The sequence below is a fragment of the Streptomyces sp. NPDC053541 genome, from assembly GCF_044544705.1.
In the GTDB taxonomy this organism is placed as follows: domain Bacteria; phylum Actinomycetota; class Actinomycetes; order Streptomycetales; family Streptomycetaceae; genus Streptomyces.
In genome coordinates, this window is the sequence record NZ_JBITXM010000011.1 from 57672 (window position 1) to 170403 (window position 112732).

General features: G+C 74.3%; 99 protein-coding genes and 3 pseudogenes (1 of these 102 running past the window's edge). 52 read left to right on the forward strand and 50 right to left on the reverse strand.

What is annotated here, in order from left to right; translation table 11 throughout:
* A protein-coding gene (locus ACIGW2_RS26920) for an RNA-binding S4 domain-containing protein (protein WP_356070932.1) crosses the window boundary here: on the forward strand, nt 1-367 show its 3' portion. The gene continues 2 nt to the left of window position 1, outside the view; 367 of the gene's 369 nt are visible here — the last part of the coding sequence; its start codon straddles the left edge of the window (only 1 of its three bases is visible, at nt 1); the stop codon is at nt 365-367.
* A 60-nt stretch (nt 368-427) separates the two neighbouring features.
* Here ACIGW2_RS26920 and ACIGW2_RS26925 read toward each other — a convergent pair whose 3' ends face one another.
* The 3 genes from ACIGW2_RS26925 to ACIGW2_RS26935 form a co-directional block, all read right to left on the reverse strand.
* Entirely contained in the window at nt 428-2647 is a 2220-nt protein-coding gene (locus ACIGW2_RS26925) for a germacradienol/geosmin synthase (RefSeq protein ID WP_399846587.1), read from the reverse strand.
* Nucleotides 2648-2817: 170 nt separating this feature from the next.
* Nucleotides 2818-4761 (reverse strand): N-acetylmuramoyl-L-alanine amidase, encoded by a 1944-nt coding sequence (locus tag ACIGW2_RS26930; RefSeq protein ID WP_399846588.1) that lies wholly within the window; start codon nt 4759-4761, stop codon nt 2818-2820.
* A gap of 312 nt (nt 4762-5073) precedes the next feature.
* On the reverse strand, nt 5074-6204 hold the full coding sequence (locus ACIGW2_RS26935) for an aminoglycoside phosphotransferase family protein (RefSeq protein WP_356071676.1): 1131 nt from the start codon (nt 6202-6204) through the stop codon (nt 5074-5076).
* Between the two features lie 237 nt (nt 6205-6441).
* Here ACIGW2_RS26935 and ACIGW2_RS26940 point away from each other — a divergent pair, with 237 nt between their 5' ends.
* Nucleotides 6442-7932: a hypothetical protein gene (locus tag ACIGW2_RS26940; protein ID WP_391655381.1), complete on the forward strand. Its 1491-nt coding sequence runs from the start codon at nt 6442-6444 to the stop codon at nt 7930-7932.
* A gap of 144 nt (nt 7933-8076) precedes the next feature.
* Here ACIGW2_RS26940 and ACIGW2_RS26945 read toward each other — a convergent pair whose 3' ends face one another.
* Nucleotides 8077-9528, reverse strand: a complete 1452-nt coding sequence (locus tag ACIGW2_RS26945) for a PP2C family protein-serine/threonine phosphatase (protein WP_399846589.1) — start codon at nt 9526-9528, stop codon at nt 8077-8079.
* A gap of 217 nt (nt 9529-9745) precedes the next feature.
* Between ACIGW2_RS26945 and ACIGW2_RS26950 the strand changes: the two genes are divergently transcribed.
* Nucleotides 9746-11167 (forward strand): hypothetical protein, encoded by a 1422-nt coding sequence (locus ACIGW2_RS26950; RefSeq protein WP_399846590.1) that lies wholly within the window; start codon nt 9746-9748, stop codon nt 11165-11167.
* Nucleotides 11168-11549: 382 nt separating this feature from the next.
* On the opposite strand, the gene ACIGW2_RS26955 is transcribed toward ACIGW2_RS26950, so the two are convergent.
* Complete coding sequence (locus ACIGW2_RS26955; RefSeq protein WP_399846591.1) at nt 11550-12197, reverse strand: NADPH-dependent F420 reductase; 648 nt, start codon at nt 12195-12197, stop codon at nt 11550-11552.
* Nucleotides 12198-12298: 101 nt separating this feature from the next.
* On the opposite strand from ACIGW2_RS26955, the gene ACIGW2_RS26960 reads away from it, so the two are divergent.
* The gene (locus tag ACIGW2_RS26960; protein WP_391655385.1) at nt 12299-12790 is read left to right on the forward strand and encodes a GNAT family N-acetyltransferase; all 492 of its coding nucleotides are present in this window, start codon (nt 12299-12301) and stop codon (nt 12788-12790) included.
* 32 nt (nt 12791-12822) lie between these two features.
* Here the strand turns inward: ACIGW2_RS26960 and ACIGW2_RS26965 are convergent, their stop codons facing one another.
* From ACIGW2_RS26965 to ACIGW2_RS26985, 5 genes are all read right to left on the reverse strand, one after another.
* Nucleotides 12823-13425, reverse strand: a complete 603-nt coding sequence (locus tag ACIGW2_RS26965) for a YdeI family protein (RefSeq protein ID WP_391655386.1) — start codon at nt 13423-13425, stop codon at nt 12823-12825.
* 64 nt (nt 13426-13489) lie between these two features.
* On the reverse strand, nt 13490-14779 hold the full coding sequence (locus tag ACIGW2_RS26970; protein ID WP_399846593.1) for an ATP-binding protein: 1290 nt from the start codon (nt 14777-14779) through the stop codon (nt 13490-13492).
* Between the two features lie 211 nt (nt 14780-14990).
* Nucleotides 14991-15344, reverse strand: coding sequence for a DUF805 domain-containing protein (locus ACIGW2_RS26975; protein ID WP_391655388.1), 354 nt, complete (start codon nt 15342-15344; stop codon nt 14991-14993).
* A gap of 201 nt (nt 15345-15545) precedes the next feature.
* Nucleotides 15546-15905 carry an SPW repeat protein gene (locus tag ACIGW2_RS26980; protein ID WP_361582032.1) on the reverse strand — a complete coding sequence of 120 codons (360 nt, stop codon included), beginning with the start codon at nt 15903-15905 and terminating at the stop codon, nt 15546-15548.
* Between the two features lie 293 nt (nt 15906-16198).
* Nucleotides 16199-16582, reverse strand: a complete 384-nt coding sequence (locus tag ACIGW2_RS26985; protein ID WP_391655389.1) for a VOC family protein — start codon at nt 16580-16582, stop codon at nt 16199-16201.
* Nucleotides 16583-16910: 328 nt separating this feature from the next.
* Here ACIGW2_RS26985 and ACIGW2_RS26990 point away from each other — a divergent pair, with 328 nt between their 5' ends.
* Nucleotides 16911-17282 (forward strand): cupin domain-containing protein, encoded by a 372-nt coding sequence (locus tag ACIGW2_RS26990; RefSeq protein WP_356071701.1) that lies wholly within the window; start codon nt 16911-16913, stop codon nt 17280-17282.
* Between the two features lie 16 nt (nt 17283-17298).
* Here ACIGW2_RS26990 and ACIGW2_RS26995 read toward each other — a convergent pair whose 3' ends face one another.
* Nucleotides 17299-18711, reverse strand: coding sequence for a sulfatase-like hydrolase/transferase (locus ACIGW2_RS26995; protein WP_399846594.1), 1413 nt, complete (start codon nt 18709-18711; stop codon nt 17299-17301).
* Between the two features lie 393 nt (nt 18712-19104).
* On the opposite strand from ACIGW2_RS26995, the gene ACIGW2_RS27000 reads away from it, so the two are divergent.
* Genes ACIGW2_RS27000 through ACIGW2_RS27015 form a run of 4 tightly spaced genes read left to right on the forward strand, consistent with a single transcriptional unit; the run spans nt 19105 to nt 21689 of the window.
* Nucleotides 19105-19275 (forward strand): hypothetical protein, encoded by a 171-nt coding sequence (locus ACIGW2_RS27000; protein WP_399846596.1) that lies wholly within the window; start codon nt 19105-19107, stop codon nt 19273-19275.
* Nucleotides 19272-20597 (forward strand): ROK family protein, encoded by a 1326-nt coding sequence (locus ACIGW2_RS27005; protein ID WP_391655392.1) that lies wholly within the window; start codon nt 19272-19274, stop codon nt 20595-20597. The genes ACIGW2_RS27000 and ACIGW2_RS27005 overlap by 4 nt, the downstream gene beginning before the upstream one ends.
* Nucleotides 20594-21100, forward strand: coding sequence for a DinB family protein (locus ACIGW2_RS27010; protein ID WP_391655393.1), 507 nt, complete (start codon nt 20594-20596; stop codon nt 21098-21100). Before ACIGW2_RS27005 ends, ACIGW2_RS27010 begins: the two co-directional genes overlap by 4 nt.
* A 58-nt stretch (nt 21101-21158) precedes the next feature.
* A complete protein-coding gene (locus ACIGW2_RS27015) occupies nt 21159-21689 on the forward strand; it encodes a GNAT family N-acetyltransferase (protein ID WP_391655394.1) in 531 nt (176 codons plus the stop codon).
* Here the strand turns inward: ACIGW2_RS27015 and ACIGW2_RS27020 are convergent.
* Nucleotides 21671-22042 carry a hypothetical protein gene (locus ACIGW2_RS27020; protein ID WP_399846597.1) on the reverse strand — a complete coding sequence of 124 codons (372 nt, stop codon included), beginning with the start codon at nt 22040-22042 and terminating at the stop codon, nt 21671-21673. The genes ACIGW2_RS27015 and ACIGW2_RS27020 overlap by 19 nt on opposite strands.
* Before the next feature lie 151 nt (nt 22043-22193).
* On the opposite strand from ACIGW2_RS27020, the gene ACIGW2_RS27025 reads away from it, so the two are divergent.
* Together ACIGW2_RS27025 and ACIGW2_RS27030 are read left to right on the forward strand one after the other, a co-directional pair.
* Entirely contained in the window at nt 22194-23693 is a 1500-nt protein-coding gene (locus tag ACIGW2_RS27025) for a carboxylesterase/lipase family protein (protein ID WP_391655396.1), read from the forward strand.
* Nucleotides 23694-23871: 178 nt separating this feature from the next.
* A complete protein-coding gene (locus ACIGW2_RS27030) occupies nt 23872-25104 on the forward strand; it encodes a GNAT family N-acetyltransferase (protein ID WP_399846599.1) in 1233 nt (410 codons plus the stop codon).
* Nucleotides 25105-25119: 15 nt separating this feature from the next.
* On the opposite strand, the gene ACIGW2_RS27035 is transcribed toward ACIGW2_RS27030, so the two are convergent.
* Nucleotides 25120-25635 (reverse strand): GNAT family N-acetyltransferase, encoded by a 516-nt coding sequence (locus ACIGW2_RS27035; protein ID WP_391655398.1) that lies wholly within the window; start codon nt 25633-25635, stop codon nt 25120-25122.
* A gap of 144 nt (nt 25636-25779) precedes the next feature.
* Here ACIGW2_RS27035 and ACIGW2_RS27040 point away from each other — a divergent pair, with 144 nt between their 5' ends.
* Entirely contained in the window at nt 25780-26475 is a 696-nt protein-coding gene (locus ACIGW2_RS27040; RefSeq protein ID WP_399846600.1) for an RraA family protein, read from the forward strand.
* Nucleotides 26476-26530: 55 nt separating this feature from the next.
* Here ACIGW2_RS27040 and ACIGW2_RS27045 read toward each other — a convergent pair whose 3' ends face one another.
* A complete protein-coding gene (locus ACIGW2_RS27045; RefSeq protein WP_361582000.1) occupies nt 26531-26974 on the reverse strand; it encodes an OsmC family protein in 444 nt (147 codons plus the stop codon).
* A gap of 60 nt (nt 26975-27034) precedes the next feature.
* Nucleotides 27035-27901: a type 1 glutamine amidotransferase gene (locus ACIGW2_RS27050; RefSeq protein ID WP_399846602.1), complete on the reverse strand. Its 867-nt coding sequence runs from the start codon at nt 27899-27901 to the stop codon at nt 27035-27037.
* A 199-nt stretch (nt 27902-28100) separates the two neighbouring features.
* Here ACIGW2_RS27050 and ACIGW2_RS27055 point away from each other — a divergent pair, with 199 nt between their 5' ends.
* From ACIGW2_RS27055 to ACIGW2_RS27080, 6 genes are all read left to right on the forward strand, one after another.
* Complete coding sequence (locus ACIGW2_RS27055) at nt 28101-28415, forward strand: hypothetical protein (RefSeq protein WP_361581992.1); 315 nt, start codon at nt 28101-28103, stop codon at nt 28413-28415.
* A gap of 195 nt (nt 28416-28610) precedes the next feature.
* Nucleotides 28611-30956, forward strand: coding sequence for a molybdopterin cofactor-binding domain-containing protein (locus tag ACIGW2_RS27060; RefSeq protein WP_399846604.1), 2346 nt, complete (start codon nt 28611-28613; stop codon nt 30954-30956).
* A 28-nt stretch (nt 30957-30984) separates the two neighbouring features.
* Nucleotides 30985-31464 (forward strand): (2Fe-2S)-binding protein, encoded by a 480-nt coding sequence (locus ACIGW2_RS27065; RefSeq protein WP_361581986.1) that lies wholly within the window; start codon nt 30985-30987, stop codon nt 31462-31464.
* Nucleotides 31465-31538: 74 nt separating this feature from the next.
* Entirely contained in the window at nt 31539-32126 is a 588-nt protein-coding gene (locus tag ACIGW2_RS27070) for a dihydrofolate reductase family protein (RefSeq protein ID WP_391655402.1), read from the forward strand.
* A gap of 149 nt (nt 32127-32275) precedes the next feature.
* Complete coding sequence (locus tag ACIGW2_RS27075; protein WP_361582169.1) at nt 32276-32710, forward strand: MarR family transcriptional regulator; 435 nt, start codon at nt 32276-32278, stop codon at nt 32708-32710.
* Nucleotides 32711-32787: 77 nt separating this feature from the next.
* A complete protein-coding gene (locus tag ACIGW2_RS27080) occupies nt 32788-33327 on the forward strand; it encodes a hypothetical protein (RefSeq protein WP_391655403.1) in 540 nt (179 codons plus the stop codon).
* Between the two features lie 79 nt (nt 33328-33406).
* Here the strand turns inward: ACIGW2_RS27080 and ACIGW2_RS27085 are convergent, their stop codons facing one another.
* A complete protein-coding gene (locus ACIGW2_RS27085) occupies nt 33407-34522 on the reverse strand; it encodes an NAD(P)/FAD-dependent oxidoreductase (RefSeq protein ID WP_399846607.1) in 1116 nt (371 codons plus the stop codon).
* Nucleotides 34523-34743: 221 nt separating this feature from the next.
* Between ACIGW2_RS27085 and ACIGW2_RS27090 the strand changes: the two genes are divergently transcribed.
* A complete protein-coding gene (locus ACIGW2_RS27090; protein WP_391655405.1) occupies nt 34744-35409 on the forward strand; it encodes a maleylpyruvate isomerase N-terminal domain-containing protein in 666 nt (221 codons plus the stop codon).
* Nucleotides 35410-35463: 54 nt separating this feature from the next.
* Here the strand turns inward: ACIGW2_RS27090 and ACIGW2_RS27095 are convergent, their stop codons facing one another.
* A complete protein-coding gene (locus tag ACIGW2_RS27095; RefSeq protein ID WP_399846609.1) occupies nt 35464-35994 on the reverse strand; it encodes a DinB family protein in 531 nt (176 codons plus the stop codon).
* A 155-nt stretch (nt 35995-36149) separates the two neighbouring features.
* On the opposite strand from ACIGW2_RS27095, the gene ACIGW2_RS27100 reads away from it, so the two are divergent.
* The 4 genes from ACIGW2_RS27100 to ACIGW2_RS27115 are packed head-to-tail and all read left to right on the forward strand — an operon-like array spanning nt 36150 to nt 40356.
* Nucleotides 36150-37175, forward strand: coding sequence for an alpha/beta hydrolase (locus ACIGW2_RS27100; RefSeq protein WP_399846610.1), 1026 nt, complete (start codon nt 36150-36152; stop codon nt 37173-37175).
* Nucleotides 37168-38334 carry an acyltransferase gene (locus ACIGW2_RS27105; protein WP_391655408.1) on the forward strand — a complete coding sequence of 389 codons (1167 nt, stop codon included), beginning with the start codon at nt 37168-37170 and terminating at the stop codon, nt 38332-38334. The genes ACIGW2_RS27100 and ACIGW2_RS27105 overlap by 8 nt, the downstream gene beginning before the upstream one ends.
* Nucleotides 38327-39670, forward strand: a complete 1344-nt coding sequence (locus ACIGW2_RS27110; RefSeq protein WP_391655409.1) for a sensor histidine kinase — start codon at nt 38327-38329, stop codon at nt 39668-39670. The genes ACIGW2_RS27105 and ACIGW2_RS27110 overlap by 8 nt, the downstream gene beginning before the upstream one ends.
* Nucleotides 39667-40356, forward strand: coding sequence for a response regulator (locus ACIGW2_RS27115; RefSeq protein WP_399846613.1), 690 nt, complete (start codon nt 39667-39669; stop codon nt 40354-40356). The genes ACIGW2_RS27110 and ACIGW2_RS27115 overlap by 4 nt, the downstream gene beginning before the upstream one ends.
* Nucleotides 40357-40428: 72 nt before the next feature.
* Here the strand turns inward: ACIGW2_RS27115 and ACIGW2_RS27120 are convergent, their stop codons facing one another.
* From ACIGW2_RS27120 to ACIGW2_RS27130, 3 genes are all read right to left on the reverse strand, one after another.
* Complete coding sequence (locus ACIGW2_RS27120) at nt 40429-41238, reverse strand: hypothetical protein (protein ID WP_399846614.1); 810 nt, start codon at nt 41236-41238, stop codon at nt 40429-40431.
* Entirely contained in the window at nt 41238-42539 is a 1302-nt protein-coding gene (locus ACIGW2_RS27125) for a VWA domain-containing protein (RefSeq protein ID WP_391655412.1), read from the reverse strand. The genes ACIGW2_RS27120 and ACIGW2_RS27125 overlap by 1 nt, the downstream gene beginning before the upstream one ends.
* Before the next feature lie 77 nt (nt 42540-42616).
* Nucleotides 42617-43171 carry a hypothetical protein gene (locus ACIGW2_RS27130; protein ID WP_391655413.1) on the reverse strand — a complete coding sequence of 185 codons (555 nt, stop codon included), beginning with the start codon at nt 43169-43171 and terminating at the stop codon, nt 42617-42619.
* 216 nt (nt 43172-43387) lie between these two features.
* Here ACIGW2_RS27130 and ACIGW2_RS27135 point away from each other — a divergent pair, with 216 nt between their 5' ends.
* A complete protein-coding gene (locus ACIGW2_RS27135) occupies nt 43388-44098 on the forward strand; it encodes a GntR family transcriptional regulator (RefSeq protein ID WP_391655414.1) in 711 nt (236 codons plus the stop codon).
* Between the two features lie 138 nt (nt 44099-44236).
* On the opposite strand, the gene ACIGW2_RS27140 is transcribed toward ACIGW2_RS27135, so the two are convergent.
* The gene (locus ACIGW2_RS27140; RefSeq protein ID WP_361581946.1) at nt 44237-44869 is read right to left on the reverse strand and encodes a carbonic anhydrase; all 633 of its coding nucleotides are present in this window, start codon (nt 44867-44869) and stop codon (nt 44237-44239) included.
* A 290-nt stretch (nt 44870-45159) separates the two neighbouring features.
* Here ACIGW2_RS27140 and ACIGW2_RS27145 point away from each other — a divergent pair, with 290 nt between their 5' ends.
* The 5 genes from ACIGW2_RS27145 (at nt 45160) to ACIGW2_RS27165 (ending at nt 50502) form a co-directional block, all read left to right on the forward strand.
* On the forward strand, nt 45160-46272 hold the full coding sequence (locus ACIGW2_RS27145; RefSeq protein WP_399846615.1) for an SDR family NAD(P)-dependent oxidoreductase: 1113 nt from the start codon (nt 45160-45162) through the stop codon (nt 46270-46272).
* Nucleotides 46211-46720, forward strand: coding sequence for an SRPBCC family protein (locus ACIGW2_RS27150; RefSeq protein WP_399846617.1), 510 nt, complete (start codon nt 46211-46213; stop codon nt 46718-46720). Before ACIGW2_RS27145 ends, ACIGW2_RS27150 begins: the two co-directional genes overlap by 62 nt.
* Nucleotides 46707-48320 (forward strand): phytoene desaturase family protein, encoded by a 1614-nt coding sequence (locus ACIGW2_RS27155; protein ID WP_399846619.1) that lies wholly within the window; start codon nt 46707-46709, stop codon nt 48318-48320. Before ACIGW2_RS27150 ends, ACIGW2_RS27155 begins: the two co-directional genes overlap by 14 nt.
* A gap of 104 nt (nt 48321-48424) precedes the next feature.
* On the forward strand, nt 48425-49315 hold the full coding sequence (locus ACIGW2_RS27160) for an oxygenase MpaB family protein (protein ID WP_391655418.1): 891 nt from the start codon (nt 48425-48427) through the stop codon (nt 49313-49315).
* A 107-nt stretch (nt 49316-49422) separates the two neighbouring features.
* Nucleotides 49423-50502, forward strand: coding sequence for a YihY/virulence factor BrkB family protein (locus ACIGW2_RS27165; protein WP_391655419.1), 1080 nt, complete (start codon nt 49423-49425; stop codon nt 50500-50502).
* 18 nt (nt 50503-50520) lie between these two features.
* Here ACIGW2_RS27165 and ACIGW2_RS27170 read toward each other — a convergent pair whose 3' ends face one another.
* From ACIGW2_RS27170 to ACIGW2_RS27180, 3 genes are all read right to left on the reverse strand, one after another.
* A complete protein-coding gene (locus ACIGW2_RS27170) occupies nt 50521-51237 on the reverse strand; it encodes a flavodoxin family protein (RefSeq protein WP_391655420.1) in 717 nt (238 codons plus the stop codon).
* Nucleotides 51238-51468: 231 nt separating this feature from the next.
* Nucleotides 51469-52467, reverse strand: a complete 999-nt coding sequence (locus ACIGW2_RS27175; protein ID WP_391655421.1) for a recombinase family protein — start codon at nt 52465-52467, stop codon at nt 51469-51471.
* Between the two features lie 289 nt (nt 52468-52756).
* A complete protein-coding gene (locus ACIGW2_RS27180) occupies nt 52757-53353 on the reverse strand; it encodes a TetR/AcrR family transcriptional regulator (RefSeq protein ID WP_391655422.1) in 597 nt (198 codons plus the stop codon).
* A 153-nt stretch (nt 53354-53506) separates the two neighbouring features.
* Between ACIGW2_RS27180 and ACIGW2_RS27185 the strand changes: the two genes are divergently transcribed.
* Complete coding sequence (locus ACIGW2_RS27185; RefSeq protein ID WP_399846621.1) at nt 53507-56044, forward strand: MMPL family transporter; 2538 nt, start codon at nt 53507-53509, stop codon at nt 56042-56044.
* A 118-nt stretch (nt 56045-56162) separates the two neighbouring features.
* Entirely contained in the window at nt 56163-56459 is a 297-nt protein-coding gene (locus ACIGW2_RS27190) for an antibiotic biosynthesis monooxygenase family protein (RefSeq protein ID WP_391655424.1), read from the forward strand.
* Nucleotides 56460-56724: 265 nt separating this feature from the next.
* Here the strand turns inward: ACIGW2_RS27190 and ACIGW2_RS27195 are convergent, their stop codons facing one another.
* The 6 genes from ACIGW2_RS27195 to ACIGW2_RS27220 form a co-directional block, all read right to left on the reverse strand.
* Nucleotides 56725-59796: a Tn3 family transposase gene (locus tag ACIGW2_RS27195; RefSeq protein WP_399846622.1), complete on the reverse strand. Its 3072-nt coding sequence runs from the start codon at nt 59794-59796 to the stop codon at nt 56725-56727.
* Nucleotides 59797-59884: 88 nt separating this feature from the next.
* Nucleotides 59885-61249, reverse strand: coding sequence for an alpha/beta fold hydrolase (locus ACIGW2_RS27200; protein ID WP_399846624.1), 1365 nt, complete (start codon nt 61247-61249; stop codon nt 59885-59887).
* Between the two features lie 122 nt (nt 61250-61371).
* Nucleotides 61372-62151 carry a helix-turn-helix domain-containing protein gene (locus tag ACIGW2_RS27205; RefSeq protein ID WP_391655427.1) on the reverse strand — a complete coding sequence of 260 codons (780 nt, stop codon included), beginning with the start codon at nt 62149-62151 and terminating at the stop codon, nt 61372-61374.
* A 207-nt stretch (nt 62152-62358) separates the two neighbouring features.
* Entirely contained in the window at nt 62359-63162 is an 804-nt protein-coding gene (locus ACIGW2_RS27210) for an endonuclease (RefSeq protein WP_361581923.1), read from the reverse strand.
* A gap of 158 nt (nt 63163-63320) precedes the next feature.
* The gene (locus ACIGW2_RS27215; RefSeq protein WP_391655428.1) at nt 63321-64799 is read right to left on the reverse strand and encodes a hydrolase; all 1479 of its coding nucleotides are present in this window, start codon (nt 64797-64799) and stop codon (nt 63321-63323) included.
* Nucleotides 64800-64987: 188 nt separating this feature from the next.
* Nucleotides 64988-65443, reverse strand: a complete 456-nt coding sequence (locus tag ACIGW2_RS27220; RefSeq protein ID WP_356075635.1) for an Lrp/AsnC family transcriptional regulator — start codon at nt 65441-65443, stop codon at nt 64988-64990.
* A 110-nt stretch (nt 65444-65553) separates the two neighbouring features.
* On the opposite strand from ACIGW2_RS27220, the gene ACIGW2_RS27225 reads away from it, so the two are divergent.
* The 6 genes and pseudogenes from ACIGW2_RS27225 to ACIGW2_RS27250 all read left to right on the forward strand — a co-directional run.
* On the forward strand, nt 65554-66600 hold the full coding sequence (locus ACIGW2_RS27225) for an asparaginase (RefSeq protein ID WP_391655429.1): 1047 nt from the start codon (nt 65554-65556) through the stop codon (nt 66598-66600).
* A gap of 254 nt (nt 66601-66854) precedes the next feature.
* Nucleotides 66855-68318: an aspartate ammonia-lyase gene (locus ACIGW2_RS27230; RefSeq protein WP_399846626.1), complete on the forward strand. Its 1464-nt coding sequence runs from the start codon at nt 66855-66857 to the stop codon at nt 68316-68318.
* A 147-nt stretch (nt 68319-68465) separates the two neighbouring features.
* The gene (locus ACIGW2_RS27235; RefSeq protein WP_391655431.1) at nt 68466-69161 is read left to right on the forward strand and encodes a hypothetical protein; all 696 of its coding nucleotides are present in this window, start codon (nt 68466-68468) and stop codon (nt 69159-69161) included.
* 77 nt (nt 69162-69238) lie between these two features.
* Nucleotides 69239-70366, forward strand: coding sequence for a CapA family protein (locus ACIGW2_RS27240; protein ID WP_399846628.1), 1128 nt, complete (start codon nt 69239-69241; stop codon nt 70364-70366).
* A gap of 46 nt (nt 70367-70412) precedes the next feature.
* The gene (locus tag ACIGW2_RS27245) at nt 70413-71681 is read left to right on the forward strand and encodes a phosphoribosyltransferase family protein (protein WP_391655433.1); all 1269 of its coding nucleotides are present in this window, start codon (nt 70413-70415) and stop codon (nt 71679-71681) included.
* 24 nt (nt 71682-71705) lie between these two features.
* Nucleotides 71706-71993: pseudogene (locus ACIGW2_RS27250) on the forward strand (TetR family transcriptional regulator C-terminal domain-containing protein); the annotation flags it as partial.
* 7 nt (nt 71994-72000) lie between these two features.
* On the opposite strand, the gene ACIGW2_RS27255 reads toward ACIGW2_RS27250, so the two are convergent.
* The 3 genes from ACIGW2_RS27255 to ACIGW2_RS27265 form a co-directional block, all read right to left on the reverse strand.
* On the reverse strand, nt 72001-72588 hold the full coding sequence (locus ACIGW2_RS27255; protein WP_391655434.1) for a TetR/AcrR family transcriptional regulator: 588 nt from the start codon (nt 72586-72588) through the stop codon (nt 72001-72003).
* A 104-nt stretch (nt 72589-72692) separates the two neighbouring features.
* A complete protein-coding gene (locus ACIGW2_RS27260; RefSeq protein ID WP_391655435.1) occupies nt 72693-73103 on the reverse strand; it encodes a VOC family protein in 411 nt (136 codons plus the stop codon).
* A gap of 64 nt (nt 73104-73167) precedes the next feature.
* Complete coding sequence (locus ACIGW2_RS27265; RefSeq protein ID WP_399846630.1) at nt 73168-75882, reverse strand: SpoIIE family protein phosphatase; 2715 nt, start codon at nt 75880-75882, stop codon at nt 73168-73170.
* 329 nt (nt 75883-76211) lie between these two features.
* Between ACIGW2_RS27265 and ACIGW2_RS27270 the strand changes: the two genes are divergently transcribed.
* Nucleotides 76212-77303, forward strand: a complete 1092-nt coding sequence (locus tag ACIGW2_RS27270) for an enoyl-CoA hydratase/isomerase family protein (protein ID WP_399846632.1) — start codon at nt 76212-76214, stop codon at nt 77301-77303.
* Here ACIGW2_RS27270 and ACIGW2_RS27275 read toward each other — a convergent pair.
* Nucleotides 77300-78109: a VOC family protein gene (locus ACIGW2_RS27275; RefSeq protein WP_361581884.1), complete on the reverse strand. Its 810-nt coding sequence runs from the start codon at nt 78107-78109 to the stop codon at nt 77300-77302. The genes ACIGW2_RS27270 and ACIGW2_RS27275 overlap by 4 nt on opposite strands.
* A 111-nt stretch (nt 78110-78220) precedes the next feature.
* Between ACIGW2_RS27275 and ACIGW2_RS27280 the strand changes: the two genes are divergently transcribed.
* Complete coding sequence (locus tag ACIGW2_RS27280; RefSeq protein ID WP_361581881.1) at nt 78221-79138, forward strand: glutaminase; 918 nt, start codon at nt 78221-78223, stop codon at nt 79136-79138.
* Between the two features lie 30 nt (nt 79139-79168).
* Here the strand turns inward: ACIGW2_RS27280 and ACIGW2_RS27285 are convergent, their stop codons facing one another.
* The 5 genes from ACIGW2_RS27285 to ACIGW2_RS27305 all read right to left on the reverse strand — a co-directional run bounded on the left by ACIGW2_RS27285 (nt 79169) and on the right by ACIGW2_RS27305 (nt 84746).
* Entirely contained in the window at nt 79169-79816 is a 648-nt protein-coding gene (locus ACIGW2_RS27285) for a 1,4-alpha-glucan branching protein (protein ID WP_391655438.1), read from the reverse strand.
* A 76-nt stretch (nt 79817-79892) separates the two neighbouring features.
* A complete protein-coding gene (locus tag ACIGW2_RS27290; protein WP_391655439.1) occupies nt 79893-81338 on the reverse strand; it encodes a GH1 family beta-glucosidase in 1446 nt (481 codons plus the stop codon).
* An 81-nt stretch (nt 81339-81419) separates the two neighbouring features.
* Entirely contained in the window at nt 81420-82286 is an 867-nt protein-coding gene (locus ACIGW2_RS27295) for a carbohydrate ABC transporter permease (RefSeq protein WP_361581873.1), read from the reverse strand.
* Between the two features lie 2 nt (nt 82287-82288).
* Nucleotides 82289-83305: a carbohydrate ABC transporter permease gene (locus ACIGW2_RS27300; RefSeq protein ID WP_391655441.1), complete on the reverse strand. Its 1017-nt coding sequence runs from the start codon at nt 83303-83305 to the stop codon at nt 82289-82291.
* 91 nt (nt 83306-83396) lie between these two features.
* Complete coding sequence (locus tag ACIGW2_RS27305; RefSeq protein ID WP_391655442.1) at nt 83397-84746, reverse strand: ABC transporter substrate-binding protein; 1350 nt, start codon at nt 84744-84746, stop codon at nt 83397-83399.
* Nucleotides 84747-85116: 370 nt separating this feature from the next.
* Here ACIGW2_RS27305 and ACIGW2_RS27310 point away from each other — a divergent pair, with 370 nt between their 5' ends.
* A complete protein-coding gene (locus ACIGW2_RS27310; protein ID WP_399846635.1) occupies nt 85117-86154 on the forward strand; it encodes a LacI family DNA-binding transcriptional regulator in 1038 nt (345 codons plus the stop codon).
* Nucleotides 86155-86181: 27 nt separating this feature from the next.
* Here ACIGW2_RS27310 and ACIGW2_RS27315 read toward each other — a convergent pair whose 3' ends face one another.
* From ACIGW2_RS27315 to ACIGW2_RS27325, 3 genes and pseudogenes are all read right to left on the reverse strand, one after another.
* Nucleotides 86182-86961: a dienelactone hydrolase family protein gene (locus ACIGW2_RS27315; protein WP_399846637.1), complete on the reverse strand. Its 780-nt coding sequence runs from the start codon at nt 86959-86961 to the stop codon at nt 86182-86184.
* 213 nt (nt 86962-87174) lie between these two features.
* Nucleotides 87175-88923: a glycoside hydrolase family 6 protein gene (locus ACIGW2_RS27320; protein WP_391655445.1), complete on the reverse strand. Its 1749-nt coding sequence runs from the start codon at nt 88921-88923 to the stop codon at nt 87175-87177.
* Nucleotides 88924-88940: 17 nt separating this feature from the next.
* Nucleotides 88941-89141: pseudogene (locus tag ACIGW2_RS27325) on the reverse strand (cellulose-binding protein); the annotation flags it as partial.
* Between the two features lie 420 nt (nt 89142-89561).
* Here ACIGW2_RS27325 and ACIGW2_RS27330 point away from each other — a divergent pair.
* On the forward strand, nt 89562-92486 hold the full coding sequence (locus tag ACIGW2_RS27330) for a glycoside hydrolase family 48 protein (protein WP_399846639.1): 2925 nt from the start codon (nt 89562-89564) through the stop codon (nt 92484-92486).
* A 240-nt stretch (nt 92487-92726) separates the two neighbouring features.
* Nucleotides 92727-94250, forward strand: a complete 1524-nt coding sequence (locus ACIGW2_RS27335) for a right-handed parallel beta-helix repeat-containing protein (protein ID WP_399846641.1) — start codon at nt 92727-92729, stop codon at nt 94248-94250.
* A gap of 81 nt (nt 94251-94331) precedes the next feature.
* Here ACIGW2_RS27335 and ACIGW2_RS27340 read toward each other — a convergent pair whose 3' ends face one another.
* Nucleotides 94332-94715, reverse strand: coding sequence for a chaplin family protein (locus tag ACIGW2_RS27340; RefSeq protein WP_391655448.1), 384 nt, complete (start codon nt 94713-94715; stop codon nt 94332-94334).
* 456 nt (nt 94716-95171) lie between these two features.
* Nucleotides 95172-96341 carry a xylose isomerase gene (gene xylA, locus ACIGW2_RS27345; RefSeq protein ID WP_391655449.1) on the reverse strand — a complete coding sequence of 390 codons (1170 nt, stop codon included), beginning with the start codon at nt 96339-96341 and terminating at the stop codon, nt 95172-95174.
* A gap of 133 nt (nt 96342-96474) precedes the next feature.
* Here xylA and xylB point away from each other — a divergent pair, with 133 nt between their 5' ends.
* On the forward strand, nt 96475-97950 hold the full coding sequence (xylB, locus tag ACIGW2_RS27350; protein ID WP_399846643.1) for a xylulokinase: 1476 nt from the start codon (nt 96475-96477) through the stop codon (nt 97948-97950).
* A 95-nt stretch (nt 97951-98045) separates the two neighbouring features.
* Here the strand turns inward: xylB and ACIGW2_RS27355 are convergent, their stop codons facing one another.
* Nucleotides 98046-98507, reverse strand: a complete 462-nt coding sequence (locus ACIGW2_RS27355; RefSeq protein ID WP_361581811.1) for a MarR family transcriptional regulator — start codon at nt 98505-98507, stop codon at nt 98046-98048.
* 233 nt (nt 98508-98740) lie between these two features.
* Between ACIGW2_RS27355 and ACIGW2_RS27360 the strand changes: the two genes are divergently transcribed.
* The 7 genes and pseudogenes from ACIGW2_RS27360 (at nt 98741) to pcaD (ending at nt 104621) form a co-directional block, all read left to right on the forward strand.
* A complete protein-coding gene (locus ACIGW2_RS27360) occupies nt 98741-99493 on the forward strand; it encodes a CoA transferase subunit A (RefSeq protein ID WP_391655451.1) in 753 nt (250 codons plus the stop codon).
* Nucleotides 99490-100125, forward strand: a pseudogene (locus ACIGW2_RS27365) (CoA transferase subunit B); the annotation flags it as partial. The gene ACIGW2_RS27360 and the pseudogene ACIGW2_RS27365, both read left to right, overlap by 4 nt.
* Nucleotides 100126-100357: 232 nt before the next feature.
* Nucleotides 100358-101137 (forward strand): protocatechuate 3,4-dioxygenase subunit beta, encoded by a 780-nt coding sequence (gene pcaH / locus ACIGW2_RS27370; protein WP_399846645.1) that lies wholly within the window; start codon nt 100358-100360, stop codon nt 101135-101137.
* Nucleotides 101134-101712 carry a protocatechuate 3,4-dioxygenase subunit alpha gene (gene pcaG / locus ACIGW2_RS27375; RefSeq protein WP_391655454.1) on the forward strand — a complete coding sequence of 193 codons (579 nt, stop codon included), beginning with the start codon at nt 101134-101136 and terminating at the stop codon, nt 101710-101712. The genes pcaH and pcaG overlap by 4 nt, the downstream gene beginning before the upstream one ends.
* Nucleotides 101709-103091 carry a 3-carboxy-cis,cis-muconate cycloisomerase gene (gene pcaB / locus ACIGW2_RS27380; protein WP_399846647.1) on the forward strand — a complete coding sequence of 461 codons (1383 nt, stop codon included), beginning with the start codon at nt 101709-101711 and terminating at the stop codon, nt 103089-103091. Before pcaG ends, pcaB begins: the two co-directional genes overlap by 4 nt.
* A gap of 217 nt (nt 103092-103308) precedes the next feature.
* Nucleotides 103309-103467 carry a hypothetical protein gene (locus ACIGW2_RS27385; protein ID WP_391655456.1) on the forward strand — a complete coding sequence of 53 codons (159 nt, stop codon included), beginning with the start codon at nt 103309-103311 and terminating at the stop codon, nt 103465-103467.
* A 2-nt stretch (nt 103468-103469) separates the two neighbouring features.
* Nucleotides 103470-104621, forward strand: a complete 1152-nt coding sequence (gene pcaD / locus ACIGW2_RS27390) for a 3-oxoadipate enol-lactonase (RefSeq protein WP_391655457.1) — start codon at nt 103470-103472, stop codon at nt 104619-104621.
* A gap of 51 nt (nt 104622-104672) precedes the next feature.
* On the opposite strand, the gene ACIGW2_RS27395 is transcribed toward pcaD, so the two are convergent.
* Nucleotides 104673-106352, reverse strand: a complete 1680-nt coding sequence (locus tag ACIGW2_RS27395) for an IclR family transcriptional regulator C-terminal domain-containing protein (RefSeq protein ID WP_399846648.1) — start codon at nt 106350-106352, stop codon at nt 104673-104675.
* A gap of 193 nt (nt 106353-106545) precedes the next feature.
* Between ACIGW2_RS27395 and ACIGW2_RS27400 the strand changes: the two genes are divergently transcribed.
* On the forward strand, nt 106546-107730 hold the full coding sequence (locus ACIGW2_RS27400; RefSeq protein WP_399846649.1) for a 4-hydroxybenzoate 3-monooxygenase: 1185 nt from the start codon (nt 106546-106548) through the stop codon (nt 107728-107730).
* 42 nt (nt 107731-107772) lie between these two features.
* On the opposite strand, the gene ACIGW2_RS27405 is transcribed toward ACIGW2_RS27400, so the two are convergent.
* Complete coding sequence (locus tag ACIGW2_RS27405) at nt 107773-108375, reverse strand: TetR/AcrR family transcriptional regulator (protein WP_391655460.1); 603 nt, start codon at nt 108373-108375, stop codon at nt 107773-107775.
* A gap of 136 nt (nt 108376-108511) precedes the next feature.
* Between ACIGW2_RS27405 and ACIGW2_RS27410 the strand changes: the two genes are divergently transcribed.
* Nucleotides 108512-109399, forward strand: a complete 888-nt coding sequence (locus ACIGW2_RS27410) for an NAD(P)H-binding protein (RefSeq protein WP_391655461.1) — start codon at nt 108512-108514, stop codon at nt 109397-109399.
* Nucleotides 109400-109764: 365 nt separating this feature from the next.
* Here ACIGW2_RS27410 and ACIGW2_RS27415 read toward each other — a convergent pair whose 3' ends face one another.
* From ACIGW2_RS27415 to ACIGW2_RS27425, 3 genes are all read right to left on the reverse strand, one after another.
* The gene (locus ACIGW2_RS27415) at nt 109765-110418 is read right to left on the reverse strand and encodes a lactate utilization protein C (protein WP_399846651.1); all 654 of its coding nucleotides are present in this window, start codon (nt 110416-110418) and stop codon (nt 109765-109767) included.
* Nucleotides 110415-111821, reverse strand: a complete 1407-nt coding sequence (locus ACIGW2_RS27420; RefSeq protein WP_399846854.1) for a lactate utilization protein B — start codon at nt 111819-111821, stop codon at nt 110415-110417. The genes ACIGW2_RS27415 and ACIGW2_RS27420 overlap by 4 nt, the downstream gene beginning before the upstream one ends.
* Nucleotides 111822-111889: 68 nt before the next feature.
* On the reverse strand, nt 111890-112612 hold the full coding sequence (locus tag ACIGW2_RS27425) for a (Fe-S)-binding protein (protein WP_391655463.1): 723 nt from the start codon (nt 112610-112612) through the stop codon (nt 111890-111892).
* Between the last annotated feature and the right edge of the window lie 120 nt (nt 112613-112732).

A 112732-nucleotide genomic window follows, 5' to 3' on the forward strand; every position in this document is an offset into this window, starting at 1 on the left:
GAGCGGCGTGCGCGTCGACAGCTGGATCTGGGCCGTGCGGCTCACCAAGACCCGTTCCCAGGCCGCCGCGGCCTGCCGCGCCGGCCACGTCAAGGTCAACGGCGAGCGGGCGAAGCCCGCCCAGGCCGTCAAGCCCGGCGACGAGGTACGGGTCTTCCACGGCGGCCGGCAGCGGATCGTCGAGGTGAAGCAGCTGCTCACCAAGCGGGTCGGGCCCCCGGCCGCCGCCGAGGCCTACGTGGACAACAGCCCGCCCCCGCCGCCCCGCGAGCACGTCGCCGTGGCCGCCGTCCGCGACCGCGGCGCCGGCCGCCCCACCAAGCGCGACCGCCGCGAACTCGACCGGCTCCGCGGCCTCCAGGGCTGAGACCGCCCGGGACCCGGTACGGGCCGCCCCCGGAACACTCCGGAGGCGGCCCGCCGCGTCTCATCCCGCGGGCGCCCCGGCCGACGCCCCCGCCGGCGGGCCGAACAGCGTCGCGATCCGCGTCGACGCGGTGCCGAGCCCCTGCGGGCCGCGCCGCGCCAGGGTCGTACCGGCGCCGGAGCGCACGTCGTCCGCACCGTAGCGGCGCACCGAGCGGTGCCAGTGCAGCACCGCCGCCAGCCAGTCCTCCAGCTCCCGCAGATACGCCTCGAAGGCCGCCCGGCCGGCCGCGTCGAGCCCGAAGTCGGCGTACAGGAGCGGCACTTCGTGCTTCTTCACGTGCTCGTACTGGCTCAGCCGGCCGCGCATCAGATCGTCCACCATGCGCATCGCGGTCGGGTAGTCGCAGCCGAAGAAGGTCTGCACGACGAGGACCAGGTTGTGCAACTCGCCCTCGACCTCGATCTCCTTCTGGTACGAGAACAGGTCGTTGATCATCGCCCCGTAGTCCATCACCGAGCCCTCCAGGGCCCGCACGGTGCCGGTGCGGAAGATCTCCGGCGGCAGCGCGTCGGGCTGCCGCAGCCGGGCCATCAGCATGGTCAGCTGGGAGCCGAAGGTGGCGCGCCGCATCTCGATGTAGTCGACCGGATCGGGCACCCGGTGCTGGGCCACGTTGTGCAGCTCCCACAGCCAGCTGTCCAGCATCACCTCCAGGGCCTCGCGCAGCCGCGCCCGGGCGGCCTCCTCCATCGGGGCGGCGGTGCGCGCCCACAGGTCGGCCAGCGAGCGCTCCAGCGCGTTGTCCGGCGCGCCGGACGCGTCGGCCGGGCCGGGGGAGGCGAGCAGGGCCTTGAGGCGGTCCGTCTGCAGCCGGGCCCCGGTCAGGTTGCGCGGCCGGCCGAAGACGATCGGGTAGTAGTCGTCCGCGTAGGTGCCCCAGGTCAGCCAGCCGGTGGCGAGGTCCAGCTCCTCCTCGGTGGCGTCCGGGTCGATCCCGGCCGCGCACAGGGCCAGGTCGAAGCCGTCCATCATCCGCCGGTCCCAGATGTCCTCGAACAGGCCCATCCGCTGCGCCCACTCCTCCGAGCGGCGCTTGGCGGCGGCGTGGTGCGGGCTGAGCGTCAGCGGATAGGGCAGGTCGAAGTCGGGCAGCAGCGAGGGCCCCACCCGCTGGTGCGGCACGTGGGTGAGGGCGCGGGCCCGGCCGCGGGCCGGACGCCCGATCACGTTGCGGATGTCGAAGGCGGAGGTCCCGAGCCCGGCGTTCGGCGAACCGCCGCTCACCAGGCCCTCGTTCATGTAGCGGCTGGACCGCATGTGCCACTCGTGTCCGCCGGACTGCCAGTCCTGGAGGCCCTTGGTGTACGCGGCGATCGCCGCCGCCTCGGCCGGGCCGAGGCCCTGCTCCAGACAGAGCGCCGGGATCTCGGTGAGCGCCGTGTTCTCGAACTGCTGGAGCCGAGAGGTCAGCAGGTCGTTGACGGCGTCGGCGGCCTCCTGGGTCGTGCAGCCGAGGAAGGTCTCCAGGACCAGGACGCCGTTGCTGTTCTCGCCCTCGTCCTCGACCTCCCGCTGGTACGAGAAGAGGTCGTTGCGCAGGTGCACCGCGTCCGAGAAGGCGTCCCGCAGCACCCGCAACGGGCGGGAGTGCGCGACTTGTTCGGGCACCTCCGCGCCCGCCGCGTACTCGACGAGCCCGGCCGACCAGGGCGCTCCGCCCACCTTGCGGCGCATCTCGACGTACTCGACCGGGTTGGCGATCCGGCCCTCGTTGATGTTGTCGAGCTCCCACAGCGACTCGTAGAGCAGGTGCTCGGTGGCCTCGGCGAACCGGATCCGCCAGGCCTCGGACATCGCCGGCACGGTGCGCCGCCACAGGTCGGCGAGGCCCGCCTCCACCGGGTTGGTGGGCTCGGGCATCCCGGCGGCCGGGTCGGCCGGCATGAACAGCGGCAGTCGGTCCAGATAGGCCTTGCCGGCCGGGCGGTTCTGGGTGCGCTTGAAGACCTCCAGGAAGTGGTCGTCGAAGAAGAAGACCCATGTGTACCAGTCGGTCACCAGGGACAGCGCCTCCGCGTCGCAGTCCGGGTGGGTGTAGGAGCACAGCAGCGCGTAGTCGTGCGCCTGGAGGTCCGCCTCCTCCCAGATCCCGGAGCCCTCCAGCATCCCCATCTCCCGGGCCCAGGCGCAGGTGTGCGCCCGGGCCACCTCCAGATGGGGATTGAGCCGTGCCGGATACGGGACATAGAAATCCGGCAGAACGAAGGGCTGAGCCATGCCTGGGAGGCCTTTCAATGAGCGTCGGGCGGTCTTCCGGCCGAGCCCTACCCCCCGGTCACCGGCCCCACGCGAGCCCCGGAATAGTCGTACGAACGGCAGGGGGTGCCGGTCGGACCGCGCCCCGTCGCACGGCCCGCCGGCACCCGACGCTTTTCGGCCGCCCTCCCTCAGCCTTGGGAAACGCGCACGTCAGCGGCCTTCACAAAGGCCACCCGATGGCCGAACTGGATCTGGTAGTACTCCTCCTGCCCCCGCACCACCCGGTGCCCCGAGGTGTCGAACGTGGGAGCGAAGAGGTACTCGCCCGGGGTGCGGCCCCCGACCACGTACCGCTGGCCCGCGAGCAGCGCGTACGGCAGCGGCGACACCGCCTGCACCGGGACCCCCGCCGGATAGGCCGAGGCCTCCGGATAGGCCCGCCCGTACACCGGCACCGACGCCCGGCCCTCCTTCGGCGTCAGGACCAGCCCCCGCGCGCTCACCGCCGTCGGCCCGTCCTGCGGATTGTGGAACCACGCCTTCTGACCCAGGTACCAGATCGCCGTCCAGTCGCCCCGCCGCTCCGCCACCGCGAAGCTCTGGCCGGTCGAGGCCCGCGCCCCGGTGTCGTTCACCCCCGTCGTCGAGTCCTGCCCGCCCGGCCGCAGCCCGATGTCCTTCACCAGCGGCGCGTCGGCGCTCGGCGCGGTGTGCAGGCGCACCGCCCCGCTCCCGTGCGGCGCGCACGCCTGCCCGGCCGTCACGCAGCCCGTGTACACCGGCCGGTTGGTCGCGTAGTCCGGGCGGATGGTCACCACCCCCGCGTCCGGGCCGGCGCTCGGCGTGAGCGGCCGGCCGAGCAGCCGGAAGTAGTGCGCCCAGTCCCAGTACGGCCCCGGATCCGTGTGCATCCCCTTGATGCTCGACGTCACCGTCCCCGGCACGTTGTCGTGCCCGAGGATGTGCTGCCGGTCCAGCGGGATGCCGAAACGCTGCGCCAGATAGCGCACCAGACGCGCCGACGAGCGGTACATCGCCTCCGTGTACCAGGAGTCCGGCGAGGTCAGGAAGCCCTCGTGCTCCAGCCCCACCGACTTGGCGTTCACGAACCAGTTGCCCGCGTGCCAGCCCACGTCCTTCAGCGCCAGGTGCTGCGCCACGTGCCCGTCCGAGGAGCGCAGCGAGTACTGCCAGGACACGTAGGTCGGGTCCTGCACCAGCCGCAGCGTGGTGTCCCAGTCCGCCTCGGTGTCGTGGATCACGATGTAGTCCACCGACTGCGAGACCGGCCGGTCCGCCTTGTCGTGGTTGCCGTAGTCGCCGTCCCCGAACTCCTCGTACGGCGCCGGCACCCACGCGCACGGCAGCGACGGCGGGCACTCCACCGGGCCCCGCGGCACCGTCCGCAGCCCCAGGTCCGCCAGCTGCCCGGTGTCCGGGACCACCGCCGGATCGGCCGCCAGGGTCACCCGCTGCCCCGCGTCCGTGGTCCGCGACTCCCCGGTGCGGATCAGCTCGAAGACCTCGTCCGCGAACGCCGCCGCCGTCGCCGAGTCGTCCGCGCCCGAGTAGCGCGCCACCGCCCCGTACCAGTCGGCCGGGTCCGCGCTCGCCGGCCGGCCCGCCGCCCGCTGCGCCTCCGCGAGCAGCGCCGCGCCGCCCTCGATGTTCGCCGCGGTGTCCGTGCGCAGCTCCGCCGCCGGGCGGCCGGACAGCTCCGCCGCCCGCTCCAGCGTGCGCAGCCGGGCCGGCGGCTCGCCCGACCGGGCCGACCGCTCCGCCGCGCCCTCGCCGGTCCGGGGCGCGCGGGCGTCGTCGCCGCGCGCGTCCTCCGTACCGTCCGCGTGGTGCCCCGCACCGGCCAGTGCCGTCACCACGTCCGTCAGGTGCATCGGACCGTAGCCGCCGGTCACGCTCGGCGCGCCGCCGTGCGCGTCCCACCGCGACTCCAGGTACGACACGGCGAGCAGCACGCTCTGCGGTACGCGCTGCCGCTCGGCCGCCACCGCGAACTGACGTTGCAGCGCGTCCGGTTCGGGGTCGTCGGCGGTGGCCGCCGCGGGCGCCTGGACGAGCAGGGGGAGGAGCAGGACGAGGGGGGCGGCACGTCTGAGGGACGCGGAACGGAGCAAGGCAGCCTCCAGCGACAGGGGGGAACGGGGGCGTGCGGTACCGAACCCGTACAGGGGTAGCGGCTCCCGGACGCCCCGTCAATCACCCCTCCCGCTCCGCGATTTCCCGAGGTCAGAGCGGCAACCGGCGGCACGCCGCCGAGTTTCGCGCGGGCGGTCCGCCCGCCTGCGGCGCGTCACCGGCGTAGACCAATGGGGCCACCGCGCCGAACACGCGGGACGCCCGGGAAAACAGATGCGCCGCGCCCCGGTGTGTCGGCACCGGGCGCGCGGCGCGCCACCCCCGTACTGCGTCGGACCGCCAGATCAGGTCTAGCGCGTTCCGACCGCCGCGCGCACGGCCCGCCGTGCCATGGCGCAGTCGTCGTGCAGCCGCCGCAGCAGCAGCCGCTGTTCCTCACCCGCCGAGACCGTCCCGGCCGGCACCGGCACCGAACCCGCCGGCGGCGCCTCCTTGATGGTGCGCTGCACCGCCGTCTCGTACGTCCGGATCTCCCGGGTCAGCACGATCATCAGGTTCACCAGGAACGCGTCCCGCGAGGCCGCACCCGCCTGCTGGGCCAGCTGACTGATCTGCCGGCGCGCCAGGGGAGCGTCCCCCAGCACCGCCCACAGCGTCGCCAGGTCGTACCCCGGCAGGTACCAGCCCGCGTGCTCCCAGTCCACCAGGACCGGACCGGTCGGCGACAGCAGCACGTTCGAGAGCAGCGCGTCACCGTGACAGAACTGGCCCATGCCCTGCCGCCCGCCCGCGTGCGCCAGACCGTGCAGCAGCTTCTGCAGGTCGTCCCGGTCCCGGTCCGTGAACAGGCCCAGCTCGTGGTAGCGCGCGATCCGCGCCCCGTAGTCGAGCGGCGCGTCGAACGTCCCGGCCGGCGGCCGCCAGGCGTTCAGCCGGGCGATCGCGCCCAGCGCGGCCCGCACGTCCGCCCTGGGCGGCGCCTCCACGGGGTGCCGCGACAGGGCCGCCGCCCGCCCCGGCGTCCGCTCGATCACCAGCGTGCAGTTCTCCGGGTCCGCCGCGATCAGCCGGGGCGCCCGCACAGGCGGACGGTGCCGGACGAACGTGCGGTACGCAGCTATCTCGTGCCGGAACCGCTCGACCCACGCGGGGGAGTGGTCCAGTAAACACTTGGCGACCGCGGTCGTCCGCCCGGTCGTCCCGACGATCAGCACGGAGCGCCCGCTGCGCCGCAGCACCTGCACCGGGTTGAACTCGGGGCAGATGCGGTGGACGGACGCGATGGCCATGCGCAGCTGGGCGCCCTGCGGTCCGGACAGGTCGATCCTCCCGCTGGGCGGCTGGACGGTGCTCCCCGCCCAGCGCCTCGGCCGCACCGCCCCCTGCACCGGGGCGGGGGCGAGGTACGGACCGGAACCGGCCGGGAGGGTGCGGTGGAGCGGCCGGGGCGGAGCGGACACGGAGGACGATGCTGTGTACATGGAGGAGACAGATCCCTTCGTGTGCCGACGAGTTGCGTGCGTCGCCCCGCCCGCCCGAACGGTCCGCACCCTGGGGAAAATGAGGGCCGGTCGACGGGGCGGGGTGGCGCGTTCCTACCTGACACCCCCCGGCGGGTGGCGGAACATCCAGCGCACCCTGGCGAACCCTGGCGAATTGTCGCCAGGCCTATGCCAGGGGGCTACTGTCAACTCAGCCGAGAACCTGGGGGCTTAGACGTGACAGGGAAGACCAACACCCGCCTGGCAGACCTCTTCGGCCTGGCCGGCTGGTCCAAGGGCGAACTCGCGAGACTCGTGAACCGGCAGGCGGCGGCCATGGGCCACCCCCAGCTGTCGACCGACACCTCGCGGGTGCGGCGCTGGATCGACATGGGGGAGACCCCCCGCGATCCCGTGCCCCGGGTGCTGGCAGCGCTGTTCACCGAGCGACTCGGCCGTGTCGTGACCATCGAGGACCTCGGGTTCGTACGACACGGGCGCGCCGGCAGGCGGCGGGACGTCAGGAACACCGACAACCCTGACGGGCTGCCCTGGGCGCCCGAGCGTACGGCAGCGGTCCTCACCGAATTCACGGGAATGGACCTCATGCTCAACCGACGCGGCCTGGTGGGCGCGGGCGCCGCGCTTGCCGCCGGCTCCGTACTCACCAACGCCATGCACGACTGGCTCCACACCGACCCCTCGCAAGCCGGCGCCGCCCCCCGCGCCGTCGATCCCCTCCACGCCGACCCCGCTGGGTACGACCGCTACGAGGCCGCCCCCATCGGGTCGGAGGAGATCGAGGCCCTGGAACGCTCCGTGGAGGTCTTCCGCGCCTGGGACGCCTCCCGGGGCGGCGGACTGCAGCGCAAGGCGGTCGTGGGCCAGCTCAACGAGGTGGGCGGCATGCTCGCCTACCACCACCCCGACCACCTCCAGCGCCGCCTGTGGGGCGTCGCCGCCAACCTGGCGGTCCTCGCCGGCTGGATGTCCCACGACGTCGGCCTGGAACCCACCGCCCAGAAGTACTTCGTGATCGCCGCGCACGCGGCACGCGAGGGCGGCGACCGGCCCCGCGCCGGCGAGGCGCTCTCCCGCGCCGCCCGCCAGATGGTCCACCTGGGCCGGCCCGACGAGGCCCTCGACCTGATGAAGCTCGCCACCTCCGGCTCCGGCGAACGCCTGCTGCCGCGCACCAAGGCCATGTTCCACACCATCGAGGCCTGGGCGCAGGCGTCCATGGGCCGCGGCCAGGCCATGCGCCGCACCCTCGGCGAGGCCGAGGACCTGTTCGTGTCCGACCGGGGCGAGGACAAGCCCAGCTGGATGCAGAACTTCGACGAGGCCGACCTCCACGGCATGCAGGCGCTCGCCTACCGCACCCTGGCCGAGCACGACCCGGGCGCCGCGGTCCCGGCCCAGCGCCACGCCAAGCTCGCCCTGGAGCTGCGCCGCCACGGGCACGACCGGTCCAAGCTCTTCGACCACATCTCGCTCGCCTCGGCCTGCTTCATCGCCGACGACCCCGAGCAGGCGGACCGCTACGCCCGCCTCGCCCTGGTCTCCATGGGCGACACCTCCTCGCACCGCACCTGGGACCGGCTGCGCGAGATGTACCGGCTCACCGGGCAGTACGCGGGCTACACCAAGATCGACCACCTGCGGGAGGAGATCGAGACGGCGCTGCCGAAGGCGCCGACCAACCGCCCGAGAACCGGAGAGGCGTGAAGGGCGCCGGGGGCGCCGGAAGGCCCGTGGGGCACCTGCGGAAGGAGCGGGCCGGGCCCGCTCCTGACACCCCGGGGTGCGCGGTGTTCCGGGGCGTGTCGTGTTCCTCGGTGTGCCGTGTGCCGCGGTGTGCCGTGCCCGGGGTCAGTGCCCGACCCGGACCACCATCACACAGGCGTCGTCCTCGCGGGGACCTTCGGCGAACTCCTCGAGCACGGCCCGCACGCACTCCTGCGCGTCCCGTGCCGCCGCCAGCCGCCCGCCGAGGCCGAGCAGTCGCTCCGTACCCGCGGGGTCGTCCGGCCGGCCGACCGTGCGGGTCAGCCCGTCGGTGTGCAGCAGCAGCAGGTCGCCGGGGAGCAGCCGGGTCGCGGCCTCCTCGTACGCCGCGTGCGTCGTGGCGCCGAGCAGCACGCCCTCGGGTCTGCCCAGGGCGCGCCCCGTCCCGTCGCGGAACAGCAGCGGGGCGGGGTGTCCGGCCTGCGACCAGGTGAGGAGCTGGGTGGCGGGGTCGTAGCGGCAGCACATCGCGCTGCCCAGGGCGGGCTGGACGGAGGTCTCCAGGAGCTGGTTGAGGTGCCCGAGGAGGGCGCCCGGGCGGATCCCGGCCACGGCCATGCCGCGCAGCGCGCCGAGCACCATGGCCATGGAGGAGGTCGCGGCGACCCCGTGCCCGGTCAGGTCGCCGACGGTGAGCAGCGCGTCCCCGTCGGGGAGCGCCAGCGCGTCGTACCAGTCGCCGCCGATCAGGCCCGGGGCGGCGGCCGGGAGGTAGTGCCCGGCGACGTCGAGCGGCGCGGGGCCGTCGTGGGCGAAGCGGAGCGAGCCGCGCCACGGCGGCAGGACGGCCTCCTGGAGCTCGACCGCCACCCGGCGCTCGGTGTGCTCGATGTGCTGGTGCCGCCGGAGGTTGTCCCGGGTCTCGCGGACCGCGCGCTCGCTGCGGCGCAGCTCGCTGACGTCGCGTAAGACGGCCCACATGGAGGCGGTGCAGCCGTCGGCGTCGAGGACCGGCTCGCCGGTCATGTGGACCGTGCGCACCCGGCCGTCGGTGCGGACGATCCGGAACTCGCCGTCGATCGGCTTCCCGTCGATCAGGCAGTCCGTCACCATCGCCTGGAGCACCGGCTGGTCCTCGGCGAACACCATGGACGGCAGCTCGTCCAGGGACATCGGCCCGCTCTCGCGCGGGCGCCCGAAGATCTGGAACAGCTCGTCGGACCAGTGCACGTCGTCGGTGAGCAGGTCCCACTCGGCGCTGCCGACCCGGGAGAGCAGCGAGCCGGTCTGCCGCTGTCCCGGTACGCCGTCGAGGACGGGTCCGGCGTAGGCGGCGGCCGCGTCGGAGGGGGCGGCGGAGCCGGGCAGCCCGGCCTTCAGCTGGCCCAAGTGGGCGCCCAGGTCGTCGAGCTGGTGCACCGCCAGGTCGCAGAGGGCGCGCTGCCAGCGCTGCTGCGGGTCGTCCTCGTCGACCGCCGAGTCCCGGCGCACCGCGTCCACCTCGCCGCGCAGCCGGCGCGTCTGCGAGATCAGGGCGTCCACCGCGCCGGACTCGGGCGGCTGGGCGGGACGGTCCGCGAAGAGGGGGGACGGCATGTCGTACTCCGATGCAGGCGACGTGGCGCGGCCAAGTCTGGAAAGTGAAGCCCGGGTACGACTTTGGCACAGCCCGGGACACCTCGTAAGTGATTTGGCAACACTCGATCCGGTGGTGCTTATGGCATATGCCTGAGGCCCACGGGGGGACCAGTCGACATTCGGCCAAGGCCGCACGGGTTACGGTGCTGGTGTGGTGAGCGACGAGGTGAACGCAATGGGTACGGCCGTGCTGCTGGCCGCGGCACCGGCCGGCCGGGGACGGGCCATGGACGCGGCCTCCGTGCTGTCGGCCCTCGCGGCGGTGCCCGCCGGAGTGCTGGCCGGGGCGCACATGGCGACGGTCGTCGAACTGGCGGACCCCCTCGACCCGCAGACCGTCCTCACCCGGCTGCGCGCCGCCGCGTCCGCGCCCGGCCCGCTGGCCCTCTACCTCGCCGGCCAGGTCCAGCTCGACCGCCGCCAGCACCTCCCGCACCTCGCGCTCGCCCGCAGCACGCCGACGACCCTGCGCTACACGGGACTTCCCTGGCACTGGCTGGCCGCCGAACTCGCCCGGCGCCGCCCGGGCACCACCCAGGTGGTCGCCGACCTCGCGGCCGACCCCGAGCTCTGGCAGCGCCTCACGACGGACCCCGCGGCCCTCGACCTCGGCCCCGCGGCGCCCCTCTACGCCCGCCTCACCCCCTTCCCGCGCCGCGGCCCGCTCACCACCCCCGACTACCTGCGCCACTTCGCGGCCCGCTGGCGCGCCGGGGCCCTGCCCCCACTGCCCGACCTGCACGCGGAGGCCGGCGCCGCCGCGGCCGCCGCCGCGCCGCAGACCCCGGCGATCCTGCTGGCCCCGCCCGCGGCGGCGGTCGCCCCGGTCGCGCCGCCCGTGCCCGCGCAGGCTCCGGCGCCCGTACCCGTCCCCGTGCCCACGCCCGTACCGGAGGTCGTGGAGTCGCCCCCGACGCGCCGCCTGGTGCGCACGGGCAGCCGGCCGGAGGCCGAAACGCCGTCCCCGGCACGGCTCGAACCGGCCCGGACACCCGCACACCAGCGCGCCGAAGGCGCGCCCGGCGCACCCGATGCCACCCTTCGTCCGCCGGTGGGACCGGAGGTGAACGCACGGCAGGACGTGCGCCAGGACGTGCGGCCGGACGGGCCGCCGGCGCCCGACGCGCCCCCTGCCCCCACCTCGGCTCCCGCCCCGGCTTCCGTTGCCCCGCCGCTGCCCGGCACGCAGACCGACCCGCACCCGGCGATCCTGGCCGCCGCCATGGCCGGGCGGCACGGGGAGGCGGCCGCCGTGGCGGCGGCCTGGGAGAGCGACGCGCTGAGACGGTACGGGCCGCGGTCCGCCGAGGCCCTGCACTGGGTGGAGGTACGGGCGGACCTGGCGCGCCTCGCCGGGGAACCCGCCCGCAGTTGCGAGCTGTGGATCGCCGCCGCTCAGGCCCGGCTCGGGCTGCGGCAGGGCCCCGACGAACCCGACGTCGAGGGCGCCGTGGACCGCGCCCACCACCAGTGGGAACAGATCGACGACCCGGCCCGGGCCCGCGCCCTCGGCCCCGCCCTGGTCGAACTCCGGCGCGCCGTCCCCGGCCGCCGCGCCGGCGCGCTCGCCGCGCTCCAGCGGAAGATGGACGGATGACCCCGCCGGCCGACACCCCCGGCGCGGTACCCACCGACTCCGGGGGTGACTCCCTCGCGCCGCCGACACGGCACGCGTCCCGGTCGGGCCGACCGCCGCGTACGCCATCGACTGCGAGGTCAGCGGCTGCCGCGGGGTGGCCGCCCTGCGCGGCACAGGCGGCGCCGCCCGTTCGGTGACGGACCGCCAGATATGCGGCGCGCAGGCCGGGTTGGCTGATCAGGGCGTCTGTGGTGCGAGCTGTCCTCGGCGGCCGGGCTCGCGGGCCTGCGCGCCCACGGCCCGGCCGGGGGCGAGGACGGACCCGTCGTCCGCGTGGTCACCACCTCCAGCGGCCACAACGCGCCCGCGGACCCGGCGTGGACGGAGCTGAAGCGCCTGCTCAGCGGTGCGTCGTCGCCGCCCGCTCGGCCGGCATCACCACGCGCAGGCCGAAGAGGTGGGTGCCGGTGCTCTCCGCGATGCCGATGAAGAGCAGGCTGACGTGCTCCTGGGCCCGTGCGGTGCCGATCCCGCCCAGGTCGAGCAGCGCGTCGTCCGCCCAGCCGAGGTCGCGCAGCAGACCGCGCACGGTCGCCTTCGCCGCCGGGTCCTCGCCCGACAGGAAGAGCGTGCCCGGCCCCTCCAGCGAACCCGGGTCGACCATCACCATCCGGTCCACCGTGCACAGCGTCTTGACCACCGGTGTGGCGGGGAAGGCGCGCTGGAGCTCCTCGCCCAGGCTCTCGCCGAGGTGCGACAGGTCGCCGTCCTCCGTGAAGCCCACGGCGACGTCGAGCAGCACCTTCCCGGCGAGCGCCGCCGCCCCCACCGAGCTGAGCAGGCCGAGCGAGGCCGTACCGGGGGTCGCGTTCACCACGACGTCGGCGGCCGCGACCGCCTCCCGCGTCGAGGCCACTCGTACCCGGCCGGCCGGCGTTCCCGCCGCGTCCGGCGTCCGCGAGCCGAGCACGACCTCGTGCCCGGCCGCGCTCCACGCGTCGGCGAGCGTCCGGCCGACATGTCCCGTTCCGAGGATTCCGATTCTCATGCCGCGACGCTAGGCGGCCGTGGCCCCGGCCCGCCTCGGCCCGGCGACCGGTGATCACTACCCCGTGGGGCGTAGGCCTCCGGACCTGCCATCATCGAGACATGGACCCCGACCCCGCACCCCTGGCCACCGAGCGGCTGGTGCTGCGCCCCGTGCGCACCCGCGACCTGGCCGCCGTGACCCGGCTGTGGACCGATCCGGAGGTACGGCGGCACCTGGGCGGACCGGTGGTCGAGTCGGTGATCCGCATCCGGCGGCAGCGGATCGTCGGCGCGCCCGGCTTCCACGCCGTCGAGCGGACCGTGGACGGCACGGTGCTCGGCCTGGTCACCGTGGAGCGGGCGGGTCGGAAGGGCGAGACGGAGGTCTCGTACCAGTTCCTGCCCGAGCACTGGGGCGCGGGATACGCCCGCGAGGCCGTCGCCGCCGCCATAGAGCGGGCCCTGACCGAGGCCCCCAGCGTCGTGGCCGTCACCCAGGAGGCCAACGGGCGCTCCCGCCGCCTCCTGGAGGCCGTCGGCATGGTCCACGCCGAGTCCTTCGTGGAATGGGACGCCCACCAGGTCCTCTACCGGCGCCGCCGGGACGCCTGAGAGCGGGACCGGGCCGGACCGGGAGGGGCCGGTCAGGCGGGAGCGTCGCCGGCGGCCGCGAGGCGGGCCACGGCCCGCTCGATCCGGGCCGCCCGGGTCTTCGCCGTCCGTGCCTGCCACAGACTCAGGATGATCAGATACCGCTCGGTCCTGCCCAGCGCCTCGAACGCGGCCGCCGCGCGCGGCTCCGCCGCCAGCGCGCCCGCCAGGTCCTCGGGCACGGTCGCCTCCTTCTGCGAGGGATACGCGGCCTCCCACCGCCCGTCCGCCCGCGCCGCCCGCACCTCCGCGAGCCCCGGCTCCCGCATCCGCCCGGCCGCGAGCAGTGCCTCGACCTGCCGCACGTTGACCTGCGACCAGAGGCTCCGCGGCCGGCGCGGGGTGATCTTCTGGAGATAGGCCTCCGCGTCACGGGCCCGGCGCTTGCCGGTGATCCAGCCGTACGCGAGCGTGGCGTCGAGGATCTCCCCGGCGGTGGGGGAGGCGAGGCCGGAACCGCCGCGGCCGAGCAGCAGCCACACCCCGCCGGGGGTGTCGCCGTGGTGCGCCGCGAGCCAGTCCTCCAGTTCCGCGCCGTCGGCGAAACGCACGACCGGCAGCCCCTCCACCGTCTCGTCGTCCCGGTCCGTCCCCATCGCACGCTCCTCCCCGTGGCAGCGGTCGGGGCCCACGATAGGCGGCCCGGCGCCGGGCGGCGGATCAGAAGCGCGCGTGCGTCGTGATGTCGGACTCGAACTGCTCGATCATCTCCGGCGTCACGGTCGGCCGGCACTGTCCGATCGCGTCCAGGTAGTCCGCGGTCGTGGCACCGGGCGCGGCGGTCTCCACGGGGCGGCCGCCGACCGCGACGAGGTCGCGCTCGAAGGAGTTCTGCGCGGCGATCCGCGCCGCGTGCTCGATGTCGGCCGGGGTGAACAGCTCGCTCGCGGCCACCAGCGCGTCCACGTCGACCTCGGGGCGGGCGTCCGTGTAGCGGGCCCAGATCGCCGCGCGGGCCGCCCGGTCCGGCGTACCGATCGGGATGAGGTAGTCGAAGCGGCCCGGCCGCAGGAAGGCCGGGTCGAGGGAACGGATGGAGTTGGTGGCGCAGACGAGGAGGCGTTCGTCGCGCTCCCGGAACCCCGGGATGAGCTTGAGGAGTTCGTTGGTCACCCCGTGCATGCCGCCGGGCTGCACGGGCTCGGTGCGTACGGGAGCGATCTCCTCGACCTCGTCGATGAAGACGAGCACCCGCTCCAGCTCGCCGATCCGGGCGAAGGCCGTGCGCAGTGCGGCGGCCAGGTTGCCCTCGTCGGCCAGCCGGGAGGGCAGGATCTCGACGAAGGGCCAGCCGAGGCGGGAGGCGATGGCGCGGGCGAAGGTCGTCTTGCCGGTGCCGGGCGGCCCGAAGAGACCGATCGCGCGCGGCGGGCGCACGCCGTGCCGGGCGGCCCGCTCGGGCTCCGCGAGCGGCAGCACGACACGCCGCTCGATCAGGTCCTTCTCCCGCTCCATGCCGGCCACCTTGGCCCACAGGTCGGCGGGCAGCAGGCGGCCGCCGAGGTCGTCCAGGAGGTTGGCGGCCGGGCCGTGCAGCGGCTCGACCTTTTCGAAGTACGCGACGGCCGGCTGCCGGGTGTACCCGGCGTTGAGCAGCCCCTCGCCGAGGAGTTCCTCCTCGGGCAGCACATAGGCGATGCGCCCCACGCGCGCGGCCACGAGGCGCCGTTCCAGCTCGACCAGGAGCGCGCTGGCCAGGCCCCGGCCGCGCCAGGCGGAGGAGATCGCCACCCGCATCACCCAGGCGCGTTCCCCGGCGACGCACGCGAGCGCCGCGCCGATCGGGGTGCCCTGGTGGACGGCGACCACGGCCGGCTGACGCGAGGTCAGCGCGCCGATGCACTCGGCGAGCGAGAAGACCGACTCCTGGCCGAGCTCGGCCGTGGTGTCGATGAGATGGACGACCGCGGCGAGATCGCTCTCGCGGTAGTCGTGGATGAGCCAGTTCACGGTGGTACCGCCCCTCGTTGGTGCCGTCGCGGCCGAGGCTAGGCGGGGCGGCACGGGCGGGTCGTGCGCCACCCTGCACAAGCGGGGCCCGGCGAATGCGCCGCTCCGGCTCTGTACGCGCGGAGACCGGGGGCTGGGGCGAAGCCGGGGGCGCGGGCACGGGAAGGCCCCCGGAAGGGCGTGCCTTCCGGGGGCCTTCGAGGGCCGCCTGTCAGTAGGCGGGCGCCAGCTTCGGGTTCGGGCCGTGCGCGTTCTGCTGCGGCTCGCCCTCGGAGGCGAAGAACACGATCAGGATGATGGTGCCGATCAGCGGGATGAGGCCGATGAGCAGCCACCAGCCGCTGCGGCCCGTGTCGTGCAGGCGGCGCACCGCGACCGCGAGGTACGGGATGAGCACCGCGAGGATGTAGATCGGGCTGATGAGCGTAATGCCCAGGACGGCGTCGAGGATCGACGCGACCGCCGAGAAGATGAAGTTGAACAGGAAGAACATCCAGAATGCCTGGCGGCGGGCGCGGCCACTGAAGGTGGCGTAGTTCTTGAACGCGTCGAGGTACCAGTTCACTTTGTCCCCCCAAGGACTGGGTGTGTGAGCGGGAGCCTGTCCCTGTGGAGCAAGCTTTACGCCGAACTTATGTGGCCGAAACCGCGTGGGTCAATTCGTTACCTGGCAGTGGCCGTTCACAGACCTCACGGGGACATGAGTGAACGGCGTCGCCCCGGTCGAGGGGCGACGCCGTTCATTCGGAGGGGATCGGGTCGGTCGTCACGTCCTTCTCTTGCTCATCAGCAGGCCACCCGCGGTGAGGGCGAAGAGACAGACACAGGCGCCGGTGATGACATTGCTGAGGATCGCGCCGGTGCCGGCGTCCCGGGAGACCACCCAGGGAGAGACGATCAGCCACACACCCAGCAGCAGGACCACGAAGTTGAGGTCCTGGGACCGCTCCGGAGCCATCGACATGCACAGACCGAGGGCGGCGAGTGCGACGCCGACGATCAGGTTGCTGATGGCGAGTTCCGGCTTCGCGGCGGAGAAGTGGACCGTCCACGCGGAGACCGCGGCGTAGATGCCGGCGAGGATCACCAGTTCCTCGACCGCCGCCACGCCCCGGGTCTGGAGCATGCGGGCATACCGCTCCCGCATTTCCCCGGCATCCGGGTGTCCCCTGATATCACCAGGACGGTGAGAGACGTCGGCCATACGACTCGCCTCCTTCTGGCGTTCCACACGTCTGACCGCGCTTGCGGCATCGATGCCGCGGTTTCATTGTGCTCTTATCTAGCCTTTATGTGTAGATGTGTCCGATAAGGGAAGTGCACAGAAAACCTTTGCTCCTCCTGGCCGGAATCTCCAATTCCGAGGATTCGTTCAACAAAAATTCAACGAAGTGCCGCGGGACGGGTGACGCAGTGCGTTCAGGGGCGCACGTACGGGCGCGTCATGATTTCCATGTTGTGCCCGTCCGGGTCCTCGAAATAGGCACCCCGGCCACCGAAAAGCCGGTTGATCCGCCCGGGTTCGGTGTGGCGCGGGTCGGCGTAGTAGGTGACGCCCATCCGCTCAAGGCGCCCGATCATCGCCTCGAACTCCCCGTCCGGGACGAGGAAGGCGTAGTGGCCGGGCTGGATGGGGGCGTCACCGGCGTCGTAGTAGTCGAGGGTGACGTGGTTGCCGGTGTCCACCGGCACGAACGGCCCGAAGGGCGCTCCGACCTCCAGGCCGAGCACCTCGGCGAGGAAGGCGGCGGAGGCCCGCTTGTCACGGGCGTGGACGACGGTGTGGTTGAGCTCGACGGCCACAGGGGGTCCTTTCACGGAGTGCGCTGATGTCCACCTTCTGTCCCGCGTGCCCGGCGCACCGGCGTGCGCGGCACGGGACGAACGGGCGACCGCGGCGGACCCCGCGCCCACCGGCACCGGGCGCTCACGCCACGGCCGGGCGCCTCTCTCGATCACGGCCCATGGCCGACCCGGCAGTCATGTGATCACGGTAGCCCGGCCCGCGGGGCGGCGGCAACGACGTTCCCAGGCCACCGGTTTCCGCCCGCCGGGCGGGTGCGGGGGCGGGGCCCGGCGTAGCCTGGAAGTGGCCTCGGGGGTCGCACGTTCCACCGCCGGGAGGCGGATGATGACCGGAATCGTTTCCAGGAGCTTCGACTCCGCGGACGAGACCCGCCCCTTCGAGGGCGGCAAGGGCAGGCTCGACCTGCTGAACACGGAGAGCGGAGCGGTCGGCCGCGCCGTGTTCGAGCCGGGCTGGAAGTGGTCCGAACACGTGAAGCCGATCGCCGGCACCGACAGCTGCCAGGCGCACCACGTCGGCTATGTGGTGAGCGGCCGCATCACCGTGGCCATGGACGACGGCGAGACCGTCGACCTGGCCCCCGGGGACTTCTACGAGATCCAGCCGGGCCACGACGCCTGGGTGGTCGGCGACGAGCGCTGCGTGGCCCTCGACTGGGTCGGCTTCGTCGACTACGCGACCGCCGCCGGTTCCTGACGGAAGGGAAGGCCCCTCAGGCGTGGCCGAAACGCACGCCCTCCCACGGAACGCGGTGCTCCGGGAAGGAGAACGGTGAACGCTGGTCCAGGGTGCGGGGCGGGGCCGCCTCGACCACCGGGGCGGTGCCCTCGACCTCCTTCAGCCAGGCGCCCAGCGCGTCCCGCAGCCCGTCCGCCACCCGCCGGTGCGAGGTGAGGCCGACCAGGTTCTCCAACTCGTGCGGATCGGCCGCCAGGTCGTACAGCTCCGTCTCCCGGTAGCGGTCGGACGCCCGCTCCTCCCACGCGTCCGGGCCGTCCGGCGCCGTCACCACGTACTTCCAGCGGTCCGTGCGCACCGCGCGGCCGATCACGTCCTCACTGATCTGCACGAACACCGAGAACGGGCGGTCCGGTTCGCTGCCCCCGCCTACCAGCGGCCGCAGCGAACGCCCGTGCACGCCGGCCGGCACCGGAATCCCGGCGGCGTCGAGCAGCGTCGGCATCAGGTCGACCGTCGACACGGGCTGCCGGACGCGCCCGCCACCCCGGAAGCCCGGACCGGTGAGCACGAACGGCACGCGTACGGAGGCCTCGTGGGCCGAGCGCTTGTACTCGCCGTTGCGGGTACGGAAGTGCGAACCGTGGTCGGCCGTCCACGCGAACACCGTGTCGTCCTCGATGCCGAGGCTGCGCAGACAGTCCCGCAGCCGCCCGACGCCCTCGTCGACCCGCTTGATCTGACCGAGATAGCCGCCGATGTGCCGGTGCGCGCCGCCCTGCGCCGCGCCCGGGCTCAGTGCGGCCAGGTCGGGTGGCAGCCACCGCCCCTCGAAGCGCTCCCGGTAGCCGGCCGGCGCCGGGTAGTCGTCCGTCGCGTTCTGGTGGTGCGGCTCCAGGAGGGACAGGAACAGCAGGAACGGGCGGTCGTGGTGGTCCGCGACGAACCGGATCGCGGCGTCGACGAGCCCGTCCGACCGGTACCCCGGCAGCCGCACCGGCTCGCCGTCCTCGTCGTACAGCACCGTCCGGTACGCGTCGGAGGTGAACTCCAGCCGGTCCGAGGCCAGCCACTTCTCGTACCCGCCGCGCCGCTCCGGCGGCACGGGCCCGTCCGGGTGCTCCTCGCCCGCCAGGTGCCACTTCCCGATGTACCCCGTGACGTATCCCGCCGCCCGGAACGCGGCGGCGAGCGTGGGCACGTCCGCCCCGAGCGGCAGCCCGTTCCGGTGCACGCCGGTCGCGGTCGGGAAGCGGCCGGTCTGCAGCGCGGCCCGGGCGGGCGCGCACACCGGATTCGGCGTGATCGCCTGCTCGACCAGCGTCCCCTCGCGCGCCAGCCGGTCGAACTCGGGCGTGACCCCGGCCGGATTGCCGTGCGCGCCGGTGGTGTCCCACCGCTGCTGATCAGTGAGGACCACGATGACGCGGGGCTGGCTCGTCGGCATGCGGATCCCTTCGGGGCGGGGGCGGAGCCCAATTAATTTCGCAGAGGAAGTAATGTCCGCGCCAGGGTTCCGTACGAGAACGGCCGAAGTCACGCGGGTCGTCCGGGTGGGCCCGGTGGCCCCGGGGTGCCGGGTCCGGGGTGACAAAGTCGAGAAAACCTCCCACCTCGTGAAGGGCCCTTCCGGGCCCGACGGATGCCCGCGCGGGGGCTGCCGGTGCCGGCCCGTCCGGGAGCGGGGAACGGGGCCTGACTGCGGAATCCGTACTGACGGGTCGTCAAGTCACCTGGCGCGGGCGTGTTCCCGGCCGCCGCGGACCGTGGCGCGCACGGTGCCCGGGCCCTGCGGCTCTTGCTGTAATCAAGGGGCCACCCCTTCCGAGACGAGGCATGGATGAGCCCCACCCTCCGCGGCCCGCGACCCTCCGGCGACGGCACGGGCAGTGTCACCGGCGACGCCGACGGCCACGCCGCAGGCGGCGGCCCCGGTGCCGCAGACGGCCACCGCACCGGCGACGGCCGCGACCGTGACGCCACCCGCGCCGGTGACGGGAGCCACGCGTGACGGCCGAGACGTCCCCGCGAAGCGCCGCAGGGCCCCGCGGCGCCGGGGACTGCCGGCGCGAGACCAACGCGGCCACCGTGCTGCGCACCGTGCTCGACCACGGTCCGCTCGCCCGCAGCGCCATCGCCCGCCACTCCGGCCTCAGCCCCGCCGCCGTCTCGCGGCAGGCCACCGACCTGCTCCGGCACGGACTCCTCAGGGAACTCCCCGAGCGCGCAGAGACCGTCGGCCCCGGCCGCCCCCAGATCCCCGTCGACCTCCACCTCGGCGCCCCCGCCGGGCCCGTCGCCGGCGGCGTCCACCTCGGCGTCGACGTCTCCTCCTTCGGCCTCGTCGACCTGCGCGGCCGGGTCGTCGCCCGCCGCCGCTTCGGCCACGCCGGCGCCGATCCGCGCGTCCTGCCCGCCGCCGTCGCGGCCGAGTTGCGCCTCTTCCTCGCCCAACACCTCGGCGAACGGCCCCTGCTGGGCGTCGGCGCCGCCCTCGGCGGCTGGGTCGACCCCGACCGGGGCCGGGTCGTCCGGCACGACGCGCTGGGCTGGACCCACCGCCCGCTCGCCGCCGAACTCGCCCGCGGCCTCGGCGTCCCCGCCGTACGCGTCGACAACCACGCCCGCGCCGTCGCCCAGTCCGAGATCCTCTTCGGCCGCCCCGAGGCCCGCCGCAGCCTCGTCCACCTCTTCGTCGGCAACGTCGTCGACGCCGCCCTCGGCATCGCCGGGGTGGTCCACCAGGGCCCCGGCTCGGCCGCGGGCGAAGTCGCCCACCTGCCCGTGCCCGACTCCCACGCCCCCTGCGCGTGCGGCCGCTCCGGCTGCCTCGCCGCGACCGCCTCCAACCGGGCGCTCGGCGAGACCGCGTACCGCCGGGGCATCGTCCCGGAGCCCGACACCTTCCTCGTCGTCGACGCCGCCGCCACCGGCGACGGCCGTGCCGACCGGCTGCTGCGCGAACGCGCCCGCGCCGTGGGCCGCGCCGTGGCCCTGCTCCTCGACGTCCTCAACCCCGACCTCGTGGTCGTCACCGAACTCGCCAGCCTGCTCGACCCCTGCTACCTGGAGGAGATCCGGGCCGCCGCCGTCGACCTCTCCCACGTCTGCCACGACCCGGAACGCATCGTCATCCCCCACGCGGGCCCGGCGGCCATGCCGGCCGCCGCCGGCACCGTCCTGCTCAACCCGTTCTTCCGCAACCCGCTCCAGAGCCTCGAAGGCCTCGCCTTACGGGACGGGGAGGGGGACGGGGACGCGTTCACCGGGACCGGCACCGACGAGAAAATCGAGGGCCGCACCGCGCGGGCGCCTGGCAGCATGCCGACATGAACCAGGACCCCCGGACCGCGACGCCCCACACCGCCGACGAGCGCACCACGCTCACCGCCATGCTCCAGTTCCAGCGGGACACCCTCGCGATGAAGTGCGAGGGCCTCACCCCCGAGCAGCTCCGGACCCGTTCGGCGGCCCCCTCCGGACTCTCCCTCCTGGGGCTGGTGCGTCACGCCGCCGAGGTGGAGCGCACCTGGTTCCGCAGCATCATGGGCGGCGAAGAGAGCCGCAGCCCCTGGACCCGGCCCGGCGCCACCGAGTGGGCCGACTTCGACGTGGACGAGGCCGACGCCGACGAGGCCTTCGCCCTGTGGCGCGCCGAGTGCGCCCGGGCCCGCGAACTCGTGGACGCGGCACCGGACCTCGACGTCACCGGCACCTTCGGCGACACGACGTACTCGCTGCGCTACGTCCTCGCCCACATGATCGAGGAGTACGCCCGCCACAACGGCCACGCCGACCTGCTGCGCGAGCGCATCGACGGGCGCACCGGCGAGTGACGCCACCGTACGACCGCCTCCGGCGACACCCCCGTCGCCCGAACCCCAGGGACACCGCATGGCCCGGCTGATCGCCCCCACCGCCCGACTGCACGCCTCCTGGCTCGCCGCCCACGCCGAGTGGGAGCCCGACGGCCACCAGGCCGGCGGCGGCACCTGGCTGGTGCCGGAGCTGGACCTCGCCGACCCCGGGGCCTTCGCCGACTGGGTCGAGCTGCTGCGCGAACAGTCCGACCGCTCCCGCCCGTTGCCTCCCGGCCGGGTCCACTCCACCCACTGGTGGATCGTCGAGGGCGACACCTACCTCGGCGCGATCGACCTGCGCCACGAGCTCAACGACTTCCTGCTCCGCAGCGGCGGCCACATCGGCTACAGCGTGCGCCCGTCCGCCCGCCGCCGCGGCCTGGCCCGCTGGGCGCTCGGCGCCGTCCTCGGGGAGGCCCGCGCGCTCGGCCTGGACCGGGTGCTGATCACCTGCGACGACACCAACATCGCCTCCGCCCGCACGATCGAGTCCAACGGGGGAGTCCTGGAGGACGTCCGCGCGACCGAACGCGGGCGCAAGCGGCGCTACTGGATCGAGCTGTAGGCGTCGGTGACGCAGTCCGCCGGGCTCCCGGCCCGCTCGTACGCGTGCCGGAGCGCCGCGGCGGCGTCCTCGCGCTCCACCTCGTCGTAACCGAAGCGCTCGTCCGCGAGCCGCAGGACGTCCCCGACCGTCACCACCGCCGGCTCGCCCGGGCTCGCCGCGCGTCGCGCGGACAGCAGGGCCTGCTCGGCGGAGCGGGTGAGGGCCCGCGTGTACGCCCGCCAGGCGAAGGACCGCGCCCGCCGGGGCGCGAACGGGCGGCGCGCCCGCCCCCGCCGCAGCGCACCGGCCGCGACCAGGAGCGCGCCGGGCGTCACGACCAGGGCGGCGCCGGCGGCGGCATCGAGGCTCATCTGCACACCGCCTCCTTTCCCCGGGAGCCCTGGACCCGAACCGGTGGGGGGCTTGGTCACCCGTGGTGACACGTGTAAATTCCTGGTGTCACCCTCTTCGCAGCACCGAGCAAGGCGGCCGCCGCACCGGCCAGGCCAGGAAGGCACGCGCATGTCCCTGGAGACCCCGGAAACCCGTCCCGACCCCGTGGACGCCCCCGTCGTCACCACCACCCGCGGCCCCGTCCGCGGCGAGCGGCGGGCCGACGGCAGCTGCCGCTTCCTCGGCATCCCCTACGCCAAGCCGCCCGTCGGCCCGCTGCGCTTCGCCGCGCCCCAGCCGCCCGAGCCGTGGACCGAGCCGCTGGACGCCACCGCGTACGGGCCGACCGCGCAGCGCCGGCCGTTCGCCGACGTCACGACGATCCCGGAGCCGACGATCCCCGGCGACGGCGTCCTCAACCTCAACGTCTTCACCCCCGCGCCGGCCACCGACACCGCCGTGCCCGGGAGCGGTCTCCCGGTGCTCGTCTGGATCCACGGCGGCGGATACGTCGCCGGCTCGGCGGCCAGCCCCTGGTACGACGGCGCCGCCTTCAACCGCGACGGCGTGGTCGTCGTCTCGCTCGGCTACCGCCTCGGCATCGAGGGCTTCCTGCACCTCGACGACGCGCCCGACAACCGCGGCGTACGGGACTGGATCGCCGCCCTGGAATGGGTGCGCGACAACATCGCCCGCTTCGGCGGCGACCCCGCCAAGGTGACCGTCGCCGGGCAGTCGGCCGGCGGCGGAGCCGTCCAGACCCTGCTCGCCGTCCCGGCCGCCCGCGGCCTCTTCCGTGCCGCGCTCTCCGTCTCCGGTGCCGTCACGCGGCCCGACGGACCGGAGGTCGCCCGCGCCGTCTCGCGCCTCTTCACCGCCCGCACCGGACGCCCGGCCGCCGCCGCCGCGCTGCGCGACCTCACCGACGACGAACTCCTCGACCTCCAGGACCTGCTGACCGCACCCGGCCCGGACCGCGAGGGACTGCCGCCCATGCTGTCCCTGGTGCCCTTCGCGGACGGCGAGCTGATCCCCGAACCCGTCCTGGACGCCCTCACGTCGGGCCGTGCGGGCGCCGGCGTCCCGCTGGTGCTGGGCTTCACGGCGCACGAGTTCAACCTGATCCCTGCCCCCGGCCCGGACGGCCCGCCGCTGCCGGTGCTGCTCGGCGGCCTGGGCCTCACCGGCGACCGCGCGGCCGCCTTCGCGGAGGCGTACGCGGACACCGACCCGGCCGGCCACTTCGGCCAGGCGCTCACCGACCTCACCTTCCGCGCCCCGTCCCTCGCGGTCGCCGACGCCCGCGCGGAGCGCGAACAGCCCACCTGGCTCTACCAGTTCGAGTGGACCTCGCCCACCACCGGCCAGGCCCACCACTGCCTCGACCTGCCCTTCGCCTTCGACCTCCTCGACGCGGAGGGCGTCCCGGCCGCCGCCGGCCCCACCCCACCCCGCGCCCTCGCCGACGCCCTGCACCGCGCCTGGGTCGCCTTCGTCACCGACGCCGACCCGGGCCCGGACTGGCCCTCCTACACCCCGGTCACCCGCACCACCCGCATCTGGGACACCGGCCCGCGTAACGAACGCGACCCGCTGGCGCAGGTCCGGCGGATCTGGCTGGGGGAGTAGGCAGGAAGGACGGCCGGGCCGGCACGTGGCAGGGCGGGGTCCGGCGCCGCCCGTTCCGCCCGGGCGGGCCCGGGGGTCCTTTCCGGCCGTAATTGGTTTGACCAGGACCGGCTTCGGGGCTGCACTGTGCCGGGGCGCCGCGTGGGTGGTGTCCGTGACACGGGAGGCGACAGCACCGATGCAGATCCGTCCGACGACCGAGCAGGACCACGAGGTCTTCGTGGACACCCTCCACGCCGCGTTCGCGCGCTTCCCGGAGACCCCGGGCGAGGACGGCAGCGGGGTCTGGTGGGCCGCGCTCGAGATGGACCGGGCGCTGCTCGCGGTGGCGCCGGACGGGCGGCCCGTCGGCACCGCCGCCGCGTACTCCTTCGAGCTCACCCTGCCCGGGCAGACCGTCGTCCCGGCCCCCGGCGTGACCGCCGTCGGGGTCCTGCCCTCGCACCGGCGCCGGGGCGTGCTCACCGCGATGATGCGGCACCAGCTCACCGAACTGCGCGAGCGCGGCGAGTTCCTCTCCGTGCTGCTCGCCTCCGAGGCGGCGATCTACCGCCGCTTCGGCTACGGCCCCGCCACCTTCACCGCGCGCCTGACCGTGCCCCGCCACCAGAGCGCCTTCGCTCGCCCGCGGGCCGGCGCGACCGACGAGGCGGTGACCGACACCGACACCGGCAGCATCGAGGTGCTGAAGGCCTCCGCCTGCAAGGACGTCCTCGAAGAGGTCTACGACCGCTACCGCCGCGCCCAGCCCGGCGCCCTGTCCCGCCCGCACCGCTGGTGGGAGCGCGCCGCCGGGCAGCCGCCGCTCGCGCCCGCGCCCCGTTACGTGGCCCTGCACCGCGACGCGGACGGCGTGCCCGACGGCTACGCCAGCTACGAGCCCGGCGACTCCGGCACCCTGAGGGTCGACGAGGTCGTCACCACCGACGACGCCGTCTTCACCGCCCTCGTCCGCTACCTCCTCGACCACGACCTGTTCACCGAGGTCGTCCTCAAGCACGTCCCGGCCGACCACCCGGTGCGCTGGCAGTTCGCCGACTTCCGGGCCGCGCAGGTCGCGGACGGCGGCGACTGGCTCTGGGTGCGGCTGCTCGACGTGCCGGGCGCGCTGACCGCGCGCGGCTGGTTCGCGGACGGCGAGCTCGTGCTCGACGTGGACGACCCCTTCCTCGGCGAACGCCGGCGCCACCTGCTGACCGTCCGCGACGGCAAGGCCGAGTGCGTCCCCACCGACCGCGAGCCCGACCTGTCCCTCGACATCAGCGACCTCGGCTCGCTCTACCTCGGCGGCACCGCGCCCAGCACCCTCGTCCGCGCCGGCCACGTCCGCGCCCACCACCCCGACGCGGCCCGGCGCGCGGACGCCCTCTTCCGCACCGACCGGGCCCCGCACTGCCTCCACTGGTTCTGACCGGTCCGGCTCCGCTCAGGCGGCGGGCCCGGCGTAGCAGCGGACCGTCACCGTCCGCCCGGCAGCCCACTGCTGGGCGGCCGTGGTGAGCAGCCGCCAGCCGGCCCGCTCGTACAGGGCGATCGCCGCCGTGTCCGAGGCCACCACGTCCAGGACCGGGTGGAGACCCCGCCGCCGGGCCTCCGCCGCGGCGTGGCCGAGGAGCGCCGCGCCGAGGCGGTGACCGCGCGCGGCGGGACCGACGAACAGGCGTCCCACGACGCCGGGTTCGGTGCCGCCACGCTCCCGCCAGAGGCGGGCCGCGAGGTCGTCGTCCGTCGGACGGGACAGCACCGCGTGACCGGCGACCCGGCCGTCGAGCTCGGCCACCCACGCGCCGAGGGTGTCCCCGGACGCCAGCCATTCGGCCGGCCGGGCGGGCCAGTTCACCGGGTAGCCGTCCCGGTGGTGTACATCGGAGAGGAGCTCGACGCAGGAGGGAAGGTCGGCGGGGGTGCGGGGGCGTACGGAGGCGGCGGTCGCAGAGGTCATCCGGACAGGAGAACACACCCTTCTTCGCCCCGGTCGGCCGCGGCACCCGCACCCGAAGACCCGCCACACCGAAGCACCGAAGTCGCCCCGCGCCACCCGAGAACGCCCGAAGCCGGATCCCGGCCGCCCACGAAGGGAACAGTCATGCCGAAGCGGTTCGCCGAGCTGTCCACACCCCTGATCGCCGACGCCTGCGTACGCCTCGGGGTGCCCCTGCGGGCCGCGCCCGCCGGGGTCGGGCCCGTCGTCCCCGGGCAGCGGCTCGCCGGGCGGGTGCTGCCCGCCCGGCACTACGGCAGCGTGGACGTGTTCCTGGAGGCCTTCACGCTGTACGCCGAGCCCGGCGACGTCCTGGTCGTCGACAACGCGGGGCGCCGCGACGAGGCCTGCGTCGGCGACCTCGCGGTCCTGGAGGCCGCTGCGGCCGGCGTGGCCGGGCTCGTCGTGTGGGGGCTGCACCGCGACACGCCCGACCTGGTGGAGATCGGGCTGCCGGTCTTCTCGTACGGCGCCCACGCGCCCGGACCCGTGCGCCTCGACCCGCGCGGTACGGAGGCGCTGCGCAACGCCCGCGTCGGCGAACACACCGTGGACTCCGGCGACCTGGTGTTCGCCGACGACGACGGCGTGCTGTTCGTGCCCGCCGACCGCGCCGACGAGGTGCTCGGCACCGCCGCGGACATCTTCCGTACGGAACGCGCCCAGGCCCGGCGCATCCGGGCGGGCGAGACCCTGCGCGAACAGACCCGCTTCGCCGAGTACCTGGAGCGCCGCGCGCAGGACCCCTCGTACACCTTCCGGCAGCACCTGCGCCGGGTCGGCGGCGCCATCGAGGAGTGAGCCTGAGCGGTGCGGCCGGACCCGGCACGATCAGGAAGGCCCCGCCGGACGGGTCCTAGCCGGCGCGGAAGCCGATCGAGCCGTCCGGCAGGACCGCCTCCACCTCGGCGCCGTGCTCCACGGTGCGGCTCACCGTGCAGTACTTCTCGTGCGTGAGGCGCACCGCCCGGGCGAACACCTCGGCCGCCCGCGGGTTGGTGTCGGGCAGCTCGAACTCGTAACTGACCCGGATCCGCCCGATCCGGCCGTCGTCCTCCGGGCCGACCCCGCCCTCCACGACGATCCGCAGCTCGTCGTGGTCGACGGCGCGGGCCGTGCGGTCGACGACGAGCCCGCCGCAACCGCCCATCGCCGCGAGCAGCAGCTCCACCGGCGTGAACGACGGCTGGGCCGCGTCGTCGTCGGCCGCGGCGATCCGGACCTCCGCACCGCGGTCGTTGCGGGCGGTCCAGGTGCGGTAGCCGGTGCGGACGGTCTCGATCCGGTACTCGTCGGCCATGGGGCGGGTCCTCCTCGGTGCGGGGCACGGGGTGCGGGCGCGTGTGCCCGCACCATCCCATCACTCCGGGCCGGACGGCGCCGCCACCGGGACACGCGCGGCCCGTACGACGGCCCCCCAGGCCTCGGCCACCGCGCCCCACACCTCCCGCAGCCGCGGTTCGGCCGCCCGGACGGCACCCACGAGAGCCTCCGGGGCGAGACCGGCAGCCAGGACCTGGGCCTCGTCGGCACGGGCCCAGGAAGCGACGGTGCCGGCCAGGACCTCCGGATGGAACTGCACGCCCCAGGCGTGCGGGCCGACCCGGAAGGCCTGGTACGGGCAGTCGTCACCGGCGAGCAGCGGCACCGCGCCGGGCGGCAGGCCGCCGATCTCGTCCCAGTGCCACTGCGCGGCGGGCGCGCCCCCGGGCACGGTGCCGAGCACCGGGTCGCCCTCGACGCCGGGCAGCCGGCGCAGCGGCACGGTGCCCAACTCGGGTCCCTGCGGCCGGCGGACCACCGTGCCGCCGAGCGCGTGGGCCATGATCTGGGCGCCGAGGCAGATCCCGAGGACGGGCGTCGCGGCCGGGCCCGCGACCGCCTCCCGTATCAGCTCCCTGACCCGGGGCAGCCAGGGCGCCGCGGTGTCGTCCTCGCAGTTCGCCGAGCCGCCCAGGACGAGGAGCCCGGCCCAGCCGTCGAGGGAGACGGGCAGCGGCTCGCCGCGCCACGGGTGCACGGTCCGGACGTCGAGCCCGGCCGCCCGCAGCCGCTCGCCGACGAGACCGGGCCCGGCGCCGTCCTCGTGCTGGACGACCAGGACGGAAGGCGCCGCGGACCGAGCCGGCCCCCTGCCCCGCCCCTGCCCCTGCCCCGGTCCCTGTCCCTGGCTGTCCTGGCTGTGGCTCTGGTTCTGGTTCTGGATCTGGATCTGGATCTGGGGCACAGTCGTCCCGCCTCCGCGCAGTGAGAGTGACCGGTGATCGGAGCAGCCTCCAGAGTCCCCGAGTAATCGTTTCCGCGTGGCCGGTTCCGGGGACTTGCCGCGGCCGGCCGGCCGGTGGGGCGGAGGTGAGTACCGGTGCGCGGGCGGATGAGTACGTCGCCCCATGACCGGGGTGTCGTCCCGCTGCTGGACTGGTTCCATGACCGACGACGCCCCGCGCACCGCCCGCCCGCTCCGCACCGTCACCGCCACGGCCACCGCCACCGGTTCGGCCCTCGCCGTGGCGCTGCTGCCGGTCGTCGTCGGCGCGCTGTTCGCCCGCTCCATGGGCGGCGACCCGATGGTGTCCGTGAACGCCCTGATCGCGGGCGGCGGCCAGCGCGCCCGCCTCTCGCGCTCGCAACTGCGGGTGTCCCGGGGGCGCGCCGTCGCCCGGGCGCGGGGCGCCTGGGACCACTCCCCGCTGCGGCCCCGGCGCCGGACCCGGGCGGAGCGCCCCGCGGGCCGCCGGTAGGAACGGGGAGGGGGCGGCCGGGCCGTCGTGGCCCCGGCCGTGTGGGGAGGTGACGGTCCCGCGGTGAAAGTCGCGCCGTTCCGGCCCCGGAGCGGGCCCGAACGGGTGATGATCATCCCGGGCGCCGGACCGTCGCCGTACCACCGGCGTGCGCCCCGCCCGCACCCCCCCGTCCCCGTCGAAAGGCCGCCCCTCATGCCGCAACAGGACCCCGCCCCGCAGCCCCGCGGCCTGGCCCGGCGCAGATTCCTCGGTTACGTGCTGGCCGCGCCGACGCTGACCGTCGCCGCCCGGATCGGCGCCGACGCCCTGGCGCCCGCGCCCGCGGCGGCCGCCGTCCCCGACGCGGCGCCCGCCGTCGTGCCCTCGCTGCCCGGACCGGCCGAGATCCTCGACCTCAACGACCTGCTCACCGCCGCCGCGCTGCCCACCGCGAACCTCATCACCATCCGCCTCGACCCGGACGGCACCGCCCACTTCGCGCTGCCCCGCGCCGAGGTCGGCCAGGGCATCACCACCTCCACCGCGATGATCATCGCCGAGGAGCTGGACCTGCCCCTGGACCGGATCCGGGTCACCCTCGCCGACGCCCGCCCCGAACTGCTCTTCAACCAGCTGACCGGCGGCTCCAACACCACCGTCTCCACCTTCACCCCGGTCCGGGTCGCCGCCGCCGTCGCCCGCGGCCGGCTGCTGCGCGCCGCCGCCCTGGAACTCGGCGAGGCCGTCGCCACCCTCACCGCCAAGGCCGGCGTCATCACCTCGGCCGCCGGCGTCTCCCGCACCTACGGCGAACTCGCCGTCAAGGCCGCGGCCCTGACGGACACGCAGGTCGCCGTCACCCTCAAGGACGCCGCCGACTTCACCGTCATCGGCACCGCCCAGCGGCGCGTGGACGCGCTCGAAGCCGTCACGGGGCGCAAGAAGTTCGCCATGGACGTGCACGTGCCCGGCGCCCTGCCCACCATGGTCTGCCGCCCGCCGACGATCAACGGCACCGTCCGCTCCGTGGCGAACACGGCCGAGGTCGCCGCCATGCCCGGCATCACCGACGTCGCCGTCGTGTCCACCGGAGTCGCCGTCCGCGGCCGCACCTTCGGCCAGTGCATCGACGCCGTCCGCGCCCTGAAGGTCACCTGGGGCCCCGGCACCGCCGAGGGCGCCTCCGACGCCACCGTCCTGGACGAGCTGCGCCGCGCCGAACTCCCCCTCGTCGTCCCGCCGCTCGACCTCCTCACCAAGTCCGTCGACGTCCGCTTCACCTTCGCCTTCGCCAGCAACGGCGCCCTGGAGACCAACTGCGCCGTCGCCGACGTGCGCCCCGACTCGGCCGAGATCTGGGCCAGCCTCAAGTCGCCGATCGTCGCCCAGGAGAAGATCGCACTCCAGCTCGGCCTGCCGGTGAGCGCCGTCACCGTCCACGTCACCGAGGGCGGCGGTTCGTTCGGCCGCAAGCTGTTCCACGACGCCGCCGCCGAGGCCGCCGAGATCTCGAAGGCCATGGGCAAGCCGGTGCGCCTGATGTGGCACCGCACCGACGACTTCCGACAGGGCCGTACGCACCCGATGGCCACCTCCCGGGTGCGCGCCACGTACGCGCTCGGCGAGGTCCTCACGTACGAGCAGCGGCACACCTCCGTCGCCACCGACTTCGGGCACGGCGTCGGCGAGATCATCACCTCGGAGGCGGCCAGGCTGCCGGTCGCGAACCTCACCTTCTCCGAGACCATGTTCCAGCTCACCCAGACCAGCCCCTACCACTTCGGGGTGACCACCCAGCTCCTCAGCGAGGTCGACCACGGCTTCAACACCGGCTCCATGCGCAACATCTACTCGCCCAACGTGCGCACCGCCCAGGAACTGGTCGTCGACGAACTCGCCGCGCGCATGGGCCTCGACCCGCTCGCCTTCCGCCGGCGCTTCCTGAAGGACGAGCGGGCCCGCGCGGTCCTCGACAAGGTCGCCGAAATCGGCCACTGGGGCCGTCCGATGGAGCCCGGCACCGCGCAGGGCATCGCCCTGCACCCCGAGTACCACTCCGTGGTCGCCGTCCTCGCCGAGATCGACTGCCGCCCGGAGACCACCGGCCGCCGCATCCCGAACGCGTACACCGGACCGCGCGTCACCAAGGTCGTCTGCGCCGTCGACGTCGGCCTCGTCGTCAACCCGCGCGGCCTGGAGGCCCAGATGATGGGCGGCATCAGCGACGGCATCGCGCTCACGCTCAGCTCCGGACTGCACCTGAAGGACGGGCACTTCCAGGAGAGCAGCTGGGACAACTACTTCTACACCCGGCAGTGGAACACCCCGCCCGAGCTGCGGATCGTCGTCATGCCCTCGACCGGCGACCGACCGGGCGGGGCCGGCGAACTCGCCGTCGCCGCCTCCGCGGCCGCCGTCGCCTGCGCCTACGGCCGGGCCACCGGCACCATGCCGACCAGCTTCCCGGTCAACCACCGCGAGCCGCTGCCGTTCACCCCGGCGCCCACCGTCCCGCCGATCCCCGCCGCGCCGGCCGACGGCCGCGAGCACACCCTCTGACCGATCCCCACCGACCAACGGAGCCACCGTGCCCCAGCACACCTTCATCCTCAACGGCAGGGCCGTCACCGCCGAGGTCGAGGACGACGTCCGGCTGCTCTGGGTGCTCCGGGACGTCCTCGGCGTCACCGGACCCAAGTACGGCTGCGGGGTCGGCGTCTGCCGGGCCTGCACCAGCCACCTCAACGGGCGGGCCTTCACGCCCTGTTCCGTCCCCGTGAAGGACCTCGCCGCGACGGACGAGGTCACCACCATCGAGGGCCTGCCCGCCACCGTCGGCAAGGAACTGCACCCCATGCAGGAGGCCTGGCTCGACATCGACGTCGCCCAGTGCGGCTACTGCCAGCCGGGCCAGATCATGACCGCCGTCGCCGCCGTCCGGCGCGCCCACGAGGCCGGTCGGGAGATCGACGAGGCCGATCTCGACCAGATCCGCAACATCTGCCGCTGCGGCACCTATAACCGTATCCGTGAGGCCATCAAGGAGGGCGCCCGCCGCATGGCCTGAACCGTGCGCACCCGCCGGCCCGCCGGCGGCCCTCCACCCAGCAGAGCCTCCGCGACCGCAGGGGAGAGCCGCCGGTGCCCGGAAAGATCGTCCAGTTCATCTCCGTCTCGCTCGACGGCCACATCGAGGGCCCCGGCCACGACATCTCCTGGCACCGGGTCGACGAGGAGCTGCACGCCTACTTCAACCAGGAGATCGCCGCCATGGGCCGGCTGCTCAGCGGCCGGCGCACCCACCAGCTGATGGCGGACTTCTGGCCGACCGCCGACGAGGACCCGGACAACCCTCCGGTGATGCGGGAGTTCGCCGGGATCTGGCGCTCCAAGCCCAAGACCGTGTACTCGACCACCCTGGAGCGGGCCGACTGGAACACCACGGTCGTGCCCCGGGTGGACGCCGCCGAGGTCCGCGCGCTCGCGGCGGCCACGGACGGCGACCTCTGCCTCGGTGGCGCGGAGATCGGCGCCGCCTTCCGCGAGCTCGACCTGATCGACGCCTATCACATCTGCGTCCACCCGGTCCTGATCGGCCGCGGCACCCCGCTCTTCCCGCCCACCGACACCACCGCCGACCTCCGGCTCGACCGCACCCGCACCTTCGGCAACGGCGTCGTGCTGCTCCGCTACGAGCGCGACCGCGGCGACCGCCCGACCGTCGGATAGCTCGCGCGGAGAGTTCACGAGTTCGTCCGGCTCGTTCGTGCGGATCCTTCGCGCGGGTAGTTCGTGCAGCGAATTTTCCCTTCCGGAGGCGTCCTGCCGGCATTCCCGTGACGTATTCTGGGCCGATGGGAAAGCCTTCGGACGGGTCGATGGGCGTGGTCGCCGCGCTGGTGCGCTCCTCGTTCCTCGTGAACGCCGTGTACGCGAACGCCAGCCGGGAGTACGGCATCACCCCGCAACAGGGACAGCTGCTGTGCGTCCTGATGCCGCAGCCGTACGGCATGGGCGAGCTCGGCGCCGTCCTCGGCCTCGCCAAGTCGAGCCTGACCGGGCTGGTGGACCGCACCGCGCAGCGCGGGCTCGTGCGGCGCGAGCCCGACCCCGAGGACCGGCGGGCCGTCCGGATCGTGCTCACCGAGGAGGGCGCCCGGATCGCCGGGGCCTTCTACGAGGAGACCTGCCGGCGGGTCGACGCGCTGCCCTCCGGGCTGGACGCCGAGGAGCGCGAGCGGCTCGCCGAGCTGCTCGGCCGGGTCGTCCTGGACAACGAGGTGCCGATGGTCTTCGCCGAGCCCGGCGCCTGACGGAGCCGCCCCGAGCGCACGATCGGCGCCGGCCCCTCCGGTAGGCTCCCGTGCTCCACGATCATGGGGGGACCACCATGCTGCATTCCTCGTTCACGGCGTCGATACGGGGCGGCGCCGTCGCCCTGGTGGCGCTCGCCGCGCTGTGCGTGTCCTGCGGCGCCGATCCCGCGCCGCAGCCGCTGCCCGGAGCGTCCGACGCCGTCGCCACGGTGCCCACCTCCGCCGCCGAGGCGGCCGAGGCCGCGGCGAGCGCGGACGCCGCGGCCGGCGTGACCACCCCGCCCGCCGAGCCGGACCCGACACCGGGGGCGGAGAAGGTGCGGGACGCGTTCGCCGGACTCCAGGCGACCCTGAACGACTCCTGCGCGACGAGCGGCTGCGCGTACTTCCTGGGGCGGGTGCACGACGAACTGCTGCGCCTCGACCGGGCGATGAAGGCGGACCCGAAGGGCCCCGGGCACTTCCCGCAGCCGATCGAGCTCATCGCGCAGCTGGAGGCCGAGCTCGGCGGGGACAGCTCCTTCGAGAACCTGAAGAAGCACGAGACCCTGCTGGTGGGCACCCGCGACAAGATCAACACCTGGATGCAGGGCCACCCGGACGACTACCGCTGACGCGGCAGGGACGGAGACCGGCGGGGCCGGGCCGGGCGTCTCGCCCCGCCCGGCCCCGCCGGTGTCTCCCGTGGTGCGCTCACGCCCGGGCCGGCACCGGCTCGGTGCCGAAGAGCTCCACGAACCGGCCGGTGAAGAGGTCGGCACCCTTGTACGCGGCGACCGTCTCGGCCGGCAGCAGCTGCGGTCCGTCCTCGGACGGCACCTGGCCCACGCCGCCCGTCGGGCCGAGCGGCAGCAGCACCGACGGCACGGGGGAGGGCCGGTAGGTCGCGGCCGGCTCCTCGCCGCGCAGGGCGGCGGCGATGTTCTCGGCGACGACCTGGGCGTGCTGCATCGCGTACCCGGCCATCTTCGCCTCGGCGAGGTCGGTGATGTCGCCCACCGCGTACACCCGGTCCTGGCCGGCCACCCGCAGGTGCTCGTCGACCCGGACCCGGCCCTCCGGGGTGCGGGCCTTCGCGAGCCCGCCGGTCAGGAAGTCGCTCTCGACCCGGCCGCCGTACGCGCGGAACCACAGGTCGGCGATGAGTTCGGTGCCGTCCGTGGTCCGGACGGCGAAGGTCCGCGCCCGGCCGGTCCCGACGGGCGGCTCCTCGGCGAGCGCGGTCCCGAGGCGCAGTTCGACGTCCAGCTCGGCGAGCTGGGCGAGCAGGTCGGCGCGCAGCTCCGGGGCGAAGCCGGGCAGCAGTTCCGGCGCGGGATCGACCAGGACGACCCGCTTCCCGGGCCACACGGCCTTGATCTCGCCGGCCAGCTCCAGGCCGACCGGACCGGCCCCGGCGATCAGGACCCGCTCGGCGGCGGCGAGTTCGGCGTGCGTCGCGCGCAGCCGGGCCAGGGCCTCCTCGGCGGAGTCGACGCCGGACTTGGCGGGCCGGGGATAGCGGGAGCCGGTGGCGAGGACGATGTGGTCGGCCTCGACCAGGGCGCCGGAGGCGAGGGTGACGGCCCCGGCGTCGACGGCGGTGGCGCGCTCGCGGATCACCCGGCCGCGCCGCAGGAGGCGGTCGTAGCGGAAGTGGATGTTCGGCGCCCAGTCGGGCCGCACCAGGGCCCTGAGCGAGCCGGCGGCGTGCTCGAAGGCGTCCTTGGGCTCGACGAGGACGACCTCGGCGTCGGTCTGCTCGTCGAGTGCCTTGGCGACGCTCGCGCCGCCGTAGCCGCCACCGATGACCGCGACGATGTCTGACATGGAGAACTCCTCGGAGAAGACGGAGAGGGACGGAGAAAGACGGGGGATTGTGGGAAGGGCGTGATGAGGACGCCTACCGCTTTAGTTCGTGATGCGAACTGTAGTAGTTCGTGATGCGAACTGTAAAGTGGGATCGCGGTGACATGACCGAAAAGGAGTGGGTGGCCGAAAAGGGGACCCGAACCCGGGGGGCGCCGGGCCGGCGCTGCTACCGTGCGGGCGTGGACCACTTCTCACGCGCGTGGAGCGCGCTGCGCGCGGCCGTCGCCGCGCTCGCCGAAGAGGACTTCGAGCGGCCCTCCGGCTGCACCGGCTGGCTCGTCCGCGACCTGGTGTGCCACCTCGTCATCGACGCCCAGGACGTCCTGATCACCCTCGCCACGCCCGCGGCGCCCGACGCCGCACCCACCTGCGACGCCGCGAGCTACTGGCAGGTCTCCGACCGGCCCCCGACGGGCGACGACCCGCTCGACGCCCTCACCGTCCGGCTGGCCGCCGCCTACCAGGACCCCGGACTCCTCACCTTCCACCTCGACGACGTCGGCTCCGCCGCGGGCCGCGCCGCCGTCCTCGCCGACCCCGCCCTGCGGGTGGAGACCAAGGGTGAGGTCCTCACCGTCGTCGACTACCTCGACGCCTACGTCCTCGAATGGACCCTCCACCACCTGGACCTGATCGCCCATCTGCCCGCCGGCGCGCCCCAGCCGCCCGCCGCCACCCTCGGCGCGGCCCGGGCGCTCCTCGAACGGGTGGCCGGGGCGGAGTTCCCCGCGACGCTGTCCGACACGGCCGCGCTGCTCGCGGGCACGGGCCGGCGCGCCCCGGACGAGACGGAACGGGCCGCGTTCGCCGCGGCCGGGGTGCGGATCCCGCTCTCACTCGGCTGACCCGGCGCGCCGCGCGCGTCCGCCCCCGCGCGCCGGGGCGGCGGCCCCCCCCGCTCAGCCGTCGCCCGTCGCGCCGTCCGTCCGCTCCCGCAGGAAGTCGGCGTGCCCGTTGTGCCGGGCGTACTCCTGGATCATCAGCAGATACACCCAGCGCAGGCTCAACTCCGCCCCGCCCGAGGTCCGGAAGGTCTCGTCCAGACCGCGCCCGGCCACCGCCGCGTCGCAGGCCGCGACTTCCGCCCGGTAGCGGGCGAAGTCGCGCTCCGCGTGGGCCGGATCGACCCCCGCGAGACCCTCGTCACCGTCCGCCGGCCCGGTGAAGACGGCCCCCAGCTCCTCGCCCGCGACGCTCCGCCGGAACCACCACCGCTCCACCTCCGCCATGTGCCGCACCAGGCCGAGGAGACTCAGCGCCGAGGGCCGCACGGCCGGCCGTGCGAGCGGCTCGGACCCGAGCCCGGTGCACTTGGCGAGCAGGGTCTCCCGGTGCCAGGTCAGCCAGCCCTCCAGCATCCGGCGCTCGCCCACCGTGCCCAGACCACCCAGTTTCAGGCTCCGCTCCACCGGCGGCGCAGTCCACGTCATGCCTGCCACCCTGCCCCGTTGATCACCCGTCATACCTGAGAGCCACAACGGAGGTTGGCTCCTGGGCGGGACGCCGACCACAACCGCCGCTTCCTACCTTCCTTCGCAGCGGACCCGATCCGCCCCCCCCGCTCCCGCTACGGAAGGAACCGCCCATGGCGCCGCCCCTCGCCCGGACCACCGGCGACGCCCGCCCCCGCCCCGCCGCCCGCGCCGGCCGGATCCGGCGCGCCCTGTGCGCCGCGCTCGCCACCGCCGCCGTCGCGCTCCCGGTGGTCGGCGCGGCCGGACCCGCCGAGGTGCCGGCCCCCGCCCCTGCGGCCGCACCCTCGCTCACCGCCGACGGCCCCGGCGGCCTCGCCGCCCGGCTCGACGCCCGCTACGCGGACCGGCGCGCCGCCGTCCGGGACGCCGAACGCGCCGCCGGCGCGTACGGGGCCCACGGCAGGGCCGCCGCCCTGCACGCGATGGCCATGCCGGAACGCCGGTTCCTCGCGTTCGACGGACGCGACGGCGGCCGCAGCGAGGAGGTGCTCGGCGACCTCGCCCACGCCGACCGGATCGCCGTGCTCGTCCCCGGCGCCGACACCGGCCTCGACCACTACGCGCGCTTCCGGGCCGGCGCCCTCGCCCTCCACGACGCCCTGCGCCGGGAGAGCGGCGGCGCCCGCACCGCCGTCGTCGCCTGGCTCGGCTACCGCCCGCCCGCCACCGGCGGCGCCGCCTCCCTCACCCCCGGCCGCGCCGAGCAGGCCGCCCCCGCCCTCGCCGCCTCCGTCGCCGCACTGCACCGCATCCGGCCCAGCGCCCGCATCACCCTGCTCTGCCACTCCTACGGCTCCGTCGTCTGCGCCCACGCCGCCGCCGGCACGCCCGCCGCCGCGATCGTCCTCTACGGCAGCCCCGGCACCGGCCACGAGGACGTCGCCGCCCTGCGCACCCGCGCCACCGTCTGGGCCGGACGCGCCGCGGACGACTGGGTCGCCCGGGTGCCGCACGTCCGCGTCCCGCTGCTGCCCGGCACCGAACTCGGCTTCGGCACCGACCCGGTGGACCCCGCCTTCGGCGCCCGCCGCTTCGCCGCCGGGAACGGCGGCCACAGCGCCTACCTCGCCCCCGGCTCCGTACCGCTGCGCAACCTCGCCCGGATCGCCGCCGGACGGGAGCCGGCCGATGCGTGACCTCGCCCGCCGCGTCGACGCCGCCACCCCGCCCGGCCGCGACCGCGCCCTCGACGCGCTGCGCGCCCTCGCCATCCTCGGCGTCGTCCTCGGCCACTGGCTCGTCACCGCCCTGGTCGCCGACAGCGGCAGCCTGCGGGTCGAGAGCCCGCTCGGCCGGATGCCCGGACTCGCCCCGGTCTCCTGGGTGTTCCAGACCCTCGCCGTCTTCTTCCTGGTCGGCGGCCTGGTCGCGGCCCGCGGCCACGCCGCCGCCCGGGCCCGCGGAGAGAGCCACCGCCGGTGGATCACCGCCCGGCTCGCCCGGCTGTTCCGCCCGGTCCCGCCCCTGCTCGCCGTGTGGACGGCGGCCTGTCTCGTCATGCTCGGCTGCGGAGTGCCCTGGCAGACCCTGTGGACGCTGGGGAAACTGGTGCTGTCCCCGCTGTGGTTCCTGCTCGTGCTCGGCGCCCTCACCGCCGCCACCCCGCTGGTCGCCCGCGTCCACCCGCTGTGGCCGCTCGCCGTCGTCCTCCACGTCGACCTGGTCCGCTTCGGCCTCGACGGACCCGACGGGCTCGGCTGGATCAACCTGCCGGCCGGCTGGCTCGTCCCGTACACCCTCGGCGCCCTGCTCGCCCGGCGCGGCACGCCCGCGCACGGCGCCTCCTGGGCCCTGCTCCTCGGCGGCGCCACCGCGACCGGCCTGCTCGTCGCGTTCGCCGGCTACCCCGGCTCCATGGTCGGCGTGCCCGGCGCCCCGGTCTCCAACCTCAACCCGCCCACCCTCGCCGCCGTCACCTTCGGCCTCGCCCAGTGCGGCGCGGCGACCCTGCTCCTCGGCCCGCTCCGCCGCGCCCTGCGCCGGCCCCGGCTCTGGGCCGCCGTCGCCCTGCTCAACCTCGGCGCCCTCACCGTCTTCCTCTGGCACCAGACCGCGATGATCGCCGTCACCACCGGCGGACTGCTCACCGCCCGCCTCCTCGGCCGCCCGCCCCTGCCCGGCCTCCACACGGTCCCCGACCACCCCGCCTGGGCCCTCGCCCGGCTCGGCTGGCTCCCCCTCTTCACCGGCGCGCTGCTGCTCTGCTGCGCCGCCTTCCACACGTACGAACGCACGCGCACGGCCCGCCCCCCGAAGACGCGGCCCGCCGGAAGAACGGAGGCAGGACATGCCTAGGCTGTCGCGGGGAGTCGAACACACCAGCGGGGGGAGCACGGTGACGGACAGCGGGCGATGGCGGACGGCCCTGCGCGCGGTCCCCGGGGTCCTGCGCGCCGACCTGCGGCCCGGGCGCCGCGACCCGCTGCCCCGGCACCGGCATCTGGGCCGGCTCGCGCACGGCCACATCGTGCTCCTCGGCGTCCTCATGGGCATCTGGAACCTCAACAGCTACGCCCGCTTCATGGAACCCGTCCCCGGCGCCGTCTCCTCCGCCGTGCTGCTCCTCGGCGCGGCGCCCGTCCTCGCCCTCGTCCGGCCCGTGGCCGCCTGGTGGCTCTCCACCGCCGTCCTGTGGCTCCTCGCCCTCGTCACCGAGTCCGTCTTCGCCGGGCCGTGGCCCTGGAGCGTCCCCTCCCTCGCCCTGCACGCCCTGGTCCTGCTGCTCCTCGCGCTCCGGGTCCGCCCGCTCGCCGCCGCCACGGCCCTGACGGTCAGCCTGCTCACCGGTGCCGGGGCCCTGCTGCCGCACGCGCCCGTGCCCCACCCGCCCAACCTCGGGCTCGGCGCCGTCTTCCTCACCGCCGCCACCGTCGTCGGCTGCTCCCTGCGCGCCACCCGCGTCTCGCGCACCCGGCTCGTCGAGCAGGAGGTGCTCACCTCCGAGGAACGCGCCCGCCGCGCCCTCCTGGAGGAGCGCGGCCGGATCGCCCGGGAGCTCCACGACGTCGTCGCCCACCACATGTCCGTGATCTCCATCCAGGCCCAGGTCGCCCCGCACCTGGTCGCCGACCCCACCCCGGAGCTGCGCGAAAACCTCGCCGGGATCCGGCAGAACGCCGTGGACGCCCTCACCGAACTGCGCCGGGTGCTCGGCGTGCTGCGCGGCGACGGCACGGCGGGCGACGCCGCCGCCGGCGCACGGCACGCCCCGCAGCCCGACCTCGATCGGCTCGGCGAACTCCTCGCCAACGTACGGGCCGCCGGCCTCGACGCGACCGTCGAGACCCGCGGCGAACGCCGCCCGCTGTCGCCGGGCACCGAGCTGTCGGCGTACCGGATCGTCCAGGAGGCGCTGAGCAACACCATGCGGCACGCGCCCGGCGCCCGCGCCACCGTCCGCACCCACTACCACCGCGAGGGCCTGACCGTGCGGGTCACCAACACCGCGCCCACCCGGTCCCCGGAGGCACCCGCGGCCGGGCCCGGCCGGGAACCCGGGCACGGACTGCTCGGCATGCGCGAGCGCACCGCGATGCTCGGCGGCGAACTGGCCGCCGGCCCCACCCCCGAAGGCGGCTGGGACGTCACCGCCTTCCTGCCCGCACCCCTCGACCCCAAGGACGGTCCATGACCCACGACGGCACCGGAGACATCAGGGTGCTCATCGCCGACGACCAGGTGATGGTCCGGCAGGGCTTCACCGTCCTGCTGAACGCCGAGCCGGGCATCACCGTCGTCGGCCAGGCCGTCGACGGCGCCGACGCGATCGCCCAGGCCGCCGAACTCGCCCCCGACGTCGTCCTGATGGACATCCGGATGCCCGGCACCGGGGGCATCGAGGCCACCCGGGTGCTCACCGCCCCGGCCGACGCCGGAGTCAAGGTGCTCGTGCTCACCACCTTCGACCTCGACGAGTACGTGTACGAGGCGCTGCGCGCCGGCGCCGCCGGATTCCTCCTCAAGGACGCCTCGGCCGAGGAACTCGCCGACGCGGTCCGGGTGGTGGCCCGCGGCGACGCCCTGCTCGCCCCGCACGTCACCAAGCGCCTCATCGCCGAGTTCTCCCGCCTCAGCGCCGCCGTCCCGCGCGCCCCGCTGATGGACCGCCTCGGCGCCCTGACGGAGCGCGAGACCGAGGTCCTCACCCTCATCGCGCACGGCCTGTCCAACGCGGAGATCGCCGCCCGCCTGGTCGTCGCCGAACAGACGGTGAAGACCTACGTCAGCCGCATCCTCACCAAGCTCTCCCTGCGCGACCGCACCCAGGCCGCCGTCCACGCCTACGAGACGGGCCTGGTCCGCCCGGGCGGGCGCTGAGCCCGGACGGGCCGGAGGGCCGCACCGGCTGATCGGTGCGGCCCTCCGGTCTTCGTGCGGGCGGTCGGGTGGTCAGGCGCTCGGGGGGACGTGCGCCGGGCGGCCCGAGCCGCGGGTGAGGGTGTACCCGGCGAGACCCGCGAGGGCGGCGAGGACGCCGCCCGCGGCGGTCCACAGCCAGCGGTCGGACCACCAGCCGGAGGACCAGCCGTCCTCGGGGGCGCGGGCCTCCACGGCCTTCGGGTCGGTGGCGCCCGGCACCAGGGGCACGGCGAGGGCGCCGTCCGTCGCGTAGGCGCCGCCGAGATCGCGGGAGGTGGCGCCGACGCGTACGGAGAAGGGCTGGCCCGAGTCCTCCTCGGGCAGCGACGTCACGGTCAGGCGGACGAAGTAGCTGCCCGGCAGCGGGTCGTTCGACCAGGCGTCGGCCGCCGAGCGGACCGGGCGCAGGGTACAGGAGAGCTCGACCGTGGCCGCCTCCTTCGCCGCGGTGCGGGACTGCATCCCGTACACGCACGGCTGGCGCCTGCGCAGCCCGTCGTACACGTCGATCCGCCAGGCCGAGGCGCCGTGCCGCAGGCTCGCCTCGGGCAGCGTGACGGTGGCTGTGACGGTCGGCCGCTGACCGGTGTCGGCGGGGAACGCCCAGTACAGGTAGTCACCCGTGGCCGCCTGTGCGGTGGCCTGCTGCTCCTGCCGGAAGAAGGCGGCGGTACGGAACGAGGTGCCGGCCTCGGTCGGCCCGGCCTCGGCCGCCGCGCCGCCCGCGCTGCCGCTGGGGGTCGGGGTCGCCGTGTCGGCGAGGCCGGCCGGCGCGGCCGGACCGAGCAGGGCCGCGCCCGCCAGGGCGACGGCGGCGAACAGTCTGCGTGCGGTACGCATCAGTGGGTCCTCCAGACAGCGACGCGCCAGCGGGACAGCCAGCCCCAGATCAGACCGCCGAGGAAGCCGGCGAGCACCAGCGCGCCGAGCAGCCACCAGCCGCGTCCCAGGCCGAAGGAGGCGGCGTCGGAGGCGGAGCCGGGGCCGTCGACGACGTCGACCGCCAGCTCGACCGGCATGCCCGGGGTGGTCTTCACCGACGGGGGAGCGGAGAAGGAGTTGCTGACCTGGAGACAGACCGTCTCGGCCGCCGACTTGGTGTCGTCCGCCAGGGCGGCCTCGTCGTCCTTCTTCGGATAGCGCAGACCGGTCGAGAGGACGTCGGTGCGTCCGTCGCCCGCCTCGGAGCCGCGGACGATCTCCCGGCCGTGCAGCGTGACGGCCCGCAGCAGCACGCCGTAGTCGTTGTTCACGGCCCGGTCGGCGGAGACGCTGACCGAGGCGCGCAGCTCCTGGCCGGGCAGCACGTTCACCCGGTACCAGCGGTGCTGTCCGAAGGCCTGCCGGTCGGTGTAGAGGCCCGGCTTGAGCACGGGCGCGTCGGCACAGCGCCCGGCGCCCTCGGTGGCGACCGGGGTCACCACGGGGTCGGCGGCGCGGTCGACGAGCTGCCGCACGCGGCCGGACAGTTCCTCGGTGCGGTGCACCGAGGTGTAGGTGCCGCCGGTGGCCTCGGCGATGCACATCAGCTGGCGGCGGGTCTTGAGGTCCGGCACCAGACCCAGGGTGTCGATGACCAGGTGGATGCCCTTGGCGGCGATCTCCCGGGCCACCTCGCACGGGTCGAGCGGGGCGCAGGTGTCCTCGCCGTCCGTGATGAGCACGATCCGCTTGGTCGCCTCGCCGCCCTTGAGGTCCTCGGCGGCGCCGAGCAGCGCGGGGCCGATCGGGGTCCAGCCGGTGGGCGCGAGGGTGGCGACGGCCGTCTTGGCCTCGGTGCGGTCCAGCGGCCCGACCGGGTACAGGGCGCGGGTGTCCTTGCAGCCACGCTGCCGGTCCTGGCCGGGGTAGTCGGCGCCGAGGGTGCGGATGCCGAGTCGCACCTCCTGCGGGACGGCGTCCAGGACCTCGTTGAAGGCCTGCTTGGCGGCGGCCATCCGGGACTGTCCGTCGATGTCGCGGGCGCGCATCGAGCCGCTGACGTCGAGCACCAGCTCGACCTTGGGGGACTCCTTGGGGGTGTCCGAGGCACCGGGGCCGGCGTCTGCGGCGGCGGTGGGCGCGGTGGCCGGAAGGAGTCCGACGGTCAGGGCGGCGAGCAGCGCACAGGCTCCGGTCGCCAGCCGTTTTCTCGTGATCATCGGAGGATCGTAGGGATGATCGTCCGAAGAACCAAAACCGGGTGGTGAACCCCTGGCCAGAGCTTCTTGACCGGGGGTCAGGACTGGCTGTTGAGGAAGCCGATGAGGGTCGCGCCCCACCAGCCGAGCTGGCTCAGGCCGGCCACGGCGGCGGACCGCAGCAGCAGCCGGCGCGGCACCGCGCCGCGCCCCCGGAAGCGTTCGAGCAGCTGGCCGAGCCGGTGCGCGTGCAGTCCGTTGAGGGTGACGGCGAGGACCAGGCCGAGCTTGACGAGGGTGAGCGGCGAGCCCAGGTCGGGGTGGAGGAAGAGACCGCTGACGGTGAGTCCGCCGAGGCCCGCCCAGATCGGGGTCTGGAGCGCGCAGGCCGTGTCGAGGACGCCGGCGAGCGGGCGCCGCCCGGTGAGCCAGAGGACAGCGAACCAGTCCACCGCGAGCACCGCGCCGAGGCCGGCGACCAGGCTCGCCACGTGCACGAAGCGGGCGGCCGTCTGGAGGGTCGCGTCCGCGTGGACATGGCCCGAGGTCCAGACGGAGGCCGCGAGGAAGCCCGCCGTGAGCACGCCGGCGGCGCTGAGCAGCCAGCCGGAGGTGAGGTGGGGGAGCGGCTCGTCGGGGACCGGTCTCGGCATGGCGTGTTTCTCTCGACTGGCTGGAAAGGGAGGTTAGGTAAGGCGAAGCTAAGTGTCGGCCGAGTTCACGTCAAGTGCACGTGACCGGGATCGCGCCACCCGCGACCGGACCGCCCGCCCCGGTGGCATACCGTGAGCCGATCGGCACCGGAGGACCGCGGCACCGGCGCACCGGCGGACGGCGGGCGCGCGGACCGCGGACGCAGGGGAGGACGGATGGCAGCACACGCGACCGGAACACCGCAGGCCGGCCCCGCCGCGCCCGCGGGAGGGGGCGGCTGGCTCCGCGACCAGGTCTGCGAGGGACTGCGCGACCGCATCATCACCGGACGGCTCAAGCCCGGCGACCGGCTCGTCGAGCGGGACGTCGCCGAGGACTTCGGCGTCTCCCGCGTCCCCGTCCGCGAGGCCATCCGCATCCTCATCGGCGAGGGCTTCCTCCAGGCCGTCTCCCAGCGCCGCATCGTCGTCCGCGAGCTGTCCCGGCAGGACGTCGAGAACCTCTTCGACATGCGCGAGGCCCTGGAGGTGCTCGCGGTCCGCCGCGCCGCCGAGCGGCGCACCGACGCCGAACTCGACGCCCTCGCCCTGCTCCTCGCGGAGGCCCGCGCCGCGACCGACGCCGGCGGCCCCGAGCGCCTCTCCCGCGCCAACACCGCCTTCCACGCCCACATCGTGCGCATCTCGCGCAACGAACTCCTCACCACCACCCTCGAATCCCTCGAAGGCCGGCTGCGCTGGCTGTTCCAGCAGGTCGACGACCCGGAACCGCTGTGGGAGGAGCACCGCCTGCTGTACGAGGCGATCGACGCGGGCGACCCCGACGCGGCGGCCGACCTCGCCCTGCGCCACGTGCGCCACTACCGCGAGGTCGCGCTGCGCCTGCTGTTCGCCGAACCCGCGGGCCCCGCCGGTTCCGGCGGGTAGCCCCTCGGGGCGCCGGGGGGGCCCGCCCGGGGGCGGCACGGCCGACCGCGCGAACGGCCGGCGGGCCCGTGCCGCGCCGTCTCGTCCGGCCCGGCGGGGGGGCGGACGAGACGGTTCCTCCTCAGGCCGGACCGCGGGTCACGACGCCGGGGACTCCTGGAAGGTGCGGCCACGGGTGGCGACGCGGCGGACCTCGCCCTCCGCGAGGGCGTAGCCGAATCCGACGACGGCGACCTCGCCCGTCTCGACCTGGTCGGCGAGGACGCGGGAACGGTCGAGGAGCAGGTCGACGGTGTGCCGGATGTGCTCGTCGATGATGTCGCTCTCGGCGGTCAGCCCGGCGGTGCGGGCGGCGAGGATGCTCGGCGTGACCCGCTCCACGACGTCGCGGACGAAACCGCTCGCCGCGAAGCCGTCCTCGACGGCCGCGCGACCGGCGGCGACGGCACCGCAGGAGTCGTGACCGAGGACGACGACGAGCCGCGCTCCGAGGACGGTGGTCGCGTATTCGATGCTGCCGAGGACCTCGGTGCCGAGGACATGGCCGGCGGTGCGGACGACGAAGAGGTCACCGAGCCCCTGGTCGAAGATGATCTCGGCGGCGAGGCGGGAGTCCGAGCAGCCGAGGATCACGGCGAACGGTTCCTGGCCGGGAGCCAGCTCCGTGCGGCGCGCGGCATCCTGGTTCGGATGCGAGGGCGCGCCGGACACGAAGCGGCGGTTGCCGGCGAGCAGGGAGTCGAGGGCGACGGCAGGAGAAGTTCTGGGCATGTGCTCAGCTTATGATCCTTCTTCTCCCGGGCGTCAGCGCACCCTGCCGGTCCGCGGGGAAGTCGGGTCACCGGCCGCTCGGGACAAGGGCGCCGTTCCTCCCGTCTCCGCCACGGCTGCGGCCACCCGCCGCCCCCCCGGTGCGACCGGGCGTCGTCCGGCCGGCCCGTCCTCGCCGTCACTCGGGCGGCGTCGGCTTCCGCGGGAGAAAAGGACGCATGCTCGGCCGCGGACCGGGTGACACGCCGGGAATGAACCGTCTACGACGCGGAGTCCCCCCGGGACTCGTCGTGGTGGTGACCGGCGCCTCCAGTGGCATCGGCCGGGCCACGGCCCTCGCCTTCGCGCGGCACGGCGCGCGGATCGTCCTGACCGCCCGCAGCCCGCGGGCGCTGGAGCACGTGGCGGCCGACTGCCGGGCCGCCCACCGGGCGACCGTGGCGGTTCCGGTGCCGGCCGACGTGACGGACGCCGAGGCGCTGGAACGGCTCGGGCGGACGGCCCGCGCCCGCTTCGGCCGGATCGACGTGTGGGTGAACGCGGCCGGCGTGGGCGTGCTCGGCCGCCTCACCGACGTGCCGCTCACCGACGTGCGCCGGCTGTGGGAGGTCAACGTCCTGGGGACCCTGAACGGCGCCCGGGCCGCCCTGCCGGTGATGCGCGACCAGGGGCGCGGGGTCCTCGTCGACATCGCGTCGGTCCTCGGCGGGGTCGTCCAGGCGCCCTACATGGGCGCCTACGCCGCTTCGAAGGCGGCCCTGGTGACGCTCGACGAGGTCCTTCGCCGGGAATTGGCGCTCGCCGGCGCGGACGGCGTGCGCGTCTGCACCGTCCTGCCGGCCGGGGTCGACACCCCGTTCTTCGCGCACGCGGCGAATCGCACCGGCCGCGAACTGCGCGCCCTGCCGTCCGTCGCGACACCGGAGCGCGTGGCGGACGCCGTGCTGCGTGCGGCCACCCGCACCCGGCCGCCACGGCGCCTGGCCGTCGGGCCCGGAGCGCGGCTCCTGCCCGCCGCCCACGCGACCGCCCGCCGGCCCACCCTCCGTGTCATCGCCTGGCGTACCGAACACCACTATCTCGGCCCGCACGGCTCCGCCGCCGACACCCCGGGCCGCCTGTGGACGCCGTCCGGCGACTCGGCCGCGGTCCGGGGCGGGCGGCACTCCGGCGTCCGGTCGGCCGCCCGCGCGGCGGCGCTCGGGGCGGCCGGAACGGCGGCCGCGCTCGCCGTCCTCCGGGCCGCGCACCGCATCCCGGCCCGCACCCCGCCACCGCCGCGCCGCGTCGGCGCCGCACCACCCGCCACCCCACGCGCCCACCACCCCCGAGGAGACCTCCATGGCTCGATGGCACCGGCTGATCACCGCGACCCCGGAGGACGTCTGGGCCGTCCTCGGTGACGGCTCGCTCTACGCGCACTGGGTGGTCGGCACCCACGACACGTGGGATCGCGACGGCGACTGGCCCGCGGTCGGGTCCGAGCTGGGCTACACCGTGAAACTGGGCACCTGGACGATGAAGGGCCGCACCATCTCCCGGCTGTGCGAACCCGGACGCCGCCTGGAGCTGGAGGCGGTCAACCCGCTCGGCAGCGCGCGCATCGGCATCCGGACCCTGCTGTGGGGCGACCGCTGCCTGGTCCTGGTCGACGAACACCCGCTGCGCGGACCCGCCGCTCCGCTGCACAACGCCGCCCTGGACGCGCTCCTCCGCTGGCGGAACCGGAACATGCTCGCCCGACTGGACCGCGCCGTGCGGGAAGCGGCGGAGCGGACCGGCGGCTCCGGGCAGGCCGCGACGGCCGGCCGCGCCGGCAGACAGGGGGAAACGGGCGATGGGCACGCCTGACGCCGTCGTGATCGGGGCCGGCCCCAACGGCCTCGTCGCCGCCAACGTCCTGGCCGACGCCGGCTGGCACGTCGTGGTCCTGGAGGCCCAGGACGAACCGGGCGGGGCCGTCCGCAGCGACCGCGGCGTGCACCCCGACTACGTCCACGACCTCTTCAGCGCCTTCTACCCGCTGGCTGCCGCCTCCCCCGTCCTCGCGAAGCTCGCCCTGGAGCGCCACGGTCTGCGGTGGCGTCACGCCCCCTCGGTCGTCGCCCATCCGCTGCGCGACGGCCGGTGCCCGGTCCTGGAACGCGACGTCCGCCGCACCGCCGCGTCCCTGGACGCGTTCGCGCCCGGGGACGGAGCGGCATGGGAACGCCTCGACCGGCTGTGGCAGCGGACCGGAGACGCCCTGGTGCACTGCCTGTTCACCCCGTTCCCGCCGCTGCTGCCAGGGCTGCGCCTGGCCGCGCGCACCGGACCCGACCTGCCGCGCTTGGTGCGCACCATGCTGCTGCCCGCGCGCCGCTTCGGTCAGGAGCACTTCGCGGGGGACGGCGGCCGGCTGCTGATCGCGGGCAACGCCCTGCACGCGGACCTCGGTCCGGAATCCGCGTTGGGCGGCGGTTTCGGCTGGCTGATGTGCATGCTCGGGCAGTCGTACGGCTTCCCGGTGCCGGTCGGCGGGGCCGGCATGCTCACCCGGGCGCTGGTGGCCCGGCTGCGGGAGCGCGGCGGCGAACTGCGCTGCGGCACTCCCGTGACCCGCGTGGTGGTGCGCGGCGGCAGGGCCGTCGCCGTGCGGACGGACGACGGCACGGAGGTCCCGGCCCGCCACGCCGTCCTCGCCGACATCCCCGCGCCCTCGCTCTACCTCGGGCTGGTGGGGGAGGAGCACCTGCCGCCCGGGACCCGAGCGGACCTGCGCCGTTTCCAGTGGGACTTCGCCACGGTCAAGGTGGACTGGGCCCTCGCCCGGCCGATCCCCTGGGCCTGCGAGGCGGCCCGGGGCGCGGGCACCGTGCACGTGGCCGACGGTGTCGACGCGCTGACCCGGTTCGCCGGGCAGCTCGCGACGGAGCACGTGCCGGACGTGCCGTTCAGCGTGCTCGGTCAGATGACGACGGCGGACCCCAGCCGTTCCCCGGCCGGTACGGAGTCGGCGTGGGCGTACACCCATGTGCCGCAGCACGTCAGCGGGGACGCCGGACCCGACGGCATCGAAGGACGGTGGGACGAGCGGGAGAAGGAGGCGATCGCCGGCCGCGTCGAGGCCGGCATCGAGCGCCTCGCCCCGGGTTTCCGGGCCGCGATCGCGGCGCGCAGGATCCTCGCGCCGCCCGACCTGGAACGGCGCGACGCCGCCCTGGTCGGAGGCGCCGTCAACCAGGGCACCACCAACCTGCACCAGCAGCTGGTCTTCCGCCCCCTGCCGGGCACCGGACGCCCGCGCACGCCCGTGCGGGGCCTGTACCTCGCGTCCGCGACCGCCCACCCCGGCGGCGGGGTCCACGGCGCGCCCGGCGCCAACGCGGCCCGCGCCGCCCTCAGGGCCCACCCGCTCCGGACCCGTCGGCGCCGACCGGCGGACGGGGGTTCCGTCGAGGGGCGCGAGTGACCGGGCGAGGTCGGGGGCCGGGGTGGGGGGCCGGGGCGGTGAGGGGGCGGGGAGACGTCGGCCGGGACGGCCTCGCTCCCGGCCTTCCGGCGCACACTGGAGGAGTGTTCACGTCCTTGCCGCCCTGCGTCGGCGCGCTGCGGGGGCGGGCCGGTGAGGCGCTGATCCACCGGGTCGCCGGCCCGACCGCGCACGAGAAGCGGGCACGGATCCACGGCACCCCGGGGCCGCGCTGGTTCGGGCCCGAGCGCCCGGTGCGGATCGTCCACGCGGACGCGGCGATGTACGTCGGCGGGCTCGCCGCGCTGCTCCTCCAGTCGCTGCACCCGCTCGCGATGGCGGCGGTCGCCGCGCACTCGGGCTTCGAGAGCGACCCCTGGGGGCGGCTCCAGCGCACCAGCACCTTCCTCGCGGTCACCACGTTCGGCACCGCCGAGGACGCGGAGCGGGCGGTCCTCCGGGTCCGACGGGTGCACGACACGGTGCGGGGCCGGTCGCCGCAGGGGGTGCCCTACCGGGCGTCCGACCCGCATCTGCTCGCCTGGGTGCACGCGGCGGAGACCGCCTGCTTCCTGCGGGCCCACCAGCGCTACGGCCGTCACCCGCTGGACCCGTCCGCGGCCGACGGCTACGTCGCCGACATGGCCCGGGTCGCGCGCCGGCTCGGCGTCCCCGACCCGCCGGAGACCACCGCTCGGCTGACGGCCGTGCTCGCGCGGTACCGCCCCGAGCTGAGCGGCACCGCGCAGTCGCGAGCCGCGGCCCGCTATCTGCTGGCCCGGCCTCCGCTGCCCTGGCCCGCCCGGCTCCCCTACGCGTTCCTCGCGGCCGCGGCGGTCGAGCTGCTGCCCCCCTGGGTCCGGGCCCGCCTCCGCGTGCCGTACGCCACCCGTCTGCTGCTGCCGCTCGCCCGCCCCGGGGGCCACGCGGTGGTCTCGGCGATCCGCTGGATCCTGAACGCGATGCCGCCGCCCGCCGCCCCGGCGGAGGCCTGACGGCCCCGCCGCGCGCCGGGCCCCGCGGTCGAGGTCCGTCCCCCCCGGACCGGAATCCGGCACGGCCAGGAGGATTCGACTCCGCGCGACGCGGTTACCCGCACGGCATGACACGGACACGGCATCAGGGGCGCGACGGGCACGACCAAGGGCGCCGGCACGGCCGGCCGGACCGGCCGGCCCCCGACTCCGCCTCGGGCACCGGCCCGGGGGCACCGCCGCTCCCCGGCGGGCCCACCGACCTGCCGAGGAGGTCCTGGTGGCAGGCGCTGAAGCGGACGGTGGCGGAGTTCAAGGACGACGAGCTCACCGACCGGGCCGCGGCGCTCACGTACTACGGGATCCTGGCCCTGTTCCCCGCGCTGCTGGTGCTGGTCTCGATCCTGGGCATCGCGGGGAAGTCGGCGACGCGGAGCGTCCTGGACAACCTGACGAAGCTCACGCCCGGATCGGTGCGCGATGTCGTCACCGACGCGGTCACCCAGTTGCAGGGCGGCGGCGGCACGGGATCCGTGATGGCGATCGTCGGTCTGCTCCTCGCGCTGTGGTCGGCGTCGGGGTACGTGGCCGCGTTCATCCGCGCCGCCAACGCCGTCTACGACATCCCCGAGGGCCGCTCGGTGTGGAAGGTCACGCCCCTGCGGGTCCTGCTGACCCTCGTCCTGATGGTCCTCGCCTGCGTCAGCGCGCTGATCGTGGTCTTCACCGGCACGCTGGCCACCCGGGCGGGCACGGCACTGGGGATCGGTGACACCGCGCTGACCGTGTGGTCGATCGCCAAGTGGCCGCTCCTGGTGGTGCTGGTCGCCCTGATGATCACGATCCTGTACTGGGCGGCTCCGAACGCCAGGGGCCGCGGCTTCCGGTGGATCACACCGGGCAGCTTCCTGGCCCTGGCGATCTGGATGGCCGCCTCGGCGGGCTTCGCGCTGTACGTGGCGAACTTCGGCTCGTACAACAAGACCTACGGCACCCTGGCCGGCGTCATCATCTTCCTGATCTGGCTGTGGATCACCAACCTCGCGATGCTGCTGGGCCTCGAGTTCGACGCCGAACTGTCCCGCGAGCGCGCGATCGCCGGCGGCCGTCCCGCGGACGAGGAGCCCTACGTCGAGCCCCGCGACACCAGCGCGTGGAGCGACAAGGACCGCCGGGACATGGACCGGAAGGGCGGCGACGGCGCGTGACCGGGCGGTGGGGGCGGGTCAGCGGTGCTCGGGGTTCGCGAAGTCCGGGCGGCAGCCCGCGTCCCAGGTCGTGCGCTGGTTGCCGTGGGCCGGGATGCCGCCCGAGCGCTTGATCAGCGCCGCCAGGTGCATCAGGTTCCACGCCATGAAGGACGTGTTCCGGTTGGTGAAGTCGTTCTCCGGACCGCCCGAACCCGGATCCAGGTACGAGGGCCCCGGGCCCGCCTCGCCGATCCAGCCGGCGTCCGCCTGCGGCGGGATGCTGTAGCCGAGGTGCTGGAGGCTGTAGAGGACGTTCATCGCGCAGTGCTTGACCCCGTCCTCGTTGCCCGTGATCAGACAGCCGCCGACCCGGCCGTAGTACGCGTACTGCCCCCGGTCGTTGAGGAGCGCCGAGCAGGAGTAGAGCCGCTCGATCACCTGCTTCATCACCGAGCTGTTGTCACCCAGCCAGATCGGGCCGCACAGCACCAGGATGTCCGCGGCCATCACCCGCTCGTACAGCCCCGGCCAGGCGTCCGTCTCCCACCCGTGCTCCCTCATGTCGGGCCACACCCCGGTCGCGATGTCGTGGTCCACCGCACGCACCAGCGAGGTGGTCACGCCCTGCGCCGTCATCACCTCCCGGCTGCGCTCGATGAGCCCCTCCGTGTTGCTCACCTCGGGGGAACGCTTGAGCGTGCAGTTGACGAACAACGCGTTCAGGTCGTCGTAGCGGTACGCGGACGCGTCCATCGGCGGGCTCCTCGAAGGCGGGGACGGCCCTCCCACCCTGCGCCGTTCGGCCCCGCCGGGCCATCGCGGCGGGGCCGAACGCGTGAGCGGGGCGGCGGACGGCGACTACCGGAGCAGGAAGGCCTCCGCCGCGGCGGCCCCGTTGCCCCTGCTCTGGGTGGAGTGCCCCGAGCCCTCGACGAGGCCCTGTTCTCCCGAAGCTGCCGTGAAGTGACATGTAGCTCTCTGTGATCAGAGTGACGCTCGGTCAGGGAGAGCGATGCGGGGTTCGGGGGCCTCGCCGGCCTCGAGGGCGGCGTGCGCGGCCTCGATGGCTTCCGGGTACGCCTCGCGCTTCGCGTGCTCTGCGAGCGCCCGGTAGATGCTGGCGGCGGAGGGGTTCTGGCCCTTGCGCTTGCCGGTGGGGATGAACAGGTCGGGCTGGATCTGCTCCACGGACTCGCCGTTCGCCCGGCGTCGCAGGACGGTGTGGAGCATGTCGTCGGTGATGACCGGCGGCCGGCCGCCGTGCTTGCCCTTGCGGGCCGCAGTGTCGAGTCCTTCCAGCGTCGACTCGCGGATGTTCTCCCGCTCGGTCTCCGCCATCGCCGCGAAGAACGCGAACAGCAGCTTGCCGGGGCCGGTGGGGTCGTAGATGCCGGGCAGGGGCCCGGCGAGCATCTCCAGGACCAGGCCGTGGGCGGTGAGGTGGTCGGCGAGCGCGGTGAGTTCGGCGGCGTCGCGGCCGAGCCGCTTCATCTCGTACACGGTGAAGATGACCCGGCAGTGCGGGGCGTGCGCCTTGACCTCCCGCGCGGTCCGCAGGGCCTCCTCGAACTTCGGCCGTACGCGGACGCGGGTGCTGATCTTCTCGCTGAAGATCTTGTCCCTCGGGATGCCGTGCTTACTGAGCGCGTCGAGCTGGGAGTCGAGTTCCTGCCCGAGCGTCGAGCACCGCGCGTACCCGATGCGGATGTCGGCGCTCGGCAGGTCCGGATCGATCGGCTCCGGCGGCGGGGTGCCCGGCCGCCACGGCCGGCCCGGGCCGCGGTCGGCCGGGGTCGGTACCCGCAGCAGCTTCGCGAGTCGGGGCACCTTCGTGAAGCGGCGGGTGTGGTAGGCGGAGGCGACCGCGCCGCCGCGCGAGCGGCAGGGTGAGCCGGGCTGCGCGTCACACTTCGGACAGGTGTGCTGTTCGACGTCGTCGGCGTCCGACCGGCCGGTTGGGGAAAGCTGCTGAGGGTCCGTCATGGGCCCGGATTTTCGCACAATGCAAGTCTCAGAAGGGGGCCTGTCCCGCTTTTGAGTGAGAACGGGTTCTGCGAACGAATCCGGCTTCGGCGGAGGTCCGGCAGCCCGTTTCTGATCATGCTCGCGCAAAGGACCGTTTGTGCGAGCGGGTCAGTGCGTGCAGCCCATGGCTTTAGCTCGCATGTGAGCCGCCAGCGGTCTGCGTCACGGTCCGGAACGGCTCAAGATCGGGCTCGTTCTGCCAGGGCTTCGCTATCGACGGGTCTGCGAGCCGCCCGGGCGGGGTGCGTCACGGGTGCTGCGGCGAGTCGTCGTCCGCGAGCAGTCGACGCGTCGCTCCCTCCGCGAAGTCGGACACGGTCGTCAGATCGTCGCCCTGGTCGATTCTGCGGATGCATGCATCGACAACTGCCTGGACCACCGCCACGGTCAGCTCGGGCTGTGGCTGACCCAGTTCGCGCACGACCCGGGCGAGCGCCTCATGTAGCGAGACGTGCAGACTCCTCACCCGCTCCCGCGCCGAGGGAGAGAGCGAGCCGCGCGAGAGCGCGGCCCGCCAGCCGTGGGTGCCGCGAGCTGCCTGTTCGAGGTTGGCCCTGACGTAGGCGGCAGCCTGGGCGGCGGGCGTGGTCTCGCTCGCGATGGCCTGCTCCACTGCGTCGATCCAGGCGGGGAATTCGCGGGTGACGACGAGTTCGAGCAGGTCGTCGATGGAGTTGAAGTAGCGGTAGATGCTGTTGCGGGCGATCCCGGCTCGCGCGGCAACCGCTCCGGCTGTGAGGGCTTCGACGCCGCCCTCTTCCAGTAGCCCCTCGGCCGCATCGATCAGCCGCGCGAGCCGCTGGGCCCGGTGCTCCCGGACACTGCCAGCTTCAATCTTGGGCATTTTCTCCGCTTCACCTCGGACACTGTGCCGTCTCCCGCCAACCTACCCCCACCCCCGAGAGGCTGAGAGAGCGTGTTAGCTTGACAGAACTTAGAGACACCCTGTCGCTAAGTTCTGTCCGTGCTTCCTGCCGAAGGCTGCCCGATGCAACCGATGAACTCCCCCGCTCTGCTCCGATGTCTCCTGGGATCGAAGAAACGCGCCGCCGTGGTGGTGGCCTTCTGGGTCCTGATCGCGGGCCTCCTCGCCGGGGTCGCCCCGACCCTGGAATCCGTCGAGGACAACGCGTCCGCCAACCTGCCGCCCGCCGCCTCGGACTCGATGAAGGCACGTGATCTCGTCCGCGCCCAGCTTCCGGGCCAGGACGCGACGCCGGCAATCATCGTGGTCCGCGGCAAGGGCACCGACGCCGCGGCGAGCGCCACACAGGCGGTCGCCGCCATCACCTCGGCCCTTTCCGGAACCAGCCGACCCGACCATGTCGTGAGCGTGGTCTCCACGGTGACCGCTCCCGACGCCGTAGCCGAGCTGGTCTCGCAGGACCGCGGTGCCCAGCTGATCATCGTGCCCATGAAGGGAAGCCCCTCGGACGAGTCCTTCCAGAACGCGGTCGACGCGGTGCGTGACCTCGCCTCCGACCGGGCCGGGCCCGTCGACGTCGCAGTGACCGGCCCCGCCGGGATCGCCACCGACACCGTGAAGGTCTTCAGCGGCGGTGACAAAGTCCTGCTACTGGCCACCATCGTGCTCGTCCTGATCATCTTGCTGGCCATCTACCGCTCGCCCCTGATGGCGCTCGTACCGCTTCTTGCCGTGGGCGTGGCTATGCGCGTGGCGGAGACCCTCGGCGCGATTCTCGCGGACGCCGGAGTCATCACGGTCAGCTCCCAGACCGCCTCGATCATGACCGTGCTGCTGTTCGGGGTGGGCACGGACTACGCGCTGATCATCACCGCCCGCTACCGCGAGACCCTCCTCGACGAGCCGGACCGCGCCCGCGCGATGCAGACCGCCGTGCGCCGCACTGCCGAGTCCGTCCTCGCCAGCGCCTCAACCATCGTGCTCGCCATGTTCGCCCTGCTCGTGGCCGTTTCCCCGGCACTTCACGGCTTCGGACCGTACCTCGCCCTGGGCGTGGCCGTCATGGCGCTGGTGGCGTTCACCTTCATCCCCGCCCTGGTCCTCCTGCTGGGCAGGGGCGTCTTCTGGCCCGGGGGCATGGACAAGGCCGCCGAACGCAGTCGCGGCGCAGGCATCTGGCACCGCATCGCCGCCCTGGTCGCACGGGCCCCCGTCAAGGTGGCCTCGGCCGTGATCGCACTCCTCGTGGTACTGAGCGCGGGACTGCTCGGCTACCAGGAGAGCTTCAACACCCTCAGCGGCTTCCGCGCCGCCACCGAGTCGGAGCACGGGCAGCACCTCATCCAGGAGGAATTCGGGCCCGGCGAGATCGCCCCCAGTACCGTCGTCGTCCATGCCCAGGACAACCTGCGCTCCAGCCCCGCACCCGCCGACATCGCCACCGCGCTCACCGATGCCGATCACGTCAGCCGTGTCGCAGACCCCCGCATGGGCAAGGACGGCAAGACCGTCTTCTACGAGGTCGTCCTCGACCTCGACCCCTACAGCTCCAAGGCACTCGATGCGATCGGTCCCCTCAAGCAGGCCACGCAATCCGCAGCCCAGGCCACCGGAGTGCAGGACGCCACGGTGCTCATCGGCGGCGAGACCGCGCAGAACGCCGACATCCGCTCCGCCCTCGACCGCGACACGACCTTCATCGTGCTCCTGGTCCTGGCCATCGTCACCGCGGTGCTCGTCCTGCTGCTCCGCTCGCTCCTTGCCCCGCTCTACCTGGTCGCGACCCTGATCCTGTCGTTCCTGGCCACCCTGGGCGCCACCACCTTCTTCACCGTGACCGTCCTCGGTGACGACGGCATCGGCAACCGCGTCACCGCGTACATCTTTGTCTTCCTCGTCGCGCTCGGCGTCGACTACAACATCTTCATCATGAGCCGGTTCAAGCAGGAACTGCGCACCCAGCCCCCGGCGAAGGCGATCACCGCCGCCCTGACACGCACCGGCGGCGTCGTCTCCTCCGCGGGCCTCATCCTCGCGGCGACCTTCGCCGTCCTGATGACCCAGCCGATCCGCGAACTGTTCCAGTTCGGTTTCGCCATGGCCTTCGGCATCCTGCTGGACACCTTCCTCATCCGCCCTCTCCTGGTCCCCGCCATCGTCCGCATGCTCGGCGACCGCGCCCTGTGGCCCGCACGCCCAGGCACCCCGCAGACGCCTTCCACGCCCACCTCCGAACCGCCTTCCGCCGACGTGCCGGCCGCACGGGCTGCCGAGACCGGCTCCAGCCGTCTGCTGCGCGCGTTCACCTGGATCGCGGTCATCGAAGCGTGCACGTGGGCGGGTCTGCTGGTCGGGATGTACCTCAAGTACATTCCCGAAACCACCGAACTCGGCGTGCGGATCTTCGGCACCCTCCACGGCGCCGCCTTCATCGTCTACGTGTTCCTGACCGTCCTGGTCGCGATCCGGCTGAAGTGGCGGCTGGGCCGGACCACGATCTTCGCCCTGCTGGCCGCCGTACCCCCGTTCATGACTGTCGCGTTCGACATCTGGGCCCGCCGCACAGGCAGGCTCCCTCAGCCGGCCGCGGCCCCGACCCCGGCCCTGTAACCGCACCCCGCAGAGGGACTCGTTCGGACACGCGGTGCACATCATCGCCATCGCCGTGCGGGCCTCGGCCGGGCGGGACAGCCACCGACATCACGTCAACAACCGAGAGAAGACAGGAATGATCACCGCCGTCACCGAGTTCACCGTCGCCGCGCCCGCCCAGGACGCGTTCGAGGACCACTTCACCGCCAGCATGCGCGCCACCCTTACCGACGTGCCGGGGCTGCGCAACGCACGGCTGCTGCGTCCCCGCAGGGGCGCACACGGCTATCTGGCCGTCCTCGACTTCGAGGACGACGCCGCGTTCACCGCCTACACCTCGTCGGAGGCATTCCGCGCCGCGCACGCCGACCCCACCCACTCGCTCTCCGACGACAACCGCGTCACGGTCTTCGAAGCGGTCATGCAGGTCTGACGTTTTTGGGTCCCGCGGATGCCGGAACAACTCGCGCGGCCGAGCCGCGCGGGATGACGCAGACGGCGCCTCCTGACCGCACTGCGGCAGTGGTGACCGCCGAGTCGAGCAAGGGTGGTCCCTCGGAGTCACGGGCAGTGACTCCGAGGGACCACCCTTCCCTGTGCTTTCCGCGGTGGCGCAAGAAACTGCTGGCCCCGGACCCAGCGCCTCACCCTAAAGAACGATCTAATCGCTCCCTGGACAACGCCGGGAGTACGGACCGTCAGGATGCCGACCCGGCCGCACCCTGCATCGCCAGTCCGGGAACCCGCGTATCGGACACGGCACGGGGCCCGGGAACCAAAGACGTCGCGGCAGTGAGGTCGAGGTGGGAATTCATGTCCAGCTCGAACCGGCCGTAGGGGTTCACATGAGTCCAGAACAGCGGTGACAAGGCCCGCCGGTCGGCGTCGGAGAGCCGCTTCTGCCACTTCTCCTCGCCCAGGATGTCCTGGAGGAGCAGTGTGTTGACGTGCACCAACGCGGACTGGAGCAGGTGCAGGGCGAGCATGGACACCTCCTGGGACTCCTTGTCCGAGCCGGTCAGGTCGCCGTCCTTGCCGTAGAACAGGTCGCGGTTGGCGCTGTTCCAGTTCTCCACGACCTGGAGCCCGTCGTTGATCTCCCGGCGCAGCTCGGCGTCGGCGAGGTAGTCACAGATGAACGCCGTACGCACCGCCCGGCCCAGTTCTTCGATCGCCCTGTAGGTGGGGTGCTTGGGTCCGCCGCGGGTGAAGCGGCGCAGCACCTGCTCGGCCTCGGTGGTGCCCAGGCGCAGGGCGGTGGTGTACTTCACGATCTGGTCGTACTGCCGGCGGATCAGGTCCCAGTCGATCGTCTTGGTCGACAGCACCGGCGCCAGGTGCGGCCACTTCTCGTCCTCCCCGGCCGCCGGCCGGTACAACCTGGCCGAGCCGACGTTCTTCAACCGCGGGAGCAGGTTGAAGCCGAGCATGTGGGCGAAGGCGAACCCGACGATGGAGGCGCCGTGCGTGTCGGTGTACTGCCGGTCGATCTCCACGTCCGTGCAGTGCCGCAGCACCCCCTCGATCATCGCGGCGACCTCGGAGGCCGAGCAGGACTTGAGCTGGCTGTAGACGCACAGCGACTTCTTCTCTACGTGCCAGTAGATCATCACCCCGGGGCCGCGGTAGCGCTGGTGCCACTCGGTCATGAAGTTGCTGGACCAGGAGCCGAACTTCTTCGAGTCGCTCGCGCAGGCGGTGCCCTCGCCCCACCACGCCGCATCCCGGGCGACGAAGGTGGCGTTGACCAGCCGCACCAGAGCCGCGCGCAGGTTGGTCCGGTTGACGAACAGGTGCCGCACCCGGCGCAGGACGGCCTCGCTCTCGCCGTGCTTGCCGGTGACCGCGACCCGCTTGATGCCCATGTTCGTCCCCAGCGCGAACAGCACCAGCAGCAACCGGCGCCGCAGCACCGCCTTCGGGACCGCCTCCCTGGTGGCGACCGAGGTGAATTCGCCGGTGAAACCGGTGGCGAACTCGGCCTCCTTGAGGACGTCGATCAGGTCGATAGTGCCCCAGCGGCGTTCGATCTCCGCCTTCAGCGCGACGAGGTTCTCCGGCTCCTCCTGCTTGCCCAGCTTCGGAACCCTGATCCACGGCTCACCGTGCCGGCGCACGATCTCCACTCCGCCCGTGGTGCCCAGCTCCAGTGCGGTGTCGAAGCGGGTCAGCGCATCCCGCAACCGCTGATCGAGGGCCTCGATGAACTTCTCCGGGTCCTGCGGCTGGCGGATCGCGTCGTAGTGCACATCGCGGTTGTCCTCGAAGTCCGGCGGCAGGTCGTCCTCCGGGTTCTGCCACCGGGCCGCCCCCGGCACCCAGATCTCCCGCCGCCGCAGCGCGTCCCGCAATGACACCAGCACGCACAGCTCGTACGGGATGCGCTCTACCCGGCCCCGCTCATCCACGACCGCCTTGCGCCACTCCTCGCGCACCACCCCGGCCAGCGGGATCTTCTCCGCCTCGTCGAAGAACGCTCCCTCCTTGGCGATGGGCTGGTCCAGATACCGCTTGAGCAAGTCGATGGCGTCCATCACCGGCCGGTAGGCGGTGTTGTTGCACTTCAGCTCCAGCGCGTTCAGCAGCGGCGAGAGCATCCGCCGCCAGTGGTTGGAGTACGACGAGCGCAGCACCGTGCGCACCCGGGCCCGGTAACGGGCCTCGTTCGCCGCGGCCGCCGCCGCCAGCGCTTTCAGGGTGGACTCCCCGGCCACCGGATAAATCACCTTGCGGACCGTGCCGCCCGGCTCCGCCACGGCAGCCTCCGCCAGCCGCAGCAGGATGCCCTCCTTGCCGCGGACCCGCTTGAGCTCCTTGTTGAACTCGCCCTCGACCTTCTTCTCCGCCCGCGTGTTGATCTTCTGCACGAGCTGGATGAACAGCTCCACCAGCGAGTCGGTGATCTCCGTCTGGCGCACGTAGCACAGCGCCGCCAACAGCGTGTACCGCACCGGCCCGGCCGCCGCCCGCATGTCCGAGGGGTATTCCTTCGCCGCCCGCGCCCGCCAGGCCGCCACCAGCTTCTCCGACACGTCCGCGAACAGCTCCGGCGGCAACTCCAGCGCCCGCACCCGCTGAAGCTTGTTCACCTCCGCCAGCAAGCTGTCCAGCCCCAGCGCGCCCGGGTCCGCCTTCAGCTCGGTGAAGAAGGTGCCCCCACCGCCCGCGCTCTCCACGTCCGCGCCGGCGTCCTCGGCGATCAGATCGTCCAGCCGCGAGCGGGTCGCCGCCGACAGCCGCCCCACGGTGGCCGCGCAGAACCGTTCCTCGAAGGTGCTGATCGCCGAGCCCACCAGCCGGGCGATACGCCCCGGCGTCGGCGGCTCCAGCCGGCCCTTGCGGCAGCGGGCCACCACCGCCTCCGCCAACCGGTCCCGGTTCAGCTCCACCCCGCACAGCTCGACCGCCAGCCACTCGGCAAGCTGGGCCTGGTCCTCCTCGGTGCACTCACGGAAGCCGAACGCGCCCCGGATCTCCATCCGGTGCCGCTTGATCGCCCGCCCCGACCAGTCGTACGCGGCCCACTCCTCCGCCGCCACCTTCACCTGCAGGGCGACGTACGACACCACCGGCACCGGGACCTCCTCGGCGTCCTCCGGGAACCGGGCCTCCACCTCGAAGAACTTCAGCAACAGCGCGAACCCCAACCGGTTCGCCCCCGACTTGTTCCGCAGCCGCTCCTGGTCATCCTCCAGCAGCGTCCAGACCTCGATCAGGTCCTCCGGCTCCCACTCCTGCCGCACCCTGGCGCCCTCCGGTCGTCGTGTCATGACACGACCAACCTGGCCGAGCGCGGCCTTCGGGAAGGTCAGAAGATCGAAGCGGCTGACAAGCTCACTCCTGATCCACTACAGAGAGCTACTTGTCACTTCGCGGCAGCTTCGGGAGAACAAGGCCGACGACCGTGAGCTCCGCCCGCGGGGTGGCGGCGGCGACCGCCCTGGCCCAGTCGAGCGGGGTCGACAGGTCGCGGTCGCCCGCGAGCAGCAGCACCGGCATGGTCAGGGTGCGGCCGGGAGCGGGCCGGTTGGGGCGGGTGGACGGCCAGGGGAGACAGGTCTGCGGAATGCCCTGGGCGGCGGCGGTCTCGCGGAGGAACGGCCACACGTCGGCCGGCCGGATCCGGGCCACCGCCTTCCGGAGCGCCCGCTCGCGGCCCTCGACCGGCGCCGAGGAGTCGCCCCACGGCCAGCGCGAGTCGGCGCACAGCGTGGCCGCGTGCAGCCCGGCGCTGAACTCCTCCGGCGGCTCGCCCGAGGACTCGGCGAAGCCCGCCACGAGCCCGTCGAGCCGGGTCCGGTCGCCGCCCGCCGAGGCGTGCAGCGCGGCCAGGATGCCGAACCGCGGATCGTCGAGCTTCGGGTCGATGATGCTCGCCAGGACCAGCAGGTTGAACACCCCGACCCCGTTGCCGTCCCGGCGCACCACCTTCGCCAGGTCCGCCGCCGGGTCGAAGCCGCACCCCTGCTCGCGGCAGGCCGTGCGCAGCACCTCGGCCGAGCGCCCGAAGCCCGCCTCGTACAGCACGCCCGCGCCGTCCAGGGGCACCACCGAGTCGAGCACCAGCCGGCGCACCCGCTCCGGGTGCGTCAGCGCGTACTGCCCGGCGGTGAAGGTGCCGTACGACACCCCGTCGAGGGTCCAGGACGCCACCCCGAGCGCGCGCCGCAGGTCCTCCAGGTCGGCGACGGTGTCGGCGGTGGTGTAGAGGCCGCGGCGCGGGCCGAGCGCCTCGGCGCAGGCGGTGACGGCGCCCGGGCTCGGCGGCACCGTGTCGCTGCCGCCGACCTCCTTCTGCAGCGCCGGGCAGTCGACGGCGGTGCCGCCGGTGCCGCGCTGGTCGATCATCACCAGGCGGTACGCGGCCAGGGCCTTCGGCAGCCGGGCGCGGATCCGCTCCACGAACGGCACGCCGGGCTGGCCCGGCCCGCCGGTGAGGAAGAGCAGCGTGCCGCGGGGCGCGTCGGCCGGCCCGTACAGCGCGGTCCGCAGCTTCAGCGTGCCGGGCACGGCCCCGCCGCGGTCCAGCGGCACCGTCAGATCGGCGCAGGTGACGTCCGGTTGCCCCGGGCACGGCCGGTGACCGGTCAGGGCGGGCGCGCCGGTCGCCGCCGCTCCACCGGCACCGCTCGTGTCCCCGGCCGCGCCGGGCGCCGAGACGGCGCAGGCCGCCGCCGTCAGGATCGCCACCAGCGCCGTACCGGCTCTGCTCAGCAGGGTCATCGTCGGGTTCCCCCGTTCGGAAGACGGGATGTCCGCGGGCGCCTTCCGGGCGGTCCGCGGCACCGGCCGGTGCTCCGGCCGCCGCCATGGTGCGCCCCGGACCCCGCGCGCGCGTTGGACATTCATGCGCGGTCGCGGAGCATGACCCGCAGGGCGCCGGGCGGCTGCCCCGTCCGGCTGCGGCACAGGCGGGTGAGATGCGCCTGGTCGGCGAAGCCGTACGCGTGCGCGAGGGTGCGCAGGCTCTCCTCGCCCTCCTCCAGACGGTGCAGCACGGCACGGACCCGCAGCTCGTTGCGGTAGCGGGTGAGACTGGTGCCGGTGACCGCGCGGAACACCCGGCTCAGATGGTGCGGCGAGGCCCCGACCCCGCGGGCCAGCTCCTCCAGGGGCAGCCGCAGTGCCTGCGGGCCGCCGGCGAGCAGTGCGCAGGTGTCACGGACCAGCCGGGCGTGGGCGCGGGCGGTGGCGGGCCGGGCGCCGGTGTCGGCGCGCCAGTGTCCGGCGTCCGCGGCGACCCCGTCCAGCAAGCGGTGCAGCCGGTCGGCCAGTTCGAAGGCGTCGGTGCCGCGCCGGGCCGCCGCCAGCAGCTCCCGGTGCCGCACGTCGGTGGCGCCGGTGACGGTGAGCCGCCGCGAGCGCGGCGGCCCGTCGAACCGGTCGGCGAACAGCGCGGCGCCGACCCGGAACTCCGAGGACCGGTCGCCGGGCCCGGCCGGATGGGCGACCTGGTGGACGTCACCGGGCCGGGTGAGATAGCCGCCGGTGGCGTCCGCGAAGAATTCCTCGCCCGCGATCCGGCGCACGTAGCCGCCCGACCGGGTGAGCACCACGGCGAACGCCGAGGCCGTGCCGGGCCCGGCGAAACCGGTGCGGTCCTCGGCGCACAGGATGTCGTCCACGGTGATCCCGCCCGCAGAGATCCGGCGGCACAACCGGCCGCGCCGCTCCCGCACCGCGTCGGGGTGCGGAAGCGGGCGCGGGCACGGGTGCGGGTGCGGGAACGGGGGAGGGGGTGGATTCCCGTACGTGCCCCGGCACTCGGCGTCCACGCCGCACCCCCGTCCCGTCCGTCCGGTCCCGGTCGCCCCGGCGCGGGCCGGGGCCGGCTACCAGATTGCCTCGACCCACTCCGGGTGGTCGATGAACGGATTGCGGTTGCCCTGGTAGGTGTTGAAGATGATGTCGTTGCGGCGCTCCTCGAACGCGCTCGGCGGGTCCTGCTCGTTCCACTGCTTGAGGACCGAGATCCGGCCGAGGAAGGGCACGCTGCCGTTGGTGGTGGAGTCGTTGGCCTCCAGGTCGGGGAAGCCGTCGTCGCCCTCGTAGCGGACGGCCATGTAGAGCACCATCCGGGCCACGTCGCCCTTGTCGGCGTCGCGCGGCTCGAAGGAGTTGCTGTCGGTGTAGCTGCCGGGGGCGCCGCTGACCGCGCTGCCGCCGTAGTCGAAGTCCTTGTTGCCGCGGATGCTGTTGACCTGGACGTCGGCCGCGCGCAGGTGGTGCAGGTCGGTGCCGGGGCCGGCCGAGGTGCCGAAGCCGCCGTGCGACTGCGCCCACACGTGCTCGCGGTTCCAGTCGCCGAGGTCGCCGCCGCTGAGCGTCTTGCTGCGCGAGGTGCCGCTGTAGAGCAGCAGCACGTTGGCGCTGTTGGCGGGGTCCTGGTCGGTGGTCTTCAGGGCGTTCCACACCGCGTCGTAGGAGATCTTGCGGGTGTTGCCGCTGATGATGGTGTGCAGCGAGGACTTGAGGCCGGTGCCTGTCTTGCCGACCGCGTTCTTGTAGTACGTGCTGTCGTAGGCGCCGGTGGTGGCGCCGGCCGGGGTGGCGGTGAGGGCCGGAACGGTGAGGCCGACGAGGGCCGCGGATATCGCGGCCCAGGTCTTCCAGCGGCCTCGCTGCGCGACGGACATGGGGGGGTCCCTTCTGGCGGGGTGACGGTGTCGTCGTGGCGGTGTCGCCGTGACGGTGTCGGCCTGTCGGCGTCGCCCGGACACGGCGGAGTGACCCGCGCCGCACGGACGGACGGGTCCGTGCGGCGCGGGGGTGCGGGGTGGGGTGACGGGGCGGGTCAGCCCACGGTGAGCGAGGTGTCGTCGATCACGAACGAGGTCTGCAGCTGGGAGCCCTCGGTGCCGGTGAACCGCAGCGTGACCGTCTGGCCTGCGTAGCCGGCGAGGTTGAAGGAGCGCTGCACGTAGCCGCTCGACCGGTCGAGGTTGGAGTACGTGGCGAGGGTGGCCAGGACCGTGCCGGAGCCGTTCAGGACCTCGACCTTGAGCTTGTCGTAGGCCGTGGTCGTCGTGGTCTCGGCGGTGTCGATCCGGGTGTGGAAGGTCAGCGCGGCGGTGGTGCAGCCGGCCGGGATCGTCACGGTCTGGGCCAGCGTGTCGGTGTGCGCGGAGCCGTAGCCGCCGAGCCAGGCCTTGTAGCTGCCGGTACGGGCCGGGCGGGCCGGGTCGTTGGTGATGACGCCGGTGGAGGCGGTCCACACCGTGGTGCCCGACTCGAAGCCGGGGTTGCCGAGCAGCTGGGCCGCCGCGCAGGTGCCGCCGCCCCCGCCGCCGGTGCCGCCGGCTCCGGAGAGCCAGTCGGTGGCGTTGAGCGCGAGGGCCGCGTTGGTGCCGGCGGGGTCGTTCCAGCCGTCGTACAGCGTGTTGCCCGACTGGCCGGTGCCGTCGTCGACCGGGGAGCTGTCGCCCCACACGGCGACCCGGCCGCTGCCGAAGGTGCTCGTCGCGAAGAAGGCCCCGGTGGTGCCGGAGGAACCGGTGCGGTAGACGAGGCCCTTGACGGAGGGGTTGGCGGCGGGCTTGAGCGTCATCGTGGTGCCGCTGCGGATGATGCTGCCGGTGACCTTGCCGAAGGCGCCGTTGAGGACCGGGTCGGTGGAGTCGGACACGGCCCGCGGGTTGTCGGTCTGGACGGTTCCGGTGTCCACGGTGAAGCCGAACGGGTCGGTGTTGTCGACGCCGTTGTCGGCCATGAGGTCGTTGATGATCTCGACCGCGTCCCAGCCGTCGTTGTTGCGGTCGGCGCCGGTGTGGTCGGAGACCAGGAAGAGGCCGCCGCCGTTCTGGACGAAGCGCATCACCGCGGTCTTCTCGCTCGCGCTGAGCCGGACGTTGGGCTCGGGCAGCACGAAGGTGTCGAAGTTCTGCAGGTCGGTCGCGGCGGCGGTGCCGTAGGTGATGGTGCCGCCGGACGGCAGGGTCTTGAGCGCGTAGCGGCCGGTCCGCTGGAGGGCCACGCCCCAGGCGGAGATCGCGCCGGTCCAGTCGGTCTCGGCGGTGGGCGCGGGGTTCTGGGTGAGCGGGTCGGGCTGGCCGGTGCCGATGATCCAGTCGGCGTTTCCGGCGGTCTCCGCCTTGGAGTTGTCGAAGAGCACGCGCAGCGGGGTCGCCGCGGCGGACGCCGTGGTGCCGGCGACGGCGGGAGCGGCGGCCGGTGCGGCGACCGCGGGGGAGCCGAGAGCGGCGGCGCCCGCGGCGAGCGCGCCGCAGGCCGTCAGGGCGGCGAAGCGGCGGGTGGACCTCATGAGTCCGGGCATCCGTCAGACCTCCGTGGGGGCTGGGGTGGTGGGCGGAAGGCGGTGCGGGTGGCCACTCTGCGCGCGTAGAACGTCGGGTACGGGTCGCTCACCACACGCGCGGTTGAACCGTACATGACCAGATCCCGCCCATGGAATGCCCTGCTCCGCGCGGAAGTTGAGATTCCGCTCCCTCGGGCGGCCGCGGCTCAGCGCTCGACCGGCAGCCCGCGCGGCTCCTTGACCCGCTTCATGATGATCTGCGAGTTCACCTCGGTGACCCCGGCGAGCGTGGTCAGGCGCTCGATCCACAGGCGCTCGTACGCCGAGAGGTCGGCCACCGCGATCCGCAGCAGGCAGCCCGGGCTGCCGAAGAGGCGGTACGCCTCGATCACGTCCGGGATGTCCTGGAGGGCCTCCTCGAAGGCCTCGACCGTCTCCCGGTCCCGCTTCACCTCCACCGAGACCAGCACCTCGAAGCCCCGCCCCACCGCCTCCGGGTCGATGATCGCCCGGTATCCGCGGATCACCCCGTCCTGCTCCAGCTGGCGCACCCGCCGCAGGCAGGGGGAGGGGCTCAGGCCCACCCGCTGGGCCAGCTCCTGGTTGCTCAGCCGGCCGTCCGCCTGGAGCTCGCGCAAGATATGCAGATCGATTCGGTCCATGGCGCAATTATCCACCACGGAGTTCATGATTCCGGGCCGAATTGGCAATCGCCTTGCGCACCCTCTGACCTATCGTTGCGGCGCACACCCCAGGGAAGGACAGCACCGTCATGAAGTGGACGCGCGACGCCCGGCCGCGCCGCATCGTGGTCATCAGCACCGGCGGCACCATAGCCAGCCGCTGGACCGGCAGCGGCTACGCCGCCGACGCCTCCGGCGACGACGTCGTGGCCACCGCCGCCGTACCGGACAACATCGACGTCGAGGTCCTCGACCTCTTCAACGTCAACAGCTCCCGGATGACCACCGACCGCCAGCTCGCCCTGCTGCGCGCCGTCCACGAGACCCTGGCCGACCCCGGCGTCGACGGCATCGTCGTCACCCACGGCACCGACACCCTCGAGGAGTCGGCCTTCTTCCTGGACCTGCACCACTCCGACCCCCGCCCGGTCGTCTTCACCGGCGCCCAGCGCCCCTTCGGCACCGGCGACGGCGACGGACCCGGCAACCTCTACGACGCCCTCCAGGTCGCCGCCACCGTCCACGGCCTCGGCGTCCTCGTCGTCTTCGACGGCCTCGTGCACGCCGCCCGCGGCACCGTGAAGACCAAGACGCTCGACTCCGACCCCTTCGCCGACCCCTCCGGGCGCCGGGTCGGCCGCCTCGGCTTCGGCCAGGTCGACATCGAGCGCGAGCCCGAGCGCCCCACCGCCCTGCCGCTGCCCGCGCCCCTCCCGGCCGGCACCGCCCCGCGCGTGGACATCGTCATGCACCACTCGGACGGCGACCCCGTCCTCTTCGACGCCGCCGTCGCCGCCGGCGCCCGCGGCATCGTGCTCGTCGGCACCGGCGCCGGCAACGCCACGCCCGAGATCGCCCAGGCGGTCGCACGCGCCGTGGACCAGGGAGTCCACGTCGTCCTCTCCACCCGGGTCGCCTCCGGCACCGTCGCCGAGGTCTACACCGGCGGCGGCGCCGTCGACCTGGCCGCCGCGGGTGCCGTCCTCGCCGGCACGCTGCGCCCCGGCCAGGCCCGGATCGCGCTGCTCGCCGCCCTGCTCGCCGACACCTCCAGCCCCGAGCGCCGCACCCACCTGCTGCGCGCCCTCCTGGAAGGCCCGGTCCGCGCGGAGCCCGCGCTCGCCGTGACGCACTGACGGCGGGGCACACCGTCGCCGAGGGGCGCTGCCCGACCCGTCCGGGGGCGCCCTGCCGCGCCCCGCGCCCCGTGCGCCCCGGGCCGGGGTCCAGGGCGGGCCGCTCTCCGTGCCCTGCGTGCCCCCGTGCCCAGGCGCCCCTTCCCGCCCCGTGCCGCTGCCACCTCCGGCGGCCCCCGCCCCCCCCACCCCGTACCACCCACCCCTCCCTCCCCACCCCTCCGCGCACCGCACCCACCCGAGGAACCGGCACCGTGAACCCCGCACCCGCGCCCGCACCGGACGCGACCGCCGCCGCCCGCCCCACCCGCCGCGAGCACGACCTGCTCGGCGACCGGGACGTCCCCGCCGAGGCGTACTGGGGCGTGCACACCCTGCGCGCCACCGAGAACTTCGCCATCACCGGCACCCCGATCTCCGTCTACCCGCAGCTGGTCGAGGCCCTCGCCGCCGTGAAGGAGGCCGCGGCGCTGGCCAACGAGGAGCTGGGCCTGCTGCCCGCCGCCAAGGCCGCGGCGATCGTCGCCGCCTGCCGGGAGATCCGCGGCGGCGCGCTGCACGACCAGTTCGTCGTCGACGTCGTCCAGGGCGGGGCCGGCACCTCGACCAACATGAACGCCAACGAGGTCGTCGCCAACCGGGCGCTCGAACTGCTCGGCCACCCCAAGGGCGCCTACGAGGTCCTGCACCCCAACGAGGACGTCAACCTCGGGCAGTCGACCAACGACGTCTACCCGACCGCGATCCGCATCGCCGCCATCGGCGCCGCACGCCGGCTGCTGGTCGCCATGGCCGTGCTCCAGGACGCCTTCGCCGCGAAGGCAGTCGAGTTCGGCGGGGTCGTCAAGATGGGGCGCACCCAGCTCCAGGACGCCGTGCCGATGACGCTGGGCCAGGAGTTCTCCACCTACGCCGTGATGCTGGAGGAGGACCGCGGCCGGCTCGCCGAGGCGATCGAGCTGATCCACGAGATCAACCTGGGCGCCACCGCCATCGGCACCGGCCTCAACGCCGCCCCCGGCTACGCCGAGACCGCCCGCCGTCACCTCGCCGGCATCACGGACCTGCCCCTGGTCACCTCGGCCAACCTGGTCGAGGCCACCCAGGACTGCGGGGCCTTCGTCCAGCTCTCGGGCGTCCTCAAGCGGATCGCCGTCAAGCTCTCCAAGACCTGCAACGACCTGCGGCTGCTGTCCTCCGGCCCGCGCGCCGGGCTCGGCGAGATCAACCTGCCGCCGGTGCAGGCCGGGTCGAGCATCATGCCCGGCAAGGTCAACCCGGTCATCCCCGAGGTGGTCAACCAGGTGGCCTTCGAGGTCATCGGCAACGACATGACCATCACCATGGCGGCCGAGGGCGGCCAGCTCCAGCTCAACGCCTTCGAGCCGGTGATCTTCCACGCCCTGTCGAAGAGCCTGACCTCGCTGCGGGCCGCATGCCTGACCCTCGCCGAGCGCTGCGTCAGCGGCATCACCGCCAACACCGAACACCTGCGGGCGAGCGTGGAGAACTCCATCGGCCTGGCCACCGCGCTCAACCCCCACCTCGGCTACACGGCGGCCACCGCCATCGCCCAGGAGGCGCTGGCCACCGGCCGCTCGGTCGCCGCACTGACCCTGGAGAAGGGCCTCCTGCCGCCCGAGCGGCTCGCCGAACTCCTCACCACCGAGCACCTCACGGGCACCACCGGCGCCGCGGGCACCGCGCTGTCCGCGTGAGCCGGTCCGCGCGGTGCCGGGGCCGAGGCCCATGGCACCGCGCGGCCGACCGCACGACCGGCGGCCGGGGGCGGGCACTCAAGTTCGAGCAGGGCGAAGCCGACATTCATTCCGATAACGGTATGAATCGCTCGTGGAGTCGCCCCCATGCCCAGCACCGCCACCGCCGAGACCGCCGCCACCACCGACACCCCGGCCACCGCCGAAAGCCCGGCCTCCCCGGCCTCCCCGGCCTCCCCGGACGCCCTCCGCGCCCTCGACGCCGTCGACGCGCTCGACCGGGAGGCCGCCGCCCTGCGCGAGACCGCCGCCTGGCAGGACCTGGTGGCCCGCTGGACCGCCGCGCCGCAGCCGGTACGGGAGGAGGACGCCGACTGGCGGCGGCTGCTGTCCGTCCCGGTGGACCGGCTCGTCGCCGAGGCCCTCGAAGCCCTCCCCGCGCCCCCGCCCGCCGAACGCCCGCTGCCCGGACGGCTCGGCGCGATGCTGCCCGACCGGCTGCACGTCTGGCGCCGGATCGGCCGCCCCGACGTGCGCCCCTCCGTCCATCTCGCCCACGCCCGGCGGGTGCTGACCGAATGGGGCTGGCAGAACACCCCGTACCGGCTCCGCGACGCCCGCGGCGCGCGCTGCGTCTGCGGCGCGATGCTCGCCGCCCACCGGCTCGGCTTCGGCAGCTCCGCCACCATGAACGAGGCCGGTGCCTGGATGCTCGAAGAGCTCCGCTCGCGCGGCTGGCACCAGCTCATCGGTCCCTGGAACCGCGCCCCGGGCCGCACGGCCGAGGACGCCCTCGCCCTGGTCGACGCCACCATCCGCCGCGCCGCCCTCGCCGGACGCTAGACCGCCTCCCTGTCCCCCCGTCCCCCCGTGCTCCCTGTACCCCTCGGGCCCGGCCTCCGGCGGACTAACCTGGGGGTATGGGCGGCGGACTGACCGGTCTGTTCCTCTGCGGCGATGTGATGCTCGGCCGGGGAATCGACCAGATCCTTCCCCATCCGCTCGATCCGGCCCTGCCCGAGCGGTACGTCCACGACGCCCGGGACTACGTCGCCCTCGCCGAGGCGGCCGCCGGGCCGGTGCCCCGCGGGGCCGACCCCCGCTATCCGTGGGGAGAGGCCCTCGGCATCCTGGACGCGGTCGGGCCGGCGGTCCGGGTGGTGAACCTGGAGACCGCGGTGACCAGGAACGACGCGCCCTGTCCCGGCAAGGCCGTGCACTACCACATGGATCCGGCCAACCTCCCGGCGCTGACGGCCGTCCGCCCCGACGTCGTCGTCCTCGCCAACAACCACGTCCTCGACCACGGCCGGCGCGGGCTCCTCGACACCCTCGACGCGCTGGCCACCGCCGGGCTGCGCACCGCCGGTGCGGGGCGGGACGCCGAGGAGGCGCGGCGGCCCGCCGTCGTCCCGCTGCCCGGCGGGCGCCGGCTCCTGGTGTACGCGCTCGGGCTCGCGTCCAGCGGCGTGCCCCGTGACTGGGCCGCGACCGCCGGGCGCGGCGGCGTCCACTTCGCCTCGGGACCGGACGATCCGGCCGCGGCCCGGCTCACCGCCCGGCTGCGCGCCGCCCGACGGCCCGGCGACCTGGTGGTCGTGTCGGTCCACTGGGGCTCCAACTGGGGCTGGGCCCCGGCCCGTGCCGAGGTCGCGTTCGGGCACGCCCTGGTCGACGCGGGCGCCGACATCGTGCACGGGCACTCCTCGCACCACCCGCGGCCGCTGGAGGCGTACCGGGGCAGGCTCGTCCTGCACGGCTGCGGCGACCTCGTGAACGACTACGAAGGCATCACCGGACAGCAGCAGTACCGCGACGACCTGCGGCTCCTCCACCTGGTCTCGGTCCGCGACGAGGACGGCGGCCTGGCGGAGGTGCGGCTGGTGCCGCTGCGCAGCCGGCGGCTGCGCCTGGAGCGGGCCGGCGGGCGGGACCTCGCGTGGCTGCACGACGTGCTCGGCCGGATCAGCCGCCCGTACGGGATGCGGATCGACCCCGCGCCCGCCGGGACCCCCGGCGCGCCGGCCCTGACCGCCACGCCCGCGTGACGGCCCGCCGGGCCGCGCGCGGACACGGGCAGGAAGGCGAGCGGACATGTACTTCACCGACCGCACCGACGCGGGCCGACAACTGGCCGAGGTCCTGGCCGGGACCGTGCCGAAGGACGCGGTGGTGCTCGGGCTGCCGCGCGGCGGGGTGCCCGTGGCCGCCGAGGTCGCCGACGCGCTCGGCGCGCCGCTCGACGTCTGCCTGGTCCGCAAGCTGGGCGTGCCCTACCAGCCCGAGGTCGCCATGGGCGCGATCGGCGAGGACGGCGTGCGCGTGGTCAACGACCACGTCCTCCGGCAGTCCGGCGCCTCCGAGGGCGACCTCGCCGAGGCCGAGCGGCGCGAACGGGCCGTGCTCGCCGAACGGACCCGCCGCTACCGGGGCGCCCGCGAGCCCGTCGACGTCCGCGGGCGCACCGCGGTCGTGGTCGACGACGGCTTCGCGACCGGCGCCACCGCCCGGGCCGCCTGCCAGGTGGTACGGGCCCGGGGCGCCGCCCGGATCGTGCTCGCCGTGCCGGTGGCCCCGCGCGGCTGGGCCGAGGGCCTGGCGGGCGTCGCGGACGAGACGTACTGCGTGCGCGAGCCCGAGGACTTCTACGCCATCGGGCAGTTCTACACCGACTTCGGGCAGACGCCCGACGAGGAGGTGGTGGCCGCGCTGCGGCTGCGGCGCGGCGGCCCCGTGGCCGATCCCGAGGTGCGGATCCCGCTCGGCGGCACGGAGACCGGCGGCCGGCTCGCGGTGCCCGAGGGCGCGACCGGCATCGTGCTCTTCGCGCACGGCAGCGGCAGCAGCCGGCACAGTCCGCGCAACCAGGCGGTGGCCGAGACGCTGCACCGGGCCGGCCTCGGCACCCTGCTCTTCGACCTGCTGACCGAGGAGGAGGCCGTCGACCGGTCGAACGTCTTCGACACCCCGCTGCTCGCCGGACGGCTGCGGCAGGCCGACGCGTGGCTGGCGGGCCGCCCGGAGGCGGCGGGCCTGCGCACCGGCTACTTCGGCGCCAGCACCGGCGCGGCCGCCGCGCTGTGGGCGGCCGCCGAGCCGGGCAGCACCGTGGCCGCCGTGGTCTCCCGGGGCGGCCGGCCCGACCTGGCCGAGGAGCGCCTCGGCGCCGTCACCGCCCCGACCCTGCTGATCGTGGGCGGCGCCGACCCCCTGGTGCTCGACCTCAACCGGCAGGCCGCGCGGCAGCTGCGGTGCGAGCACCGCCTGGTCACGGTCCCGGACGCGGGCCACCTCTTCGAGGAGCCGGGCGCACTGGCGGAGGTGGGGCGGCTGGCGGCCGACTGGTTCGCCGAACGGCTCTGACCCCGCCGCCGTGCCGCCGCCCGGACGGACCCGGCCTTCGCCGACCTCTCGCGCCGCACCGCCGAGGGCGCGCGCGAGCTGGTCCGCCGGATCCTCGGTCGCCCGGCCGCCACGGGCGCGCTGCGCCCCGGACTCGACCTGGACACCGAGACCGAGTGCCTGACCTCCCTCGTCGACGGCCTCGGCCTCAACGCCGTCCTGCACCCCGGACTCCTCGCCACGGAGGGCTGCACGGGGGTCCTGACGGCCCATCTGGCGGGCCTGGCGGCGCAAGGGGGAGCCGCCGGGGCCGCCGGGGGAGACGCCGGCTAGTCACCCGTTACGCGCCGGAGCCCGCGCCCACGATCCGCTCGACCGCCGCCGCGATCAGCGCGTCGCGCTCCTCCTCCGAGAAGACCTCGGGCAGCGTCAGCTGTTCCACGATCAGCCAGTTGAAGGCCAGCATCAGCAGCTTCACGGCGGTCGCGTCGCCGGGCAGGTGGGTGCTCTCGTGGTAGGCCACGTTGGCCTCGACGTCGGCCCGGACCCGCTGGGTCAGGACGGCGCGCAGCTCCGGACGGCGGGTGGCCTCCAGACGGAGCTCCAGAAGGGCGAGGTAGCCGGTGCGGAAGGAGCTGACCCGGCCCACGAGCTCGCGCATCAACTCGGTGTACGTGGCGAGGTCGGGGCTCGCCACGCGCTGCCGCGCGATCGTCTCGTCGTCCGGCCGGAGGCGCTCGTACACCCGGGCGCCCGCCTGGGTCAGCAGGTCGTCACGGTTGGCGAAGTAGTTGGAGGCCGTGCCCGGCGGGACGCCCGCCTCGGTGTCGACCGAGCGGAAGGTGAGGCCCCGGGCGCCCTCCCGGGCCAGGACCTCGATCGCCGCGTCCACCAGGGCCGCCCTGCGCTCCGGGTTGCTGCGCGCCATCGTCCCCGCTTCCGTCACCCGCCCGGACCCGCCGGGCACTTCACCGCTCCGCCGAGAGTACTACGGGCGGAGTGGAACCCCGGGGCCCGCGCCCGGCCGGGCCCTCACCACTCGGCCGCGACGAGCTCCACCTCGAACCCGTCCGCGTTCTCCAGATAGGCGGCGCAGCTCCGCTCCCCGCCCGCGTGCGGATGCCGGTCCGGGAACAGCAGCCGCCACCCCGCCGCCGGCGCACCCGCCACCAGGCGGTCCAGCTCCTCCCGCGTCGCCACGTGGAACGCCAGATGGTTGAGGCCCGGCCGCAGCCGGTCGTGCGTGCCCGCGCTCAGCGCCGGCGACTCCTCGAACACCAGATACGTTGCCCCGAGCCGCCAGCTCCGGCCCCGCTCCCACTCCTGGAACGGCGCGTAGCCCAGCGCTTCGAGCAGCGGCCCGAACGAGGCGGCGGCCCGCCCGATGTCGGGCACCCAGATCTCCACGTGGTGCAGCGCGCCGGTGCCGGCCGGGCTCGTCATGCTCTCCTCCAAGATCGCTCCCGGAGAGCCTAGACGGCACCCGTCCTCCACCCGCACACGCCCCTCACCAGGCCAGATCCTCCAGCGCGCTCAGGTCCGGCACCGGCTCCGCGCCCGCTCCGGCCACGGCGTTGCCGCCGGGGCCGTCCGGGGTCACCGGCAGCTCCGCCCAGATCGTCTTGCCGCGCCGCGCGTAGCGGGTGCCCCAGCGCTGCGCGAACTGCGCCACCAGGAACAGGCCCCGGCCGCCCTCGTCCGTGTCCGCCGCGTGCCGCAGGTGCGGCGAGGTGCTGCTGCCGTCCGACACCTCGCAGATCAGCACCCGGTCGTACACCAGCCGCACCCGCACCGGCGGCCGCCCGTACCGGATCGCGTTGGTGATCAGCTCGCTCAGCACCAGCTCCGCCGTGAACCCGGCCTCCTCCAGGCCCCACCCGGCGATCCGGGCCGCCGCCTCCGTGCGCACCGGCGCCACCGCCGACGGATCCGACGGCACCTCCCACTCGGCGATCCGGTCCGCCGGAATACGGTCGGCCCGCGCCACGAGCAGCGCGATGTCGTCGCCCGGCACCGGGAACAGCAGCGTCGCGAGCACGTCCGCGCAGGTCTGCTCGGGTGTCCGGCCCGGCCGCGCCAGGGCCTCGCGCAGCAGCCGCAGCCCCGCGTCGTAGTCCCGCTGCCGGCCCTCCAGGAGCCCGTCCGTGAACAGCACCAGCTTGCTGCCCGGCTCCAGCTTGAGCCGGGCCGAGGCGAACGGGCGGTCGCCGAGCCCCAGGCCCAGCGGAAGGCCGGCCGGCACCGCGGGGAACTCCACGCTGCCGTCCGGCCGCACCAGGGCCGGACCCGGATGCCCCGCGCTCGCCATCGTGCACGCCCCCGTGGTCGGGTCGTAGATGACGTACAGACAGGTCGCGCCCGCCGTGCCCTCCCCGGGATCCCCGTCGGCGGCCACCCCCGTCTCGGCCCGCAGCCCCGGCTCCGTCTCCTCGCCGAGCCGGTCGATCAGCTCGTCCAGGTGGCCGAGCAGCTCCTCCGGCGGCAGGTCCAGGGTGGAGAAGTTCGCCACCGCCGTGCGCAGCCGGCCCATCGTCGCCGCCGCGTGCAGCCCGTGCCCCACCACGTCGCCCACCACCAGCGCCACCCGCGCCCCGGGCAGCGGGATCACGTCGAACCAGTCGCCGCCCACCCCCGCCGTCGCCGGCAGATAGCGGTAGGCGACCTGCATCGCGTTCTGCTCGGGCAGCACCCGGGGGAGCAGACTGCGCTGCAGCGCCACCGCCATCGAGTGCTCCCGGGTGAACCGGCGGGCGTTGTCGATGGCGAGTGCCGCCCGGGCCGCCAGCTCCTCCGCGAACGACAGGTCCTCCTCGCCGAACGGCTCCGGAGTGTCGCTGCCCCGCCAGAAGTTCGCCATCCCGAGCACCACCCCGCGGGCCAGCAGCGGCACCGTGAGCAGCGAGTGCAGCCCGTACGCCAGCGCCTGTGCCGCGCCCTCCGGGTCCTGCGCCCGCCAGCCCTGGGCCGCCGCCAGGTCGGGCTGGATCACCGCCCGGCCCTCCTGGAGCGCCGAGGCCATCGGCGTGGTCGGCACCACGAAACGGATCAGGTCGCCCACCGGCTGCAGCGGGGTCTCCGCCCGCACCCCGGTCAGCGCCGTCCGCCGCATCTCCGTGTACGCCCCCGAGGGCTCCTCGCCCCGCACCACCGGGTCCAGCAGCTCCACCGTCACGAAGTCGGCGAACCGCGGCACCGCCACCTCCGACAGCTCCTCCGCCGTCCGGACCACGTCGAGCGTCGTGCCGATCCGGGTGCCCGCGTCGTAGAGCAGCCGCAGCCGCCCCCGCGCCACCTCCGCCCGGCCGGCGAGGGCGGCGAGCTCGGTGGTGTCGCGCATCGTCATCACACAGCCGCGCTCCGCGGCGCCGTACCGGGTCGGCCGCACGTTCACCGCGAGCAGCCGGTCCCCGGCCAGGTGCACCTCGTCCGTCGCGGCCCGCCCGGACAGCAGCAGCGCGGCGGTACGGGGCTCCAGGCCGAGCTCGCGGACATGGCGCCGCTCGGCGTCCTCCGGCAGCTTCAGGAGCCGGCGCGCCTCGTCGTTCGCCAGCAGCAGCCGTCCGTCGCCCGCGACGATCAGCACGCCCTCCTTCACCGAGTGCAGCACCGCCTCGTGGTGCTCCTTCAGCCGGGTCATCTCCGCCGGGCCCAGGCCGTGCGTCTGGCGCCGCAGCCGGGCGCTCACCAGGCCCGCGCCGCCCACCGCGAGCGCCAGGCCGCCGGCCGCCGCGCCCAGCAGCACGGGCAGCCGGCCCTGCACCGCCTGCCCGACGGTCTCGACCTCGATGCCGCTGCTCACCATGCCGACGACGCCGCCCCGGTCGTCCCGGACCGGCACCACCGCGCGCACCGCGTCGTTCGGCGCGCCGTGGAAGATCTCGGTGAAGGACTCGCCGTTCGCCGCCCGCCCCACGTCGCCGCTGGCCTTCTGGCCGATCAGCTCCGGCTCCGTGTCCGTGTAGCGGGTGCCGTCCACCGCGAGGACCGCGACGAAGTCGACGCCGGAGGCCCTCCGGGCGGCCTCGGCGCGCGGCTGGAGCACCGCCGTGGGATCGGGGGAGCGCAGGGCGACCGCCGTGCCCGGCGCGTGCGCGAAGGCCTCGGCGACGGCCAGCGAGCGGTTGCGGGCGTCGCGCTCGCTGTCGTACCGCCCCTGGAGCACCAGCGCGACCGCCGCGGCGGCCACGATCAGCAGGGCGATGACCGCCTGCAGCGCGAACACCTGGCCCGCTACGCTCCGCAGCCCGGTCGGTCCCGCACGCTGTCCACCCGCGGACCGGTCCGCGCGTTCCGTCACGGTGTGCTCCTTCCCGCCCTGCTCACCGGGGGGCTCCTTCCATGCTGCCCCCGGCCCCGCCCCCAGGGAAACGGAGACCGCGGCGGAGTGCCCGCGGACCCGCCCCGGCCGCGTGCCGGTCACGGAGCGCGGTCGGGGCAGCCGCCACGGAGAGCGACCGGGGGCGGCGGCCCGCGGACGGCGGGCCCTGTGCGGACGCGGTCCGGACCGTTACGGTGGACGGAAGATCGTTTCGGCCGCCGGAAGGACACAGCATGTCGGTCACCGCCGACCTCTCCGAGCCCGAGGTCCTCGTCCACACCGAGGGCCGCGCCGGCTTCCTCACCCTCAACCGGCCGCGCGCCATCAACGCCCTCACCCACGGCATGGTGCGCCGGATCGACGAGGCGCTCACGGCCTGGGCCGACGACCCCGCCATCGGCACCGTCGTGCTCGGGGGAGCCGGCGAACGCGGACTCTGCGCGGGCGGCGACATCCGGGCCATCCACGCCGACGCCGTCGCCGGCGGCAGCGCCTCCCTCGCCTTCTGGCGCGACGAGTACCGGCTCAACGCCCGCATCGCCCGCTACCCCAAGCCGTTCGTCGCCCTCATGGACGGCATCGTCATGGGCGGCGGCGTCGGCCTGTCCGGTCACGCCTCCGTCCGGGTCGTCACCGAACGCTCCCGCGTCGCCATGCCCGAGACCGGCATCGGCCTCGTCCCCGACGTCGGCGGGACCTGGCTGCTCGGCCGCGCCCCCGGCGAACTCGGCACCCACCTCGCCCTCACCGGCACCCCCGTCGGCGCCGCCGACGCCCTGCTGACCGGCCTCGCCGACCACCACGTGCCCGCCGCCGAGCTGCCCGCGCTCACCGCCGCCCTCGCCGAGGCGGACGCCGCCGCCGTCCTGGCCCGCTTCGCCCGGCCCGCCCCGGAGGGCGAGCTCGCCGCCCGGCGCGACTGGATCGACGCCTGCTACGGCGCCGGCACCGTCGAGGAGATCGTCCAGCGCCTCACCGACTCCGGCGTCCCCGAGGCCAAGGAGACCGCCACCCTCCTCCTCACCCGCTCGCCCACCGCCCTCAAGGCCACCCTCGCCGCCGTCCGCCGCGCCCGCGCCCTCGACTCCCTCGAAGCGGCCCTCATCATGGAGTTCCGCCTCTCCAGCGCCGCCCTCCGCTCGCCCGACCTCGCCGAGGGCATCCGCGCCCAGGTCGTCGACAAGGACCGCAACCCCCGCTGGAACCCGCCGACCCTCGCCGGAGTGACCCCCGAGGACACCGCACGCTGGTTCGCCCCCGCCGAGGGCGGCGACCTCGACCTGGAGGTCCCGGAAGCCCGACCGGACCCGGAAGCGGCGTCCTAGTCGTCCGATCCCCATTCGTCCAGCGTGAAGAGACCGCCCTGCGGGTCCCGCACCGTCGCCGTGCGGCGGTCCTCCGGGGCGGACCAGCCGTGGTCCGCCTCCGGGACCAGATGGCCGCCGAGCTCCAGGACCGCCGACGTGGCGCGCTCCAGGTCGGGCACCCGGAAGTGCACCAGCCAGCGGGGGCGCAGCTGGGGCTGCGCCGCCGCCGACTCGGCCGGGCCGCTGTTGAGGCGGGCCACCGCCTCGCCGTGCCGGCGCAGCACCACCTGCTCGTGCTCGTAGGCCACCTCGAAGCGCTGCGGCGCGTCCGGCGTGCCGTCCGCCCAGTCCAGGACGCCGCCGTAGAACAGGGCCGCGTCGAAGGCGTTGCGGGTGTGCAGCTCCAGCCAGGCCGGCGCCCGGTGCTCGCCGATCCGCCACCGCGAGGACACCCGGCCCTCCCAGACGCCGAACGCCGCGCCCTCCACGTCCGTGGCCAGCGCCGCGCGCCCGCGCGGCGGGAAGGCCACCGGACCGACCCCGACCGTGCCGCCGCGCTCCCGGATCCGCGCCACCGCCACGTCCGCGTCGGGCACCGCGAAGTACACGGTCCACGCCACCGGCACCGCCATCCGTTCCGCCACCTCGCCGATGCCGGCCACCGGCACACCGTCCCGCTCGCCCACCGAGAAGCCCTGGCCCAGCGGCCCGTGCCGGAAGGTCCAGCCGAGCACCGCCCCGTAGAACTCCTCCGCCGCGCCGAGGTCGCGCGCCGCCAGGCTCAGCCAGCAGGGCGCGCCCGGCTCGTCCGCGGTCAGCGGCACCCGGCTCACCTCTCTCCCGTCCGGCCCCCCGACTCGGTCCCTCCAGCCACCCTGACCCGTCCGCCCCGGCCCTGCCACTCGTCGGCTCCGGCGGCGCGGCATGATGTGATCATGCTGTTGACGTTCGAACCCGTCCTCGACCGGATCGCCGAGGAGATCGCCGGCCTCACGGAGCGCGGGCGGCCGGCCGACTACATCCCCGCACTCGCCTCGGGCGACCCCGGCAGCTTCGGCATGGCGGTCGCCGAGCTCGACGGCACGGTGTACGGCGTCGGGGACTGGCAGCGGCCCTTCTCCACCCAGTCCGTGACCAAGGTCTTCACCCTCGCGCTCGCCCTCGCCCGCAAGGGCGAGGCGCTGTGGGACCACGTCGGCCGCGAGCCCTCCGGCAACCCCTTCAACTCGCTGGTCCAGCTGGAGTACGAGAACGGCATCCCGCGCAACCCGTTCATCAACGCCGGCGCCCTCGTCGTCACCGACCAGCTGCACCGCATCACCGGCGACGCCTCCGGCGTCCTGCTCGACTTCCTGCGCGCTGAGAGCGGCAACCAGGACCTCGACTTCGACCGGGACGTCGCCGCCTCCGAGACCGCGCACGGCGACCGCAACGCCGCCCTCGGGCACTTCATGGCCTCGTACGACAACATCGCCAACCCGGTGCCCACCCTGCTGCGCGAGTACTTCCGCCAGTGCTCCGTCGAGGCCTCCTGCGCCGACCTCGCCCTCGCCACCGGCTTCCTCGCCCGACACGGCGTCCGCGCCGACGGCTCCCGGCTGCTCACCCGCAGCCAGGCCAAGCAGGTCAACGCGGTGATGATGACCTGCGGCACCTACGACGCCGCCGGCGACTTCGCCTACCGGGTCGGACTGCCCGGCAAGAGCGGCGTCGGCGGCGGCATCATCGCCGTCGTCCCCGGGCGCTGCACCCTGTGCGTGTGGAGCCCCGGGCTCGACGAGCGGGGGAACTCGGTCGCGGGCGTCACCGCCCTCGACCGGTTCACCACCATCACCGGCCTGTCCGTGTTCTGACGGTCCGGCGTCCCGGCCGGGCCCCCGGCCTCAGGACGGGTCGAGCACCAGCACGTACGCCCCGCGGCGCCGCTCGCCGTCCGGCAGCGACCAGCCCGTCACCACCTGGCCGCGCGGGCCGGCCGCCTTCTCGTCCAGGACCCGGGCGATCCGCAGCGACAGCGCGCCCGCCCCGAGCCGCACGTCCGTGCCGTGCGCCCCGTCCGCCACGACCGGCGCGGCCGACGCGTCCCACGCGCCCGCCGGGCCGTCGAAGGAGGCGGCCACGGTCGGGTCCGGGGTGTCCGTCTCGCTCTGCGCCTGCGGCTCCGCACGGCCCTCCAGGAGCGCCGTCAGCGCGCCGAGGAGCACCGGGTCGTGCGCCCCGTCGTACAGCCAGCGGGTGCCGAGCACCCCGTGCTCCGAAGTGCCGATCAGCGCGTGCTCGGCGCCCTCCAGGGGCGCCCCGCGGTAGGTCATCGGCGCCAGATAGGCGTGCGTCTCGTCCCCGGCGGTGTCCGTGACCACCATGAACTCGATGCCCACCTCGCCCTCCGGGTCGTCGAGCCGGAAACCGCCCGCCCTCGCCAGCTCCGGAACGGTGTCCCCGCCGCCCCGGTACCAGGGACGGGTCGGCAGCCAGGCCGCCAGCAGCTCCAGCTTGGTCGGCGCCATGGTGGTGCGGTGGATCACAGACATGCGCGTGCTCTTCCTCCGTGACGGTACGGCCCGGGTGGCGGACCGCCCGGAAACCGTACCGCTTCACGATCTTCGCTCAGGCGTGCGCCTCCGGGGCGTGCAGCTCGCCCGACCGCGCCACGCGCGCGTACCACCGGGCGCTCGACTTCGGGGTGCGCGCGAGCGTGTCGTAGTCCACGTGCACCGCGCCGAACCGCTTCGCATAGCCGTACGCCCACTCGAAGTTGTCGAGCAGCGACCACAGGAAGTAGCCCCGCACCGGCACGCCGGCCTCCACCGCCCGGTGCACGGCCTCCAGGTGCGCGTGCACGTAGGCGATGCGCTCCGGGTCGTGCACCGAGCCGTCCGGGCCGACCACGTCCTCGTACGCCGCGCCGTTCTCGCTCACCACCAGCGGCAGCCCCGGACGGCGCGCCGCGACCCGGGTCAGCAGGTCGGTGAGGCCCGAGGGGTCCACCGGCCAGCCCATCGCCGTCCGCGGCCCGTCCGCCTGGTGGAAGGCGACGTCGTCGGCGCCCGGCCACGGCGAGAAGTCGCTGGCGCCGTGGCCGTCGTCCTGCGGCTTGGCCTCGCCCGCGCGGACCTGCGAGACCACCGTCGGCGTGTAGTAGTTGATGCCCAGCCAGTCCAGCGGCTGTCCCGCCGCCGCCGTGTCGCCGGCCCGGACGAAGCCCCAGTCCGTCAGGTGGGCGGTGTCCGCGAACAGCTCCTCCGGATAGCGCCCCTCCAGCATCGGGCCCAGCCACACCTCGTTGCCCACCGTGTCGATCCGGCGGGCCGCCTCGCGGTCCTCCGCCGAGCCGGTCAGCGGCCGCACCTCGTGCAGGTTCAGCGAGACCGCCAGCTGCGCCCCGGCCGGCAGCGCCGCCCGCAGGCCCTGCACCGCGAGCCCGTGCGCCAGGTTGAGGTGGTGCGCGGCGCGCAGCGCGGCCACCGGGTCGGTCCGGCCCGGCGCGTGCACCCCGGAGCCGTAGCCCAGGAAGGCGCTGCACCACGGCTCGTTGAGCGTGGTCCAGCGGGTCACCCGGTCGCCCAGCGCGTCGGCGACCAGCGTCGCGTACGCGGCGAAGCGCTCCGCCGTCGCCCGCTCCGGCCAGCCGCCCGCGTCCTCCAGCTCCTGCGGCAGGTCCCAGTGGTAGAGGGTCAGCGCCGGCTCGATGCCGGCCGCGAGCAGCTCGTCCACCAGCCGCCGGTAGAAGTCCAGGCCCTTCTGCACCGCCGGGCCGCGCCCGGTGGGCTGCACCCGCGACCAGGACACCGAGAAGCGGTACGCGTTGAGCCCGAGCTCGGACATCAGCCGCACGTCCTCGCGGAAGCGGTGGTAGTGGTCCACGGCGACATCGCCCGTGTGGCCCTCGAAGACCTTCCCGGGAGTGTGCGAGAAGGTGTCCCAGATGGACGGCGTCCGGCCGTCCTCGGCCGCCGCCCCCTCGATCTGGTACGCGGCGGTGGCCGCGCCCCACAGGAAGTCGGACGGGAATCGGCGGACGGCGGTCAGCGGCCGGGTTTCGGACGCGGTCATACGAGGACGCTCCCAACGGGGATAGGGACGGGAAAAGGACGCGTACCCGGGCGGTACGGAGAAGGAATCGGCGCGCGGGCGTCAGCTCTTGACCGCGCCCGCGGTGATCCCGCCGACGATGTGCTTGCCGAGCACGGCGAACACCAGCAGCAGCGGCACCGTCGAGATCAGCGCGCCGGTCAGCACCACGGCCTGGTCCACGCTGTGGTTGCCGGCGCCGAGCCCGGCGAGGGCCACCTGGAGGGTCGGACTGCCGTCCGGGGTGAGGGCGATGAAGGGCCAGAAGAAGTCGTTCCAGGCCTGGACGAACACCAGCATGCCGAGCACGGCCATCGCGGGCCGGGCGACCGGGAACACCACGTGCCAGATGATCCGCAGCGAGTGCGCCCCGTCCATCCGGGCCGCCTCCACCAGCTCGACGGGCAGCGCCTCGACGAGGAACTGGCGCATGAAGAACACGCCGAAGGCGGCGACGAGCGAGGGCAGCACCACCGACTGCAGCTGGTCGACCCAGCCCAGGTCGGTGATGATCCGGTACAGCGGGATCACGCTCAGCTGCGGCGGCACCGTCATCGTCGCGACCACCAGGGCGAGCAGCACGTTGCGGCCCTTGAACGGCAGCTTGGCGAAGGCGAAGCCGGCCAGCGTGGAGAACAGCACCGTGGACAGCGCGACGAGCGCGGCGACGACCGTCGTGTTGACCAGCGCCTCGCCCATGTCGACCTGGTTCCAGGCGAAGGACAGGTTGTCGAAGAGCCGGGGCCCGGGCAGCAGCGGCGCCGGGGCGCTGACCACCCGCTCGCCGGTGTGCGAGGCGGCCACCAGGTTCCAGTAGAGCGGGAAGAGCGAGACCAGCGCGGCGAGGCCGAGCAGCACGTAGGTGAGCGGTCCCGCGTGGTGCTGCCGGCCGGCGGCCGGGCGCAGCGACGGGCGGATTCGGGTGCGCACGGTCAGCCCCCCAGCTTCTTGCGGTTGGCGCGGGCGACGAGCGCCTGGACGCCGCCGATGAGCAGCAGGAGCAGCAGCATCACCCAGGCGATGGCCGAGGCCTGGCCGAGCGCGCCGGTGACCCAGCCCTTCTCGTACATCAGCAGGCTCAGGGTCTGGAACTGGTTGCCGCTGCCGCCGGAGATGCCGACGCTGCCGCCGTAGAGCATCGGCTCGCCGAACAGCTGGGTGGCGCCGATGGTCGAGACGATGACGGTGAACAGGATGGTCGGCCGGATCGAGGGGATGGTCACGCTGAGGAACTGCCGCCAGCGGGAGGCCCCGTCGAGGGCGGCCGCCTCGTACAGGTCCTGCGGCACCGCCTGCATCGCGGCCAGGTAGATCAGCGCGTTGTAGCCGGTCCACCGCCAGGTCACGATCACCGAGATGGCGATCTGCGCCGGCCACTTGGAGGACTCCCAGTCGACCGGGTCGAAACCGACCAGGCCGAGCGCCGAGTTGATGAGTCCGTAGTCCTTGTTGAACAGCTGGGTGAAGACCAGGGTCGCCGCGGCGATCGAGGTCGCGTACGGGGCGAGGACCGCGACCCGGAAGAAACCGCGGCCGCGCAGCTTGTAGTTGAGCAGGTGCGCGAGGCCGAGCGCCATGAGGAGCTGCGGCACGGTCGAGATCACACCGATGGTGAAGGTGTTGCCGAGCGCGTTCCAGAAGAACTCGCTGTCGGCCAGGTCGGTGTAGTTCTCCAGGCCCTTCCACTGCGGATCGCCGCCCAGCTCGACCCGGTTGAGCGAGAGCCAGCCGGTGTAGAGCAGCGGGAAAAGCCCGAAGGCGGCGAAGGTGAGGAAGAAGGGGGCGACGAAGGCGTACGGGGTCGCCTTCAGGTCCCAGCGGTAGAGCCGGCGGCGCAGGGCGGACGGGCCGCCGCCGGCCGGGCGGTGGGCGCCGGGGCGCGAGGAGCGGGCGGGCGGTGCGTCGGGCGGCGGGGAGCCGCTCCTCCTGGCCCGCAGGGAGGTGGCCACGGGGGCGTCCTTCCGGTTCGGTGCGTACGGGTGGGGCGCTGCGGCGGGGACCCGGCGGCCGTGCGGGCGGCCGGGCCCCCGCCGTCTCCCGCTACTGGTCGATCTTGTCGTCGACCAGCTTCTTGACGTTCTCCCAGGCCTTGGCCGGGTCGGTGCCGCGCTGCTCGATGTCGAGGATGCCGTTGTCGGTGAGGAAGGTCTTCACCTGGCCGTCCCAGCGGCTGATCGGCGCGGGCTTGATCCCGGCGGCCGCGGCGGAGTAGATCTCGCCGACCGGGGTGTCGCCGAAATAGGGCAGCTTCGCGCCGATCACGGCGGGGGAGGAGAGGGTGTCCTTGGTGGACGGGATGTTGCCGTTGACCGCGAAGACCTTGGCGTGCTGGGCGGGGGCGGTCAGCCAGGCGGCCAGCTCCGCCGCCTCCTTGGCGTGCTTTCCGGACTTCGGCACGGCGAGGAAGGAACCGCCCCAGTTGCCCGCCACCGGCGGTGCGGCGATGTCCCACTTGCCCTGGTTGCCGGGGCCGGCCTGGTCCTTGATGATGCCGGTCATCCAGCTCGGGCAGGCGACCGTGGCGAACTTCGAGTTCTTGAAGGCCGCGTTCCAGGTGCCCTTCTCGTCGAACTGGCGCAGCTTGGCGGTGATCCCGCTCTGGGCCGCCGAGACGGCCGTGTTCCAGGCCAGCTTCACGCCCGGGCTGGTCTCCCAGGCGAGCTCGCCCTTGCTGTTCGCGTACTGCTCGGGGTCGCTGTTGACGACGGCGTTGAACAGACCGCTCGCGGAGTCGTGGAAGAAGGTCCCGGCCGGCGCGCTCTTCTGGTAGGTCTTGCCGACCTCCACGAACTTGGCCCAGTCGCCCGCCCACAGCCGGCCGACCTCGGCGCGGTCGGTGGGCAGCTTGGCCTTGGCGAAGAGCTCCTTGTTGTAGCAGATGGCCATCGGACCGATGTCGGTGCCGAGGGCGATCACCTTGCCGTCGGCGGTGGTGGCCTGCTTGACCTTCCAGTCGAGGAAGGCGCCGAGGTCCGCGCCGCCGGTCTTGGACAGGTCGACCCACTTGTCCGCCATCGTGGGGCCGGTCGCCTCGGCGATGTAGCCGACCTCGACCGCCTGGATGTCGGCGAGCCCGCTGTTGCGGGAGAGCCTCAGCTTGAGGGTGTCCCAGTACTTCTGCCCGTCGGCCACGTTCGACTCGACGATCTTGATGCCGGGGTGGCTCTTCTCGTACTCGGCGTAGAGCTTGGCGCCGGTCTTGTTGTCGTAGCCGAAGGAACCGTAGGTCCCGATCCGCAGCGTGATCGTGCCGCCGTCGGCGGAGTCCCCTCCGTCACCGCCGTCCCCGCAGCCGGTGAGCAGGGCCGTGCCGGCGACCAGTGCCGCGGTCGCCGCCAGGGCGGTGCGGCGGGCGCGGCCGGGGGCCCGTCTGCTGCTGGATGTGCGCATTCCACTCTCCTCGTCCCAAAGGTGGTGCTCGTCGTGGTGCTCGTCGTGCGGGTGGAGCCCTGGCGCGGGGGCGTGCGTCTCGGACCCGTCCGGTCGTCGGCAGGCCGGATGGGAGCGCTCCCACGTCGTCGTTGCCGGAAGGTTCCTGCCTGCCGGGCGGCAGTGTCAAGACATGAACGCGGATTCGTTACGAGTGCCGGCGAGCGGTGTGCGGTGTCCTGTTTCGGGTACGGTGGGAGCGCTCCCATCGCCCGGGGCCGCCTTCGCTTCCCGAAGGGTGCCGTGTGCGACGCGAGCCGGGATCGTGGCCTATCTTGACCTGATCGCCGCAAGGGACGGGGCGAGCCCGCACGAGGGGAGTACGAGGGTCGTGAGCGGACGGCACAGTGGCAGGCCCACGCTGGAACAGGTCGCGGTCAGGGCCGGGGTCGGCCGGGGCACCGTGTCCCGGGTCATCAACGGCTCGCCGAGGGTCAGCGAACAGGCCCGCGAGGCCGTCCGCAGGGCCATCGAGGAGCTGGGCTACGTCCCCAACCAGGCCGCCCGCACCCTCGCCGGCAGCCGCACCGACGCCATCGCGCTGGTCATCCCCGAGACCGAGGCCCGGCTCTTCGCCGAGCCCTACTTCCTCGACATCATCCGGGGCATCAGCGCCGAACTCGGCGCCGCCGACCAGCAGCTGCTGCTCACCCTGGTGCGCACCGAGCGGGAGCGGCAGCGCTTCGAGCAGTACGTGGCAGCACGGCGCGTGGACGGCGTCCTGCTCGCCTCCGTGCACGCCGACGACCCGCTGCCCGAGCGGGTCCGCGAACTCGGCCTGCCCGTGGTCCTCAACGGCCGGCGCACCGCGGACGAGGCCGCCCCGTTCGTCGACTCCGACAACGCCGGAGCCGGCCGCGCCGCCGTCGCCCACCTGGCCGCCCGCGGCCGCCGCCGGATCGCCACCATCACCGGACCGCTCGACATGTACGTGGCCCGGGCCCGGCTCGACGGCTACCGCGAGGGCATCGTGGCGGCGGGCCTCGCCCCCGACGAACTCCTCGTCGCCACCGGCGACTTCACCGAGGAGGGCGGCCGCCGCGCCATGCGCGCCCTGATCGAGCGCGCGCCCGACCTCGACGCCGTCTTCGCCGCCTCCGACGTCATGGCCGCCGGCGCCCGCGGAGTGCTGCGCGAGGCCGGTCGCCGGGTCCCCGAGGACGTGGCCCTCGTGGGCGTCGACGACTCCGCCGTCGCCCGGCTGATGGACCCGCCCCTCACCAGCGTGCGCCAGCCCATCGAGGAGATGGGCCGCACCATGGCGCGGATGCTGCTGCGGGAGCTCGCCGGCGAGGGCGATCGCGAGGACGAGGGGCGGTCGGCGCGGCAGGTGCTGCCGACGGAGCTGGTGGTGCGGGCGTCCTCCTGAGCCGGACGCCCGCACCGCGCGGGTCCGTCAGCCGAGGTGGCGGGCGAAGAAGCGCACCGTGCTGTCCAGCTCGTACGCGGGAACCTCGCCGTGCGGGCCGGGGTTGACGTGCAGGGTCTTCTCCGCCGAGCCGAGGGCGTCGAAGAGCGCCAGGCCCTCGGCCCGCGGCACCCGTTCGTCGTCCCACTGGAGCAGGAACTCCACGGGCACGGTGATCCGGGCCGCCTCCGCCGCCGAGGCGAGCGCCCCGCCGTGGCCGAGCACGGCGGCGCGGACCCGGGGCTCGGCGGCGACGAACGGGACGCCGAGGCCGCAGCCCAGCGACACGCCCCAGTAGCCGACCGGGCCGTTGCCCACGTGGTCGAGCCGCTGGACCGCGTCGAGGACGGCCCGCCACTCGGGCACCGTCCGGCGCGCCACGAGCGCCTGGAACTCGGCGATCAGCGGGGCGAGTTCGGCCCCGGCCGCGATCCGCTCCCGGTTCTCGGCCGCCAGCCGGTCGTACTCCTCGACCTTCGGCCGGTCGCCGTGGGCCGGCACGTCGACGGCGACGACCGCGTATCCGAGCTCGGTCACGAAGCGGTGCGCCGGGGCCAGGACGCCGGGGGCCTTCTTGTGGTGCCCGCCGCCGTGTCCCATCAGGACGAGCGGGCGGGGTCCGGTGGCGCCCTCCGGCGTCCACAGCACGCCCGGAACCTCGCCGAGCGTGAAGAACTGCTCGTGCACGCCGCCGGACGAGCTCGCGGCGCCGAGGGACACCGAGGAGGGGAAGGAGGAAGACGAAGCGGAAAGGAGGGAGGAGCGCATGGTGGTGTCATGCCTTTCGGGATGCCTGCTGCGGGCTCTCCCTAGGCCATGCGGGGGAGGAAGGCCCGACCTGTCATCGTGTGGATCGGTCTCACCTCCTCGGTTCGCGGTGGCGCACGGCGGGCGGAAACGTACCACGAAGGGGGCGCGGGGCGATGCCCCCGCGCCCCCTCCCGGCGCCTGTCGGCCCCCTGGCGAGGGGCGCTCAGTGCGTCACAGTGCCGGGTACGCGTTCTTCATGAGCTCCTGGAACTGGGCCGAGAACCACTTGCCGGACAGCGGCGCGTTCGGCAGCGCGCCCGACAGGTTGTTGTTGTTCCGGGGGTTGCCGGTGTACGTCGGGTCGCACATGCGGTCGAAGCCCTTGCCCTCGTCGTTCGGGATCTCCGAGCTCGCGCCGTCGGACTCGCCCGGGGGCTTCATCCAGACGTACGCGTCGATGCCCGGCTCCGGGGCCGCCTTCGGGCGTTCGCCGAGGCCCGCGCCCGCCTGGTTGCACCAGTTGCCGGTGTTGAGGCGACGGTCGTAACGGCCGCCGTCGACATAGGTGTTGACGTCGGTCTTCGCGCCGGGCGCGGTCGGCCGGGCGGTGCCGCCCCAGCCGTTGCGGGAGGTGTCGATCAGCATGCCGATCTTCGGGTCGAAGCCGATCGAGACCAGCTTGTCGCGCATGGCCTGGGCGTACGACAGCTCGTCGGTGTAGCGGTTCCAGTCCACCCACTTGGACTGGCGGACCGTGACGCCGTTGACGGTGTCGTCGATGCTGAAGTGGTCCTCCTTGAGGGCGCTGTAGTTGGCGGTGTTGACGATGAAGCCGGTCACGTTGGCGAGGGTCGAGCCCTCCGCCGTCGCGGCCGTCTTGAAGAGTTCGGCGGAGGGGCCGAAGTTGTCGTCCCAGCCGAGCCAGCCGTGGTGTCCGGCGTCCACGTAGTTGTAGACGTTGGGGATCGCGCCGAGCTTGTTGAGGGCGTAGCCGACGCCCTTGATGTAGTTGCCGTTGGCCTTCATCACGTCGCAGTTCGGGGTCGCGGTCGCGCGGCCCGAGACGTTGGTGACGAGGTTGGGCAGCGAGTCCAGCTCGACGGTGGTGACGATCCGCAGGCTCGCGTACTTGGGATCGGACAGGATCGCCGCGATCGGGTCGATGTACTGCGTCTTGTACTTGTCGATCTCCGTCGGGCCGAGCTCGCCGTTGGACGCGAGGGCCGCGCAGTCCCGGCCGGGCAGGTTGTAGATGACGAACTGGACGACCATCTCGCCGTCGCCCTTCTGGCGCAGCGCCTCGTCGAGGTGGGCGCGCAGGCCCATGCCGCCGTTCACGCCGTTGATGGCCGCTATCCGGTCCAGCCAGACGCCGGTGGGCTGGTTCGACACCCTGGTGCCGCCCGGCTCGGCCGCGGCGTGCGCGGACCACTCCGGGTTCACGTACACCCGGGCGCCGGCGTAGGGGTTGTCGGCCTTGGTGCCGGCCGGCGGCGGCGTGGTCGGCGGGGTGGTGGGGGGTGTCGTCGGGGGAGTGGTGGGCGGGGTGGTCGGGACGGAGCCGGTGCAGGTCACGCCGTTGAGCGTGAAGGTCCCGGGCACGGCGTTGGTGCCGCTGTAGGTGCCGTTGAAACCGAAGGAGGTGGATCCGCCGGTGGCGAGGGTCCCGTTGTAGGAGAGGTTCTTCGCGGTCACGGCGGCGCCGGACTGGCTGAGGACGGCGTTCCAGCCCTGCGTGACCTTCTGGTCGCCCGCGTAGTTCCAGCCGAGGGTCCAGGAGTTCACCGGGTCGCCGAGGTTGGTGACGGTGACGTTGGCGGTGAAGCCGTTGTTCCACTGGCTGGCAATCTGGTAGTCGACCTTGCAGCCCGCGGCGGCGGCGCCGGCGGTCGCGGTGCCCAGTGCGGTGGCCGTCGCGCCGGTGGCGGCGATCAGGCCGAGCGCCGCCAGCAGGGCGGTGCGGCTCTTCGTGCGGCTCATGGTGTGGGGGTGCCCTTTCAGTGTCCGTTCGGGGTGCGCGGGTGGTCGCGCAGCCCGATGCCGAATGCGGTGGGAGTGCCGTCGTGCGAGGTGATGAGCGAGGGCCCGGAAGCGCGGTTCCAGCTGTTCCGGGTCCAGCCCAGGTAGGACAGGCCGCGGTCGTCGAACCACTTCATGACGCGGTCGACGGATCCGTTGGCGCAGGTGGTCTCGCCCAGGGCTCGTTGAACAGGTCGCCCGAGTACTCCACGGCGCGGGCGGTTCCGGCTCCCGAGGCCGTACCCGTGACGACGGGAGCGGTGCCCGCCGTCGCGAGCGCCGCTCCCGCGAGCAGCGCCGTCAGACGTGGGGGGTGTCGCATGAGCGAGTCCTCACAGCGAGGACACCCCGGGATCGGGGTGCCGACGGGATGGATTCGCTCCCACTGGTGCGGCAGACCGTAGCGCCAACTCACGCCAAGGAAAAGAGGAGTTGAGCAAATTCCGGCGGGCGGGCCTTCGACTCTTCGGGCATCTTGACGGCGCCATGCCGGGTCTGCACAGTGGGAGCGCTCCCACTGGTTCAGAGCTTGACCACTCGGCCTCGCACCACCCCGCTCGCACCCACCCCACCTTCGAGCCGCGAGGAGAACCACCCGCATGCCACCACGCCTCCGCCGGCCCCGCGGCCCACGCCGCCCGGTCCGGCCCCTCACCGCGCTGGCCGCCCTGCTGGCCCTGCCCGCCCCCCTGCTCGCGGTCGGCCCGACCCCCGCCCGGGCCGCCGACGTGCAGTGCAGCGTCGACTACCGCACCAACGACTGGGGCTCCGGCTTCACCGCCGAACTCACCCTCACCAACCGCTCCACCACCGCGCTCAACGGCTGGACCCTCGGCTACAGCTACGCCGGCGACCAGAAGCTGAGCAACGGCTGGAACGGCACCTGGACCCAGTCCGGCAAGAACGTCACCGTCACCAACGCCTCCTGGAACGGCACCGTCGCCGCCGGGGCCGCCGTCACGACCGGCGCCCAGTTCTCGTACACCGGCAGCAACACGGCGCCCACCTCCTTCACCGTCAACGGCACCCCCTGCACCGGCGCCCACCAGCCCCCGGTAGCGGTCCTCACCAGCCCCGCGCCCGGCGCCGTCTACACCCAGGGCGACCCGGTCCCGCTCGCCGCCACCGCGGCCGCCGCCGACGGCGCGACCGTCAGCAAGGTCGAGTTCTACAGCGACACGACCCTGCTCGGCACCGACACCACCGCACCCTTCACCCTCTCCGCCGGCTCCCTTGCGGCCGGCACCCACTCGCTCTACGCCAAGGCCTACGACTCCCTCGGCGCCACCGGCGAGTCCGCCCCCGTCGGCATCACCGTCGCCGCCGGGGCCGCGCTCGTCGCCACCCCCGCCCAGCTCTCCGTGCGCCAGGGCACGAGCGGCACCTTCGACCTCAAGCTCTCCACCCAGCCGGCCGCGAACGTGACCGTGAGCGTCGCCCGCACGTCCGGCGTCACCGGCCTCACCGCGAGCCCGGCCACCCTCACCTTCACCCCGGCGAACTGGAACACCGCCCAGAAGGTGACCGTCACCGCCGCGGCCACCGGCACCGGCACCGCCGTCTTCACCGCGACCGCCCCCGGCCACACCACGGCCGAGGTCACCGTCGCCCAGCTGGCCGCGAACTCCACGTACGAGGCCCGCTTCCTCGACCTCTACGGGAAGATCACCAACTCGGCCAACGGCTACTTCTCGCCCGAGGGCATCCCGTACCACTCCGTCGAGACCCTGATCGTCGAGGCCCCCGACCACGGCCACGAGACGACCTCCGAGGCCTACAGCTACCTCGTCTGGCTCCAGGCCATGTACGGGAAGGTCACCGGCGACTGGTCCAAGTTCAACGGCGCGTGGGACACCCTCGAGAAGTACATGATCCCCACCCACGCCGACCAGCCGACCAACTCCTCCTACAACGCCTCGAAGCCCGCCACCTACGCCCCCGAGTGGGACCTGCCGTCCCAGTACCCGGCCCGGCTCGACTCCTCCGTCACCTCCGGCTCCGACCCGCTCGCCGCCGAGCTGAAGAGCGCCTACGGCACCGACGACATCTACGGCATGCACTGGATCCAGGACGTCGACAACGTCTACGGCTACGGCAACGAGCCCGGCAAGTGCTCCACCGGACCGGCCGCGACCGGCCCCTCGTACATCAACACCTTCCAGCGCGGACCGCAGGAATCGGTCTGGGAGACCGTCACCCACCCCACCTGCGACAACTTCTCCTTCGGCGGCAGGAACGGCTACCTGGACCTGTTCACCGGGGACTCCTCGTACGCCAAGCAGTGGAAGTTCACCAACGCCCCCGACGCCGACGCCCGCGCCGTCCAGGCCGCCTACTGGGCCGACGTGTGGGCCAAGCAGCAGGGCAAGGGCGCCCAGGTCGCCACGACCGTCGGCAAGGCCGCCAAGATGGGCGACTACCTGCGCTACTCCATGTTCGACAAGTACTTCAAGAAGTCCGGCGACTGCGTCGGGCCCACCACCTGCCCGGCGGGCAGCGGCAAGAACAGCGCCCACTACCTGATGTCCTGGTACTACGCCTGGGGCGGTGCCACCGACACCAGCGCCGCCTGGTCCTGGCGGATCGGCTCCAGCCACGCCCACGGCGGCTACCAGAACCCGCTGGCCGCCTACGCCCTCAGCTCCTACGCCCCGCTGAAGCCCAAGTCGGCCACCGGCGCCGCGGACTGGGGAACCAGCCTGGACCGGCAGCTGGAGTTCTACCGCTGGCTCCAGTCGTCCGAGGGCGCCATCGCGGGCGGCGCCACCAACAGCTGGCAGGGCCGCTACGCCACCCCGCCGGCCGGCACGCCCACCTTCCACGGGCTCTACTACGACGAGAAGCCCGTCTACCACGACCCGCCGTCCAACCAGTGGTTCGGCTTCCAGGCCTGGTCGATGGAGCGGGTCGCCGAGTACTACCAGCAGACCGGGGACACCGACGCCAAGACAGTTCTCGACAAGTGGGTCACCTGGGCACTGTCCAAGACCACGATCAACCCCGACGGCACCTACCGCGTCCCCTCCACCCTCCAGTGGTCCGGCGCCCCCGACACCTGGAACCCGGCGAGCCCCGGCGCCAACGCCGGCCTGCACGTCACCGTCGCCGACTACACCGACGACGTCGGCGTGGCCGCCGCCTACGCCAAGACCCTCACCTACTACGCGGCCAAGTCCGGCCACGCCGAGGCCAAGCGCGTCGCCAAGGCCCTCCTCGACGGCATGTGGACCCACCACCAGGACCCGCTGGGCATCGCCGTCCCGGAGACCCGCGCCGACTACAACCGCTTCGACGACCCGGTCTACGTCCCCAGCGGCTGGACCGGCACCATGCCCAACGGCGACACCGTGAACTCCTCGTCCACGTTCGCCTCGATCCGCTCCTTCTACGAGAACGACCCGGCCTGGCCGAAGATCGAGGCCTACCTGGCGGGCGGCGCCGCCCCCGTCTTCACCTACCACCGGTTCTGGGCCCAGGCGGACATCGCCCTGGCCATGGGCTCGTACGCGGAACTGCTCGAATAACAACCGCCGCCCCGCGAAGAGCATCCGCTCCGCGTACGATCCGGCCGGGCGGGCCCCGACAAGGGACCCGCCCGGCCGCACGCCGTCGGCGTGCCGATGCACGGCGACCCGACGGTCCCCGACGGCCGACCCGCCGATGTTTGATCGAAATTCGATCAAACGACACCTTTCCATTGACTCGTTCACGGCTCGCTCATAGCTTCTGGCGGCACCGGACCTCCAGAAAGGGCGTGACGTGCCATGACCATGCGGGCCTTCCCCGGGCGGCGGGGGGCGAGGACGGCTGTCCTCGCGGTCGCCCTCGCACTCGCGAGCGGCACCGGCGTCGCCGCCGCACCCGCCACCGGCGCACCTGCCGCGGCGGCGGAGACCACCATCCACGTGGACTGCTCACGGCAGTCGGCCGGCGACGGCAGCCAGGCCTCGCCGTTCAACAGCATCGCTCAGGCCAACGGACGGACCTACGCCCCCGGCGACACGCTCGCGTTCGCCTCCGGCACCACCTGCACCGGCTCCCTCGCCCCCCGGGGCAGCGGTACCGCCCTGGCCCCGATCACCCTCACCAGCTACGGCACCGGCGCGCTGCCCGTGATCGACGGCGGCGGCGCCGCGAACGCGGTGTCCTTCACCAACCAGGACCACTGGCGGATCGGCAACCTGAAACTGACGAACCCGGCCGCCACCCTCGCCCGCCGTGCCGGTCTGCGCATCACGGCCACCGACGGCACGGCGCACCGCGGTTTCGATGTCGGACATCTCGTGGTCGACCGGGTCGCCGGCCAGACGAACAAGAACAGCCCGACCACCGAGGACTTCGTGCAGTCGGCGGGCATCGTCACCGGGGCGAGCGGGGCGAACTCCACGCTCCACGACATCCACGTCCACCACAACCAGATCAGCAACACGGGCGGCGGCGGCCTCAAGATCCGGGTCGGCGCGATGGCCGTCAAGGGATCCGGGGTGCTGATCGAGCACAACCTCGTCAAGGACGTCGGCGGGGACGGCATCATCGCCAGCTACGCGGCGGCCCCACTGATCCAGTACAACCAGGCCTCCGGCGTCGGCAACGGCGAGTACCCGTTCTCCGGCGGCAACTTCGCCGGCATCTGGGTGCTCGGCGACTCCGACCCGACCATCCAGTTCAACGCCGTGCACGACATCACCCGCATGTCGGTCGCCGACAGCCAGGCGTTCGACTGCGACTGGGGCAACACGGGCACCTGCACCGTGCAGTACAACTTCAGCCGCGACAACATCGGCGGGTTCTTCCTCGACTGCGACGGCTGCGGCACCATCGGCGGCGCCCGGCAGGTGATCCGCTTCAACGTCTCCGAGAACGACTGCCGCATGAGCAGCAACAGCGCCGGCCGGTCCGCGCTGCACATGTACAACAACGTCTTCTACTGCACGGCCAGGAAGCTCTCCGTCACCCTTCCCGAGGAGAGCGTGATCGAGAACAACATCTGGGTGGGCACCACCGACTCCCGGCTGCCCACCGGCGCGGGCATCTCCTGGCTGTGGAACGTCTTCCAGGGCGTTCCGAGGCCGACGGCCAACGGGATCACGGGCGATCCCCGGTTCGTGAACCCCGGCTCCGGAGGGGACACGATCGACTCCGCCGACGGCTACCGGCTGCTCGCCACGTCCCCGGCCCTGAACAACGGCTCCGTGATCTCCGGCAACGGCGGCCGCGACTACTGGGGCAACCCCGTCTCGGCCACCACGAAGCCACACCGGGGCGCGTACAACGGCCCCGGCCTGTAGTCCCTCCCGAAGGACCGGGGCGGGGGTGGAAAGGACAGCGGACGCCCCCCGTTCAAGGGCGTCCGCTGCGGTACCGGGAGGTCAGCCGCCGTAACCGCCGGTGTCGCCGTAACCGCCGGTGTCGCCGTAGCCACCGGTGCCGTGGTCACCATCCGTGCCCGGAAGGCCGGGCAGACCCGGCAGACCGGCCTCGGGACCGCCGTTGCCGGCCTCGGCGCCGCGGGCGTCGCCGTTCACGCAGGTGTTGCCGAAGGCCGGGTTCAGCGCGCCGATGATGTTGACCGTGTTGCCGCAGACGTTCACCGGCACGTGGACCGGGACCTGGACCACGTTGCCGGAGGCGACGCCGGGCGAGTGGGCGGCGAGGGCCTCGGCCCCCGCGTCGGCGGTGGCGAGACCCGCTCCGCCGAGAGCGACGGCTCCGGTGCCGGCGAGGACGGCGGCGGCCTTCGCGATGCGAGACATCAGTGACTCCTTGTCGAACGAGACCGTGGGAACACGGTCGTGTGGTCCGGTCAACGCCGCACGCACGGGCCGGACACGATCATTGGGCCGAACGGGAGAGCCCGTGTCCCCCCGAGGAAGAAACGTGTCCTCATCCGCCGGACAGGCCCTCGTTCATCGTCGAGCCGATCGTCGTCGACCCCGTGGTCAGGAAGGTCGTCCCCGGCAGCGAGCCGTCCGCCTTGCGGGCGCCGTAGGCCGTGGCCCGGTTGGTGGAGACAGAGGCGTCGCGACGCCCGGGTCCCCGTTGTCGCCCGACGACACCACCGAGGAGCCCTTGATCGTGACGCCCGGCGTCGAGGCCGGGCCCAGGGCCATGCAGTGCCCGGGGAGCGGGCGGGCCCGATCTCCGGCTCCGCCGCGCCCCATGCCGGGACGGCGCTTGCTGTCCTCGCCGGGCCCGGACTTCTTCGGGTGTCAGCGCACCGCCAGCAGGTGCTCCAGGGCCAGCTGGTCGAGCCGCTCGAAGGCCATCGAGCGCTCGGCCGCCGCCGTCGCGTCGAAGTCCTCGTACGCGGCGGGGTCGGCGAGCAGGCCCGCGAGCCCCTCGGGGGCGGTCGGCGCGGCGAGTTCGTCGAGGCGGGAGGCGGCGAGTGCGGCGACGACCTCCGGGTCGGCGCGGAAGGCGGCGGCGCGCTCCTTGAGGATCAGGTAGTTCCGCATGCAGTTCTTCGCGGACTCCCACACGCCGTCGGCGCCGTCGGTGCGCACCGGCTTGAAGTCGAAGTGCCGCGGACCGGCGTAGCCGGCCGTCTCCAGCAGGTCGACCAGCCAGAACGCCTGGCGCAGATCGCCCGCGCCGAAGCGGAAGTCCTGGTCGTACTTGATCCCGGACTGCCCGTTCAGGTCGATGTGGAAGAGCTTGCCCGCCCACAGTGCCTGCGCGATGCCGTGCGGGAAGTTGAGGCCCGCCATCTGCTCGTGCCCGGTCTCCGGGTTGACGCCCACGAGCTCGGGGCGCTCCAGGCGCTCGATGAACGCCAGCGCGTGCCCGATCGTCGGCAACAGGATGTCGCCGCGCGGCTCGTTCGGCTTGGGCTCGATCGCGAAGCGCAGCTCGTAGCCCTGCTCGGTGACGTACTGGCCGAGCAGGTCGAAGGCCTCCTTCATCCGGTCCAGGGCCAGGCGCACGTCCTTCGCGGCGCCCGACTCCGCGCCCTCCCGGCCGCCCCAGGCCACGTACACCGAGGCGCCGAGCTCCACCGCCAGGTCGATGTTGCGGATCGTCTTGCGCAGGGCGAAGCGGCGCACGTCCCGGTCGTTCGCCGTGAACGCGCCGTCCTTGAAGACGGGGTGGGTGAAGAGGTTGGTGGTGGCCATCGGGACCGCGAGGCCGGTGCGGTCGAGTGCGGCCCGGAAGCGCTTCACGGCCGCCTCGCGCTCCGCCTCCGGCGCGCCGAAGGGGATCAGGTCGTCGTCGTGGAAGGTCACGCCGTACGCCCCGAGGGCCGCGAGCCGCTCGACCGACTCGACCGGGTCGAGGGCCGGCCGGGTCGCGTCGCCGAAGGGGTCGCGGCCCTGCCAGCCGACGGTCCACAGGCCGAAGGTGAAGCGGTCGCCGGGGGTGGGGAGGAAACGCTGTGTCACGGGAGGCTCCTTCCGGGCGCGGCCGCCCGTCCGGGGGCTGGCCGCGAGATTTGTTTTCTGAGATAACTAATACCGCCGGGAGCCGCCCGGCGCCAGAGCCCGACCCCGCGCGGCGGGGAGTGAGAGGTGGTCCATGGCCCAGCGCCCGGTGGTCGTCGGCATCGACAGCTCCACCCAGTCGACCAAGGCGGCCGTCGTGGCCGCCGAGGACGGCGCCCTGCTCGCCGTCGGCCGCGCGCCGCACACCGTCACCGGTGAGGGTGGGGCACGCGAGTCCGACCCGGAGGAGTGGTGGTCCGCCCTCGGCCGGGCCCTCGCCGACGGCCTCCGGCAGGCCGCCGTGCCGCCCGCCGCCGTGACCGGCATCGCCGTCGCCGGACAGCAGCACGGCCTCGTCACCCTGGACCCGGCGGGCCGCCCGCTGCGGCCCGCGCTCCTCTGGAACGACACCCGCTCCGCGCCCCAGGCCGGCGCCCTCACCGAGGCGCTCGGCGGCCCGGACGCCTGGCTCGCCCGCACCGGCTCGGTGCCCGTGGCCGCCGTGACCGCCGCCAAGTGGCAGTGGCTGCAGGAGTACGAGCCCGCCCTCGCCGCCCGCACGGCGGCCGTCCGCCTGCCGCACGACTTCCTCACCGAACGGCTCACCGGCGCCGCCGTCACCGACCCCGGCGACGCCTCGGGAACCGGCTGGTACGACCCCGCCAAGAGCGACTACGACCCCGGGATCCTCGCCCTCCTCGGCCTCGACCCCGCGCTCCTGCCGGCCGTCGCCCCCACCGGCGGCACCCGGGCCGGCACCCTCACCCGCGCCGCCGCCGAGGCACTCGGCCTCCCCGCCGGGATCCCCGTGGCCGCCGGGACCGGCGACAACATGGCCGCCGCCGTCGGCCTCGGCCTCGGCACGGCCGGCCTGCTCGACCACCCGGTGGTCAGCCTCGGCACCTCGGGCACCGTCTTCGCCGCCACCCGCACCCGGGCCACGAGCCCCGGCGTCTCCGGCTTCGCCGCCACCGACGGCGGCCACCTGCCGCTCGGCTGCACGCTCAACTGCACCCTCGCCGTCGACCGGATCGCCACCCTGCTCGGCCTCGACCGAGAGGCCGCCGCACCCGGCGACGGCCTCGTCCTCCTGCCGTACCTCGACGGCGAACGCACTCCCGACCTGCCGCACGCCACCGGCCTCCTCACCGGTCTGCGGCACGCCACCACCCCGCAGGCGCTGCTCGGCGCCGCCTATGAGGGCGCCGTCTTCACGGTGCTCCGCGCGCTCGACGACGTGCTCGCCGCCTGCGGGCTCGACCCCGCCGACCCGGCCGTACGGGACCGGCCGCTGCGCCTGGTCGGCGGCGGCGCCCGCGGCCGGGCCTGGACCGAGACCGTCCGGCGCCTCTCCGGGCGCCCTCTCGTCGTGCCCGCCGCGACCGAACTCGTCGCCCTCGGTGCCGCCGCCCTCGCCGCGGCCGCCGCCACCGGAGACGACCCCGTCGCCCAGGCCCGCGCCTGGGGCACGGGGGAGGGCGAGACGCTGCCGGCGCTGCCCCGCGACACGGCCACCTGGGACCGGATCGCCCGCGTCCTCGACCGGGCGGACCCCCTGCTCGCGGGCTGAGCCGCCCCGGCGCCGGCAGGATCCGCCTACGGGCCCCGGTGCGGGCGGTTCGTCAGTGCACCGAGGACCTTTCCGCGCCCGCCGGGGCCCGGCCGTCAGGGTGCGGCGACCGGCTCCGCCGGGACCCTGAGCTGCTCCGCCGCGTCGGACACGCGGCGCAGGAGCGACAGGAACTGGGTCTGCTCCTCCGCGGAGAGAGGCGCCAGGAAGATCTGGTTCATCCGGGCGGTCCGCACGGTCAGACGGCGGTGGACCCGGGCCCCCTCGTCGGTCGGGCGGAGCAGGAAGCGCCGTCCGTCCTCCGGGTCGCGCACCTTGTCGAGGAGACCGCGCCGGATGAGCCGGCTCACCACCTCGGCGATCGTCGACCGGTCGAGGCCCACCCGCTCGCCCACGGTCCGCTGGTCCAGGCCGGGCTCGGCCACCAGGGCGTTGAGGACGCCGAACTGCGGCGAGGTGATCTCCTCCGAGACCACCGTCGTCCACAGCAGGTGGTGGGCCTGCTGGAGCCGGCGGGCCAGGTGCCCGGGATGCGTGCTCAGATCCACCGCGCCCATCGTGCGCTCCTTCCCGCCGTGCCCGCCGCTTTGTCGGTGCACGGAACGATACCCGCCCGGCCCTCCGGAGCCCGGAGCCGGGCCGTCCTCCCGTCCGCAAGGCGTTGACGGCGGGCGGCCCGGCTGCCAGCATGGCGCGGTCGGCGCAGATGCTCAGTGCACTGACGAATTACGCCGACTCCTTCGATCGGGCCGCGAGACCGCACTCGTGACCCGGGGACGAGAGGCTTCCCATGGACAAAGTGGTCGCCGGAGCCGCCGAGGCGGTGGCCGACATCCCCGACGGGGCGACGCTCGCCGTCGGCGGCTTCGGCCTCAGCGGCGTGCCCACCACCCTGATCCGGGCGCTCCACGCCCGGGGCGTCGGAGGACTGGGCGTGGTCTCCAACAACTGCGGCGCGCTGGACAGCGGGCTCGCCGTGCTGCTCGCCGCCGGCCGGATCGCCCGCGTCACCGGCTCGTACATCGGCGCCAACAAGGAGTTCGCCCGGCAGTACCTGGCCGGCGAACTGGAGGTCGAGCTCATCCCGCAGGGCACCCTCGCCGAGCGGCTGCGCGCCGGCGGCTGCGGCATCCCCGCCTTCTACACCCCGGCCGGCGTCGGCACCCAGGTCGCCGACGGGGGACTGCCCTGGCGGTACGACGGGAACGGCGGCGTCGCGCTCGCCTCGCCGCCCAAGGAGGTGCGGGAGTTCGACGGCGTCCCGTACGTCCTGGAGCGCGCCATCCGCACCGACTTCGCCCTGGTCCGCGCGGCCCGCGGCGACCGGCACGGCAACCTCGTCTTCCACGCCGCCGCCCGCAACTTCAACCCGCTCGCCGCCATGGCCGGCCGGGTCACCGTCGCCGAGGTCGAGGAACTCGTCGAGCCCGGCGCCCTCGACCCCGACGAGGTGCACCTGCCCGGCGTCTTCGTCCGGCGCGTCGTCGCACTCACCCCGGAACAGGCCGCGGACAAGGGCGTGGAGAAGAGGACGACCCGATGAGCCTGACCCGCGAGCAGATGGCCGCCCGTGCCGCCCGCGAACTGCGCGACGGGCAGTACGTGAACCTGGGCATCGGACTGCCCACGCTCATCCCCAACCACCTCCCCGACGGCGTCGAGGTCGTCCTCCACTCCGAGAACGGCATCCTCGGCACCGGCCCCTACCCCACCGAGGACGAGGTCGACCCCGACCTGATCAACGCGGGCAAGGAGACCGTCACCGTCCTGCCCGGCGCCTCCTTCTTCGACTCGGCGCTCTCCTTCGGCATGATCCGCGGCGGCCACGTCGACGTCGCCGTCCTCGGCGGCATGCAGGTCTCCGCCCGCGGCGACCTCGCCAACTGGGCCGTGCCCGGGCGCCTCGTCACCGGCATCGGCGGCGCCATGGACCTCGTCCACGGCGCCCGCACCGTGATCGTCGTGCTCAGCCACACCGCCAAGGACGGCACCCCCAAGATCGTCGCCGAGTGCGACCTGCCGCTGACCGGCCGCGGCTGCGTCGACCGGATCATCACCGACCTCGCCGTGCTCGACGTGACGCCCGACGGCCTCGTCCTGGTCGAGACCGCACCCGGCGTGACCCCCGGTCAGGTCGCCGCCCGCACCGCCGCCCCGGTCCTCGGCCCCGACGGCCGCCCCGTGCCCCCGGCCGGCGAGCCCGCCCCGGAGCCCGGGACACCCGCCACCGGCAGCCCGGCACCCGCGGCCCCGGCCGGCGACCCCGCCCCGGAGCCCGGGACACCCGCCACCGGCAGCCCGGCACCCGCGGCCCCGGCCGGCGAGGCCCCTGCCCGCGCCTGAGCGCGCCCGCCCCACCGCCTGACGCGCCCCGCCTTTCCGCCCCGAGAGGAAAGAACCCCTCCGCATGGACGACCAGCTCACCCAGGACCGCATCGACAGCGAGATCGCGGCCCTCCAGGACGCCTACGACACCGCCCGCGCCGCCGGCGCACCGCCCCGCCACCACCCGCCGCGCCACTACCCCCCGTACCGCAGCTCCCTGCTCCGCCACCCCCACCGGCCGCTGGTCGCCGTCGACGCCGCCGGCGACCCCGAGGCCGTCGAGCTCGCCGGGCCCGTCTTCGGGCCCACCGACGTCACCGAGCACGACAACGACCTCACCCGGATGCACGCCGGGGAGCCGCTCGGCGAGCGGATCACCGTCTCCGGCCGGCTCCTCGACCGGGACGGGCGGCCCGTGCGCGGACAGCTCATCGAGCTGTGGCAGGCCAACGCCTCCGGCCGCTACGCCCACCACCGTGACCGGCACCCGGCCCCGCTCGACCCCCACTTCTCCGGCGTCGGCCGCACCCTGACCGACGACCAGGGCCGCTACACCTTCACCACCGTCAAGCCCGGCGCCTACCCCTGGCGCAACCACACCAACGCCTGGCGACCCGCCCACATCCACTTCTCGGTCTTCGGCACGGCGTTCACCCAGCGCCTGGTCACCCAGATGTACTTCCCCGGCGACCCGCTGCTCGCCCACGACCCCATCATGCGCTCCGTGACCGACCCGGCGGCCCGCGAGCGCCTCGTCGCCCGCTACGACCACGCCCTGTCCGTCCCCGAGTTCTCCCTCGGCTACGCCTGGGACATCGTCCTCGACGGACCCGCCGCCACCTGGACGGAGGAAGGCCGATGACCACCGCGACCCCCGGCCCCCGGGCGTTGCCCACCCCCTCCCACACCGTCGGACCGTTCTACGGCTACGCCCTGCCCTTCCCCGAGGGCGAGCACGTGGCCCCCGCCGGGCACCCCGACCGCATCACCCTCCACGGGTACGTGCTCGACGGCGCCGGCGACCCCGTGCCGGACGCCCTCCTGGAGTTCTGGCAGGCCGCACCCGACGGCTCCCTCACCGGCGCGCCCGGCTCGCTGCGCCGCGACCCGGTCACCGGCGGCCATCTCGGGCGCAACGGCACCGACTTCACGGCCTTCGGCCGGGTCGCCACCGACGCCGACGGCCACTACGCCCTGCACACCCTGCCGCCCGGCAACCCCGGCCAACCCCACATCGCCGTCTGCGTGTTCGCCCGCGGCCTGCTCCACCACCTCTACACCCGCGCCTACCTCGCCGACGGCCCCGACCCCCTGCTCGACCGGCTCCCCGCCGACCGGCGCGCCACCCTGATCGCCGCCCCGGAGCCGCACCGCACCCACCGCTTCGACATCCGCCTCCAGGGCGAGCGCGAGACCGTCTTCCTGGAGTTCCGGTGACCCACCACGAGCACCACGACCCGGACCCCGGCCCGGACGGGCCGCACCTCGTCGACGCCGGTCTGCTCGCCCCGGTCCGCGCCGGACTGCCCGCCGAGGCCGCCACCGGCGACGGCGCCTTCCTGCGGGCCCTGCTCGACGCCGAGGCCGCCCTCGCCCGCGCCCAGGCCGCCACCGGGGCGGTGCCCGCCGAGGCGGCCCGCGCCATCACCGCGGCGGCCGCCGACGCGCACCGCTTCTCCCCGCACCGGCTCGCCCTCCAGGCGCGGGCGGGCGGCAACCCGGTCATCCCGCTCGTCGGCGCGCTGCGCGAGGCCGCGGGGGAGTGGGGCGCCCACGTGCACCTCGGCGCGACCAGCCAGGACGTCCTGGACACCGCCGCCATGCTGGTCGCCGCCCGCGCCCTCGGAACCGTCCTCGACGACCTCGCCCGCGCCGAGAGGGCGCTGGCCGCCCTCGCCGCCGCCCACCGCGACACCGTGATGGCCGGCCGCACCCTCACCCAGCACGCCGTCCCCACCACCTTCGGACTCAAGGCGGCGGGCTGGCGCTCCCTCGTCCTCGACGCCCGCGACCGCACCACCGCGGTACGGGACGGGCTGCCCGCCCAGCTCGGCGGCGCCGCCGGCACCCTGGCCGCCCTCGCCGACCACCGGCCCGACGGCGACGCGACCGGGCTGCCGGCCGCGTACGCCGCCGAACTCGGCCTCGCCGCGCCCCTCCTGCCCTGGCACACCCTGCGCACACCGATCGCCGACCTGGCCGGCGCCCTCGCCCACACCGCGGGCGCGCTCGGCAAGATCGCCGCCGATGTCCTCACCCTCGCCCGCACCGAGCTCGGCGAACTCGCCGAGGGCACCGGCGGCGGCTCCTCCGCCATGCCCCACAAGGCCAACCCGGTCCGCGCCACCCTCGTCCTCGCCGCCGCCCGCCGGGCCCCGCACCTCGCCGCGAGCCTCTACGGCAGCCTCGTCGCCGAGGACGAACGGCCCGCGGGCGCCTGGCACGCCGAATGGGAGCCGCTGCGCGAACTGCTGCGCCTGGTCGGCGGCGCCGCCCACCACACCGCGGCCCTCGTGGCGACCCTCCGCGTCGACCCGGCCGCGATGCGCGCCAACCTCGACCGCACCGGCGGCCTCCTCGTCGCCGAACGCCTCGCCACCGCCCTCACCCCCCGGCTCGGCCGGGCCGCCGCCCGCGACCTCGTCACCGAACTCGCCACCCGCACCCGCGCCGAAAGCCGCCCGCTCACCGAACTCCTCGCCGAGCAGGCCGAGTCCACCGGCCTCGACCCCGCCGCACTCGCGGCGCTCGCCGACCCCGCCCGGGCCACCGGCCACGCCGGGGCCCTCATCGACCGTGCTCTGGAGCGACCTTGACCATGACGGGCACCCTGCTGGGGCCCTGGCCTGCCCAACTCGTGGCCGGGTGGGCCGGCACCGGCCACGCCGGGGCCCTCACCGACTGCCCCCTGGAGCGACCTTGACCATGACCGGCACCCTGCTGGGGCCCTGGCCGGGCCCAACACGTGGCCGGGTGGGCCGGCACCGGCCACGCCGGGGCCCTCACCGACTGCCCCCTGGAGCGACCTTGACCATGACCGGCACCTCGCTGCGGCCTTGGCCTGCCCAACTCGTGGCCGGGTGGGACGAGTCCTCCGGCCTCGACCCCGCCGCACTCGCGGCGTTCACCGACCCCGCCCGGGCCACCGGCCACGCCGGGGCCCTCATCGACCGTGCTCTGGAGCGACCTTGACCATGACCGGCACCACCCCGGGGGCCCCGTCGGTCCTCCACCACATCTCGGAAGGCCCCGCCACCGCGCCCGTTCTCCTCCTCGGGCCCTCGCTGGGGACCTCCACCGCCCTGTGGGACGCCGTCGCGCCCGAACTGGCCGCCACCCACCGGGTGGTCCGCTGGGACCTGCCCGGGCACGGCCGCTCGCCGGCCCACCTCGTCGGGCCCGGCGCCACCGTCGCCGACCTGGCCCGGCTCGTCCTCGACCTCGCCGACGCGCTGGGCGCCGCACGCTTCTCGTACGCCGGCGTCTCCCTCGGCGGCGCCGTCGGCCTGCACCTCGCCGCCCACCACCCCGAGCGCGTCGAACGGCTCGCCGTGCTCTGCTCCTCCGCCCACTTCGGCGGCGCCGACCCCTGGCTCGCCCGCGCGGCCGAGGTGCGGCGCGAGGGCCTGGGCCGGCTCGCCGACACCGCAGCCGCCCGCTGGTTCACCCCCGGGTTCACCGTGCCCGGGCTGATCGAGGACCACCGCACCGCCGACCCCGCCGCGTACGCCGCCTGCTGCGACGCGCTCGCCGCCTTCGACCTGCGCGACCGCCTCGCCGGCATCACCGCGCCCACCCTGCTGGTCGCGGGCCGCGAGGACCCCGCCACACCCCCCGCCCACCTGCGGGAGATCGCCGACGCCGTGCCGGGCGCCGCGCTCACCGAACTCCCCGGCGCCTCGCACCTGGCCCCGGCCGAGCAGCCCGGCGCGGTCACCGCCGCGCTCCGCGCGCACTTCGGCTCGCCCTCCGGAGCCCTTGGACGGCACGGTACGGCGACCCGCCGCGCGGTCCTCGGCGACGCCCACGTCGACCGGGCACAAGCCCGGCAGACCCCGCTCACCGCCCGTTTCCAGGAGTTCATCACCCGCTACGCCTGGGGCGAGATCTGGACCGATCCGACCCTCTCGCGCCGCGAACGCAGCCTCATCACGCTCACCGCCCTCGTGGCTCGCGGCCACCACGAGGAACTCGCGCTCCATCTGCGCGCGGCCCGCCGCAACGGCCTGGACGACGCCGAGATCGCCGCCGCCCTCCTCCAGGCCGGCGTCTACTGCGGCGTGCCCGCGGCCAACGCCGCCTTCGCGGTGGCCCAGCGCGTCCTGGAGGACCCCGACGAGGCGTGACCCCGTGCCCGTGTGCCCGTGTGCCCGTGTGCCGCGGAGCCGCGGCGGGGCTCAGTGGGCGGGCACCCGGGCGAAGCGCTCCGTGACGTGCAGATCGGCCTCGATGCCGGCGATCGCCGCCGCCAACTCCGGCAGCACCTCGCGCACGCACTCCTCGGGCGTGCGGCGGCTCGCGTGCAGGGCCACGTTCACCGCCGCCACCGCCCGCCCGGCCCGGTCCCGTACCGGCATCGCGATGGACCGCAGTCCCTCCTCCAGCTCCTGGTCGACCAGCGCGTACCCCGCCCGCGCCACCTCGTCGAGCAGGGCGCCGAGCTCCGCGCGGTCCGTCACCGTGTACGGGGTCAGGGGCCGCGGCGCCGCCCCGGCGAGGCGCGCCGCGCGTTCCCCGGGCGGCAGGTCGGCGAGCAGCACCCGGCCCATGGAGGTCGCGTACGCGGGGAAGCGGGTGCCGAGCGTGATGTGGACGTTCATGATGCGGCTGGTCTCGACCCGGCCGGTGTACTGCACGTCGTCGCCCACCAGGACCGCGAGGGAGGTGGACTCGCGCACCCGCTCGGCCAGTCGGGCCAGGTGCGGCTGCGCGATCCGGGTGAGCGTCGTGCGCGACAGCGGCGGGAAGCCGAGGTCGAGCACCCGCGGCGTGAGCCGGAAGGCCCGCCCCTCCGTCGCCACGCAGCCCAGGTGCTCCAGGGTGATCAGGGCCCGCCGCGCCGTCGCCCGGGCCAGTCCCGTGGCTTCCGCGACCGCCGTCAGCGGCAGCTCCGCCCGGCCCGCGCCGAAGGCCGTGATCACGGTGAGCCCGCGCGCCAGAGACTCCACGAACTCCCGCCCCAGCTCCTGCTTGGAGTCCGCCGTCCAGGCCGCCAGGCCGCTCGGCGCGGCCGGTTCCTCGGCCGGCGCCTCTCGCAGCACCCGCTCCATCGCCGCGGCCGTCTCCCGCAGGCGCGGCAGCAGGTCCGCGCGCAGCGAGGCCGTGTCGTGGCGGCTGGTGTGGCTGACGGTGCTGAGCGCGCAGACGATCCGCCCGGCCCCGTCCCGTACCGGCACGGAGAGCGCCACCAGGCCCGGCTCCACGAGCTGGTCGTCGACCGCCCACCCGTGCCGGGCGGCCTCGGCGGCCCGCTCGGCGAAGTCCACGGCGTCGGCGCGCCCGCTCGGCGGGGCGGCCGGGAAGCCGCGTCCGGCCGGGTCGGCCGACCGCCGCTCCCGCCACGCCGCCCAGCCGGCCGCGTCCCACGCGGAGGCGAACAGCAGCCCGGGCGCCGTGCGTTCGGCCGGAAGCAGGTCGCCGATGCGGAAGCTCACCGACATCGCGCGGCGCCGGGTCGCCTGGTGCACGAAACGGATCCCGTCCCCGTCCGGCACGGCCAGGGACACCGACTCGTCGAGCTCGTCCGCGAGCGCGTCGGCGAGGCCGCCGAGCAGGCCGGGGAGCCGTACGGAGGCCAGATAGGCGTTGCCGAGTTCGAGCAGCGGCGGCGCCAGCACCACGTCGCGCCCCTCGACCCGCACATAGCCCATGCGGGCCAGCGTGCCGGTGATCCGGTCGACCGTGGAGCGGGCGAGCCCGGTGGCGCGCTCCAGCTCGCCCACCGGCATGCGCCCGCCCGCGCCGGTGAGCCGGCGCAGCACGCCGATCCCGCGCAGCAGCGGCGTCACCGCCTCGGGCGGGGCCGTGGCGGCGGGGTCGTCGACGTTCGCGTCGGTCGAGGGCGGCGGCAAGGGCATGGGCTCTCCGTGGTGGATCTTCGGTCCCCGGTCCCCGTAGTGAACACGACGTGGACCGGGCGCGGCAGCCCGTTGACAGGCGCACCGGACCGCGACCAGACTCCCAGCATAGTGAAAGTCTCTTCACTATGCGAACAGGCGGACGTGCGGGGGGCCCGAGCCACCCCCGGGTCCACGGCGACGAGGAGATTCCATGCGCACCACCGTCGGCATCATCGGCGGAGGCCCCTCCGGCCTGCTCCTGGCCCGGCTGCTCCACCGCTCCGGCATCGACAGCGTCGTCCTGGAGAGCCGCGACCGCGCCTACGTCGAGCGGCGGCAGCGCGCCGGCATCCTCGAACAGGCCACCGTCGACGCCCTGCGCGCCGCCGGAGCCGGCGCCCGCCTCGACGCCGAGGGCATCCCGCACGACGGCATCGAACTCCGCCACGACGGACGCGCCACCCGCATCGACTTCCCCGGCCTCACCGGCGGCCGGCGCGTCTGGGTCTACGCCCAGACCGAGGTCGTCAAGGACCTCGTCGCCCTCCAGCTCGCCGAAGGCGGCCCGCTGCTCTTCGGAGCCGAGGTCACCGCCGTCGAGGGCGCCGACACCGACGCCCCGCGCGTCCGCTTCGTCCACGAGGGCCGCGAGCGGACCCTCGACTGCGCCTACGTCGTCGGCTGCGACGGCTACCACGGCGTCACCCGGCACGCCGTCCCCGAGCACCAGCGCCGCACCCACGAGCGCACCTATCCGTACTCCTGGCTCGGCATACTCGCCGACGCACCGCCGGTCTACGACGAGCTGATCTACGCCCACTCCGAGCGCGGCTTCGCCCTCGCCAGCATGCGCTCGCCCGCCGTCAGCCGGCTCTACCTCCAGGTCCCCAACGGCACCGACCCCGCCGACTGGCCCGACGCGCGCGTGTGGGACGAGCTCGATGCCCGCCTCGCACTGCGCGCCGCCCCCGGCTGGCGGCTCACCCGCGGGCCCGTCACCCAGAAGGCCGTGCTGCCGATGCGCAGCTCCGTCACCGAACCCATGCGGTACGGTCGGGTCTTCCTCGCCGGCGACGCCGCCCACATCGTGCCGCCCACCGGCGCGAAGGGCCTCAACCTCGCCGCCGCCGACGTCGTCGTCCTCGCGCGCGCCTTCGCCCACCACCACGCGACGGGCTCGACCGAACTGCTCGACGCCTACTCCGACACCTGCCTGCGCCGGGTCTGGCGGGCCGAGCACTTCTCGTACTTCATGACCACCACCCTCCACACCGACCCGGGCCAGGACTCCTTCGACACCCGGCTCCAGCTCTCCCAGCTCGACCGGATCGCCGCCTCCCCGCACGCCGCCGCCGAACTCGCCGAGAACTACACCGGACTTCCCCTCGACCTCTGAGGACCCGGGTCCCGCGCGGCGCCCCGCGGCGGCCGAGCCCGCTCAGAGCTCGCCGTCGGGCGCCCGCAGGGCGTCGAGCCGCGCCGTCAGCCGGGCTCCCTCACGGCTCATCACCTCCGGCTCGCGCAGGGCGTTGGCCAGCAGCGACATCCCCTGGTACGCGCAGACCAGGGTGAGCGCCAGACCCTCCGGGTCGGCCATGCCCAGCGCCCGGAACTGCGCCGCGACCCAGTCGAGCAGCTCGCGGATCACCGCCCCGGCCTCCGCGTCGAGCGTGCCGTCGGCCCGCTTGTCGAGCTCGGCCGCCAGTGTGCCCGTCGGGCAGCCGTGCAGCGCGGCCATCTCCCGCTGCTCCACCCACGCGCCGACGAGGCCCTTCAGTCGCTCGCGCGGATCGGACAGTTCCTCCAGACGGGCCGTCAGCCCGGCCAAGTGCGCCCGGTGTTCGGAGAGCGCGGCCAGGACCAGGTCGTCCTTGGTCTTGAAGTAGTAGTAGACGTTCCCCACGGGCACCTCGGCCTCGCGCGCGATGTCGGCGAGCGTGGTGCGCTCGACGCCCTGCGCGTGGAGCACCCGCGCCGCCGCCGCGACGAGGCGCTGCCGCTTCTGCGAGGCCCGGGCCCGTCGATTCGCTGAGTCAGTCACCCGACTGACTATAGACAACCGCCCGTCCTCCGTGGTGTGCTGTCCTACGTCTTAGTCAGTCGACTAACTAACTTGCCGGCTGGCTGCCAACGCGCCAACCCACCAGCCCGTACGCGGGCCGATCCCAGGGGGACACATGATCACCGTCACCGGTGCCACCGGAAACATCGGACGCACGCTCGTCGAGCTGCTCGCGGAAACCGGCGAGGAGGTCGTCGCCGTGTCCCGGCAGGCCGATCCCGCCGCGCCCGCGACCCCCGGCGTCCGCCGGGTCCGCGCCGACCTCGGCACGGCCGAGAGCCTGCGCCCCGCGCTCGACGGCTCCCGCGCCCTGTTCCTGCTGCTCGGCGGCGACCTCAACAGCCGCGGCGAGCACCCGTCCGCCCTGCTCGACCTCGCGAAGGCGGCCGGCGTCGAGCGGATCGTCCTCGTCTCCTCGCAGGCGAGCGCCACCCGCCCGGACGCCGTCTCGCACGCCCGGCTGCGGGAGTTCGAGACGGCCGTACGGGAATCGGGGCGGGAGTTCACCGTGCTGCGCCCGGGCGGCTTCGCCTCCAACGCCTTCGCCTGGGCCGAGTCCGTCCGCACCCGCCGCACCGTCGTCGCCCCCTTCGGGGACGTGGCCCTGCCGGTCGTCGACCCCGCGGACATCGCCGCGGTCGCCGCGGCGGCGCTCACCGGGGACGGGCACGCGGGCCGCACCTACGAGCTGACCGGCCCCGAGCCGATCACTCCGCGCCGCCAGGCCGAGGTCCTCGCGGAGGCGCTGGGCGAGGACCTCGCCTTCGTCGAGCTCACCCGGGAGCAGGCACACGCCCACCTCGCCGGCTTCATGCCGGAGGAGGTCGTCACCGGCACCCTCGACATCCTCGGCACCCCGCTCCCGGCCGAACGGCGCGTCAGCCCGGACGTCGAGCAGGTCCTCGGCCGCCCGGCCGCGCCCTTCGCCGCCTGGGTGGCACGCAACCTCCCGGCGTTCCGCTCGTCCTCCGTCGGGGCGACGGTGGTAGGGAGCCCCACGTGATCGAGACGGCGCCGGTGGTGCGGACCGGCGACCGGTAGGTGATCGGGGAGCCGCCCCGGACGTTGCCATGGCTCCTGCCGTCGGCCTTGCTGGAGCCGGTGGAGCCGGCTCCGACGCCGAGGCTGGTCCCGGTGGTCCCGGTGGTCCCGGTGGTCCCGCTCGGCGTGGGCGCCGGGGTCGGGTTCGACGTGGACGTCGGGGTCGGCGTAGGCGGTGGCGTCGGGGTCTGCGGCGTGCACGTGCCGTCCGAGACCAGCGGGTCCTTGCCCGCGCCCGCCGTCCTCGCCGCGACGTCCGGCACGCAGGAGGCCGCGCCGCCCGTGGCCGCGAGGGCCGCAGGGGCCGGTACGGGGCCTCTCGGGCGGTCAGCCGGCGCCGAGCAGGAGCACGTCGAGCCGGCGCGGCCCGTGCACGCCCTCCACCCGGTCCAGCTCGATGTCGCTGGTCGCCGACGGGCCGGAGATCCAGGTGAGCGGGCGCCGCGGGTCGAGCCGCGGCAGGGCGAGCGGCACCGAGGCCACCACCTGGTCCGGCACCCGTACGACGCACAGGTGCACATCGGGTACGAGGGTGAGCGCGCGCCGTCCCTGGGCGGGGCCGGCGTCCAGGACGAGGGTGCCGGTCTCGGCGACGGCCACCGCGCAGCCGGTCACCACGGCGTCCGTGGCGTCCAGTTGTCGGGCCGTCAGTTCACCCTGGTCCGGGCGGAGTTCGATCTCGCGCGGGACCTCGGACAGCCACTCCTGCGGCAGCCCCGGCGGCACCACGACGCTCGCGGCCCCGTGCCCGGCGAGCAGCCGGGCGACGAGCCCCGGGAGGCCGGCCGGGTCGGTGCGGTGGACCACGGCCCGGTAGTCGGCGAGGTTCTCGTGCAGCAGGTCGACCAGGGCGGCCGGATCGTCCGGCACGTGCTGCCGCAGATAGGTCCGCTCCGGCTCGGGCGTCCCGGGCGCGCCGGCGACGGCGGCGCGGATCCGGCCGAGGACGAGGTCCCGGGAGGAGGGACGGGGGCGGCTCATGTGCGGTTCCTCTTCCACCAGTCGCGGAACGACTCCGCCGGCACCTCCGGCAGGTCGCGGCTCTCGGTCCAGGCCCCGGCGCCCGGCGGGCGCTTGGGGTGCAGGGCGCGGGTGCGGGAGGCCAGGCGTTCGCCCGCGGCCAGCAGTTTCGGGCGGTCCAGGACCCAGCCCGCCGCCTTCATGGCCGCCCGCTCCAGGCGGTGGCCGGGGCCGCCCGCCTCGGCGACCCGCTCGCGCAGGTGCACCAGGACCTCGGGGATGTCGATGGCGACCGGGCACACCTCGTAGCAGGCCCCGCAGAGCGAGGAGGCGTACGGCAGCGAGGCGTCGACCGCGCTCGCCGTGCCGCGCAGCTGGGGCGTGAGGATCGCGCCGATCGGCCCGGGGTAGACGGAGCCGTAGGCGTGCCCGCCGGCCCGCTCGTACACCGGGCAGACGTTGAGACAGGCCGAGCAGCGGATGCAGCGCAGGGCCTGCCGGCCGGTGGCGTCGGCGAGGACGTCGGTGCGGCCCGCGTCGAGCAGCACCAGGTGGAAGGCGCGCGGTCCGTCCCCGTCGGTCGTGCCCGTCCACATCGTGGTGTACGGGTTCATCCGCTCGGCCGTCGAGGAGCGGGGGAGGGTCTGCAGGAAGACCTCCAGGTCCCGCCAGGTGGGCACGACCTTCTCGATGCCGACGACCGAGATCAGCGTCTCGGGCAGGGTGAGGCACATCCGCCCGTTGCCCTCGGACTCGACGACGACCAGGGTGCCGGTCTCCGCCACCATGAAGTTGGCGCCGGAGACGCCGACCCTGGCCCGGAGGAACTTCTCCCGCAGGTGCAGCCGCGCCGCCTCGGCCAGTTCGGCGGGCGTGTCGGTGAGGTCGTCCGGGGCCGGCCGGCCCCAGGCGGCCATCTCGGAGCGGAAGATGTCGCGGATCTCGCCGCGGTTGCGGTGGATCGCCGGCACGAGGATGTGCGAGGGCCGGTCGTCGCCCAGCTGCACGATCAGCTCGGCGAGGTCCGTCTCGTAGGCGCGGATGCCCTCGGCCGCCAGGGCCTCGTTGAGGCCGATCTCCTGGGTGGCCATCGACTTGACCTTGACGACCTCGGTCTCGCCCGTCGCCTTCACCAGCTCGGCGACGATCCGGTTGGCCTCGGCGGCGTCGGCCGCCCAGTGCACGGTGCCGCCGGCCGCCGTCACCGACTCCTCCAACCGCACGAGGTAGCGGTCGAGATGGCGCAGCGTGTGGTCCTTGATGCGCCGGCCGGCCTCGCGCAGCTCGGCCCAGTCGGGCAGTTCGGCGACGGCCCGGGCCCGCTTGTCGCGGATCGTGCGGGTGGCGTGCCGCAGGTTGGCGCGCAGCGTCCCGTCGCCCACCGCCTCCCGGGCCGCCGCCGGGAAGGCCGGGAAGGCGGGCATGCTGAGGAACGTGCCGCCGCCAGTGGCGTCCTTCGTGCCGGCGGCGTCCTTCGTGCCAGGGGCGTCCTTCATACGAGGGGCTCCTTCTCCGTGCTCGCCAGGATCTCCGCCAGGTGCACCGGCCGCAGCTCCGGCAGCACCCGCATCCGGCTCATCGTGCCACCCAGGTGCATCAGACAGGAGTTGTCCGCCCCGCACAGCACCTCGGCGCCGCTGTCGAGCGCGTTGCGCACCTTGTCGGCGGCCATCGCCGCCGACACGGCCGGGTTCTTCACGGCGAACGTGCCGCCGAAGCCGCAGCACTCCTCGGCGCCCGGCAGCTCGACGAGCTCCAGGCCCCGCACCGCGCGCAGCAGCCGCAGCGGCCGGTCGCCGAGCCCGAGCATCCGCAGGCCGTGGCAGGACGGGTGGTAGGCGACCCGGTGCGGACAGTGGGCGCCGACGTCGGTCACCCCGAGGACGTCGACCAGGAACTCCGTCAGTTCGTAGGTGCGCGGCCCGAGTTCGGCCGCCTCGGGGCCGAAGTGCCGGTAGTGGCCGCGGACCATCGCGGCGCACGAAGCGGACGGCGTCACCACGTACTCGTAACCCTCGAAGGCCCGCACCGTGCGCCGCACCAGCGGCGCCGCCTCCGCGCGGTACCCGGTGTTGAACTGCGGCTGCCCGCAACAGCTCTGCTCGGCCGGAAAGTCGACGGTCACGCCGAGACGTTCGAGGAGCCGGACGGTCGCCACCCCCGTCGCCGGATACAGGGCGTCGTTGACGCAGGTGACGAACAGGGCGACGCGCATGGGTGGGGTCCTCCGGGTCGGGGGCGCCCCTCGGGGCGGCCGGCGAGTCGTTCGATGTCCCGGTCGAAGCGTTGCAGAGCGGCGGCGAAGGCGGGGCGAAGAGCGGCGGTCTCATCCCGG

Bases quoted from the DNA above. Each gene is read 5' to 3' on its own strand.
- ACIGW2_RS27255 (WP_391655434.1), bottom strand. From the start codon at position 72,588: ATGGCGCGCAGCAACCCGGAGCGCAGGGCGGCCCTGGTGGACGCGGCG.
- ACIGW2_RS27155 (WP_399846619.1), top strand. From the start codon at position 46,707: ATGGGCACGCCTGACGCCGTCGTGATCGGGGCCGGCCCCAACGGCCTC.
- ACIGW2_RS27110 (WP_391655409.1), top strand. From the start codon at position 38,327: ATGCCTAGGCTGTCGCGGGGAGTCGAACACACCAGCGGGGGGAGCACG.
- ACIGW2_RS27425 (WP_391655463.1), bottom strand. From the start codon at position 112,612: ATGCGCGTCGCCCTGTTCGTCACCTGCGTCAACGACGCCCTGTATCCG.
- ACIGW2_RS26950 (WP_399846590.1), top strand. From the start codon at position 9,746: ATGGGTACGGCCGTGCTGCTGGCCGCGGCACCGGCCGGCCGGGGACGG.
- ACIGW2_RS27305 (WP_391655442.1), bottom strand. From the start codon at position 84,746: ATGCGCACATCCAGCAGCAGACGGGCCCCCGGCCGCGCCCGCCGCACC.
- ACIGW2_RS27075 (WP_361582169.1), top strand. From the start codon at position 32,276: ATGGGCGTGGTCGCCGCGCTGGTGCGCTCCTCGTTCCTCGTGAACGCC.
- ACIGW2_RS27360 (WP_391655451.1), top strand. From the start codon at position 98,741: ATGGACAAAGTGGTCGCCGGAGCCGCCGAGGCGGTGGCCGACATCCCC.
- ACIGW2_RS27290 (WP_391655439.1), bottom strand. From the start codon at position 81,338: ATGACCGCGTCCGAAACCCGGCCGCTGACCGCCGTCCGCCGATTCCCG.
- ACIGW2_RS27175 (WP_391655421.1), bottom strand. From the start codon at position 52,467: ATGACGGACCCTCAGCAGCTTTCCCCAACCGGCCGGTCGGACGCCGAC.
- pcaD (WP_391655457.1), top strand. From the start codon at position 103,470: ATGACCGGCACCACCCCGGGGGCCCCGTCGGTCCTCCACCACATCTCG.
- ACIGW2_RS27135 (WP_391655414.1), top strand. From the start codon at position 43,388: ATGGCAGCACACGCGACCGGAACACCGCAGGCCGGCCCCGCCGCGCCC.
- ACIGW2_RS27320 (WP_391655445.1), bottom strand. From the start codon at position 88,923: ATGAGCCGCACGAAGAGCCGCACCGCCCTGCTGGCGGCGCTCGGCCTG.
- ACIGW2_RS27410 (WP_391655461.1), top strand. From the start codon at position 108,512: ATGATCACCGTCACCGGTGCCACCGGAAACATCGGACGCACGCTCGTC.
- ACIGW2_RS27080 (WP_391655403.1), top strand. From the start codon at position 32,788: ATGCTGCATTCCTCGTTCACGGCGTCGATACGGGGCGGCGCCGTCGCC.
- ACIGW2_RS27315 (WP_399846637.1), bottom strand. From the start codon at position 86,961: ATGCGCTCCTCCCTCCTTTCCGCTTCGTCTTCCTCCTTCCCCTCCTCG.
- ACIGW2_RS27035 (WP_391655398.1), bottom strand. From the start codon at position 25,635: ATGACCTCTGCGACCGCCGCCTCCGTACGCCCCCGCACCCCCGCCGAC.
- ACIGW2_RS27210 (WP_361581923.1), bottom strand. From the start codon at position 63,162: ATGTCCGTCGCGCAGCGAGGCCGCTGGAAGACCTGGGCCGCGATATCC.
- ACIGW2_RS27340 (WP_391655448.1), bottom strand. From the start codon at position 94,715: ATGTCTCGCATCGCGAAGGCCGCCGCCGTCCTCGCCGGCACCGGAGCC.
- ACIGW2_RS27095 (WP_399846609.1), bottom strand. From the start codon at position 35,994: ATGACGTGGACTGCGCCGCCGGTGGAGCGGAGCCTGAAACTGGGTGGT.
- ACIGW2_RS27125 (WP_391655412.1), bottom strand. From the start codon at position 42,539: ATGATCACGAGAAAACGGCTGGCGACCGGAGCCTGTGCGCTGCTCGCC.
- ACIGW2_RS27385 (WP_391655456.1), top strand. From the start codon at position 103,309: ATGACCGGCACCTCGCTGCGGCCTTGGCCTGCCCAACTCGTGGCCGGG.
- ACIGW2_RS27130 (WP_391655413.1), bottom strand. From the start codon at position 43,171: ATGCCGAGACCGGTCCCCGACGAGCCGCTCCCCCACCTCACCTCCGGC.
- ACIGW2_RS26980 (WP_361582032.1), bottom strand. From the start codon at position 15,905: ATGCTCCAGACCCGGGGCGTGGCGGCGGTCGAGGAACTGGTGATCCTC.
- ACIGW2_RS27000 (WP_399846596.1), top strand. From the start codon at position 19,105: ATGAGCCCCACCCTCCGCGGCCCGCGACCCTCCGGCGACGGCACGGGC.
- ACIGW2_RS27225 (WP_391655429.1), top strand. From the start codon at position 65,554: ATGAAGTGGACGCGCGACGCCCGGCCGCGCCGCATCGTGGTCATCAGC.
- ACIGW2_RS27040 (WP_399846600.1), top strand. From the start codon at position 25,780: ATGCCGAAGCGGTTCGCCGAGCTGTCCACACCCCTGATCGCCGACGCC.
- ACIGW2_RS27025 (WP_391655396.1), top strand. From the start codon at position 22,194: ATGTCCCTGGAGACCCCGGAAACCCGTCCCGACCCCGTGGACGCCCCC.
- ACIGW2_RS27260 (WP_391655435.1), bottom strand. From the start codon at position 73,103: ATGACGAGCCCGGCCGGCACCGGCGCGCTGCACCACGTGGAGATCTGG.
- ACIGW2_RS27055 (WP_361581992.1), top strand. From the start codon at position 28,101: ATGACCGACGACGCCCCGCGCACCGCCCGCCCGCTCCGCACCGTCACC.
- ACIGW2_RS27060 (WP_399846604.1), top strand. From the start codon at position 28,611: ATGCCGCAACAGGACCCCGCCCCGCAGCCCCGCGGCCTGGCCCGGCGC.
- ACIGW2_RS26925 (WP_399846587.1), bottom strand. From the start codon at position 2,647: ATGGCTCAGCCCTTCGTTCTGCCGGATTTCTATGTCCCGTATCCGGCA.
- ACIGW2_RS27120 (WP_399846614.1), bottom strand. From the start codon at position 41,238: ATGCGTACCGCACGCAGACTGTTCGCCGCCGTCGCCCTGGCGGGCGCG.
- ACIGW2_RS26960 (WP_391655385.1), top strand. From the start codon at position 12,299: ATGGACCCCGACCCCGCACCCCTGGCCACCGAGCGGCTGGTGCTGCGC.
- ACIGW2_RS27235 (WP_391655431.1), top strand. From the start codon at position 68,466: ATGCCCAGCACCGCCACCGCCGAGACCGCCGCCACCACCGACACCCCG.
- ACIGW2_RS27280 (WP_361581881.1), top strand. From the start codon at position 78,221: ATGCTGTTGACGTTCGAACCCGTCCTCGACCGGATCGCCGAGGAGATC.
- ACIGW2_RS27115 (WP_399846613.1), top strand. From the start codon at position 39,667: ATGACCCACGACGGCACCGGAGACATCAGGGTGCTCATCGCCGACGAC.
- ACIGW2_RS26995 (WP_399846594.1), bottom strand. From the start codon at position 18,711: ATGCCGACGAGCCAGCCCCGCGTCATCGTGGTCCTCACTGATCAGCAG.
- ACIGW2_RS27200 (WP_399846624.1), bottom strand. From the start codon at position 61,249: ATGACCCTGCTGAGCAGAGCCGGTACGGCGCTGGTGGCGATCCTGACG.
- ACIGW2_RS26935 (WP_356071676.1), bottom strand. From the start codon at position 6,204: ATGTACACAGCATCGTCCTCCGTGTCCGCTCCGCCCCGGCCGCTCCAC.
- ACIGW2_RS27400 (WP_399846649.1), top strand. From the start codon at position 106,546: ATGCGCACCACCGTCGGCATCATCGGCGGAGGCCCCTCCGGCCTGCTC.
- ACIGW2_RS27030 (WP_399846599.1), top strand. From the start codon at position 23,872: ATGCAGATCCGTCCGACGACCGAGCAGGACCACGAGGTCTTCGTGGAC.
- ACIGW2_RS26945 (WP_399846589.1), bottom strand. From the start codon at position 9,528: ATGCCGTCCCCCCTCTTCGCGGACCGTCCCGCCCAGCCGCCCGAGTCC.
- ACIGW2_RS27285 (WP_391655438.1), bottom strand. From the start codon at position 79,816: ATGTCTGTGATCCACCGCACCACCATGGCGCCGACCAAGCTGGAGCTG.
- pcaG (WP_391655454.1), top strand. From the start codon at position 101,134: ATGACCACCGCGACCCCCGGCCCCCGGGCGTTGCCCACCCCCTCCCAC.
- ACIGW2_RS27355 (WP_361581811.1), bottom strand. From the start codon at position 98,507: ATGGGCGCGGTGGATCTGAGCACGCATCCCGGGCACCTGGCCCGCCGG.
- ACIGW2_RS27330 (WP_399846639.1), top strand. From the start codon at position 89,562: ATGCCACCACGCCTCCGCCGGCCCCGCGGCCCACGCCGCCCGGTCCGG.
- ACIGW2_RS27190 (WP_391655424.1), top strand. From the start codon at position 56,163: ATGATCACCGCCGTCACCGAGTTCACCGTCGCCGCGCCCGCCCAGGAC.
- ACIGW2_RS27105 (WP_391655408.1), top strand. From the start codon at position 37,168: ATGCGTGACCTCGCCCGCCGCGTCGACGCCGCCACCCCGCCCGGCCGC.
- ACIGW2_RS26955 (WP_399846591.1), bottom strand. From the start codon at position 12,197: ATGAGAATCGGAATCCTCGGAACGGGACATGTCGGCCGGACGCTCGCC.
- ACIGW2_RS27195 (WP_399846622.1), bottom strand. From the start codon at position 59,796: ATGACACGACGACCGGAGGGCGCCAGGGTGCGGCAGGAGTGGGAGCCG.
- ACIGW2_RS27270 (WP_399846632.1), top strand. From the start codon at position 76,212: ATGTCGGTCACCGCCGACCTCTCCGAGCCCGAGGTCCTCGTCCACACC.
- ACIGW2_RS27335 (WP_399846641.1), top strand. From the start codon at position 92,727: ATGACCATGCGGGCCTTCCCCGGGCGGCGGGGGGCGAGGACGGCTGTC.
- ACIGW2_RS27415 (WP_399846651.1), bottom strand. From the start codon at position 110,418: ATGAGCCGCCCCCGTCCCTCCTCCCGGGACCTCGTCCTCGGCCGGATC.
- ACIGW2_RS27170 (WP_391655420.1), bottom strand. From the start codon at position 51,237: ATGGACGCGTCCGCGTACCGCTACGACGACCTGAACGCGTTGTTCGTC.
- ACIGW2_RS27165 (WP_391655419.1), top strand. From the start codon at position 49,423: ATGACACGGACACGGCATCAGGGGCGCGACGGGCACGACCAAGGGCGC.
- ACIGW2_RS27215 (WP_391655428.1), bottom strand. From the start codon at position 64,799: ATGCCCGGACTCATGAGGTCCACCCGCCGCTTCGCCGCCCTGACGGCC.
- ACIGW2_RS27420 (WP_399846854.1), bottom strand. From the start codon at position 111,821: ATGCCCGCCTTCCCGGCCTTCCCGGCGGCGGCCCGGGAGGCGGTGGGC.
- pcaH (WP_399846645.1), top strand. From the start codon at position 100,358: ATGGACGACCAGCTCACCCAGGACCGCATCGACAGCGAGATCGCGGCC.
- ACIGW2_RS27245 (WP_391655433.1), top strand. From the start codon at position 70,413: ATGTACTTCACCGACCGCACCGACGCGGGCCGACAACTGGCCGAGGTC.
- ACIGW2_RS26965 (WP_391655386.1), bottom strand. From the start codon at position 13,425: ATGGGGACGGACCGGGACGACGAGACGGTGGAGGGGCTGCCGGTCGTG.
- ACIGW2_RS27140 (WP_361581946.1), bottom strand. From the start codon at position 44,869: ATGCCCAGAACTTCTCCTGCCGTCGCCCTCGACTCCCTGCTCGCCGGC.
- ACIGW2_RS27150 (WP_399846617.1), top strand. From the start codon at position 46,211: ATGGCTCGATGGCACCGGCTGATCACCGCGACCCCGGAGGACGTCTGG.
- ACIGW2_RS27100 (WP_399846610.1), top strand. From the start codon at position 36,150: ATGGCGCCGCCCCTCGCCCGGACCACCGGCGACGCCCGCCCCCGCCCC.
- ACIGW2_RS27045 (WP_361582000.1), bottom strand. From the start codon at position 26,974: ATGGCCGACGAGTACCGGATCGAGACCGTCCGCACCGGCTACCGCACC.
- ACIGW2_RS27015 (WP_391655394.1), top strand. From the start codon at position 21,159: ATGGCCCGGCTGATCGCCCCCACCGCCCGACTGCACGCCTCCTGGCTC.
- xylB (WP_399846643.1), top strand. From the start codon at position 96,475: ATGGCCCAGCGCCCGGTGGTCGTCGGCATCGACAGCTCCACCCAGTCG.
- ACIGW2_RS26990 (WP_356071701.1), top strand. From the start codon at position 16,911: ATGACCGGAATCGTTTCCAGGAGCTTCGACTCCGCGGACGAGACCCGC.
- ACIGW2_RS27180 (WP_391655422.1), bottom strand. From the start codon at position 53,353: ATGCCCAAGATTGAAGCTGGCAGTGTCCGGGAGCACCGGGCCCAGCGG.
- ACIGW2_RS27395 (WP_399846648.1), bottom strand. From the start codon at position 106,352: ATGCCCTTGCCGCCGCCCTCGACCGACGCGAACGTCGACGACCCCGCC.
- ACIGW2_RS27220 (WP_356075635.1), bottom strand. From the start codon at position 65,443: ATGGACCGAATCGATCTGCATATCTTGCGCGAGCTCCAGGCGGACGGC.
- ACIGW2_RS27085 (WP_399846607.1), bottom strand. From the start codon at position 34,522: ATGTCAGACATCGTCGCGGTCATCGGTGGCGGCTACGGCGGCGCGAGC.
- ACIGW2_RS27020 (WP_399846597.1), bottom strand. From the start codon at position 22,042: ATGAGCCTCGATGCCGCCGCCGGCGCCGCCCTGGTCGTGACGCCCGGC.
- ACIGW2_RS27185 (WP_399846621.1), top strand. From the start codon at position 53,507: ATGAACTCCCCCGCTCTGCTCCGATGTCTCCTGGGATCGAAGAAACGC.
- ACIGW2_RS27240 (WP_399846628.1), top strand. From the start codon at position 69,239: ATGGGCGGCGGACTGACCGGTCTGTTCCTCTGCGGCGATGTGATGCTC.
- ACIGW2_RS27010 (WP_391655393.1), top strand. From the start codon at position 20,594: ATGAACCAGGACCCCCGGACCGCGACGCCCCACACCGCCGACGAGCGC.